This window comes from Streptomyces sp. NBC_00510 (assembly GCA_036013505.1).
Classification (GTDB): Bacteria; Actinomycetota; Actinomycetes; order Streptomycetales; family Streptomycetaceae; genus Actinacidiphila.
The window spans coordinates 3,357,501-3,472,843 of the sequence record CP107851.1 but is presented as its reverse complement, the minus strand read 5'-3'; the positions used below and the strand labels follow the sequence as shown (position 1 = coordinate 3,472,843).

Below are 115,343 nucleotides of genomic sequence, written 5' to 3'. Positions count from 1 at the left end.
GCCGCAGTCGACGCCAAGATCCAGGAGGCGGAATCCGGTTCCCTGGTCGTGGCCGGGGCGGAGGCCGGAGATGACGCCGTTCCGCGAACTCGGGGCGGGAAGCGCGGTCGCGTCTCCGCCTGGCGGCTGCAGAGCGTGCCCGATCCGCGCGGCGGTGCGGGCCGGGGCGTCCTCCATCGCGACGACTGCCGCGTGCCCGGGGGCGGGCGGCTGAACCGGCAGGAGTTCGAGGTCGCCCTCGGCATGCCGGACGTCGCGCCGTGCGAGATCTGCCACCCGGAATCGGAGCGCACCCCGTGAGGTCCAGGACCGCGTCCCGCGTCCCGCGTGGCCCTGCGTGACGGACAGTCAAGTCACCGCGCGGCATCCGCCCGAGCCGGTCCGGCGCCCGGAACCGCTCGGAGCAGGAGGGTCGCCCGGGTTGTGGCGGAATCCACAGTTCCGGCAACGGCAGTGTCACACCCGGCGCGCACACTGTGTACGTGCCGTCGCTCCGGAAGGGAGGCCGTCGGCGCGTGCGCGCATGTGGAGCTTCTGGTGGGACTGACCGGGCCGGCCCGGCGCTCTCGCGACCGCGTGCCCTCCCCGGGTGCCGGGCGGGAGGGCACGCGACGGTGAGGGCGGGTCAGCTCGCCTCAGGCTGCGGGCACGTGCGCGGGATCGGCCGGGAGGCGTGGGGGTGCGCCGGGCGGAGGGGCCGGAAGTAGTGCGTGAGGGCCCAGAGGCCGACGCGGGCTCCCGCGAGGCAGCCTTCGGTGTCCGCCGTCCGGGTGTGGATGCCGGCCCACACACGGGCGTCGATCATGTCCTGGTTGAACTGCACGGCGTCGTCGTAGTGCCGTGTGGTGCCCGTGGCGTCGGACGGGAAGGTGAGGTCGATGCGGGTCGTGCCGAAGAGCCCCGTCAGGGTCTGGGCCACGGCGCCGGCGACCGCGGCGTGCCCGCTGATGTGGTCGGGGTGCGGTGGCGTGACGAGCAGCGGCTGCCACTGCGGATCCGGCTCGGTCGCCGGGTTGCCGTCGGTGCCGGCCAGTTGGACGGCCGTGATCGGCCGCCAGGATCCGTAGTGGAGCTTGGCGTCCCACGCGGTGATGACGGCGTCGGTCGCGGCGGAGTTCGCCGCGGCGAACAGCCGGGCCGTGTCGGCGATGTCCAGGCGGTGGCGGGCGCTGTGGTCGCGGAACGCGGCCTGGAGCTGCACGGCCAGGTTGCCCCCGAAGAACAGGGCGGTCTCGGTCTGCAGCGCGGTCCGGGGCGAGCCCGTCCGCGCGCCCATGGTCCTCACCTCGTTCACGTCCCGGGCGTAGCGGGCCGAGGTCAGGGCGGGCGGCGGCCCGGGCCGGAACTGGGACGGTGAGGCGAGCAGCAGCGGGCGCAGCCGGGCGAGCCAGGTGTCGATGAACGGGAGGTTCCCGGGCGGCGTTGGCCGCCAGACGCCCGGCGCCGGAGGGGTGGTGAACTCCACCGTCGCGAACCGGCCGTCGCCTTGCCGTAGTTGGATGGCACGGTCGGCGGCTCGCGCCCCGAAGGCCACGCCCTGCCGTTTGGCGTTGCCGTCGGGGATCCTGGCGAGGGAATCGGCGTACGCGGTGTCGAGCAGCGTGCGGGACGCGGGGAAGTCGGAGAGCAGGACGTGGTGTGCGGCGGTCACGGCCGCCGCCTCCGGCGACGCGCCGGCGGGCCCGCGGGCGTGCCACTTGTAGGGTGCGTAGCGGCCCTCGATGCCGACCACGGCGTTGTAGACGGCGACCGAGACGAACCCGTGCCAGACGACGGCCTGCCCCGAGGGCCGGGTCGGGCCCAGGCTGGTGCCGATGACGTCCGTGGCGATGGCGTTCCACTCACGTATCGCGGCCGGATCGGCCGCGCGCTCCCGGTCCTTGCCCGCGGCCTGGGCCGGGAAGAGGGCGGCGGCCGACACCGCGGTGGCGGCGAGGGCCGCGGACACGACCATGCCGGTGAGCCGTCCGTACCACCGCGAGTGCCGCCCGGAGGGCGGAGCGGTCCTGTCTGCAGGACTCATGGGGAGACTCCTCGTCGACATCGGGCCCGAGCCGGACCGGAGGGAATTCCGTTCCGGTTCGGGCCACATCGACGTGGTTCCTACCCATGGCCGGGCGTGACGGCCGCCTGGCCCGTCAGGTGCGCGGCCGGTTCCCGTCCTCCGCCTCACAGGCGGGACCCACCCGGGGCTGACGGCCCCTCGTACGACCGGCCACGCCGGTGCCCGTCGTTCGGCGGGCGCACACTGCGACGGACCGTCGACCCGGGCCGGTCAGGGGATGGCGACCGGGGGCGGCTGGAAGGTGCCCAGCAGCGGGCTCCAGGCACTGCAGACCGGCAGGGCACCGGTGATGGTGCAGCGGCTCTCCGCCACGTCGCCGCGGAAGGTGATGACCTTGACCGACAGCTCCGATACCGAGGAGGTGGTCACGCTCGCGCCGCACACCCCGGTGCCGGGGTACCCGGGGAGCCAGCTGAGGTCCTGCCAGGTGTAGGTGCCGCCCACCGGGACGGTGTCGCGCTGGCCGACGAACGTCCGGCCGCGGATCACGGCCACGGAGAAGTCGCGGTCGGTCGTGTTGTCCACGCCGGTGGAGTCGATGTCACACCCCGAGAGCCTGCCGGGGCCGGGGTAGGGGGCCAGGAAGGGCCCACGGCCGGGGCCGAGGAGGGGACCGGCCGGGTCGAAGTCCGGGCCGTTGCCGGTGGTGTCGAGGAGGGGTCCGCGACCGAGGCCTAGGAGGGACCCGACGCCGAGGAGAAGGCCGAGTCCGGGATCGGGACCGGGGTCGAGATCTCCGTCGGGGTACGGGTAGTCGTCGTACGGGTCGGGCCACGGGAAGCTCGACGCCGGCGCCCCAGGCGTGGCCGCGTCGTCCGTGTCGGCGGCTTGAGCCGTCGTCAGGGAGGCCGCGGATATCGCGGTGGCGATCAGGGCCGCCGGCACCACCGTGCCGACGAGCCGTCCGAACCGTCGAAGGGACCGCCTGGAGGGCGGAGGGGTCCTGTCTGCAGGACGCATGGAGACACTCCTCGTCGATCTCTGGCCGGCACCGAACCGGAGGGCCTTCCGGCACGGCTCGGGCCCCTGTCGACGAGATCCGTACCCGCGCCCACCGGCGTCCGGCGCCAAGGTCATCCCAGTGGCGCAGCCCGTTCCCGGCCGCCGGGCCGGGCTCACCCGATCGACGCCCCGCGCGTGGACAGACCCTGACCCTCCGTGAGCCGTGCAGCGCTGGCCAACGTTCGCTGGGTGCGGACGGCCCGGGGAGCCTCAAGGTGCAGGCCGGGAAGCATTTATGACATACATATGGAAAACGGGCGCGGCCCGGAGGATCCCGAGCGAGGACGAGGTGGCTGAGGTGGCGGAAGCCCCGACGGACGAGTCGGCCGGCGAGAGGTCGGTCGAGGAGGGGGGATACCGGCAGGAACTGAAACGTACCCTCGGCTCCTTCCAGGTCTTCGCGATCTCGTTCGCGTTCATCTCCGTGGCCGTCGGCATCTTCTCCACCTACGACGACGTGCTGCAGAACGCGGGCCCCGTCGGCATCTGGCTGTGGATCCTCGTCGCGGTCGGGCAGTCCCTGGTGGCCCTGGTGGTGGCTCAGCTCGCGGGACGCATCGCCCTCAGCGGCTCCTCGTACCAGTGGGCCTCACGGCTGGCGAACCCGAAGGTGGGGTGGGGATTCGGCTGGCTGACGTTCTGCTACCTGGCGATCGCCGTGGTCGCCATCGACAACGCCCTCGCGAGCCAGGCCTTCATGCCGCTCGCCGGCATGAGGCCGGACGAGGACACGGCCCGCGTCATCACGCTCGTGGTGCTGCTCGTCCAGGCCGTGCTCGCGGTGGCCTCCACCCGCCTCGTCAGCCTGGTCAACAGCGCTGCGGTCGGGCTGGAGCTGGCACTCGTCGTGGTGATGGCGGTCGCGCTCGTCATCACCGCGGCGGTCACGGGGAACGGCGCGGTCGGCAACCTCACCTCGCGCGGCATCACCGAGGGCGCCCCGCACTACTTCACCGTCGGCGGCGGGCTCATGATCGCGATGATCATGGGCCTGGCCACGCTCGTCGGCTTCGACTCCGCGGCGAACCTCGCAGAGGAGGCCAAGGACCCCTACCGGAGCGTCCCCCGAGCGATCGTCGGTTCGGTCGTGGCCGCGGGGCTGCTGGGCATGCTCTTCCTGATCACGCTCACCGTGGCCATCGAGGACGTCCCGCGGATCAGCCGCGACGGCTCCCCGGTCGCCACGATCATGCGGGACCAGCTCGGCTCGGTGACGGAACGGACGCTGCTGGTCGCGATCACCTTCGCCTTCTTCGGCGCGGGGATGGTGGTGATGGTGGCGTGCTCGCGGATCATCTTCGCGATGTCGCGCGACGGGCGCTTCCCCGCGCACCGGATCATGCGACGGGTCAACCCGCGCACGCACACCCCGATCCCGGCCACCGTGCTCATCCTCGCGATGGGGGTCGTCCTGATGGTGGCGCTCCCCGGCGCCGCACTGCTGGAGCTCATCACGGCGTCGACGATCCTCCCGGCGCTCATCTACGGCTCGACGATCGTCCTCTACCTGGCGGTACGCCGACGCCTGGGCCGCCGCAAGGGCGCCTTCGACCTGGGACGCCTCGAGCTGCCCGTCGCCCTCGCCGCCCTGGCGTGGACGGTCGTCGCGCTCATCGCCCTGGTGACACCGCGGGAGGCGCTGGTGCCCCTGGTGATCGTGGTGGGCCTGCTCGTCGTCGGCGGGCTGTTCTTCCTCGGCATGCTGGTCTTCGACCGCCGGTCCCTGGAGGCCGAGCCCGGCGGGGTCGACGTCTTCAAGCACTGAGCTGCCGCGAACGGGGCGGCCGGGGCCGCAGACGGCACGATCACGGAACCAGCGGTCAGGCGACCCATCGGGTCGGCAGGTCGTCGCGGATCCGCTCGAGATCCGCGGCCGTGCGTCCACGCGCGTGGAGCCAGCACCGGTCGAGCACCCCGTCGCGGCGCAGCAGGCGGCCCGGGGCCGCGTACCAGCGCAGGGGTGAGTCCTCCCTGCCGGCCCACATCCGGTGGTCGGGCAGGTCGACTCGTGTGTAGCGCGCCGCGAGGTTCGGCAGGAGCGCGTCCGGCAACTCGCAGGCGTCGTAAAGGCTTCCTGCCCCGAGCAGCGACTCGCTCAGCACCAGCTCCACCCAGGCCACGGACATGCGGTCCAGGAACGGGACCCACCCCTCGTGCGACTCCACCACCACGGGGGGATCGTCCTGCTCGACCCGGTCCAGTGGGATGCCCCATGACGCGCAGTCCTGGTTCTCGACGCGGAAGACGAGGACGCCGCCGAAGCCGCCGTCCACATGGAGGCCCATCGGCGGGACCAGCGGATCCTGCTGCCTGGTCAGGTCGTCGCGGTGGCCGAGCAGCGCGTAGCCCTCCCGTAGAACGGCGGGAAGGTCGAATCCCAATTCGGTCTCGGCGGCGTCCAGTTCGGCGGCGGTGCAGCCGTCCTCGGGGCACAACGGGTGGGCCGTCCACTCGTCGGCGAACCGGCGAACGAAGTCCCAGGCCTGGGAACGGCTGGTCACCCCGCCTCGCAGCGCCACCGCCACGTCGAGAGCATCGGACATGACGCAGACGCTACCGCCCGCGTTCCCACCTGAGCCTGAATGTCGGAGCCGGCTGCTAGCTTCCGCGGTCCAAGGGAAAAGGGAAGGGGCTGGGGACGGGTGGGGGCTTCGGAGTGGGACTACTACGTGCCGTACCAGGAAGACCTGAACGCGGCGCTCCAACAGCTGCGGCGCGAGGTGTTCGAGGCAGGGGACTACTACTGGGTCAACGGCGCCGACTGGCGACCGAAGGCGGAGCGGGAGCCTCGCCCGCGGTCGCTGGAGGAACTGTGGGCCGACGAGCTGGTCCAGGAGGCCGGCACGCACTCGATCCTGGACATCTTCCGGGTCGTGGGGCCTGACGAGACCCCGGGCTACAACACCGTGGAACCTGTGACGGCCGAGGAGGCGCGCGCATTGCTCGACACCGGCAAGCTGACGCGTGCACACGTCAAGGATTTCGACGTCTTCCCCCGGTCGCGGTGGGTCGGACGGTGCGCTGTGCTGCACGACGACGAGGGCGTCCCTCAGGAGATCTACTTCTGGGGCCACTCAGGCGACTGAACAGCACGCCCGGCCGCGTTCCTCGGTCGTCGAGTGGAGGTGGGTGGGCAGACGGGCCGACAGGCCGAAGCTGACGTAGCCGGTCCAGGTCGCGCGCACCCGACAGCGTGCAAGCCGGGGCGGTTCCCCGCGCGCCGATGCTACGGGCCGGTGATCACGGAGTCTGGTGTGCCGTTTCACGCTGCGATACCGTCTCCGCCATCGCGGAAGGGGGGCCATGGCGAAGAAGAAGGTGCCGGGCGTGATGCCGTGGTGGCTTTGGCTGATCTTCTGGGCGCAGTTCGCGCTCATTTCCTGGAACGTCATGCGGCCGACGGTTCACATCTCCTACCTCATGCTCGGCCCGGCTCTTTTTGCGACCGCGCTCAAGTGGCACCGCAGCCGGAGCGGCGGATAGATGCCGCGCTGCGACACCGGATGAACCATGCCTGCACCCGGAGAACTCGTGTTCGCGGGACATGAAGAAGCCCCCCACCAGCGGATTTCCCGCCAGTAGGGGGCCGTCTAATGCCCGTTGGGCCGTCTCTGGGCCGTCAGGCTTCCGGCCGTGCCGAAGACGCCGTCCAGGGCCCGGCGGGCACGCTCGCTACTGCTCGGCATCAAGTGTGCGTACACGCGCAGCGTCATCGCGGGGTCGGAGTGGCCCAGGCACTCACTGACAGCCTTCACGCTTTCCCCGGCGTCCAGGAGAACCGAGGCGTAGAAGTGGCGCAGGGCGTGCATACCGTGGTGCCGGGCGGAGGCGTAAGGCTCACCCGGGTCGGGCGTGGGGATGAGGCCCGCGGCTGCCAGGGCGGGTTTCCACTCCTGGACGTTGAAGTTGCTGCGCCAGACGATTCCGCCGGCCGTGTTGCTGAAGAGCAGCTGCCGTTCCGCCAGCGGCCCGTCCGGCCTCATCCACGGCAACTTGATGCTCACGGGAGCGTAGCTCGCCATGTGCTGCCGCAGGGCAGAGGCGACAGACGACGGGAGCGGCACATCCCGTTCCTTGTTGCCCTTGGGCGGAGCGAAGACTGCTACCCCCCGGATCAGCTTGACCTGGGTCGTGACCCGCAGTGTGTCGGTCACGAAGGAGACAGCGCCATCGGCCAGGCCCACGATCTCGCCCTGCCGGAGACCACAGCCGCTCCCCACATCGACCATCGCCCGGTAGCGCTCAGGGAGGGCTTCTCGGACCGCCCGCACCTGTGAGGGGAGCCACGGCACGACCCGGTTGGCGGAGACGGCCGGCGGGCGCACAGAGGCGGCCCCGCACGGGTTGCGCGCCAGGTGACCGTCATCGACGACGGCGGCCGACAGCACCGCCCGCACGTTGGCGTAGATGGTGCGGGCGTACGTTCCCGCCATGAAGTCGTGCTCCAGGTCGCGCACGAAATCACGAATGTGGAGCGGCCGGAAGGAACCCAACGGGCGGGCACCGATCCGAGGGAAGGCGTGCAGGCGCAGGCGAGTCTCAACCGCGATGCGGGTGGTGGGATCCGTCGTTTGGGCGGCAACCCAGCGTTCCGCGTACTGCTGGAACGTGAGCCGGGCCGCCTTGGGATCGACATAGTGGCCTCTGGACATATCGGCGGCGGTCTCGGCAAGCCACTCTTCCGCCCGGCGCTTCTGCCGGTCCGGAAAGGACTTGCTCTTCTCCGTACCGTCCGGGCCGACGTACCGGGCCCGATACCGCAGTCCATTGCCATAGCGGGCGGACTTGACCCTCATGGGCTTGCCATCAGGCCCCGGCTCGGTCTTATGCCAGCGATCTTGGATGTGTCCGGCCATCAGGCAGCCACCTCGGTGAGACCGTCGATCCACTGGCGGAGCCGGGCGGGGTCGTACCGAAGGTGCCGACCGATACGGAAGGCCGGCGGACCGGTGCGCTTGCGCCGCCACTGGTACAGCGTCTCGACTGGAACGCCGAGCAGTTCGGCGACATCGGCCGGGGTCAGGTACCGCTCAGGAAGCGGGTGTGCCGTATGCTGCGGCTCCTTCCAGGGCCAGTTGGTCGTGCAGGGCTTCGCGGGCGGTTTCGCGGTTGAGCTGGAGGTCCCGGGCGATGGATGCTGCGAGGACGGATTCGCCGGGGGTGTGGCCGTGGCCGGCGTATTGCCAGTCGGCCAGGACCAGGACGGTGTCGGGCTCGATGGGCTCCAGGCCGAGGACGTCGCGTTCTTGGGCGGCGCGGTAGTCGGCGCGTTCCTGGCGGAGGGCGCCGAGGGTGGTGGAGTAGGCGCGGGATTTGGTGGAGAAGTGGCCGCGGAAGCCGAGCATGTGTGCCCAGGCCCACAGGCGCCGGTCGGGGTAGAGGTTGTCGAGCTCGCGGCAGGCTTGGATGAGGCGGCGGGTGTGGTCGGGCACGTGGTGGCGGTCGAGTTCGGCGAGTTCGCCGATGCGGCGGTCGAGGGTGCCGGTGTTCTCTGCTGCTTTGGTGACGTACTTGGCGACGTAGGAGGCGACGGCCTGCTCGGTGATGTCCGAGCCGTCCCCGAACGCCTTGACCGGGCGGACGTCGAGCTGGGTCCCCCAGCGGAAGGTCCGGGGGGAGGCAAGTGGTGCGGCTGCATTGCTTCGAGACGAAAAGCGGTCGTGCCACATCCGTGCCAGAACAGGCGGGGAACCACGGGGAGTCGGGGTGTGCAGGGGGACGTGCAGCTGGACTCCGCCCAAGGTAGGGACCCGCAGGTCAGGCCTACGATTGCCCCACCTCGCTCCTAAAGCGGGTGTCGTAGATCATGCGCGAGGCCCCTGATGAGCTCAGGTCCCTCGGCGGACAATGGCGGCATGACGTTGACGATTTGGATCGATCACTGGCAGATCCAGGGCTGCGGACAGAGCTTCGCGCCAGGGGATGTTGTCTCCTGGACGCTGCTGGAGGTCGATCCGGAGGATTACGCCGACGTCGTTGGCAGCGAACGTGCGGATGAGATCGACTTTCGCGAGGAGCACCACGGCCAGGGGGACGGGCATGCACCTACCTCGGTGGAGGTGCTGTCGATTGCCGAGGTGCACTGCCGTTACGGGGTGCCCCCGGGCGCTACGGACAAGGTGAACTACCCCGTTCCCGGCACGACCGTGCTGGTTCCTGCCAAGGAGGCGGACGGGTGGGCGAAGGCCAGGTCGGACGTTAGCTTCGCGGGCTATCTGGTGACGGCGCAGCGTGCCACAGACAGGCCGGAAGGTGCGATTGCTCTCGGTCAATGAAGAGCCGGCGGGACAGGCTTCCTGCCCGGTCGCTGTACAGCAGCTCCGTACCGCAACCCCAGCAACCGCCCCCGTCCGGTAGCGTCCCTCCGGGGCCTTGCGGCCTCGGGGCGGCCGGTATGGCCGTCGCTGACCGATCCGGCTAGCTAGGGCCTGTCGTCCGGATGAGCCCGGCAAGATCCGGACGACAGGCCCCCAGGTCCCTCAGACGCGGTCCTGGAAGACGGTGTACCAGGGGTACGTCCCCACCACGGCACCGTCGGCCGTCACGGCCTCCAGCGTGTAGAAGTACGTGTTCCCCTTCGTCGCCGTGGCATCCTCCCACGTCCGGGCGTCCGCCGGGAGCAGTCCGTCGTGCTGGGGCTCGTACGCCTTGGTCGCCGGGTTCCACCGGCTCACGCGGTAGCCGGTGACCGTGGCGCAGCGGGCCGTGTCGGTGCACTGCCAGTCGACGGACGGACGAGTGGCCGTCCGGTTGTGGCCCAGACTGCCGAGGCTCCAGTCCCGGGTGACGGTCACGGACGGCCGGACATCGAGCTCGGTGGCCTCGACCACGGTGACCTTCGGGTCGCTCGGGTGCAGCGTGTTGCCCCAGTGGTCCTTGGCCATCACCGCGTACACGTGCGTCTCGCCGTCCGGCAGGTTGCCGCAGAGGATCGCGAGCCAGTTGCTCGTGCCCTCCGAGCAGGTGTCGGGGCCGAGCCACTTGACCGTGCCGTCGGCCTGCCGGACGCCCTTCCACACCACGTACTCGTCGATGTCGTCCTCGGGCGAGGCGGCCCAGCTCACCAGCATGCCGTCGTTGCGCGGGGTGACCTTCACGCCGGTGACTGGGCCGGGCGCCACGGTGTCGCCGGTGCGGACGACGACCGGCGCGGAGTACGCCGACTCGTTGCCGTACGGGTCCACCGCCGTGACGGCGTACGTCACGTACGTGTTCGCGGGCATGTCCACGTCGTAGCAGTTGCCGCCGTTGCTCGCCTCGTGGCTCTCCTCCGCGACGCAGGTCACCTGGGTGCGCGCGGTCGGGTCGAACGTCTTGCCGGGCGAGCGGTACACGCGGTAGTGCCCGCCGTTGTCCCAGTCCTCGAAGAAACCGTCGGGCTGGCTCCAGTGCACGTTGGTGTAGCCGGGACGGGCGCCGGCGGTGACGCCGGTCGGGGACTTCGGTGGCATCCGGTCGACGCCGTCGCTGGTGACCGTCGCGTACGCCCCCGGGTTGCCGGCTGCGTCGAGGGCCCGGACCTGGTAGTACGTGTTCGTGTTCACGGCGCCGCTGGTCCGGTACGACGTCGTGGTCGTCGTGCCGCGCAGCTCGAACGGTCCGGCAGCCGCGGACGAGGCGTACACCTCGTACTTCACCGTGTCGGCGACTCCCTGCCAGTTCAGGGTGTCCCACCACCCGTCGCCGGTGGCGACCGTGAGCCCTGTGGGGGCGGCCGGCCCGGTGCGGTCTACGGTCGACGCCGTCACGTCCGGGCTGCCGATGGACTCGCGGCCGGCCTTGTCGACGGCGCGGACCTCGTACAGGAAGGTCTGGCCGGTGGCGGGCGGGGCGTCGACGAAGGACCGGGTGGTCAGCAGGGACGTCCCGCTGACCTTGGCCCAGCTGGTGGCGCTCAGCCGGCGGTACACGCGGTACCCGGCGAGGTCCATCTCCTTGTTGGCGGTCCAGCGCAGGGTGGTCTTGGCCGTCGTCCAGTCGTACGCGGCGGTGAGGCCGGTCGGGGCGAGCGGCTTGACCGTGTCGACGGCGGCCTCGGTGCGCGGGGCGTACGTGAAGGCGGCGTTGGCGACGCCGGTCCATGCGACGTAGTCCACGCGGATCGTGTGCTTGCCGGCCGGGATGGTCAGGTCGACGGTCTTGCGGGCGGTGGTGGAGACGTTCTTCCACAGGTCGATCTTCCGCACACCGTCGACGTAGACGCGCATGCCGTCCTGCGTGGCGGCGGAGAGCCGGAAGGGGCCGCCGGAGCCGAAGTCACGGTTGAGGGACCAACGGACGGAGAAGTTGTCCTTGGGCAGCGTGACGCCGGCCGGGTCGCCGTACCCGTAGTTCTCGCTGATGACGGTGTCGCAGGCGGTGAGCTTCGGCGTGCCGCTGAAGGTGGAGTTGCCGAAGTACTGCGCCCTCCAGACGGGAGAGGTGCAGGTGACCGCCGCGGAGGCGGGGGCGGCGGTGATCAGGCCGCCGGTGGTGGCGAGCGCGGCCGTCGCGGCCAGCGTGGACAGCCGGGTACGAGTCATCACAGAGTAAGGGCCCCTTTCGGACCAAGGCGGACCACGTGCAAAGTCAGACGCCTGTGTGACTCGTGAGTCAGGGGCAGGGTTGTCCCCGACTCACGCACGTTTTTTCGGGCAACGTCCCGACCGCTCACCCGTAGCGGCGCGGCGTCCAGGTGACACGCCTAGCGAGCAACGGATCAGAAGGCGCCGCGCGGCGGATGGCCTGGATCCTGGGCCGTCTGTGGGCCGTGAAAGGTTGACCAGCGTTGACAGGGGACACCTGAGGGTGACGGGAGCCTCACCCATCTGACCTGGGCGGCCCCAAACGATCTGCGACACTGGATGAACCATGCCTGCACCCGGAGAACTCACATTCGTCGCGCCGCGCGGAGTCAAGAAGCCGCCGCGGCACCTTGCCGATCTTTCGCCCGAGGAGCGCCGGGAGGCGGTCGCGGAGCTGGGGGAGAAGCCGTTCCGCGCCAAGCAGCTGTCGCAGCACTACTTCGCGCGCTACGCCGATGACCCCGCCGCGTGGACGGACATCCCGGCGGCGGCGCGGGGGAAGCTGGCGGAGGGGCTGCTGCCGGACCTGATGTCGGTGGTGCGGCACAGCAGCACGGACAACGACACCACGCGCAAGACGCTGTGGCGACTGTTCGACGGCACCCTGGTCGAGTCGGTGCTGATGCGCTACCCGGACCGGGTGACGATGTGCATCAGCTCGCAGGCGGGCTGCGGCATGAACTGCCCGTTCTGCGCCACCGGCCAGGCCGGGCTGGACCGGAACCTGTCGACCGGGGAGATCGTGCACCAGATCGTGGCGGGCATGCGCTCGCTGCGGGACGGGGAGATCCCGGGCGGTTCGGCGCGGCTGTCGAACATCGTGTTCATGGGCATGGGCGAGCCGCTCGCGAACTACAAGCGTGTCGTCGGCGCCATCCGCCGGCTGACCGATCCGGAGCCGGACGGGCTGGGGCTGTCCCAGCGGGGCATCACCGTGTCGACGGTGGGCCTGGTCCCGGCGATGCTGCGCTTCGCCGACGAGGGCTTCAAGTGCCGGCTCGCGGTGTCGCTGCACGCGCCCGACGACGAGCTGCGCGACACCCTGGTGCCGGTGAACACCCGCTGGAAGGTGCGCGAGGTGCTGGACGCCGCGTGGCACTACGCGGACGTGTCCGGGCGCCGGGTCTCGATCGAGTACGCGCTGATCCGGGACATCAACGACCAGGCGTGGCGGGCGGACCTGCTGGGCCGGCTGCTCAAGCGCCGCCGCGTGCACGTCAACCTGATCCCGCTGAACCCGACCCCCGGCTCGAAGTGGACGGCCTCGCGGCCCGAGGACGAGCGGGCGTTCGTCGCGGCGCTGGAGGCGCACGGCGTGCCGGTGACCGTCCGGGACACCCGGGGGCAGGAGATCGACGGCGCCTGCGGGCAGCTGGCGGCTTCCGAGCGCTGATCCGCGCTTGCTAGGGTGACGGTCGTTTGCGGCCGTCTGCCGCGACGCCACGCACAGCACACAAAAGAACATCCGACAGGGGAGCGCGGAAAGCGCTGAGAGTGCGGCACGGCCGCAGACCCTCGGACCTGATCCGGGTCATACCGGCGTAGGGAGTCACCACATGAGCACCATCCGTCGGCGTGCGGCCGGCACCGTCCTCGTCGTCGCGCTCGGCGCGACCGCGCTCGCCGCCTGCGGCAGCGACGGCGGGGACACCGCCAAGGGGAAGGGCGGCACCGCCTCCAAGACCGTCACCCTCGTCAGCCACGACTCCTTCGCCGCGTCGAAGGACGTGCTGAAGGCGTTCACCGAGCAGACCGGCTACACCGTCAAGGTGCTGCGTGGCGGCGACGCCGGTGCCGCGGTCAACCAGGCCGTGCTGTCCAAGGGCAACCCGCAGGGCGACGTCTTCTTCGGCGTCGACAACACCCTGCTGTCCCGGGCCCTGGACAACGACCTGTTCGAGCCGTACGAGGCCAAGGGCCTCGACAAGGTGCCCGCCGCGCTGCAGTTGGACGCCGCGGAGCACCGCGTCACCCCGATCGACTTCGGCGACGTCTGCGTCAACTACGACCGGAAGTACTTCACCGAGCACAAGCTCCCCGTGCCGGAGAGCTTCGACGACCTCGTCAAGCCCGAGTACAAGGACCTGCTGGTCACCGAGAACGCCGCCACCTCCTCCCCGGGTCTCGCCTTCCTCCTCGCCACCACCGCGACGTACGGCGACGGGGGCTGGGAGGACTACTGGAAGAAGCTCAAGGCCAACGGCGTCCAGGTCGTCGACGGCTGGGAGCAGGCGTACTACGACACCTTCTCCGGCGCCGGCGGCGGCAAGGGCGACAAGCCGCTGGTCGTCTCGTACGCCTCCAGCCCGCCCGCCGAGGTGCTCGGTCTGAAGACGCAGCCCGAGCAGGGGCCGACCGGTGTCGCGACCGGCACCTGCTTCCGGCAGGTGGAGTTCGCCGGCCTGCTGAAGGGCGCGAAGAACACCGAGGGCGGCAGGGCGCTCGTCGACTTCCTGCTGAGCCGCGCCTTCCAGGAGGACATGCCGCTCAACATGTTCGTCAACCCCGCCCGCAGCGACGCGAAGCTGCCCGAGGTCTTCACCAAGTACGCGCCGGTCATCAGCGAACCGGCCACCGTCGCGCCGGAGAAGATCGCCGGGAACCGGGAGCAGTGGGTCAAGTCGTGGTCCTCGCTCGTGCTGAAGTAACGAAGACCGCCGAGGGGACGCGCACCGGGTCGGAGGCCGTCCGGCCGCTCGCCGTACGGCTGGGCCTGATGGCCGTGCCGGTCGCGTTCTTCGGGCTGTTCTTCGGCTACCCGGTCGCCGCCATCGTCGCCCGCGGGCTCCGCGAGGGCGGACGGTGGCGGTTCGGCCGGTTCGCGGAGGTGCTGGGCGAGCCCGACATCGCGCACATGTTGTGGTTCACCTGCTGGCAGGCGGCCGCCTCCACCGCGCTCACCCTGGCGATCGCGCTGCCCGGCGCGTACGTCTTCGCCCGCTTCGACTTCCCCGGCAAGCAGGTGCTGCGCGCGGTGGTGACCGTGCCCTTCGTGCTGCCGACAGTGGTCGTCGGCTCGGCCTTCCTCGCGCTGCTGGGGCGCGGCGGGCTGCTCGACGAACTGTGGGGCGTGCGCCTGGACACCACGGTCTGGGCGATCCTCCTCGCGCACGTCTTCTTCAACTACGCCGTGGTCGTACGGACCGTGGGCGGGCTGTGGGCACAGCTGGACCCCCGGCAGGAGGAGGCCGCGCGGGTCCTCGGCGCGGGACGCCTCGCGGCCTGGCGCAGGGTGACGCTGCCCGCCCTCGCCCCCGCTGTCGCCGCGGCCGCGCTGATGGTCTTCCTCTTCACCTTCACCTCCTTCGGCGTGATCCAGATCCTCGGCGGTCCCACCTTCTCCACCCTGGAGGTGGAGATCTACCGCGAGACCGCGCAGTTGCTGGACCTGCCGACGGCGGCCGTGCTGACGATCGTCCAGTTCGCCGCCGTCGCGGCGATCCTCGCCGTGCACGCCGGGACCGTACGGCGCAGGGAGAGCGCGCTGCGGCTGGTGGACCCGGCCCGCACCGCGCGCCGGCCGCGCGGTGCCGGTGAGTGGGGGCTGCTCACGGGCGCGCTCGGCGTGGCAGCGCTGCTGATCCTGCTGCCGCTGGGTGTGCTGGCCGAGCGCTCGCTGCACGGGCCGGACGGCTACGGCCTCGGCTACTACCGGGCGCTGGGCTCGGTGGCCGGCAGCGGCGGGACCTTCCTGGTGGCGCCCGTCGCCGCGGTCTGGAACTCGCTGCAGTACGCGGCCGCCGCCACCGCGATCGCCCTGGTCGTCGGCGGGCTGGCCGCGGCCGCCCTCACCCGGCGGGCCGGGCGCCTCGTGCGGGGCTTCGACGCCCTGCTCATGCTGCCGCTCGGGACCTCGGCGGTGACCATCGGCTTCGGCTTCCTCATCACCCTCGACGAGCCGCCGCTGGACCTGCGCTCCTCGTGGATCCTCGTGCCGCTCGCGCAGGCGCTGGTCGGCGTGCCCTTCGTGGTGCGCACCATGCTGCCGGTGCTGCGTGCCGTGGACGACCGGCTGCGCGAGGCGGCGGCGGTGCTCGGCGCCTCCCCGCTGCGGGTGTGGCGCGAGGTCGACCTTCCGCTGGTGCGGCGGGCGCTGCTGGTGGCGGCCGGCTTCGCCTTCGCCGTGTCCCTGGGCGAGTTCGGCGCCACCGTCTTCATCGCCCGTCCCGACAACCCCACCCTCCCGGTCGCGGTCGCCCGCTTCCTCGGGCGGGCCGGAGAGCTCAACTACGGCCAGGCGATGGCGCTCAGCACCGTGCTGATGCTGGTGTGCGCGGGGGCGCTGCTGGCGCTGGAACGTATCCGCATCGACAGGTCAGGGGAGTTCTGATGACCCTGCTGCGACTGGACGGCGCCACCGTGCGCTTCGGCGGGCACACCGCCCTGGACGCCGTCGGCCTGGAGGTCGCCGAGCACGAGACGGTGTGCGTGCTCGGGCCCAGCGGCAGCGGGAAGTCCACGCTGCTGCGGGTCGTCGCCGGGCTGCAGCCGCTGGACGCCGGGCGCGTCCTGCTGGCCGGCCGCGACCAAACGGGGGTTCCCGCGCACCGGCGTGGCGTGGGCCTGATGTTCCAGGACCACCAGCTCTTCCCGCAGCGCGACGTCGCCGGGAACGTCGACTTCGGTCTGCGCATGCGCGGCGCGGGACGCGCCGAACGGGAGCGCACGGTCCAGGAGTTGCTGGAACTCGTGGGTCTGCCCGGCGCGCAGCGGCGCGCCGTCGCGTCCCTGTCCGGCGGCGAGCAGCAGCGCGTCGCCCTGGCCCGGGCCCTGGCACCCGGGCCGCGGCTGCTCATGCTCGACGAGCCGCTCGGCCAGCTCGACCGGGGCCTGCGAGAGCGCCTGGTGGTCGAGTTGCGCGGGCTCTTCCAGCGGCTGGGCACCACGGTGCTGGCCGTCACGCACGACCAGAGCGAGGCCTTCGCGCTGGCCGACCGCGTCGTCGTCATGCGCGACGGCCGGATCGAGCAGGCCGGCACCCCGCTGGAGGTGTGGCAGCGGCCCGCCTCCGAGTTCGTCGCCCGCTTCCTCGGCTTCGACAACGTGGTGGCCGCCACCGTCACCGGCGACGCCGCCGACACCGCCTGGGGCAAGGTCCCCGTCCCCCCGGGCTCCCCGCAGGGCGCCGGGCGGCTGCTCGTCCGGCCCGCCGGCGTACGGCTCGTCCCGGCCGCCGACGGGCTGCGCTGCGACGTGCTCGCGCGTACCTTCCGCGGCGACCAGGTCACCCTCCTCCTGCGCCCCGAGGAAGGCCCCCCGCTGGAGGCCGGCTGCGCCCTGCGCGACGCCCCCGCCGAGGGCGACACGGTCGGCGTCTCCTTCACGGCGGACGAGGTCGTGGTCCTGGGCGGGTAGGGGGCTCCGGCCGCCATCCGCCGCCGCGCGACCTTCCGCGGCCCGGGGGTGGCACTCCCCCCGGGGGGCGAGCTCATGGAGCGCGCACGACGCGATATCTCGGTGGCGGTGGCTTTGGCGCTGCTGCTCCTGCCCGGCGGGGTGTTCGTACCGGCCGTCCCGTACCGGCGCGGCCTGGAGACCGTGGGCACCTCCGAGACGGCTCCGCCCGCGCGCCCGGTGCCCGCCGTGGTCACGGCGGTGAGGGCCTACTCCACGCGCGACGCCCACGGCCGGCCCTTCGCGGAGGCGTCCGGCAGGATCCGTCATCGGCGGCGGCGTCGTCCGGCACGCCGCCGTACCGCCATCGTCTTCGGCGACCGCGTCCAGGAGACCGACGAGACGCCGGAGGGGGCCAGGTTTCGCGCTCGGGCCGGACTCGTCCTGTGGGCGGCGGGACGCCGGCTCCAGGCCCGCGGGCGCTACCGGCCCTGACCTCGCGTCAGGCGTGCCAGGGCCTCCGGGGCGTCCTCGACGGAGTCGACGAGCGCGATGCGCTGCTCCATGGAGCGGCCTTCCGCCAGCGCCTGGAGAAGGGGCCACGCCGGCAGGCGCCGGGTCCAGTGGTCCCGGTCGACCAGCACCATGGGGCGGGGGGCGCCGTTGGACTCGTAGTAGTTCGGCGTGGTGTTGTCGAAGATCTCCTGGACGGTGCCCGCGGCGCCCGGCAGGAAGACGACCCCGGCGGTGCAGCGGGCCAGCAGGCCGTCCTCGCGGGTGGCGTTGGCGAAGTACTTGGCGATGTGCGCGGCGAAGGCGTTCGGCGGCTCGTGGCCGTAGAACCACGTCGGCACGCCGATGGAGGCGCCGCCGCCGGGCCAGCGGTCGCGCACGTCGAAGGCGGTGCGCGCCCAGTCCGTGACGGACGGGCGGAAGGAGGGGACCTTGGCCACCGTCTCCAGGGCCTCGACGAGCATCGCGTCGCCGAAGGGCGCTGCGTAGGCGCCGAGGTTGGCCGCCTCCATGGCGCCGGGCCCGCCGCCCGTGGCCACGCTCAGGCCCTCGCGGGCCAGCGCCCGGCCGAGGCGGGCGGCGCCCGCGTACGCCTCCGTGCCGCGCTCCATGGCGTGACCGCCCATGACGCCCACGACGCGGGCGTCCGCGACGAGTTCGTCGAAGGCGTCGGAGACGGCGTCGTCGTGGATGCTGCGGAGCATCGAAGCGTAGATGTCGCCGCTGCCCCGGGTGCGCAGGAACCACTGGTAGCCGCGGGCGTCCGGCGTCGCCTCGTAGCCGCCGGCCTCAAGGCCCTCGTACAGCGCGTCGGGGCCGTAGAGGGAGCCCCGGTACGGATCGAAGGGCAGGTCCGGGACGGGCGGGAAGACCATGGCGCCGCCGGCGCGGACGTGGGCGGCCGCCTCCGGCTCCATCGGGCAGCCCAGGAACACGGCCTCGGTCGTGTCGGCGGACATCAGGGCGGGCGTACGGGTCGTCAGGTCGACCGACTGGACGCGGTGTCCGCGCAGCGAGCCCGACGCGGCGACGCGGTCGAACTCATCGAGGGTCTCTATCTCGTGATCGTTCGGATCGTTCGGCGACAGCACGCCCGCCACCCTAGCGCCCGCGGCGGGGGCCGCCGCCGCGGGGCTCCGCACGGCGCTACGGCAGTGGCAGTGTGCCCAGGTGGGCGATGAGCAGGGTCAGCGGGAGCACGACGCCGAGGACCGCGAGGGCGCGCACGGCGGCCGCGTTGCGCAGCAGCGCGGCGGGCGTGCCGAGCCGGCTGAGGGCGGCGGTGGCCGGACGGCGGGCGCGCTTGGCGTCCACGGTCGCGGTGAGGGCGGTCGCGACCGCCGACAGGACGACGAGGACGGCGCCCAGCACGGTGAGCGGTCCGACGGGGTGCGCCACGGCGCCGAACCGATCGCTGCCGGCGAGCGCGGTGGCGGCGACCGCGCACAGCGCGCCCAGCGGACGGCCCACGAGCGTCGCCTCCTCCTGGAGGGCGCGGCCCGCGAGGAGTCGCAGGGCACCCGGCCGGTACGCCGCCAGCAGCCGTCCGCACAGGTGGACGAGGCCCGGCATGGCCAGCACCATGCCCGTGGCCGTCAGCAGCCAGCCGCCGACGACGGCCGGAGCGGCATGGCCGAGACCGCCGGGCAGCGGGAGAGCGCCGTCGGGCCCCGGGGCGCCGGCGTCCCCGGCCGAGGAGATCTGCACGGCGAGGCCGATCGCCACGAGCGCGGTCCCCCACGGCAGTCCGGACGGCGCCCCGCCCTCGCGGACGGCCGCCTCGTCCCCACCGGAGCGCCGTGGCCGCAGCACGACCGCGGCCGAGACAGCCGCGGCCAGCGGCAGTGAGGCCAGCAGGGTCACCGCGCCCGCGAACGGGAGTTCCCGGTCCGCGCCCAGCGCCTCGGCGGCACCGCCGAGGTGCGGGCCGGGCAGCTCGCCGCGGAGGAAGAGGAAGCCCAGGAGCGCGATCAGGACGCCCAGGCCGCAGTTCAGGGCGGAGCTCGCCGCGGCCAGCAGGGGCAGCCCGTGCCGGCCGAGCCCGGCCGCGGTCAGGCCCGCGTGCAGCCGTCCGCTCGGCTCCGTACGGGCCACGAGCACCGACAGGTGGACGGTGGCGGCGAACGGCACGGCGCACCAGAGCAGCCGGACCAGGCCGTCCGGGGCGTCCTCGGGGTGCGCGAGGGCGTGCCCGAGGACGGCGAGCAGCAGGAACCCCGTGCCGGCGGCCGCGGCGACGACCAGCAGTCGGCGCAGCAGCACCTCCGGACGGGAGCCGAGGGCTACACGGAGGCTGAGCACGAGTCGGCGTCCTCCCGCTCCTGATGCGGCATGCCGGCCACGAAGCGCCCGTCGACGAGGGTGACCACCCGGTCGGCGAGCGAGACGACCTCGGGTTCGTTGGAGGCGAGCACCACGGTGATGCCGTGCGAGCGGGCGGCGCTGGTCAGCATGCGCAGCACCTGGGCGCGGTCCGCGCGGTGCAGCGGCGCGGTCGGTTCGTCGGCGAAGACCACGGAGGGCCGGTTGACCAGGGCGCGGGCGATCGCCACCCGCTGCCGCTCGGCCTGCAGCAGCCGGCCGGGACGCTTGCGGGCGGCCCCGCCGATGTCCAGCCGGTCCAGCCACTCCTGCGCGGCGGCGCGCGCCGTGCGGTACGGGACGCCGCACAGCAGGAGCGGCAGCGCGGCGTTCTCCCGGACGGTCAGTTCGGGGAGCAGCTGCGGGCTGCTGTCGATCCAGCCGAAGCGCTCACGGCGCAGCCGCTCGCGGGCGGTCACGCCCAGGGTGTGCACGGGGGAGCTGTTGAACCACACCTCGCCCTGCTCGGGGAGCAGCTCACCGGACAGGCAGCGCAGCAGGGTGGTCTTCCCGGCGCCGTGCGGGCCGAGGACGCCGAGGATCTCGCCCTCCCGTACGCCGAGTGACACGCCGAGCAGAGCGGGTGAGCGGTCGTGCGCGTGGCGCAGGCCGCGGGCCCACAGCACGTCGTTGTCGGGTGGGTTCACGTTGGCCTCTAACGAACGCGGGGAGTCCGGGTCACTGCGGCACCGTACGCGCCCCACGCCCCGGGACCACGGCTAAGGGCGGGCTTTCCCGGGCGCGGCCACCCGTGCGGACTAGCCCCCGGCGCCGTTGTCCGTCGCGGAAACGCCGACGGGCCGGGGCGCGCGATGTGCGTGCCCCGGCCCGTGGATGCTTCGGCGAGTGAGCCGAAGGGGCGCGGCCGGTGTCGAAAGGGAGAACGCGCGGAGGTCCCGAGGAACGAGGGACCGAGCACGATCGACCGTCGACATCGGCTGAGAGCGCCCCGGAGGCGAACCGAGCCTCGAAAAGGCCGATCGGCTGAGAGCGCCCCGGAGGCGAACCGAGCCTCGAAAAAGCGGATCAGAGCTTGGTCCAGGCCTCCGTGAGGACGGTGCGCAGGACGCCCTCGATCTCGTCGAACGTCGACTGGTCGGCGATCAGCGGCGGCGCGAGCTGCACGACCGGGTCGCCGCGGTCGTCGGCACGGCAGTAGAGGCCGTTCTCGAAGAGCGCCTTGCTGAGGAAGCCGTACAGGACGCGCTCGGTCTCCTCGTCGGTGAAGGTCTCCTTGGTGGCCTTGTCCTTCACCAGCTCGATGCCGTAGAAGTAGCCGTTCCCGCGGACGTCGCCGACGATCGGCAGGTCGTGGAGCTTCTCCAGGGTGGCGCGGAAGGCGCCCTCGTTGTCGAGCACGTGCTGGTTGAGCTGCTCGCGCTCGAAGATGTCGAAGTTGGCCAGGGCGACCGCCGACGAGACCGGGTGGCCGCCGAAGGTGTAGCCGTGGAGGAAGGTGTTGTCGCCCTTGTAGAAGGGCTCGGCGATGCGGTCGGAGATGATGCACGCGCCGATGGGGGAGTAGCCGGAGGTCATGCCCTTGGCGCAGGTGATCATGTCCGGGACGTAGCCGAACTTGTCGCAGCCGAACATGGTGCCCAGGCGGCCGAAGGCGCAGATGACCTCGTCGGAGACGAGCAGCACGTCGTACTGGTCGCAGATCTCGCGGACCCGCTGGAAGTACCCGGGCGGGGGCGGGAAGCAGCCGCCGGCGTTCTGCACCGGCTCGAGGAAGACGGCCGCGACGGTGTCGGGGCCCTCGAAGAGGATCTCCTGCTCGATCTGGTCGGCGGCCCAGCGGCCGAAGGCCTCGGGGTCGTCGCCGAAGAGCGGGGTGCGGTAGATGTTGGTGTTGGGCACCTTGTGGGCGCCGGGGACCAGCGGCTCGAAGGGGGCCTTCAGGCCCGGCAGGCCGGTGATGGACAGGGCGCCCTGCGGGGTGCCGTGGTAGGCGACGGCGCGCGAGATGACCTTGTACTTGGTCGGCTTGCCCTTGAGCTTGAAGTACTGCTTGGCGAGCTTCCAGGCGGTCTCGACCGCCTCGCCGCCGCCGGTGGTGAAGAAGACCTTGTTGAGGTCGCCGGGGGCGTAGTCGGCCAGGCGCTCGGCGAGCTCGACGGCCTTGGGGTGGGCGTAGCTCCACACCGGGAAGAAGGCGAGCTCCTGGGCCTGCTTGTAGGCGGTCTCGGCGAGCTCCACGCGGCCGTGGCCGGCGTTGACCACGAACAGCCCCGCGAGGCCGTCGATGTACCGCTTGCCCTTGTCGTCGTAGATGTACGTGCCCTCGCCGCGCACGATGGTCGGCACAGGGGCGTTCTCGTACGACGACATGCGGGTGAAGTGCATCCACAGGTGGTCGTACGCGGTCTTGGAAAGGTCCGCGCTCATGGCTATCTGGTTCCCCAGGTGTAGGTCTGCTTCCGGAGCTTGAGGTAGACGAAGCTCTCGGTGGACCGCACGCCGGGCAGCGTGCGGATCCGCTTGTTGATCGTCTCCAGGAGATGGTCGTCGTCCTCGCAGACGATCTCGATCAGCAGATCGAAGGAGCCCGCGGTCACGACGACGTACTCGACCTCCGTCATCTCCGCGAGCGCGTCGGCGACGTGTTCGATGTCGCCCTCGACGTTGATGCCGACCATCGCCTGTCGCCGGAACCCCACGGTGAGCGGGTCGGTGACGGCGACGATCTGCATGACGCCCTGGTCGAGCAGCTTCTGGACGCGCTGCCGTACGGCCGCCTCCGACAGGCCCACGGCCTTGCCGATGGCGGCGTACGGACGCCTGCCGTCCTCCTGGAGCTGTTCGATGATCGCCTTGGAGACGGAATCGATCACGAAGGCACCGTTGGCGCCCCTGTGATCCGGAGTACGAGTGGCCACGGACCCCACTCTGCACGAGAGGTCAGCCGTCACGCAACCCCCGATCGATGAAATCCGTGGTTTGAGGGCTCGAAACTCACGGAATCCATTGTTTCGGAGTTTCGGCTATGTCGAATACGGCAGTGCTGCAGGTAGGCTGGTGTCCGTCTCACACATCGGACAGGAACCAGGAACAGGGAGAGGTGCAGTGAGCGAGCTCCGTACCTTGCGCAACCACATCAACGGAGAATTCCGCGACGCCGCCGACGGGCGCACCACCGACGTGGTGAACCCCGCCACCGGCGAGGTCTACGCGACCGCCCCGCTCTCCGCCGCCGCCGATGTCGACGCGGCCATGGCCGCCGCGGCGGCCGCCTTCCCGGCCTGGCGCGACACGACGCCCTCCGAGCGCCAGAAGGCGCTGCTGAAGATCGCGGACGCCTTCGAGGCGCGGGCGGACGAGCTCGTGGCCGTCGAGAGCGAGAACACCGGCAAGCCGATCGGGCTGACGGCCAGCGAGGAGATCCCTCCGATGGTCGACCAGATCCGCTTCTTCGCGGGTGCCGCCCGCATGCTCGAGGGCCGTTCGGCCGGCGAGTACATGGAGGGCATGACCTCGATCATCCGCCGTGAGCCGGTCGGCGTCTGCGCCCAGGTCGCTCCGTGGAACTACCCGATGATGATGGCCGTGTGGAAGTTCGCCCCGGCGATCGCCGCGGGCAACACGGTCGTGCTGAAGCCCTCGGACACCACCCCGGCCTCCACCGTGCTGATCGCCGAGATCATCGGCGGGATCCTGCCCGAGGGCGTCTTCAACGTCGTCTGCGGCGACCGCGAGACGGGCCGCCTGATGGTCGAGCACGAGACCCCCGCGATGGCCTCCATCACCGGTTCGGTCCGGGCCGGCATGCAGGTGGCGGCCAGCGCGGCCAAGGACGTCAAGCGGGTCCACCTGGAGCTCGGCGGCAAGGCGCCGGTGGTGGTCTTCCAGGACACCGACATCGCCAAGGCGGTCGAGGACATCGCCGTCGCCGGCTACTTCAACGCCGGCCAGGACTGCACCGCCGCGACCCGCGTCCTGGTCCACGAGTCGATCCACGACGAGTTCGTGGCCCAGCTCGCCAAGACCGCCGCCGACACCAAGACCGGCGCCCCGGACGACGAGGACGTGCTGTACGGCCCGCTGAACAACGCCAACCAGCTCGCCCAGGTCACCGGCTTCATCGAGCGCCTCCCGGCGCACGCCAAGGTCGAGGCCGGCGGCCACCGGGTCGGCGAGAAGGGCTTCTTCTACGCGCCGACCGTCGTCTCCGGCCTCAAGCAGGACGACGAGATCATCCAGAACGAGGTCTTCGGCCCGGTCATCACCGTCCAGCCCTTCACCGACGAGGACCAGGCCGTGGAGTGGGCGAACGGCGTCGAGTACGCCCTCGCCTCCTCGGTGTGGACCAAGGACCACGCCCGTGCGATGCGCATGTCCAAGCGCCTCGACTTCGGCTGCGTCTGGATCAACACCCACATCCCGCTGGTCGCCGAGATGCCGCACGGCGGGTTCAAGAAGTCCGGCTACGGCAAGGACCTGTCCGCCTACGGCTTCGAGGACTACACCCGCATCAAGCACGTCATGACGTCCCTGGACGGCTGACGCCGCAGGGCGCGAGCCCGCCACGGCCCCGGACCGGCCCCCGTGTCCGGGGCCGTGGCATGTACGCGTACGCTCCGCTCCATGGAGTATCGAAGAGCCCTTGAACAGCGCATACGCGCATGGCTGGTCGTCTTCGTCGTGTGCCTGGTGCTGAGCGGCGCCACCGCGTTCCCGCTCGTGCACGAGGTGCGGTGGGTGGACGGCTGGGGCCTGCCCGGAGCCATCGGTGACTGGATCTCCCACGTACGGGAGGGACTCGACGCCAGCGACGAGAAGTACCCGTTCATGATGTACGGGACGGACTGGCTCGCCTTCGCTCACCTGGTGATCGCGGTGGCCTTCTACGGCGTCTGGCGCGACCCGGTGCGCAACATCTGGATCGTGGAGTGGGCCATGATCGCCTGTGTCGGCGTCATCCCGCTCGCGGCGATCTGCATCCCGCTGCGCGGCCTGCCGCTGTGGTGGATGCCCGTGGACATGGCCTTCGGCGTCCTCGGCATCGTGCCGCTGTTCGTCCTGCGGCGGATGATCAAGCGACTGGAGCGCTCCGACACCGTGCCGGCCGAGCCGGCCGTCGCCTGACGGACCGACGGTTGCACGGGTCCGGGGCCGTACGGCGAGGAGACCGCGGCGCTCGCGACATCACCGCGGAGGAACGCCCGGTGCCCGCGGCCGACGGGGAGAAGCTCACCGGCCGCTCAACTCCGCGCGCAGCACGTCGATGCGGTTGCTCGTGACGGCGTCGACGCCGAGCCGCTCCAGCCGTCGCATCGTCCGGCGCAGGTCCGCCGTCCACGCGCCGACCAGCAGGCCCTCGCCGCGCGCCCACTCCACCAGGGGCGCGCGCACCAGCCCGAAGCGCAGGTTGATCCAGCGCGGCCGCAGCTCCGACAGCAGCAGCGGCGGCACCGGCGCGGAGGTCTTCCAGGTCAGCGCGATCTCGGCGGCCGGGTCGTGGTCCCGCACCGCCAGCACGGCGGCCGCCTCCCCGCAGTAGTACGTACGGTCCCCGGCGCCCGCGTCCCGGACCGCGGACAGCACCGGGCCCGCGGACTCCGGCAGGGTGAGGTCGACCAGGGCCCGGCAGCCGTCCACGGCGGTCAGCGCCTCGTGGAGGGTCGGCACGCCCGGTGGCAGCCGGTCCGCCGCGAGGCCGGCGACGGTGGAGTCCACGCCCCACAGCCGCTTCAGCGTGGGGTCGTGGAGCAGCACCGGCACGCCGTCGCGGCTCAGCCGTACGTCCATCTCCACCGCGTCCGCCCCCGCGCGCAGCGCGCTGCGCAGCGAGGGCAGGGTGTTCTCGCGGTGGCGGTACGGGTCGCCGCGGTGGGCGACCGCTAGCGCTGCCATCCCGCCAGGTAGGAGTCGATCTCGGCGGTGAGCTTCGCCTTGCCGGGGGCGTCGAGGAAGGAGGCCTCGACGGCGTTCCTGGCGAGCTGGGCCAGCCCGCCCTCGTCGAGCTGCAGCAGCCGCGCGGCCACCGCGTACTCGGTGTTGAGGTCGGTGCCGAACATCGGCGGGTCGTCGCTGTTGATGGTGACGAGCAGGCCCGCGGCCACCATCTCCTTGACGGGGTGCTCGTCGAGCGTGGCGACGGCGCGGGTGGCGATGTTGGAGGTCGGGCAGACCTCCAGCGGGATGCGGTGCTCGGCCAGGTGGTCCAGCAGGCGCGGGTCCTGGGTGGCGCTGGTGCCGTGGCCGATGCGCTCGGCGCCCAGGTCGCCCAGGGCGTCCCAGATCGTCTGCGGGCCGGTGGTCTCGCCCGCGTGCGGCACGCTGTGCAGGCCGACGGCGCGGGCGCGGTCGAAGTACGGCTTGAACTGCGGGCGCGGCACACCGATCTCGGGCCCGCCCAGGCCGAAGCTGACCAGTCCGTCCGGCTGCAGCTCGGTGGCGATGCGCGCGGTCTCCTCGGCGGATGCCAGCCCGGCCTCGCCCGGGATGTCGAAGCACCAGCGCAGCACGATGCCGAGCTCCGCCTCGGCCGCCTTGCGGGCGTCCTCGATGGCCTCCACGAACGCCTTGTCCGGGATGCCGCGGCGGACCGAGCTGTACGGGGTGACGGTCAGCTCGGCGTAGCGGATGTTCTGGCGCACCATGTCGCGGGCGACCTCGTACGTCAGCAGACGCACGTCCTCCGCGTCGCGGATCAGGTCGACGACGGACAGGTAGACCTCGATGAAGTGGGCGAAGTCCCGGAAGCTGAAGTACTCGGCGAGGGCGGCGGGGTCGGTGGGCACCTTGGAATCCGGGTGCCGCGCGGCCAGCTCCGCCACGATGCGCGGTGAGGCCGAGCCGACGTGGTGCACGTGGAGCTCGGCCTTCGGGAGTCCCGCGATGAAGGCGTCGAGGGCTGACGCGGTGTCGGACATGGGGCGATCCTCCTGCGGGGTCGGCGGCAACCGCCATCGTAAACGCGAAATTGCCTCCGTCCGGCGTCTTCGCAGGCCATAGCATTGCCCGACGTAGTCAGCAGGAAGGCAGCGATGTCCCACGAGCCCGAGCACCCGACGCCCCGCGACGCCGCGAGCGACACCCCCGAAGCGGCGGCCCCGTCGTCCTCGGCGGCCCCGGCGGACGCACGGCCCGCACCCGACTTCGAGCTGCCCGCCCCGGCGCCTGCGGCGCCCACGGACGCCGAATCCGGTGCCGCCTCGGGCGGGGACGCCGCGACGGCTCCCGATGTCGAGGGCGCGGGGGTGCGGGGAAGCGTGACTGCTGCGGAGGGCGCGACGCCTGCCGACGTGCCGGTCGAGGACGGCGGATCCGGCGCTGCTTCGGGCGGGGATGCCGCGACGGCTCCCGATGTCGAGGGCGCGCAGGTCCCGGGAAGCGTGACTCCTGTGGAGGCCGCACCCGCCGGGGGCGCTGCACCGTACGTCGACGCTCCCGCCGCCGTGCCGCCCGCGGGGGCGCCCGGGCCGCGGGATCCGTGGGCGCCGCCGGTGCCGGTCGCCCCCGGGTACGGGCAGCCGGGTGCGCCGGCCGGGTACAACCCCTGGGGACCGCCCGTCCCGCCGGTACCGCAGGCCCCGCAGGAGCACGTGACGCTGACCAAGCGTCCGGTACCCGTGGACGCACCCGCGCCCGGGCCGGCGCAGCAGCCGCGCGATCCCTGGGCCCCGTCGGCCCCGGACGCGGCGGCGGCCGTGCCGCCGCAGCCGCCCCATGCCACCTACCCGGGCTACCCCGGTTACCCCGGTTACCCGAGCCACCCCACTCAGCCGGAGTACCCCGCGTACCCGGGCTACCCGGCCCACCCGGGCTACCCCGCCCACCCCGGCTACGCGGTGGGCCCTTACGGCGGATGGGCGCCGCCCGTCGCCCGCAACGGCGTCGGCCTGACGGCGATGATCATGGGCATCGTGGGCGCCGTCCTGGCCGTCTCCTGCTTCGGGGCCTTCCTCGGCCTCCCGCTCGGCATCGCGGCCGTCGTCTGCGGCATCGTCGGCCTGCGGATCGCCCGGCGCGGCGAGGCGACCAACCGGCCGCAGGCGTTGACCGGCCTCATCCTCGGGATCGTCTCCGTCGTCCTGTCGGGCGCGATGATCGCCCTGGTGGTCGGCGGGATCGACGACGGCTGGTTCGACGGGCCGGACGACGATCTCATCACCTCCCAAAACGGTGACTGGGGGGCGCCGCTGGACGTCGACGGCACCGCGCTCTACGACGACGGGGTCCACGTCACGCTCTCGGACGTCCACCTGGCGAACGACCTCCCGACGGGCCTGGTCGGGGACGGCACCGCCGTCACCTTCTCCGTCGAGGTGGAGAACACCGGCGACGGGACCGCCGACCTGATCGAGAGCGAGATCTCGGCCTACGGGGAGGACTTCGAGGAAGAAGGCCTGCGCGACCTGACCGCCGGTGTGGGCCTGCCCGACGAACTGTCGCCGGGGGAGCGTGCGACAAGGGAGATCACCGTAGTCGTGCCGAAGGACGACGAGGACGGCACCTTCCAGGTCGAGGTCGCCCCCGGCTTCGACTACGACTACACCTACTGGCACCTGGACGTCCCGTAACGGGGGCGCCGCGGGGCCGCCTCAGCGCCGCACCGCGTCCAGCGCCAGCAGGGCCACGTGCAGCGAGAGGCAGGACTCGACCTGGTCCAGGTCGATGCCGAGGACGCGCTCGACCCGGTGCAGCCGGTCGTAGAAGGAGGGCCGCGACAGGTGCGCGGCGTCGGCCGCGGCCGACTTGTTGCGGCCGGCGTCCAGGTAGACGGTGAGGATCCGGACGAGGTCCGTGCCGTGCTCGGCGTCGTACGAGAGCAGCGGGCCGAGCTCGCGCTCGACGTACGTCTGCAGCCGCGCGTCGTCGCGCAGGAGGTGCAGCAGGCCGCGCAACCGGACGTCGGGCAGCCGGTAATAGGTGCCCGCCTTGCGCCCGCCGTGCATCGCGGCGTCCGCGACCTGTGCCGCCTCCAGCAGGGTGCGGCGGGCGTCGCGCAGGGAGCCGACGGAGGAGCCGGCCGCCATGACGAAGGCGGGGCCGCCGTCGGGGGCGGACTCGGTCAGCCGGGTGAGCGCGGCGGCGAAGTCCTCCAGTGCGGTGTGCTCGTGGTCGGACGGGCCGAGGGAGACCAGCACGCCGACGCCGCCGTCGTCGAGGGTGCCGGTGAGCGCGGTCAGGCCCCGCTCGCGCACGGCCTGGGCGGCGGTCTCGGTGAAGTCCCGCAGCCGGGCCTGCGCCTCCAGGGCGGCCGAGGCCGGTCCGCCGCGCAGCCGCAGCATGACGCCGACCAGCCGCCGGCCCTCCAGCGGCACGCCCAGGGCGCGGGCGCGCAGCGCCACGTCGGAGACGGTCAGGGCGTGGGTGAGGATGCCGGAGAGCAGGGTGCGGTGGGTCTGCCGTTCCAGGGACTCCCGGTCGCGCTCCAGCAGCCGGTTGAGCGCGAGGGTGGCCGCCCCCCGCTCCAGCAGCACGCTGTGCCGGTGCGGGCGTTCGCCCGGTTCCGGCTCCTCGTCGGGCGTGGGCTCGCCGACGATCACCAGCCTGCCCCAGTCGCGGCCGCGCGCCCCCACGGCGGTGACCAGCCAGCCGGTGCGCGGGTCGTGGCCGGTGCGCCCGGCCGGGTGGACGCCGCGGCTGCGCCGCTCCCAGCCGTCGAGCAGGGCCTCCGGGTCCTGGCCGGCCGGGTCGAAGGCGAGCACCTGGTGGGAGAGGTTCTCCAGCACGACGGGCGCGCCCGCCATCCGGGCCACCTCCCGCACGACCTCATCGGGCTCCGCGCCCTCGACGGACAGCTCGTTGAAGATCTGGTGCACCGCCTCCGACGCCCGCAGCTCGGTCAGCTGGGCGTCGACGACGTGGGCGTGCACGGCCTCGGTCACCGCCACGAAGCGCACCTCGGTACGGAGTGCCACCAGCGGCAGTCCGCGCCGTTCCGCGGCCCGGACCAGGGGGCGGGGGAGGGCGTCCGCGTAGCGCCGGCCCAGTTCGAGGACGAGGCCCGCGGCGCCGACGTCGGCGAGGCCGTCGATGTAGCGGGCCAGGGACTCCTTGTCGTCGGGCAGCATCACGCCCGTGGTGAGGACCAGCTCGCCCCCGTGGAGCATGCCCGCGATGTCGGCCAGCTCGCTGATGTGCACCCAGCGCACCGGGCGCTGCAGTCCGCCGGAGCCGGCGACCACCTGCGGCGAACCCCGCCTGAGCACGTCCAGTTCCAGGACCTCGGCGACGGTGGGAAACACGGTGACCTCCGGGGCGGAACGGGGGCGGAACGTCGTGCCACCGTAGCTCCAGGGTGTAAAGGCCCCCGTCGCACGGCATGCGATGTGTCGGTTGCCCGGTGTACGTGGGGCCCGGCATCGTCCACGGTGACGATCTGTTGCGGCCGCCAGGTGAACACAGAATTCGTCGCGTAACCAAAAGGCAACAACGGAATCACTTGTTGGGGCGAGCCTACTCTGTCAGGATCGTCCACCAATCAAGGCTTTGGCCACGCCGCCGAGCCGAGTGCGAGGAGAAGACGATGGACCTCAGCGCGAACGGCGAGTTCGATGTGAGGGAGCGTTTCGCCGAGGGGGCCCAGTACATCGGCGGAACCTTGCGCCCCGGCACCTCGGGCCGGCGGCACCCCGTGGTCGACCCGGCCACCGGCGAGACCGTGTACTCCTGTGAACTGGCCGGCACCGCCGACGTGGACGCCGCCGTCGCCGCCGCCTCGGAGGCGCTGCCCGGCTGGGCCGGCGCCACCCCCGGTGCGCGCTCCGACGCCATGCACCGCTTCGCCGGCGTCCTCGCGGCGCAGGCCGCCGAGTTCGCGTACGCCGAGTCGCTGCAGTGCGGCAAACCGCTCCGGCTGACCACCGAGTTCGACGTCCCGGGCACCGTCGACAACACCGCCTTCTTCGCGGGCGCCGCCCGTCACTTGGAGGGCAAGGCGGCGGGGGAGTACTCCGGCGACCACACCTCCTACGTGCGGCGCGAGCCCGTCGGCGTCGTGGGCTCCATCGCACCGTGGAACTACCCGCTGCAGATGGCCGCCTGGAAGGTCCTCCCGGCGATCGCCGCGGGCAACACCATCGTGCTCAAGCCGGCCGAGCTGACCCCGCTGACCTCGCTGATGTTCGCCCAGGCGGCGACCGAGGCGGGCATCCCGGCGGGCGTGGTCAACATCGTCACCGGCGCCGGCCAGGAGGCGGGCGAGCACCTGGTGGGGCACCCGGACGTCGCCATGACCTCCTTCACCGGCTCCACCGCGGTCGGCAAGCGCGTCGCGGAGATCGCCACCGCCACCGTCAAGCGGCTCCACCTGGAACTCGGCGGCAAGGCGCCCTTCGTCGTGTTCGACGACGCCGACCTGGAGGCGGCCGTCCACGGCGCGGTCGCCGGTGCCCTGATCAACACCGGCCAGGACTGCACCGCCGCGACCCGTGCCTACGTGCAGCGCCCCCTCTACGACGCCTTCGTCGCCGGGGTCGCCGACCTCTTCTCCGGCATCCGCGTGGGCGATCCCTTCGACGCCAAGACCGACCTCGGCCCGCTCATCTCCCACACCCAGCGCGACCGTGTCGCCGCCTTCGTGGAGCGCGCCCGCTCCTACGCCACGGTCGTCACCGGCGGGCACGCTCCCACGTCGGCGGGCGCCTTCTACCGGCCCACGCTGGTCACCGGCGCCGCGCAGGACAGCGAGATCGTCCAGTCCGAGATCTTCGGGCCGGTACTGGTCGTGCTGCCGTTCGACAGCGATGATGAAGGTCTGGCCCTGGCCAACGACACGCCGTACGGTCTGGCCGCGTCCGCGTGGACCCGTGACGTCTTCCGTGCGGGCCGTGCCACCCGTGAGATCAAGGCGGGGTGCGTCTGGGTCAACGACCACATCCCGATCATCAGCGAGATGCCGCACGGGGGCTACCGGGCCTCCGGGTACGGCAAGGACATGTCGGTGTACTCCCTGGAGGAGTACACGCAGGTCAAGCACGTGATGTACGACAACACCGCGGTCGCCAGGAAGGACTGGCACCGCACGATCTTCGGCGACCGCTGACCCCTCGGCCGCCGGCCCCTCCGGGACCGCCCCCCACCGGCCCGCTAGCCCGTCCGTCCCACGCACCACCGCCCCTGGAGGCCGCACCGCAATGGAGATGTTCGAGGGCCTGTCCGAGCCCGTACGCAAAGCGTGGGAACGCAGCCTGACCAACGGGAGGGCATCGGTCAGCCGGCGCCGGGTGCTCGGCGCGGGGCTCGGCGTCGCGGGCGCCGGGACGCTGTCCGCCTGCGGCATCCCGGCCGCCACCAACAACCAGGGCGGTGTGAAGAGCGACGACCTGTCCGACAAGGACAAGTCGCTGGTCTTCTCGAACTGGCAGCTCTACATCGACATGAGCGACGACGAGAAGCACATGCCGACCCTGGAGGCCTTCGAGAAGAAGACCGGGATCAAGGTCAAGTACAGCGACGACATCACCGACAACGTCGAGTTCTTCGCCAAGATCAAACCACAGCTCGCCGCAGGCCAGTCCACCGGCCGCGACCTGGTCGTCCTCACCGACTGGATGGCCGCCCGGATGATCCGCCTGGGCTGGGCCCAGCCGCTGGACCCCACCTACCTGCCGAACGCGTTCACCAACCTGGAGCAACGTTTCCGCAACCCCGACTGGGACCCCGGACGCGCCCACTCCTACCCCTGGCAGGGCATCGCCACCGTCATCGCCTACAACGAGAAGGCGACCAAGGGGAAGAAGGTCGGCAGCGTCTCCCAGCTGCTGGACGACCCCGACCTCAAGGGCCGCGTCGCCATGCTCAGCGAGATGCGCGACACCATAGGCATGACCCTGCTCGACATGGGCAAGCGGCCGGAGTCCTTCACCGCGGACGACTTCGACGCGGCCGTGGCCCGCGTCCAGAAGGCCGTGGACAACAAGCAGATCCGCCAGTTCACCGGCAACGAGTACACCGACGGCCTCGCCTCGGGGAACATCGCCGCCTGCGTCGCCTGGGCCGGCGACCTGGTGCAGCTCCAGGCCGACAACCCCGAGATCAAGTTCGTGATCCCGCCCGCCGGCTACATCTACTCCACCGACAACATGCTGGTCCCGGCGGGTTCCAAGCACCGCAAGAACGCCGAGCGGCTCATGGACTGGTACTACCAGCCCGCGATCGCCGCCGAGCTCGCGGCATGGGTCAACTACATCACGCCCTGCACGGGCGTCTACGAGGAACTCCTCAAGATCGACAAGGACGTGGCCAACAACCCGCTGATCATTCCCAACGCGGAGATGAAGGCGAAGGCCCATCCCTTCCGGTCGCTCTCCTCCAAGGAGGAGACCGCCTTCGAGGACAAGTTCGCCAAGCTCATCGGCGCCTGACCGGCCACCGCAGTTAGGGATCTGACGACATGACCCAGCAGACCGCACCGCTCACCGAGCCGGCCGGCGGCAAGAACCCCGCCTCCGCGGGCGGCGCCGTGACCCTCACCGGCATCGGCAAGGACTACGGCGACTTCACCGCCGTCCACCCGCTCGACCTCACCATCCCCGAGGGCTCCTTCTTCGCGCTCCTGGGTGCCTCCGGCTGCGGCAAGACCACCACGCTGCGCATGATCGCCGGTCTGGAGGACCCCAGCAGCGGCACCGTCCGCATCGGCGACCAGGACGTCACCGGCCTGCCGCCGTACAAGCGCCCGGTCAACACGGTCTTCCAGAACTACGCGCTCTTCCCGCACCTCGACATCTACGAGAACGTCGCCTTCGGCCTGCGCCGCCGCGGCATCAAGTCCGTCAAGGGCCAGGTCGGGGACATGCTCGACCTCGTCGAGCTGGGTCACCTCGCCCGCCGCAAGCCGCACCAGCTCTCCGGCGGCCAGCAGCAGCGCGTCGCCGTCGCCCGTGCCCTGATCAACCACCCCAAGGTGCTGCTCCTCGACGAACCGCTGGGCGCCCTGGACCTGAAGCTGCGCCGCCAGATGCAGCTGGAGCTCAAGCGCATCCAGACCGAGGTCGGCATCACCTTCGTGCACGTCACGCACGACCAGGAAGAGGCCATGACCATGGCCGACACCATCGCCGTGATGAACGCGGGCCGCATCGAGCAGCTCGGCGCGCCCACCGACCTGTACGAGAACCCCAGCACCACCTTCGTCGCCAACTTCCTCGGCCAGTCCAACCTCATCGAGGCCGAGGTCGCCGGTACCAGCGGCGACGACCTGCTGCTCAGCGTCGGGGACGGCCGTCTGGCGATGCCCAGCGCACGGTGCGTCCCCTCCGTGCAGGCGGGCGACAAGCTCCTCGCCGGGGTGCGCCCCGAGAAGATCTCCATCGTCCACGCCGACGACGCGGCCGAGGTCCCCGAGGGCCGCAACAAGATCACCGGGCGGATCGTCGACGCCAGCTTCATCGGCGTCTCCACCCAGTACGTCGTCAACAGCCCCTGGTGCCCGGAGCTGGCCGTCTTCGCGCAGAACGTCGAACGCGACGGCCGTCTCGTCCCCGGCGCCGAGGTGGTGCTGCACTGGAGCCCCGCGCACACCTTCGGTCTCGACGCCGCACAGGACATCGAGGCCGGGGAGGTCAACGCGTAATGGCCGCCCTTTCCACCGCCCCCGCCGGGGCACCGGAGGAGACCCCGCCGGTCCCGGCCGGCGCCGCCGCCCGGCGGCGCAGACTCGTCCCCTACTGGCTGCTGCTGCCCGGCATCCTGTGGCTGTTGGTCTTCTTCGCCGCCCCGATGGTCTACCAGGCCTCGACCTCGGTGCAGACCGGCTCCCTGGAGACCGGCTACCGCGTCACCTGGCACTTCGCGACCTACTGGGACGCGTTCAAGGAATACGACGTCTTCTACCTGCGCTCGCTGATCTACGCCGGCATCGCCACCGTGCTGTGCCTGGCGATCGGCTACCCGCTGGCGTACACCATCGCCTTCAAGGCGGGCCGCTGGCGGAACGTGCTGCTGGTCATGGTCATCGCGCCGTTCTTCACCAGCTTCCTGATCCGCACCCTGGCCTGGAAGACGATCCTCGCGGACGACGGCTACGTCGTCACCGTGCTGGACAAGCTGCACATCCTCAGCGTCACCGCGTCCCTGGGCATCACCGCCGACGACCGCGTGCTCGCCACCCCGCTGGCGGTGGTGTGCGGTCTGACGTACAACTTCCTGCCCTTCATGATCCTGCCGCTCTACAGCTCGCTGGAGCGCATCGACCCGCGGCTGCACGAGGCGGCGGGCGACCTGTACGCCCGGCCCTTCACCACCTTCCGCAAGGTGACCTTCCCGATCTCGCTGCCCGGCGTCGTGGCCGGCACGCTGCTCACCTTCATCCCCGCCTCCGGCGACTACATCAACGCCGAGTTGCTGGGCAGCCCCAGCGAGCAGATGATCGGCAACGTCATCCAGTCCAAGTTCCTCACGGTGCTCGACTACCCGACCGCCGCCGCACTGTCCTTCATCCTCATGGCCGCGATCCTGGTGATCGTGTCCGTCTACATCCGCAAGGCGGGGACGGAGGAACTGGTCTGATGCCCGTGCTGAACTGGGTGCGACGGCGCCTCGTCGTCTTCGCCGCCGCGGCCGCACTCGCCTACATGACGATCCCCAACGTGATCGTCCTGATCTTCTCCTTCAACCAGCCCAAGGGCCGCTTCAACTACTCCTGGAACCACTTCTCGCTCGACGCCTGGGCCAACCCCTGCGGTGTCGGCGACATGTGCGACTCGGTGTCGCTGTCCCTGGAGATCGCCGTACTCGCCACCATCGGCGCCACGATCCTCGGCACCATGGTCGCCTTCGCGCTCGGCCGCTACCGCTTCCGCGGCCGCGGCCCGGTGACCGGCCTGATCTGGCTGCCGATGGCGATGCCCGAGATCGTCATGGGCGCCTCGCTCGGCACCCTCTTCCTCAACATGCGCATCCAGTTCGGCTTCTGGACCATCCTCATCGCGCACATCATGTTCTGCCTCAGCTTCGTCGTGACGGCGGTCAAGGCGCGCGTGATGAGCATGGACCCGCGGCTGGAGCAGGCCGCGCAGGACCTGTACGCCACACCGTGGTCGACGTTCTGGCGGATCACCTTCCCGATCGCCGCGCCCGGCATCGCGGCGGGAGCGCTGCTCAGCTTCGCGATCTCCATCGACGACTTCATCATCACGCAGTTCAACGCCGGCCCGGCCACCGTGACCTTCCCGATGTTCGTCTGGGGCGCGGCCCAGAAGGGCCTGCCCGTCCAGGTGAACGTCATCGGCACGCTGATGTTCGTCGTGGCGGTGCTGTGCGTCGTCGTCGGACAGCTGCTCAGCCGCCGCAGGAAAGCCCATAGTTAATCCGCCGACCGCATCCGCAAAGGTGTGAGACCCCATGGATCCAGCCCGTTCGCTCGCCGACGCGCAGCCGACACCGTTCTGGCTGGAGGATCCCGGCAGGCCGCAGGCCGGCTCCGCGCTCGTCGGCGACGAGCACTGTGACCTGCTGGTGGTCGGCGGCGGCTACACCGGGCTGTGGACCGCGTTGCTCGCCAAGGAGCGCGACCCGCGCCGCGACGTCGTCCTGATCGAGGGCAAGGAGGTGGGCTGGGCGGCGTCCGGCCGCAACGGCGGCTTCTGCGCCGCCAGCCTCACCCACGGCCTGGCCAACGGACTCGCCCGCTGGCCCGAGGAGTTCGGGCGACTGGAGGAGCTGGGCAACCGCAACCTCGACGGCATCGAGGAGGCGGTGGACCGCTACTCCATCGACTGCGACTTCGAACGCTCCGGAGAGATCGACGTCGCCACCGAGCCCTACCAGCTCGACGACCTCCAGGCCTCCGCCGAGGAGGCCGCCCGGCACGGCGTCGAACTGGAGCTGCTCGACCGTGACCAGGTCCGTGCCGAGGTCGACTCGCCGACCTTCGTGGGCGGGCTGTGGGACCGCAGGGGCGTCGCCATGCTGCACCCGGCGAAGCTCGCCTGGGGCCTCAAGCGGGCCTGCGAGGAGCTGGGCGTACGCGTCTACGAGCACACCCGTGCCACCCAGCTCGCCCGCAACGGCTCCGGCATGGCCGTACGCACCCCGTACGGGCGGGTCTTCGCCCGGCACGTCGCGCTCGGCACCAACGTCTTCCCCTCGTTGGTGCGCCGGGTGCGTCCCTACATCGTCCCCGTGTACGACTACGCGCTGGTGACCGAGCCGCTGACGCCGCAGCAGCTCGGCGCGATCGGCTGGAAGAAGCGCCAGGGGCTCGGCGACAGCGCCAACCAGTTCCACTACTTCCGGCTCACCGCCGACAACCGCGTCCTGTGGGGCGGCTACGACGCCATCTACCCGTACGGCGGCCGCCTGGACGCCGCACGCGACGAACGCCCGGAGACCTACCTGAAGCTCGCCGGGCACTTCTTCCGCTGCTTCCCGCAACTGGAGGGCGTGCGCTTCAGCCATGCGTGGGGCGGCGCGATCGACACCTGCTCGCGCTTCTCGGCCTTCTACGGCACCGCCCACGACGGGAAGGTCGCCTACGCCGCCGGCTACACCGGCCTCGGCGTCGGTGCCACCCGCTTCGGCGGGGACGTCATGCTCGACCTGCTCTCCGGCGAGCGCACCGACCGCACCGCACTGCGCATGGTCCGCACCAAGCCGCTGCCCTTCCCGCCCGAGCCCCTGGCGTGGGCGGGCATCGGCCTCACCAAGTGGTCGCTGGACCGCGCCGACCGCAACGCCGGCCGGCGCAACCTGTGGCTCAAGACGATGGACCGGCTCGGCCTCGGCTTCGACAGCTGACCGCCCGTGCCGCACCCCCTGCGCACCTTGTGAGCCGGATCACCCCATCGGGCGTGGTGAAACCCGCGTAATGATCCGGCCCCGGCCTCCTCTCTCCGCGTGACAGCACGACAGCGCACACACGGAACGGAGGAACCGGCATGGTGGGCACAGACGCGCGGGGCGCGGTCGAATGGCTGGTTTCCGTGGCACCCGACCCCGACGCCACCCGGTGGGAATGGGAGCGGCACCCCCTCGGGGTGACGCTCCTGCCCGCCGGGCGGCTGTGGGACGTCCTCATCCTCACCGGCGAACTGGGCTACCCGACGCTCGACGTCCTCACCCGTCTCGTCGACCGCCCGGGCCCGGTCCTGGCCGACTTCGGCGACTCCCGCATGGGCTACTTCGTACCCCCGGGCACCGCCGCCCGCTGGATCGGCACCGGGGTCCGCACCGCGGGCCCCGGCACCTGGATCGTGGTCCCCTACCCCGGCCGCGCCACGGGCGGCGTCCGCTGGCTCGTGCCGCCGGACGGCACCGGCAACCTCACCGACCCCGGCGTCCTGGAGCTGGCCATGCACGAGGCGGCGGCCCACCTGGCGGGACGGCGCGGCCGTGATCCGGGCGAGTGACCCCGCGCCCGGGGGCCCGCCATCCGTACGCCCCCGTGCGCGACACTGGTGCCATGATCCGCACGGAACGCGGCCGGCCCCGGAGCGGCCCCGGATACCCGGGCGCGCCACGGCGCGCGCCTGCCTCCACCCCCGCGCCTGCCACCGCGGCGGGCTGACATGGACCTCACGCCCGGCCTTGCGCACCTCGTCGAGACCGCCCTGCCCGTCTGCGGGCGCCACGGCCTCGCCGTGGCGGGCGGCCTCGCGCTGATCGCGCACGGCTTCGACCGCCGCCCGTCCCGCCACCTCGACCTGGTGACCTTCAGCTCCACACCGGCAGGCGACATCGGTGCCGCGCTCGCGGCCGCGTACACCGGGGCAGGTTACGAGGTGGTCGCGCTGCCCGGCACACCGCTGGCCGCCCACCTCGGGGCCACTTTGCCGGGCGATGCCGGCCACACGGTCCACGTCGCCAAGCAGCCGCTCTCCCGTCCCCCGGTCCGTGTCGGCCTCGGCCTGTCCGGACCCGTGCCGGTGGTGGCGCTTGAGGACTGCGCCGCGCTGAAGGTGGCCGCCGTCGCCGACCGCGCCACCGTGCGCGACCTGGTCGACGTCCACGCCCTGACCGCCTGGTTCACGCCGGGGGAGCTGCTGACGATGGCCGTCCACCTCGACGAGGACCTCCAGCCGCGCCTCCTCGCCGACCGCCTCGACAAGCTCGTCGAGGCCGACGACGCGGCGTACGCGGCGCAGGGGCTGGACGGCGCGGCCGTCGCCGCCGCCAAGCGCTGGGCCTTCGAGTGGGCGCAGGACATCCGGCTGGACCTCATGGAGGGCATGGAGCACCCCGACGAGCTGTACGACCTGTAAAGCTCCTGCCTCCGACGCCGACACCTTGGTGCTTGAGGGGGTCCCGCCCGCTGACGAGACTGGCAGGAGACGAGGAGAGGAAGGTCCGCCGTGACCGACAAGCACATCACGCACTGGATCGCCGGACAGACGTGGACCGGCACCACGGAGCGGCACGGGGACGTGTACGACCCCGCCACCGGGGCCGTGACCGGTCGGGTGGACTTCGCGTCGATCTCCGAGGTCGACCAGGCCGTCGGCGCGGCCGCCGCCGCGTTCAAGGAGTGGCGCAACGCCTCCGTCGCCAAGCGCACCTCGGTGCTCTTCGCCTTCCGCGAGCTCCTCAACGCCCAGCGCGACGAGCTGGCGGCGATCATCGTCTCCGAGCACGGCAAGGTGCACTCCGACGCGCTCGGCGAGATCGCCCGCGGCCTGGAGGTCGTCGAGTACGCCTGCGGCATCCCGCAGCTCATCAAGGGCGGCTTCACCGAGCAGGCCTCGACCGGCATCGACGTCTACTCGATCCGCCAGCCGCTCGGCCCGGTCGCGATCATCTCGCCCTTCAACTTCCCGGCCATGGTGCCGATGTGGTTCTTCCCCATCGCCATCGCCGCGGGCAACACCGTCGTCGTCAAGCCCTCCGAGAAGGACCCGTCCGCCGCCAACTTCCTGGCCGGGTTGTGGAAGCAGGCCGGGCTGCCGGACGGCGTCTTCAACGTCGTGCACGGCGACAAGGTCGCCGTCGACCGCCTCCTGGAGCACCCGGACGTCAAGTCCGTCTCCTTCGTCGGCTCCACCCCGATCGCCCGGTACGTCTACGAGACCGGCACCCGCTACGGCAAGCGCGTCCAGGCCCTGGGCGGCGCCAAGAATCACATGCTGGTGCTGCCGGACGCGGACCTGGACCTCGCCGCCGACGCCGCCGTCAACGCCGGGTTCGGCGCGGCCGGCGAGCGCTGCATGGCCGTGTCCGTCCTGGTCGCGGTCGACCCGATCGGCGACACGCTGGTCGAGAAGATCAAGGAGCGGATGGCCGGGCTCACGGTCGGCCCCGGCTGCAACGCCGCCTCCGAGATGGGCCCGCTGGTCACCGGCGTCCACCGCGACAAGGTGACGTCCTACCTCGACGCGGGCCTCGCCGACGGCGCGACCCTCGCCGTGGACGGCCGTGAGCACGCCGTCACCGGGGAGGACACCGCGGACGGCTTCTGGCTCGGCCCGACCCTCTTCGACGACGTCAAGCCCGGCATGTCCGTCTACAACGACGAGATCTTCGGCCCGGTCCTGTCCGTGGTCCGCGTGGGCTCGTACGACGAGGGCCTGGAGCTGATCAACACCAACCCGTACGGCAACGGCACGGCCATCTTCACCAACGACGGCGGCGCCGCCCGGCGCTTCCAGCACGACGTCGAGGTCGGCATGGTCGGCATCAACGTGCCGATCCCGGTGCCGGTGGCGTACTACTCCTTCGGCGGTTGGAAGGCCTCGCTGTTCGGCGACACGCACGCGTACGGCCCGGACGGCGTCCACTTCTTCACCCGCGGCAAGGCCGTCACCCAGCGGTGGCTCGACCCGAGCCACGGCGGCATCAACCTCGGTTTCCCGACCAACAACTGACCGCCAGGGCGGCGCCCGCGAGCAGGGCGCCGCACAGCAGCCAACTCCCCACCACGTCGAGCGGCCAGTGGTAGCCGCAGCGGACCAGGGCGACCCCCACCGCACCGTTGAGCAGCACGGCGGCCGCGACCAGCAGCCGCCGTGCCGCTGTGCGTACCAGCCAGGGCAGCAGCAGAAGCACGGCGCCGCCGTACGCGGCGGCCGCCGTGGCCGCGTGGCCGGAGGGGTAGAACCCGGGATAGCCGGGGGAGAGGGCCGGCGAACCGGGGCCGGCCCGGTCGATCAGCGGCTTCACCAGGGCGACCAGCAGCGGCGCCACGACCATCACCAGCGCGTACGCCAGCGGCGGCAGCCAGGGGCGGGGCAGTCGGTACCGGTGGGCGCACCAGGTGGTACAGACCATCGCAAGCAGCAGTACGGGCACGGCGACCTGCCAGTTGCCCAGGTCGGCCAGGAACCGCGCGACGGCGGAGCGGTCCGCGGGGTGGGGGGAGGATCCCGCAAGGGTGGCACGCACCGGCCCGTCCACGGCCAGCAGGCGCCCTCGTAGTGCTTCCTGCCAGGTCAGCAGTCCGAAGAGCGCCGTGCACACCACGGCCACCAGAGAAGTTGGCCGCCCCGGAACAGGGGGGAGAGTTCCGGGGCGGCCAGAACGATCGCCGTACCGCCCGCCCCGGGGGGTTTGGGGCAAGCGGCCGACCGATCGGCGAGGATTGCCGGAGCCTTCGGCTTCGGCGCTGTGCGCGAGGGCACTGCTGTGCCGGTGATGGGGAGTCACCGGCAAAGTGTCGCCCGCGGACTTCCGCAGACGGGGTGTTGCATCCATCTGCGGAAACCGTACGTCACCAGGGGGCCGCCCGGCAGGGGTTGCACCCTCCCGCCATCAGGCCCGCACACCTTCTTCACGCTGTGTGTCGTGCGCCCTCGGTCACGGGCGAAATACCTGGTCACAGCCGGGCGAGAGCGCCCTCGATGATGTCCAGGCCCTCGTTCAGCAGGTCCTCCCCGATGACCAGCGGCGGCAGGAAGCGCAGCACGTTCCCGTAGGTGCCACAGGTCAGGACCACCAGGCCCTCGGCGTGGCAGGCCTTGGCCACGGCGGCGGTCGCCGCGGCGTTGGGGTTCTTGCCGCCCGGCTCCACCAGCTCGATCGCGATCATGGCGCCGCGGCCGCGGACCTCACCGATGATCTCGAACTTCTCCTGCATGCCGCGCAGCCGGCCGAGCATGATCTCGCCGATGCGGCGGGCCTTGGCGTTGAGGTCCTGCTCCTTCATCGTCTCGATGGCGCCGAGCGCACCGGCGCACGCCACCGGGTTGCCGCCGTAGGTGCCGCCCAGACCGCCGGAGTGCGCGGCGTCCATGATCTCGGCGCGGCCGGTCACCGCGGCCAGCGGCAGACCGCCGGCGATGCCCTTGGCGGTGGTGATCAGGTCCGGGACGATGCCCTCGTCGTCGCAGGCGAACCACTGGCCGGTGCGGCAGAAGCCGGTCTGGATCTCGTCCGCGACGAAGACGATGCCGTTCGCCCGGGCGAACTCCACCAGCTTCGGCAGGAAGCCCTTGGCCGGCTCGATGAAGCCGCCCTCGCCCTGGATCGGCTCGATCACGATCGCGGCCACGTTCTCGGCCCCGACCTGCTTGGTGATCATGTCGATCGCCTGGGCCGCGGCCTCCTCCGCGCAGTTCTCCGCGCCGGTCAGCCAGCGGTAGGGGTAGGCCAGCGGCATGCGGTAGACCTCGGGCGCGAACGGGCCGAACGAGTGCTTGTACGGCATGTTCTTCGCCGTCAGCGCCATCGTCAGGTTGGTGCGGCCGTGGTAGCCGTGGTCAAAGACGACGACGGCCTGCCGCTTGGTGTACGCGCGGGCGATCTTCACCGCGTTCTCGACGGCCTCGGCACCGGAGTTGAACAGCGCGGTGCGCTTCTCGTGGTCGCCCGGGGTCAGCTCGTTGAGGGCCTCGGCGACCTCCACGTAGCCCTCGTACGGCGTCACCATGAAACAGGTGTGGGTGAAGTCGGCCAGCTGCGCCGACGCGCGGCGCACGACCGCCTCGGCGCTGTTGCCGACCGAGGTCACCGCGATGCCGGAGCCGAAGTCGATCAGGGAGTTGCCGTCCACGTCCTCCAGGACGCCGCCGCCGGCGCGGGTGACAAAGACGGGCAGGGTCACGCCGACACCGCTCGCGACCGCCGCCGTCTTGCGCGCCAGCAGCTCCTGCGACTTGGGGCCGGGGATCGGGGTGACGAGTCGACGCTCCTGGGCCAGATCGGTCATGGCGGACGTACTCCTTCGAACCGTGGTCTTTTCTCGCAGGCTAAGCCCGTACGGCGGAGCCCCGCACACTCCGATAGGGCGCACTGCGGAATGCCTCTTCGACGTGACGGACATGAGCGTGCCAAGATCCTTCAGACTGCGGTGGCCGCTCGACTACATTGAGTGCGGACCTGCGAGGGGTGGCACACGCGATGGAACGCGACGGTACGCACGAGAAGCCCGCGGCGTCTCCGCCCGGAGGCCCCGGCCCGCAACCGGGCACACCGCCGGTACCCGGTGCCCGGCCGATGCCGGGCGCCCCGCCTGCGCACGCCGGACCGCCGCCCGTCCCCGGTGCCCGGCCGGGCCCCGCCGACCCCTCGCGCGGCGAGCGGGACACCCGCACCTGGCGCGACGCCGACCAGGACGCCGCCCCGGCCACACCCCCGCCGCCATCCGGACCGCCCCCGCTGCCGGGGGTCCGCCCCGGCGCCGCCCCGTGGCACGCCCCGGCCGAGTCCGCACCGGCCGCCACGCCGGACGGGTCGGGCCTCCTCGCCTGGCTGCGGGCCCCGCGCCCGGCCGCCGCCCCCGGTGTGTGGCGCCTCGGGCACCGCCCCCGCCCCGCCGCCGACCCGGACGCCGTGCCGGGCCGCCAGCTCGTCGCCGGCGCCCTGATCTCCTTCCTCGGCGGCTGGCTGCTGTGGTCCCTGCTGTGGAACGGCTACCTCGGCAGCTACTGGCTGTGGCCGCTGCTCGCCCTGACCCCCGACTCCTGGCGCCGGGCGGGCGGCAACCAGACCGCCTACCTGTGGGCCTCGTACCTCTACTACGCGCTCATCGGCGGCGCCCTGCTGGTCTTCTTCGCCCGCATCGGCCGCTGGGCCGAACTGTGGCGCCGCTACATCACCACCCCCCTCCAGCGGTCCCGCGAGGAGGAGGCCACGGCCGCCGGCCGCGAACCGGCCGACCACGCCCAGGACCCGGCCGCCTTCCCCGCGCTCCGCCAGGGCGGCGCCGCCGACGCCGCGGACCGGCTCGCCGAGGACGCGCGCTCCGGGCTGATGAACGACGTCGACTTCGCCCGCCTGTCCCGCGCCTGGCAGTCCGTGCGCTCCGAACCCGGCCGGCTGACCGCCTTCACGGACACCGTCCTGCGGTACGGGGCCGCCGCCTGCGCCCACCCGTCCGGTGCCCGCGACCTGCCGGCCCGAGCCGCCCGGTACGACCTGCTCGCCGGCCAGGTCCGCATCGGCGCCGCACCCGACGACGAGCGCAACCCCCGCTCCCACCGCGGCGCCGGCTACGCCCTCGACCCGTCCGTGCTCGGCACGTCGCTGCTGGCCGTCGGGCCGCCCGGCTCCGGCAAGACCGTGCGCCTGGTGCGGCCCGCGCTGGAGCTCATGTGTCTGCAGGCCCTCGCCGGGCGGGCGGCCGTGGTCGTGGTCGGCACCGAGGGAGCACGGCTCGCACCGGACGAGTCCTTCGACGTCGTCGTCAAGATCGGCCATCCCGACTCCGCGTACGACCTCGACCTGTACGGCGGCACCTCCGACCCCGACGAGGCCGCGGGCTTCCTCTCCGAGGCCCTCGTCGGCGACCTCGCCGCGGCGCTGCCCGGCGGCGACAGCCGCCGCGCCGCCACCGCCCTCGCCCAGCTCCTCGGGCCCTTCCACGCCGCCCACGACCGCTTCCCCTCCGTCCCCGAGCTGCGCGAACTCCTCGACGGCACCCCCTCGGCACTGGCCGCGCTCCGCTCCGCCCTGCAGGCCCGCGGCGGCGCCGCCCAGGGCCAGCTGCGCGAACTCGACGCACGGGAACGGCAGTCCGCCCGGCCCGGCGACGCGGGCCCCCTGCTCGCCGACCGGATCGCGCTGCTCGACCGGCCCGCCTTCGCCGGGTTCTTCGACACCACGGGCGGCAGCCACCCGTTCTCGCTGCGGGGCCTGGAGCACCCGCTCCGGGTCCGCATCGACCTCCCGGAGCGGGGCCACGCCGAGGTCTCCCGGATGCTGGCGCGGCTCGTCCTCGCCCAGTTCGCCGAGTGCGCCACGGCCCGGCAGGACCGCTCCCTGTTCGCCTGCCTCGTCCTCGACGACGCCTCCCACACGGTGACCGCGGAATCCGTGCGCGGCCTGCAGCGCATGCGCTCCGCCAACGCCGGCGCGGTGCTCACGCTGCGCACGCTGGACGACGTCCCCGAAGCGCTCCGGGGTGCCCTGCTCGGCGCCGTCGGCTGCCGGGCCGCCCTGGCCGGCCTCACGGCCTGGGACGGCGCGCGGTTCGCCGAGGTGTGGGGCAAGGAATGGGTCGACGTCCACGACGTCACGAACCGCCAGATCGTCGCGGACGAGCCGCTCACGCGGGTGCTGCATGCCGTGCGGCGCCTGGTGACCGGGAAGGCGGTCACGGCGGAGTCGGTGACGGTCCGCCGGGTCGAGCGCGAGCGCTGGTCCGCGTCCGAGCTCGCGCACGCGGTCCCCGCGGGGCACGCGGTCGTCTCCCTCACCGCGGTCGACGGGGAGCACGCCCCTCCGGTGCTCGTCGATCTGCGCGCCTGACCGTTTGTGTGCGGGTGCGCTGTGGTTGCGGCCCGTTGTTGTGTGCGGGGTGTTTGCGCCTGCGGCGGGCATCCCCCGCCCTCCCGCCCGATTGCCCGGCGCGGTTGGTGCGGGCCTCGCGCGTTCGTGGTGGGCCGGGGTCGGGGCCTCCGGGGCTGGGCATTCTGGACCGCATATTTATGTGCATGACGGGCGGCACGTGTTGTGCCGTCTGTGCCGCACAACAAATACACGTCAGCGTCCAGAACGCCCACCCCTACGACCCCGCCCCCTCCGTATCGAGCGGCGACCAACGGCCGGTGGGGGGTGAGGTGCCGGTCCAGGGTTGCCGCAGGTGCCTTACTGACCCCCCACCGGCCGTCATGCGCCCCAACCTGCGGGAGGGGGTGTGGCTGGGTGCTCCCCGGGCGAAGGCTGGGGGAGTACGCCGGCGCGGCACCGACCCCACAACGACCGCGCGAGGCGGTCACTGACCGCGCCGGATGGGGGTCCCCCCGGCCGAAGGCTGGGGGAGGGAGGGCGGGCGGGGGAGAAACCCCAACAGCAACAACCGCGGCGCCGCACACGAAGACGGCACCGCACCGCAGGTATACGGTGAGGCAGAATCGGATGTGAACGCACTCCGAGATGGAGAAAAAGCCCGTGCCCCCCACGCTCGCCTCGCTGCTGCGGAACCCCGCCCTGAAGCTGGCCGTCCTCGCCGGAGGCGACCGCCTGGGGGAGGCCGCCGTCCGCTGGGTGCACACCAGCGAGCTGGACGACCCGGCGCCGTACCTGGAGGGCGGCGAGCTCCTGCTGACCACGGGCCTCAAGCTGGACGTCGGCTCGCCCGAGGCGCTCGGCCAGTACGTGGCGCGCCTGGCCGGCGCCGGCGTCGTGGGCCTCGGGTTCGGCGTGGGGCTGAGCCATGACACCGTGCCGCAGGCGCTCGTGGACGCGGCGGCCGCGCACCGGCTGCCGTTGCTGGAGGTGCCGCACAAGACCCCGTTCATCGCGATCAGCAAGGCCGTCTCCGCGGAGCTCGCCGCTGACCGGTACAAGGCGGTGACCGCGGGGTTCGAGGCGCAGCGGGAGCTGACCCGGGCGGCGCTCGCTCCGGACGGGACGACGGCGCTGCTGTCGCGGCTGGCGGCGCACCTGAACGGCTGGGCGGCGCTGTACGACGCGTCGGGCGCGGTGGTGGCCGCGGCGCCGGAGTGGGCGGGGCGGCGGGCGGCGCGGCTCGCCGGGGAGGTGGAGCGGCTGCGCGGCAGGCCAGCCCCGGCCAGTGCGGCGGTCGCGGGCCCGGCCGGCACGGAGGACCGCGTGGAGCTGCAGTCGCTGGGCACCGGCCGGCGCCCCCGCGGTTTCCTCGCGGTGGGCACGGAGGAGCGGCTGGACACCTCGGACCGCTACCTCGTGCATGCCGCCGTCGCGCTGCTGACGCTGTCCCTGGAGCAGTCCCGCGCGCTGCAGGACACCGAGCAGCGCCTGGGCGCCGCGCTGCTGCGGATGCTGCTGGCCGGCGAGCCCGAGCACGCCCGCACCGTGGCCGGCCGGCTGTACGGCGGGCTGTTCGACGCCCCCGTGCGCGTGCTGGTCGCGGAGCGCGCGGAGGCCGCGGGGGACGCCGTGGGGCTGCTGGCCGAGCGGGTGGAGGCGGCGGGGATGCGGGCCGCGGAGCCCGTGCTGGCGGTGCGGGACGAGGACCGGCTGACGGTGCTCGCGGCCGCGGACGGCGCGGTGATGCCGGCCTGCGTGGCGGCGGTCGACGGGAGCGACGACCTGGTGGCCGGGCTGTCCGCCGCGGTGGGTGCCGCGGGTGTCCCGGGCGCGCACGAGCAGGCCGAACGCGCGCTGGCGGTCGCCCGGCGGCGGGGCCGCAGCCTCGTCGAGCACGACGAGGTCGGTTCCGGCTCGGTGCTGCCGCTGCTGAGCGACGAGGCGGTACGGGCCTTCTCCGACGGCCTGTTGCGGCCGCTGCGCGAGCACGACGCCACCGCCCGCGGTGACCTGGTCGCGTCCCTGCGGGCGTGGCTGTCCCGGCACGGGCAGTGGGACGCCGCCGCGGCGGACCTCGGGGTCCACCGGCACACGCTGCGCTACCGGATGCGGCGCGTGGAGGAGATCCTCGGGCGCTCGCTGGACGACCCGGACGTACGCATGGAGCTGTGGCTGGCCCTCAAGTCCGGCGGCTGACACGGTCTGCCAAAACGTCGCACAGGGCGGGATCCGCAGGACGCACTGGACAAGACCGGCCGGGTGCCGCCCGCCCTACCGTGGTCCGCATGAGCACCCCCACCGCCTTCTGGCTCGCCGGCCGCCCCGCCACCGGCGAGGACACCTTCGATGTCGTGAACCCGTACGACGGCAGCGTCGTGGCCTCCGTCGGCGTGCCGACCCCCGCCCAGGTGGAGGAGGCCGTCGCCGCCGCCGAGGCGGTCGGGGCGGAGTTCGCCGCTACCCCCGCCCATGTGCGGGCCGCGGCCCTGGACCACGTGTCGAAGCGGCTGGCGGAGCGCTCCGAGGAGATCGCCCGGCTGATCACCGCGGAGAACGGCAAGCCGGTCAAGTGGGCCCGCGGCGAGGTCAGCCGTGCCGTGTCCGTCTTCCGCTGGGCGGCGGAGGAGGCACGCCGCTTCAACAGCGGCGAGGCCCAGCGCCTGGACACCGACGCGGGCGGCGTGGGCCGCCTCGCGCTGACCCGGCGCTTCCCGCGCGGCAGCGTGCTCGGCATCGCGCCGTTCAACTTCCCGCTGAACCTGGTGGCCCACAAGGTGGCCCCGGCGATCGCGGTCGGCACGCCGATCATCCTGAAGCCGGCCCCGGCGACCCCGCTGTCCGCGCTCCTCCTGGGCGAGATCCTGGCCGAGACCGACCTGCCGGCCGGTTCGTGGAGCGTGCTCACCGTCCCGAACGACCGCATGCCCGCCCTCGTCCGGGACGAGCGGCTGCCGGTCATCTCCTTCACCGGCTCCGACCGGGTCGGCTACCAGATCATGGACTCGGTGCCGCGCAAGCACACCACCCTCGAGTTGGGCGGCAACGCCGCCGCCGTCGTCCTGGCCGACTGGTCCTCCGAGGAGGACCTGGAGTGGGCGGCGAACCGCATCGCCACCTTCTCCAACTACCAGGGCGGCCAGTCCTGCATCTCCGTCCAGCGGGTCATCGCCGACGCGTCCGTGTACGACCGGCTGGTGGAGAAGGTCGTCGCCAAGGTCCGCGCCCAGGTCACCGGCGACCCCTCGGACGACGCCACCGACGTCGGCCCGCTCGTCGACGAGAAGGCCGCCGAGCGCGTGGAGTCGTGGGTCGAGGACGCGCTGGGCAAGGGCGCCAAGCTGCTGACCGGCGGCCGGCGCGACGGCGCCGCCTACGAGCCGACCGTGCTCGCCGACCTTCCGGCGGACGCGATCATCGCCACCGAGGAGGTCTTCGGCCCCGTCCTGTCCCTGCACAAGGTGGACGGCACCGACGAGGCCTTCGCGGCGGTCAACGACTCCAAGTTCGGCCTGCAGAGCGGGGTGTTCACCCACGACCTGCAGACCGCCTTCCGCGCCCACCGCGAGCTGGAGGTCGGCGGCGTCATCATCGGCGACGCCCCCTCCTACCGGGCCGACCAGATGCCCTACGGCGGCGTCAAGGACTCCGGCGTGGGCCGCGAGGGCGTCAAGTACGCCATGGACGACTACACCTACGAGCGGGTCCTGGTCCTGACCGGTCTCGCTCTGTAATCCTCACGGCAGGACGAGCCACCCCTTCCAGCGGCCGGGGCGCATGTGCGGTGCGCCCCGGCCGCGCTGTGCCCAGGGAGGGGAAACGCGAGGTGGCACCGTATGCGGTGGTCCGCACGGCGGAGGCCGCGCGAAGCCGGACCGGCGGCGCGTCCGGCTGCCGCGCGAGCAGCGCTCCCCGTACGACTCGCATCCCCGATCGCCGAACGTGTCCGCCTCGTCGCGGCGGCTCCCGCCGGGCAGGACCTGACCGGCCCTGGAGCCGCCGCACGACCGGGACCAGGTGCCGATCGCCCTGGAGGGGGCCACCCTCAGTCCCGAGAGCCCGGCGTTCACCCGAGTGGAGTGGAGCGCCCTCGCGGATCCGGTGGTGCGTCCGGTGCCCGCCGAGAACGCCGCGCCGCTGCGCGTCGCGCTGTCGGCCGCGGGCACCGAGCCGACCGTCGTGGCCCCGCTCGACGCCGCCGACCGGGGCCGCCTCCCGGCCCCGGCGCAGGCGCTGCCCGAGCGCGCGCCGCACGAGGGCGTCGCCGGCCGCGCCCTCACCGGATCCGGCGCGGCCCAATGGGAACTGACGTCGGATCAGGATGTCCGGCCGGTGCCGGCCGACGGCACCGGCGAGGCGGAGTCCGGTTCGGCCGTCGCCGCCCTCACCGGCCCGGTCACCGAGGGCGACCCCGCCCCGGACACCGCGTCGCTACGGAAGCTGCTCGCGTCGGCCTGAAATGCCGTCGGAAAGGCCGCCGGCCCCCCGCGCCCCGTGCGCGAGGGCTGGTGACCATGCCGGAACCGGGGTACTAACGAACAAGTAGCACCGGTCGGTAACCGACGCGAGGTGACGCCCCCATGTCCGCAGCATCCGCCCGCCCCACCGTTTCCGAACGCGAAGCGCGCCAGGTCGCAGAGGCCGCCCGCGAACAGGAATGGCGAAAGCCGAGCTTCGCCAAGGAACTGTTCCTGGGCCGCTTCCGGCTCGACCTGATCCATCCCCACCCCACACCGTCGACCGAGCAGGTCCAGCGCGGCGAGGAGTTCCTGGCCAAGCTGCGCGACTTCGTCGAGACGAAGGTGGACGGGGCCCTGATCGAGCGTGAGGCGAGGATCCCCGACGAGGTCATCACCGGGCTGAAGGAGCTCGGTGCCCTCGGCATGAAGATCGACCCCAAGTACGGCGGCCTCGGCCTCACCCAGGTGTACTACAACAAGGCGCTGGCCCTCGTGGGCTCCGCCAGCCCCGCCATCGGCGTGCTGCTCTCCGCGCACCAGTCGATCGGCGTGCCCCAGCCGCTGAAGATGTTCGGGACCCCGGAGCAGAAGGAGCGGTTCCTGCCGCGTTGCGCTCGCACCGACATCTCGGCCTTCCTGCTCACCGAGCCCGACGTGGGGTCCGACCCCGCGCGACTTGCGACCACGGCCGTGCCCGACGGGGACTCCTACGTCCTCGACGGCGTGAAGCTGTGGACGACCAACGGCGTCGTCGCCGACCTGCTGGTCGTCATGGCGCGGGTGCCGAAGAGCGAGGGCCACAAGGGCGGTATCACCGCCTTCGTCGTCGAGGCCGGCTCCGAGGGCATCACCGTCGAGAACCGCAACTCCTTCATGGGGCTGCGCGGCATCGAGAACGGCGTCACCCGCTTCCACCAGGTACGCGTCCCCGCCGAGAACCGCATCGGCCCCGAGGGCGCCGGGCTGAAGATCGCGCTCACCACCCTCAACACCGGCCGCCTCTCGCTGCCCGCGTCCTGCGTCGCGGCTGGCAAGTGGTGTCTGAAGATCGCCCGTGAGTGGTCGGCCGCCCGCGAGCAGTGGGGCAGGCCGGTCGCCCGCCACGAGGCCGTCGGCGCGAAGATCTCCTTCATCGCGGCGACCACCTTCGCCCTCGAGGCCGTCATGGAGCTGTCCAGCCAGATGGCCGACGAGGACCGCAACGACATCCGCATCGAGGGCGCGCTGGCCAAGCTCATCGCCTCCGAGATGAGCTGGACCATGGCCGACGAACTGGTCCAGATCCGCGGCGGCCGCGGCTTCGAGACCGCCGCGTCCCTCGCCGCCCGCGGCGAACGGGGCGTCCCGGCCGAGCAGTTGCTGCGCGACCTGCGGATCAACCGGATCTTCGAGGGCTCCACGGAGATCATGCACCTGCTGATCGCCCGCGAGGCCGTCGACGCCCACCTGTCGGTCGCCGGGGACCTCATCGACCCCGACAAGGCGCTCGGCGACAAGGCCAAGGCCGGCATGAAGGCCGGCGGCTTCTACGCCCGCTGGCTGCCGAAGCTGGTGGCCGGCCCCGGACAGATCCCCGGCGCGTACTCCGCGTTCCACCCGGCGGGCCACCCCGACCTCGCCGCCCACCTGCGCTACGTCGAGCGGGGTGCCCGCAAGCTCGCCCGCTCCACCTTCTACGCCATGTCGCGCTGGCAGGGCCGGATGGAGACCAAGCAGGGCTTCCTGGGCCGCATCGTCGACATCGGCGCCGAACTGTTCGCCATGAGCGCCGCCTGCGTCCGCGCCGAGATGCTCCGCACCCGGGGCGAGAACGGGCGCGAGGCCTACCAGCTCGCCGACGCCTTCTGCCGCCAGTCGCGGATCCGCGTCGAGGAGCTCTTCGGCCGCCTGTGGACCAACACCGACGCCATCGACCGCAAGGTCGTCGACGGGGTCCTCGGCGGCGCCTACACCTGGCTGGAGTCCGGCATCGTCGACCCCTCCAGCGACGGCCCGTGGATCGCCGACACCACCCCGGGCGCCTCACACAAGGAGAACGTCCACCGGCCGATCCGCTGACCGGACCGGGGACGCGTCCCCCGCGCACAGGGCACCGCCTTCCCGGAGGCGGTGCCCCCGTCGTGCCGGCGACCGGACACAATGGGGGGATGACGGACTCTCTCGCCGACCCGCATCTGCGGCTGCCCGGACCGGACGCGGCCACCGCCGCCCACGACGGCCCCCGCACCATCGTGATCCTGGGTTCGACCGGATCGATCGGCACCCAGGCCATCGACGTCGTCCTGCGCAACCCCGACCGCTTCCGGGTGGTGGCCCTGTCCGCCGCCGGCGGCCGGGTCGGGCTCCTCGCCGACCAGGCGCGGCAGCTGGCCGTCTCCGCGGTCGCCGTCGCGGACGTGAACGCGGAAGGCCCGCTGCGGGAGGCGCTGGCCGAGCGCTACGGCACCGAGCCCCTGCCGGAGGTCCTGGTCGGCCCGGAAGCCGCGACCGAGCTGGCCGGCCGGCCGTGCCACTCCGTCCTCAACGGCATCACCGGCTCGATCGGGCTGCGCCCGACGCTGGCCGCCCTGGAGGCGGGGCGGATCCTGATCCTCGCCAACAAGGAGTCGCTGATCGTCGGCGGCCCCCTGGTGAAGGCCGTGGCCAAGCCGGGGCAGATCGTGCCCGTCGACTCCGAGCACTCCGCGCTCTTCCAGGCCCTCATGGGGGGCTCCCGCGCCGAAGTGCGCAAGCTCGTCGTGACCGCCTCCGGCGGCCCCTTCCGCGGCCGTGACAAGGAGGAGCTGGCCGGGGTCACCCCCGAGCAGGCGCTGGCCCACCCCACCTGGGACATGGGCCCGGTGGTGACGATCAACTCGGCCACCCTGGTGAACAAGGGCCTGGAGGTCATCGAGGCCCACCTGCTCTTCGACATTCCCTTCGACCGCATTGAGGTGGTCGTCCACCCGCAGTCGTATATCCACTCGATGGTGGAATTCACTGACGGCTCCACGCTGGCCCAGGTCAGCCCGCCCGACATGCGGATGCCGATCTCGCTGGGCCTCGGCTGGCCCGAGCGGGTGCCGGACGCCGCGCCCGGGTGCGACTGGACGAAGGCGGCCACGTGGACCTTCTTCCCGCTGGACGACGAGGCGTTCCCGGCGGTGGCGCTCGCCCGCCGCGTCGGTAGCCTCGGGGGTACCGCCCCCGCGGTGTTCAATGCGGCCAACGAGGAGTGCGTGGCCGCGTTCCTCGCGGGCACGCTGCCCTTCACGGGCATCGTGGACACCGTCGCACGGGTGGTCGAGGAGCACGGCACCCCCGCGGAGGGAACCTCCCTGACCGTGGAGGACGTCCTCGAAGCGGAGAACTGGGCGCGGGCCCGCGCCCGGGAACTGGCTGCGGAACAGGCGACAACGGAGGCGGCACACGTATGACGGGACTCATGTGGGCACTGGGGATCGCCGTCTTTGCGGTCGGCCTCCTGGTCTCCATCGCCTGGCACGAGCTCGGCCACCTCTCCACGGCCAAGCTGTTCAAGATCCGCGTGCCGCAGTACATGGTCGGCTTCGGGCCGACCGTCTGGTCCCGCCACAAGGGTGAGACCGAGTACGGCATCAAGGCGATCCCGCTGGGCGGCTACATCCGCATGATCGGCATGTTCCCGCCCGGCGACGACGGCCGGGTGGCCGCCCGGTCCACCTCGCCCTTCCGGGGCATGATCGAGGACGCCCGCTCCGCGGCGTACGAGGAGCTGAAGCCCGGCGACGAGACCCGGATGTTCTACACGCGCAAGCCCTGGAAGCGCGTGATCGTCATGTTCGCCGGCCCCTTCATGAACCTGATCCTGGCCTTCGGGCTCTTCCTGACGGTCCTCATGGGCTTCGGCCTGCAGATGCAGACCACCACGGTCGGCGTGGTCTCGGACTGCGTCATCGAGCAGTCCGACACGGCCGCGCTCAAGGCCAAGGACCCCTGCGCGACCAAGAAGTACCCCGAGACCCCGGCCAAGAAGGCCGGCCTGAAGGCGGGCGACCGGATCGTCGCCTTCAACGGCGTCCGCGTCGACGACAGCGAGTGGTCCGTCCTCCAGCAGGAGATCCGCAAGACCACCGGGCCCGCCACCGTCACCGTGCTCCGCGACGGGAAGACCGTCGACCTGCGCGCCGACCTGGTCGAGAACAAGGTCGCCAAGACCGACGGCAACGGCGGCTACGCCGAGGGCCAGTACGTCACGGCCGGCTTCCTCGGATTCACCCCGGCCAGCGGCGTGATCCGGCTGGACTTCGCCCAGTCCCTCGACCGCATGGGCGACATGGCCCAGAGCGGCGTCGAGTCCCTGGCGGCCCTGCCCTCCAAGGTCCCCGACCTGTGGAACGCCGTCTTCAACGGCGCAGAGCGGGGGCAGGACTCCCCGGTCGGCATGATCGGCGCCGCCCGCATCGGCGGCGAGGTCTTCGCGATGGACATCCCGGCGACCTGGCGGCTGGCGTTCTTCCTCAACCTGCTGGCCGGCATCAACCTCTCGCTCTTCCTGTTCAACATGCTCCCGCTGCTGCCGCTCGACGGCGGCCACATCGCGGGCGCGCTGTGGGAGTCCGTCCGCCGTACCGTCGCCCGGATCTTCCGTCGGCCCGACCCCGGTCCCTTCGACGTCGCGAAGCTGATGCCCGTCGCCTACGTGGTCGCCGGCATCTTCATCTGCTTCACGGCGCTGGTCATGGCCGCGGATCTCATCAATCCGGTGCGTTTGACCTAGGCGCGATGTCGGAGGCGTGGGTGGGGTGACGTAGTCTCGTTCAACGGAGCCCGCCCACGCCGCCGGGACCTCGATCCGCGTACTTTGGGGATGCCACGCACATGACCGCGATTTCGCTCGGGATGCCGTCCGTTCCGATCAAGCTCGCCGACCGACGCAAGAGCCGCCAGATCCAGGTCGGATCGGTCGCGGTCGGCGGCGACGCCCCGGTCTCCGTCCAGTCCATGACCACGACCGTCACGGCCGACATCGGCGCCACGCTGCAGCAGATCGCCGAGCTCACCGCGTCCGGCTGCCAGATCGTCCGGGTCGCCTGCCCCTCGCAGGACGACGCCGACGCCCTCGCCACCATCGCGAGGAAGTCGCAGATCCCGGTGATCGCGGACATCCACTTCCAGCCGAAGTACGTGTTCGCGGCGATCGACGCGGGCTGTGCGGCGGTGCGGGTGAACCCGGGCAACATCCGGCAGTTCGACGACAAGGTGAAGGAGATCGCCAAGGCGGCCTCCGAGGCGGGCACCCCGATCCGGATCGGGGTGAACGCCGGGTCGCTGGACAGGCGCCTGCTGGAGAAGTACGGCAAGGCCACCCCGGAGGCGCTGGTGGAGTCGGCGCTGTGGGAGTGCTCGCTGTTCGAGGAGCACGGTTTCCGGGACATCAAGATCTCGGTGAAGCACAACGACCCGGTGGTGATGGTCAACGCGTACCGGCTGCTGGCGGCGCAGTGCGACTATCCGCTGCACCTGGGGGTGACCGAGGCGGGTCCGGCGTTCCAGGGCACGATCAAGTCGGCGGTGGCGTTCGGCGCGCTGCTGAGCGAGGGCATCGGTGACACGATCCGGGTGTCGCTGTCGGCTCCTCCGGCGGAGGAGGTCAAGGTCGGCATCCAGATCCTGGAGTCGCTGAACCTGCGGCAGCGGCGGCTGGAGATCGTCTCGTGCCCGTCGTGCGGTCGTGCGCAGGTGGACGTGTACAAGCTGGCGGACCAGGTGACGGCGGGCCTTGAGGGCATGGAGGTCCCGCTGCGGGTCGCGGTGATGGGCTGTGTCGTCAACGGTCCGGGCGAGGCGCGCGAGGCGGACCTGGGGGTGGCCTCGGGCAACGGCAAGGGGCAGATCTTCGTCAAGGGCGAGGTCATCAAGACCGTGCCGGAGTCGAAGATCGTGGAGACCCTCATCGAGGAGGCCATGAAGCTCGCCGAGCAGATGGAGGCCGACGGCATCGCCTCCGGCGAGCCCTCCGTCTCCGTCAGCTGACCCACCATCCCCTCCCGCGTCCCGGGCCCCCGCGGTCCGGGATACGGGCGGGCACGGGCGGAACACACGTTCCCGAGGTAAGGTTCGGGGACTTCCCCCGACCGCTGCGGCCCGTACGGTGAGGCGCCCCACGTGTTGACGACCACGACGACCAAGGTCATGGAGCCAGGCGAACTCGACGCCGCCCTCGCGGTGCTCGACCGTGATCCGGTGTCCAACACGTTCGTCGCCTCCCGGGTCGCCGTCGCCGGACTCGACCCCTGGCGCCTCGGCGGCGAGATGTGGGGCTGGTACTCCGGAGGCCGCGTCGAAGCGCTCTGCTACGCCGGCGCCAACCTCGTCCCGATCTGCGCAGGCCCCGAGGCCGTGCGCGCCTTCGCCGAGCGGGCACTGCGCGCCGGACGCCGCTGCTCCTCCATCGTCGGCCCCACCGCCCCCACCTCCGCGCTGTGGTCGCTGCTCGAACCCAGCTGGGGGCCGGCCCGCGAGGTCCGCTCCCACCAGCCGCTGATGGTCACCCGCGCGCTGCCCGCGCAGGTCGAGCCCGATCCGTACGTGCGGCGGGTCCGGCGCGACGAGATGGACGTGATCATGCCGGCCTGCGTCGCCATGTTCACCGAGGAGGTCGGCGTCTCCCCGCTCGCCGGCGACGGCGGACTGCTCTACCAGGCCCGCGTCGCCGAACTCGTCGGCGCCGGCCGCGCGTTCGCCCGCATCGAGGACGGCAAGGTCGTCTTCAAGGCGGAGATCGGAGCCGTCACCCGGCACGCCTGCCAGATCCAGGGCGTCTGGGTCGCCCCCGAGTACCGCGGCCGCCGCCTGTCCGAGACCGGCATGGCCGCCGTCCTGCACTACGCGCTGCGCGACGTGGCCCCCGTGGCCAGTCTCTACGTCAACGACTTCAACGCGCCCGCCCGGGCCGCGTACCGCCGGGTGGGCTTCACCGAGGTCGGCGCCTTCATGAGCGTCCTGTTCTAGTAGTGTCGCCGCCCATGGAGGACGTGGCGGTCGAGCCGATCGACCTGGCGGCACGAGTGGACGAGGCGCTGGCCGTCCAGGCGGTCGCCTTCGGGCTGGGCGCGGAGGAGGTCGCCATCCGCCGGCAGATCGTGCTGCGGCACCTGTGCTTCCCCGGTGTCCGCGCGCTCGGCGCGCTCACCCCCGACGGACGGCTCGCCGGCTTCGTGTACGGCATGCCCAACAGCCGGATCCACTGGTGGTCCACGGTCGTCGAGCCCTACCTGCGGCGCACCGGCACCGACGAGTGGCTCGACGACTCCTTCACCATCACCGAGCTGCACGTCCACCCCGGCTTCCAGGGCCGCGGCATCGGGCGCGCCCTCATCACCACCATCACCGACGGCGCCGACGAGCCCCGCAGCATCCTGTCCGCCATCGACACCGAGAGCAGGGCCCGGCGGCTCTACCGCGCCCTCGGCTACACCGATCTGGCCCGGCCCGTGCACTTCCCCAGCGCGGCCAGCCCGTACGCCGTCATGGGCGCCCGCCTGCCCCTCGTGCGATAACGCGTTTCCGGGAGCGCGCCACGGCTCGATATCCTCGGCGCAACGGTACGAAACCCCCTGGAGAGCCCCCATGGTCCTGCGCATGTCCCGGCTGATGCTCAAGACGCTGCGCGACGACCCGGCCGACGCCGAGACCGCGAGCCACAAGCTGCTGGTCCGGGCCGGATACGTCCGCCGCTCATCGGCGGGGGTGTGGACCTGGCTGCCGCTCGGCAAGCGGGTGCTGGAGAACGTCGCACGCGTCGTCCGCGAGGAGATGGACGCCATCGGCGGTCAGGAGGTCCTGCTGCCCGCGCTGCTCCCGCGGGAGAACTACGAGCTCACCGGGCGCGCCGGCGAGTACGGCGACCTGCTCTTCCAGCTCCGCGACCGCAAGGGCGCGGACTACGTGCTCGGGCCCACGCACGAGGAGATCTTCACCCAGGTCGTCAAGGACCAGTGCGCGTCCTACAAGGACCTGCCGGTGATCCTCTACCAGATCCAGACCAAGTACCGCGACGAGGCCCGGCCCCGGTCCGGCGTGCTGCGCGGCCGCGAGTTCCAGATGAAGGACTCGTACTCCTTCGACACCACCGACGAGGGCCTGGCCGAGGCCTACCGGCTGCACCGCGAGGCCTACATCAAGATCTTCTCGCGGCTCGGCTTCGACTTCCGCATCGTCTCCGCCGTCTCCGGCGCGATGGGGGGCTCGGCCTCCGAGGAGTTCCTCGCCCCCGCCGCGGCCGGTGAGGACACCTTCGTGGACTGCCCCGCGTGCGACTACGCGGCCAACACCGAGGCCGTCACCACCGTGGTGCCCCCGGTCGAGGGCGCGGACCACCCGGCCCTCGAGGAGGTGGACACCCCCGACACCCCCACCATCGAGACCCTCGCGGCGCACCTGGGGGTGCCGGCCTCGGCGACCCTGAAGAACCTGCTCGTCAAGGTCGACGGCGAGATCGTCGCCGTCGGCGTCCCCGGCGACCGTGAGGTCGACCTCGGCAAGCTCGCCGAGCACCTCGCCCCCGCCGAGGTCGAACTCGTCACCGCCGAGGACTTCACCGGCCGCCCCGACCTCGTCCGCGGCTACGTCGGCCCGCAGGGCCTCACCGGCGTCCGCTACCTCGCCGACCCCCGCGTCGCCCCCGGCACCGCCTGGGTCACCGGCGCCAACAAGCCCGACACGCACGCCCGCAACGTCGTCTGCGGCCGCGACTTCGAGGTCGACGAGTACCTCGACGTCGTCACCGTCGAGCCCGGCGACCCCTGCCCGCGCTGCGGCGCCGGCCTCAAGCTGGACCGGGCCATCGAGATCGGCCACATCTTCCAGCTCGGCCGCAAGTACGCCGACGCCTTCGAGCTCGACGTCCTCGGCCAGAACGGCAAGCCGGTCCGGGTCACCATGGGCTCCTACGGCATCGGCGTCTCCCGCGCCGTCGCCGCGCTCGCCGAGCAGACCGCCGACGGGCAGGGCCTGTGCTGGCCGCGCGAGGTCGCCCCGGCGGACGTCCACGTCGTGGCGGCGGGCAAGGCCCTGCAGACGGAGCTGGCCCTCGAGGTCGCGGAGAAGCTGCACGCGGCCGGGGTCAGGGTCATCGTCGACGACCGCGCGGGCGTCTCGCCGGGCGTGAAGTTCACCGACGCGGAGCTGCTCGGGGTGCCGACGATCCTCATCGTGGGGCGCGGAGCCGGGGACGGGATCGTCGAGGTCAAGGACCGCCGCACCGGGGAGCGCGAGGAGTTGTCCGTCGCGGACGCGGTCTCCCGCGTATCCGCGTAGCGGATACGCGGGGGTGCCCCGTGCGGCCCGTTGTCGTGTGCGGGTGCGTTGCGCCTGCGGCGGGCGGTTTCCCCGCCCGCCCTCCCTCCCCCAGCCTTCGGCCGGGGGGACCCCCATCCGGCGCGGTTGGTGCGGGCTTCGCGCGGTTGGTGGTGGGCCGGGGTCGGGGCCTGCGGGGCTGGGCATTCTGGACCGCATATTTATGTGCATGGCGGGCGGTCCAGGTCGGACCCCGGATGCCGCACAACAAATACACGTCAGCGTCCAGAACGCCCACCCTCCCCCAGCCTTCGGCCGGGGGTGCCCCCAACTCCCCCGCCCCCTCCGTATCGTCGGGCGACCAACGGCCGGTGGGGGGTTGAGGAGGCGGTCCGGGGTTGCCGCAAGTGCCTCACTCACCCTCCACCGGCCGTCATGCGCCCACACATCGGGAGGGGGTGTGGCGGGGTGCGCCCATGGGGGTCCTCCCGGCCGAAGGCTGGGGGAGTGCGCCGGCGCGGCACCGACCCACAACGACCGCGCGAGGCGGTCACTGATCGCGCCGGGCAATCGGGCGGGAGGCGGGGGAGAAACCGCAACCGCAACACACAACGGCGCCGCACATGACGACCGGGCCCAACAGAACGCACCCCCGGCAACAACTAAAGCCAGGCCGCGAACTCCAGCAACAACTCCCCGCCCTGACGGTCGCCCACGGAGAACGCCCACACGCCCGCCTCGACCGCCCGGAACAGGGCCCAGCCGCGGACGCGGTCCCGGTCGAGTTCGAGGGAGTCGGAGAGCTTGGCGACCCTCCGCCGGGCCGCGGACTGCGACCCCGGCGTGGCGACCAGCGTCTCGAGGCGGTCGCGGACGAGCCAGGCCAGGTCGTACGCGGGCTCGCCCGCGACCGGCTTGGGGTCGATGGCCAGCCACGGCACGCGGTCCGCGGCGAGCACGTTCCCGTGGTGGTAGTCGCCGTGCAGCAGCACGGCCTCGCCCGGGGCGGCCGCGCACAGTTCGTCGCGGGCCGCGAGGGCCTCGTCGACCAGGGCCCGGGCCTCCTCCGGGACGTAACGCTGCTCGCGCCGCTCCCGCAGCAGTGCCGCCAGGCGCGCCGTGTGCTCGGCGACCGGAACGAAGGGGTGCCCCTCGCCCGGGGGGACCCAGAGCCGCTGCAGGGTGGCGCACGCCTCGAGCATCGCCTTCTGCTCGGGCAGCGAGCGCAGCGACACGTCGCTGTGCAGGCGCTCCAGGAGGAGCGCCCCCGCCTCGGGGTCGGCTCGCAGCAGGCGGACCGCGCCGCGGCCGTCCCAGCGGGCGAGCGCGGCGTGCTCGTGCCGGGTCTCGTCCGTGACGAGGCCGACCTTGAGGGTCGCGGGGGTGTCGTCGGCCTGCCGTACGAGGACGACCATGCTGATCTGGCCGCCGGGGGAGAGCACCCGTTCCGGCCTCAGCTCCCAGCGCGCGAGGTGGTCCGCGACGCGCTCGGGGAGGCCGGCGAGCCAGGCGCGGCCCGCCTCGCCCTCCCAGGCGCTGACCGTGCGGACCAGCCGCTCGGGCGGTTCCAGGTGCTGGGGCTGTGGTGCCGAGGCCATGGGTGGGTACGTCCCTCCTGGTGCTAAACCTTCTCCGCGGCCGTCCGCGCGCGTTCGGCCAGCCCCGGGAAGGCTACGCTGCCCCCGCGCCAGCGCACGGCGCGGACCGCCGCCTCGCGCAGCGCGTCGGCCGCCCCGCGGCGCAGATCGGCGTCGGCGGCGCGCACGAGGTCCGCGTAGACCCCGGCGACCCGGTCCTCCAGTTCCGCGGCGAGACGCACGGCCGCCTTGCCGTCCGGCACGTCGAACGGCAGGGCGTACGCGGGTTCGGCGGCGACGGGTTCGCCGCCGAGGTCGCCGACGGTACGGCGCAGCGAGTCGCGGCGGGCGCGGTGCGCGTCGTACGCCTGCTGGGCCTGCTCGCCGAGTTCGCCGCCGACGCGGGCGCCGACGATGCCGTAGCCGTACACGGCGGCGTGCTCGGCGGAGAGTGCGGCCTGGACGGCCTTGAGCAGCGCTTGCTGTGCCATGGGTCGGGTCAGTGCTCCTTGAGCAGCAGGACGTGCCCGGCGCCGCAGGCGGCCACCGAGGCGAGCAGGCGGGCGAGTTCGGGCGGTGCGTCCAGGAGCGCGGTTGCCCGGGCGTCGGCGAGCGTGCGTTCGGCCGCCGCCAGCGCGGACAACGCGGCTCCGGCCTCCGCGGGGACGGACGGCGAGGCCGACGGCGACGGGGAGGACATCGGCGAGGACGACGAAGGCGCGGCGGACGGTGACGCCGACCGTGCCGACGTGCCGAACGCCTCGGCGTGGCGGGCCACTTCGGCCCGCAGCGGCCGCAGCCGCTTCGCCAGGTCCGGGTGCGCCGCGACGGTGGCGTCGTACTGCGCGAGCAGTGCCGCGCTGTCCCGGGCGGCCCGCTTGCGCAGCGCCGCCGTCGCGTCGGCGGCCGGCGAACCCTTCGCGGACGTCCCCTCGGGCCGTGTCCCGTCGGAGCAACCGCCGAGCAGTCCGGCGGCGGCCGGCAGGACGAGGGCGGCGCGGACCGCGCGCCGGCGGGGAATGTTGCTGAGCGGCACAGTGCCCCTTCCCGTGATCACCTCAGGTGAGGGTACCCGCGCGACGCCCGGGGGCCGTGACGGCGCCCTCCGCTGCGCCGAATCGTCGTTCCGGGGCCTGAACCGATAGGCTTTGGCCCGACACGCGACCTTCCACCACAACAGCACACGCGGCCGAGGAGTCACCCGGATGAGCACCACCCAGAGCGAGAGGCTGCGCGGGCTGCTCGAGCCGCTCGTCGTGAAGACGGGGCTCGAACTGGAAGAGGTCAAGGTGACGGCCGCCGGCAACCGGCGGCAGCTCCAGGTGATCGTGGACTCCGACGAGGGTGCACCGCTGGACACGCTCGCGGAGCTGAGCCGGGAGATCTCGCAGGTCCTCGACGACGCCGACGCCATGGGCGGGGCGGCGTACCTGCTGGAGGTCTCCTCGCCGGGCGTGGACCGCCCGCTCACCGAGCCGCGCCACTTCCGCCGCAACGAGGGTCGGCTGGTCAAGCTGACGACGACCGCCGGTGACGAGCTGGTCGCGCGGATCCTCGCGGTCGACGAGGAAGGGCTCGACCTGGAGGTCCCGGGTGTCAAGGGACGCAAGCCCAAACCCGCCCGTGCCGCCTTCGGCGAGATCGCCAAGGCGCGGGTGGAGATCGAATTCAGTCGCAAGGACCCGGCCGGTGCCGATACTGACGGCGACGAGAGCATGGAGGAGGCGTAGCCGTGGACATCGACATGAGTGCCCTGCGGGGTCTGGTGCGGGAGAAGGAGATCTCCTTCGACCTGCTGGTCGAGGCGATCGAGTCGGCGCTCCTCATCGCGTACCACCGCGAGCCGGGCAGCCGCCGCAACGCGCGCGTGCAGCTCGACCGCACGAACGGCCACGTCACCGTGTGGGCCAAGGAGGACCCGTCGGAGACCCCCGAGGGCGCCGAGCCCAAGGAGTTCGACGACACGCCCAGCGGCTTCGGCCGGATCGCCGCGACCACGGCCAAGCAGGTCATCCTGCAGCGGCTGCGGGACGCGGAGGAGGAGATCACCTTCGGCGAGTACGCCGGCCGCGAGGGCGACATCGTCACCGGTGTGGTCCAGCAGGGCAAGGACCCCAAGAACGTGCTGGTCGACATCGGCAAGCTCGAGGCGATCCTGCCCGTGCAGGAGCAGGTGCCCGGTGAGGACTACAAGCACGGCACGCGCCTTCGCTCGTACGTCGTCCGGGTGGCCAAGGGTGTGCGCGGTCCGTCCGTGACGCTCTCGCGCACCCACCCCAACCTGGTGAAGAAGCTCTTCGCGCTGGAGGTCCCGGAGATCGCGGACGGTTCCGTGGAGATCTCCGCGATCGCCCGCGAGGCCGGTCACCGTACGAAGATCGCGGTCCGTTCCGGCCGCTCCGGGCTGAACGCCAAGGGCGCCTGCATCGGCCCGATGGGCGCCCGGGTGCGCGCCGTGATGGCCGAGCTGAACGGCGAGAAGATCGACATCGTCGACTGGTCGGACGACCCGGCGGAGATGGTCGCCAACGCCCTGTCACCCGCCCGGGTGAGCAAGGTGGAGATCGTCGACATGGCTGCCCGCTCCGCGCGGGTGACCGTGCCGGACTACCAGCTGTCGCTGGCGATCGGCAAGGAAGGGCAGAACGCCCGCCTGGCCGCACGGCTCACGGGCTGGCGGATCGACATCCGGCCCGACACCGAACTCGCCGAGCAGTAGCACCGGCGGGTAACCGAGGAACGACCGTGCGTCGAATAACCCGGAGGGGTGAGGTCGGCGCGGGGAGGTAGACTAAGGATGTCTGGCCGGACGCATGACCCAGCACGCCCGGAGCGTACGTGCATCGGGTGCAGGGAGCGGACGGCCAAGCGAGATCTGCTGCGTGTGGCGGTGGTCGGGGAATTCTGTGTTCCCGATCTTCGCGGTACGCTGCCCGGTCGGGGTGCGTATGTGCATCCCGACACCGTCTGTCTCGACCTGGCGGTCCGCCGCCGGGCGTTCCCGCGGGCCTTCCGGGCCCGGGGACCGCTGGACACCGCGGACCTCCGTGGCTACGTCGAGCAGGCACACCGTGAGTAGGCAGGAAGACCGTACGGGCGACCGTGCGGCCAGGTACCCCGCGAGTTGGAAGTAGGTCGAGATTGCGATGAGCACTCGATGAGCACGCGATGAGTACGCCCATGAAGTAGCGACGGTCCGGCGGACGACCACCCCGGACCTCATGAAGGAGCGAAGTGGCTAAGGTCCGGGTATACGAACTCGCCAAGGAGTTCGGAGTTGAGAGCAAGGTCGTCATGGCCAAGCTCCAAGAACTTGGCGAATTCGTCCGTTCGGCGTCCTCGACGATCGAGGCGCCGGTTGTTCGCAAGCTGACCGACGCACTGCAGGGTTCCGGTGGCGGTTCCGCCTCCTCCAAGCCCTCGGCTGCCAGGCCCGCGGCGCCGCGCAAGGACGCGCCCGCAAAGCCGGTCACCCCCACTCCGGGTGCGCCGGCCCGTCCCGCTGCGCCGGCTCCCAAGCCGGCCACGGGATCAGCCCCCACTACCAAGCCCGCCGGTGGCCCCGCGCCGACGCCGGGCCCGCGCCCGACCCCGGGTCCCAAGCCGGCCCCGGCCAAGCCCGCGCCGGTCACCCCGGTGCCGCAGGCGGAGTTCTCCGCCCCGCCGGCCCCGGAGCGCCCGGCCCAGGAGCGTCCGGCTCAGGAGCGTCCGGCCCAGGGCGAGCGCCCCGCTGCCGGTCGTCCCGGTGGCCCCGGCCCGCGTCCGGGTACCCGTCCCTCCGGTCCCGGCCAGCGTGACGGCGGCCGTGGCCAGGGCGGCCCCGGTGCGCGTCCCGGTGGCCAGGCGCCGCGTCCGGGTGCCCCGCGTCCGGCCGGTCCCCGCCCGGGCAACAACCCCTTCACCTCCGGCTCCACCGGCATGCCGCGCCCGCAGGCGCCGCGTCCGGGTGGTGCCCCCGGCCAGTCCGGCCCGCGCCCCGGTGGCGCCCCGGGTGGCTCCGGTCCCCGTCCGGGTGGCGCTCCGCGCCCCGGCGGCGGTGCCGCCTCCGGCGGTCCGCGTCCGACCCCGGGCGGCATGCCCCGTCCGCAGGGCGGCGGCCCCCGTCCGAACCCCGGCATGATGCCGCAGCGTCCCGCTGCCGGCGGAGCGCCGGGTCGTCCGGGCGGTCCGGGTCGTCCCGGCGGTCCCGGTGCGCGTCCCGGCGGCGGTGCCGGTCGTCCCGGTGGCGGTGGCGGCGGCTTCGCCGGCCGTCCCGGTGGCGGTGGCGGCGGTGGCCGTCCCGGTGGTGGCGGCGGCTTCGGCGGTCCGCGTCCTGCCGGCGCCGGTGGTGGCGGTGGCGGCGGCGGCTTCGCCGGTCGTCCCGGTGGTGGCGGCTTCGGCGGTCGTCCCGGTGGTCCGGGTGGCCGCGGTGGCACGCAGGGCGCCTTCGGCCGTGGCCCCGGTGGCCGTCCGGCCCGTGGCCGCAAGTCGAAGCGGGCGAAGCGCCAGGAGTACGAGGCCATGCAGGCCCCGTCCGTGGGCGGCGTGCTGCTGCCCCGCGGCAACGGCGACACCGTGCGCCTCTCCCGTGGTGCCTCGCTGACCGACTTCGCCGAGAAGATCGGCGCCAACCCGGCGTCGCTCGTCCAGGTGATGCTGAACCTCGGCGAGATGGTCACCGCGACCCAGTCCGTCTCCGACGACACGCTGCAGCTGCTCGCCGACGAGATGAACTACACCCTCCAGATCGTCAGCCCGGAGGAGGAGGACCGCGAGCTTCTCGAGTCCTTCGACATCGAGTTCGGCGAGAACGAGGGCGGCGAGGAAGCGCTCGTCGCGCGTCCGCCGGTCGTGACCGTCATGGGTCACGTCGACCACGGCAAGACCCGCCTCCTCGACGCGATCCGCAAGACCAACGTGGTCGCGGGCGAGGCCGGCGGCATCACCCAGCACATCGGTGCCTACCAGGTGGCCACCGAGGTCAACGGCGAGCACCGGGCCATCACCTTCATCGACACCCCGGGTCACGAGGCGTTCACCGCCATGCGTGCCCGCGGTGCCAAGTCCACCGACATCGCGATCCTCGTGGTGGCGGCGAACGACGGCGTCATGCCCCAGACGATCGAGGCGCTGAACCACGCCAAGGCGGCCGACGTGCCGATCGTGGTCGCGGTCAACAAGATCGACGTCGAGGGCGCGGACCCGACGAAGGTGCGCGGTCAGCTGACCGAGTTCGGCCTGGTGGCCGAGGAGTACGGCGGCGACACCATGTTCGTCGACATCTCCGCCAAGCAGGGTCTGAACATCGACAGCCTGCTGGAGGCCGTGGTCCTCACCGCGGACGCCGCGCTCGACCTGCGGGCCAACCCGGAGCAGGACGCACAGGGCATCGCGATCGAGGCGCATCTCGACCGTGGCCGTGGCGCCGTGGCGACCGTCCTGGTCCAGCGCGGCACCCTGCGGGTCGGCGACACCATGGTGGTCGGCGACGCGTACGGCCGTGTCCGCGCGATGCTCGACGACAGTGGCAACACCGTCGACGAGGCGGGCCCCTCGACCCCGGTCCTGGTGCTCGGTCTGACGAACGTGCCGGGTGCCGGCGACAACTTCCTGGTGGTCGACGAGGACCGTACGGCCCGTCAGATCGCCGAGAAGCGTGCCGCCCGCGAGCGGAACGCGGCCTTCGCCAAGACCCGTCGCCGGGTCAGCCTGGAGGACCTGGACAAGGTGCTCAAGGCCGGCGAGGTCCAGCAGCTCAACCTCATCATCAAGGGCGACGCGTCCGGTTCGGTCGAGGCCCTGGAGTCCTCGCTGCTCCAGCTCGACGTCGGCGAGGACGTGGACCTGCGCATCCTCCACCGGGGTGTCGGTGCGGTCACCGAGACCGACGTCACCCTGGCGGCGGGCTCCGACGCCATCATCATCGGCTTCAACGTGCGGGCCGAGGGCCGCGCCACGTCGCTGGCCGAGCGTGAGGGCGTCGACGTCCGCTACTACTCGGTGATCTACCAGGTCATCGATGAGATCGAGGCGGCGCTCAAGGGCATGCTCAAGCCCGAGTACGAGGAGGTGGAGCTCGGCACCGCCGAGATCCGCGAGGTCTTCCGCTCCTCCAAGCTCGGCAACATCGCCGGTGTGCTCATCCGCTCCGGCGAGGTCCGACGCAACGCCAAGGCGCGCCTGCTGCGTGACGGCAAGGTCGTCGCCGAGAACCTCACCATCGAGGGTCTGCGGCGCTTCAAGGACGACGTCACCGAGATTCGTGAAGGTTTCGAGGGCGGTATCAACCTCGGCAACTACAACGACATCAAGATCGACGACGTCGTCGCGACCTACGAGCTGCGCGAGAAGCCTCGCGTCTGATCGAGGGACATCTGACCGGGGCCGGTTGGCGGAGGGAAAATTCCGTCGATCGGCCCCGGCCGTTGCCTTTACTGTGGTGATTGCTGTTCACGGTGTTCGCACCGTTCACGACGAGGCCCCACAGGTCGGCTTGACCTGATGCCCATGTATGTAGGGACGCTGTCCTTCGACCTGCTTCTCGGCGACGTCCGTTCGCTGAAGGAGAAGCGGTCCGTCATCCGGCCGATCGTGGCCGAGCTCCACCGCAAGTTCGCGGTGAGCGTCGCCGAGGTCGACCACCACGACCTCTACCGCAGGGCCGAGATCGGCGTGGCGGTCGTGTCCGGGGACCCCGGGCACATCAAGGACGTCCTCGGACGTTGCGAGCGCTGGATGGCCTCGCGCCCCGAGGTGGACCTGCTGTCGGCGCGGCAGCGGGTGCACGGGGACGACGACTGACACTCACGTTCCGAAGCGTGATGAGAAGAGAGAAGAGCACGCATGACCGACACCGCGCGGGCGCGCAAGCTGGCGGACCGCATCCGGGTCGTGGTCGCGGAGACGCTCCAGCGGCGGATCAAGGACCCGCGGCTGGGCTACGTGACGATCACGGACACCCGGGTCACCGGTGACCTCCGGGAGGCGACCGTCTTCTACACGGTCTTCGGTGACGACGAGGAGCGGGCCGCCTCGGCGGCGGCGCTGGAGAGCGCCAAGGGCGTCCTCCGCTCGGAGGTCGGACGGCAGACCGGCGTGCGCTTCACGCCCACCCTGACGTTCGTCGCCGACGCGATCCCCGAGAACGCGCGCGCGATCGAGGACCTGCTCGCCAAGGCCCGCGAGGCCGACGAGGAGGTCCGCAAGACCGCCACGGACGCCACCTACGCCGGCGACGCCGACCCCTACCGCAAGCCGGCGGAGGACGAAGGCGACGACGAGGAGGACGGCGACCGATGAAGGACGGGCTTGTCATCGTCGACAAGCCGGGCGGTATGACCTCGCACGACGTCGTGGCCCGGCTGCGCAGGCTGGCCGGGACACGGCGCGTGGGGCACGCGGGCACGCTCGACCCCATGGCCACCGGCGTCCTCGTCATCGGCGTCGAGAAGGCCACCCGGCTGCTCGGGCACCTCGCGCTCACCCGCAAGGAGTACGAGGCGACCATCCGGCTCGGCCAGAGCACGGTCACCGACGACGCCGAGGGCGAGGTCACGGCCTCGGTCCCCGCGGACGGGGTCACCCGCGAGGCGATCGACGCGGGCATCGTGCCGCTGACCGGGGACATCATGCAGGTGCCGTCCAAGGTGAGCGCCATCAAGGTCAACGGCGTCAGGTCGTACGCCCGTGTGCGCGGCGGCGAGGACTTCGAGCTGGCGGCGCGGCCGGTGACGGTGTCGTCCTTCGTCGTGCGGGACGTCCGGCACGTGCGGCACGAGGGCGGTGACGTGGTCGACGTCGACGTCACGGTCGAGTGCTCCTCCGGGACGTACATCCGGGCCCTCGCCCGCGACCTCGGTGCCGGGCTCGGCGTCGGCGGCCACCTCACCGCGCTGCGGCGCACCCGCGTCGGGCCCTACGGCGCCGGGCTCGCCCGCACGCTGGAGCAGCTCACGGAGACGTTCGCGGTGCTGCCCATCGCGGAGGCCGCGGCGGCGGCGTTCCCCCGGTGGGACGTGGACGCCCGGCAGGCGCGGCTGCTCGGCCACGGGGTACGGCTGGACGCGCCCCCGTCCCTGGGGGCGGTGCCCACGGCGGTGTTCGGGCCGGAGGGGGAGTTCCTGGCGCTGGTCGAAGCGCGGGAGGGGCAGGCCAAGATCCTGGCCAACCTCGCCTGACGCGGCGCGGCGCTTGCGGCCCGGGGTGCGTTCTGTGGGGCCCGGTGGTTGTGTGCGGGTGCGTCGCGCCTGCGGGCGGCTGCGCCGGGCTGCCCGGGTGTTTGTGTGCGGGTTGTTTGCGCCTGCGGCGGGCGGTTTCCCCGCCCGCCCTCCCTCCCCCAGCCTTCGGCCGGGGGGACCCCCATCCGGCGCGGTTGGTGCGGGCTTCGCGCGGTGGGTGGGCCGGGGGCGGGGCCTGCGGGGCTGGGCATTCTGGACCGCATATTTATGTGCATGGCGGGCGGTCCAGGTTGTGCCGTCTGTGCCGCACAACAAATACACGTCAGCGTCCAGAACGCCCACCCTCCCCCAGCCTTCGTCCGGGGGTGCCCCCAACGACCCCGCCCCCTCCGTATCGCGGGCGGCCAACGGCCGGTGGGGGTGAGAAGGCGGTCCGGGGTGGGCGCAGGTGGCTTTCTGAGCCCCGACCGGCCGTCAGTCGCCCCAACCGACGGGAGGGGGTGTGGCGGGGTGCCCCGGCAGGGGACGAGCGGCGGACCCGGCGCCGAACGCTGTGGACGTAAACCGCGAGCCCCGAGGTGGGGGTCCCCCCCCGGCCGAAGGCTGGGGGCGTACCCCGGCGCGGCACCGACCCCACGACGACCGCGCGAGGCGGTCACTGACCGCGCCGGGCAATCGGGCGGGAGGGCGGGGGAGAAACCGCAACAGCGACAGACGCGGCGCCGCACACGAAAACCGGGCCCAACAGAACGCGCCCCGGACCGCTTCGCGGCGCAACCGTGAAGCGCGGGCCCTCCCCCCTCGCGGCCCGCGCTGCACGATCCCCCTCCCTCCCCGTCCCTATCCACCCCCCAAGATCAATTCACCCCAACGGGCAGGCGCTCGGAGTGAAGAGAGGGAGCGCTTGGGGGCGCGTTCGACGTGGGATCTGTTGTGTCGATCAACGGACGTCTACGGTCGAAACGGGCACTGTGGCGGGGAGGTGCGCAGATGGCGGTACTGCCCGCCGATGTCGACCGGGCGCTGGTGCGCGTCCGTGACCTGGCCGGACGGCCGCGGGGGACGGGGTTCCTCGTCGAGGCACGGGACGGACGGGGGACGCTCGTGACGAGCCATGAGGCCGTGGACGGCCTCGTACGGCTCGTGCTGCACGCGCACGGGGAACAGACGACCCTCGTCGAGGCGCCCGCGATCACCCCGCTGCCGGAGCTGGGGCTGGCGCTCGTGGCGACGGAGGGACTGGACGTACCGCCGCTGCCGGTGGCCGGGTTCGCGCGCACCGCGGGGGCCGGGCGGGGGGTGCGGTTGCGCGGCGCGGCCTGGGTGGAGGCCACGATCGCGGGGACGGCGCCGGTGACGTACACCGCGACGGACCGCTTCCACCTCCTCGACGTGGCGTACGAGCTCGCCGGTGCGCGCGGTGACGACGAGCCGCTGCGTGCCGTCGCCTCGGGGGAGCCCGTGATCGACGCGGAGACCGGTGCCGTGCACGGCGTCGTCGTGACCGCGCTGCACGCGGGACGAAGGGCGGGCGGGTTCGCGGTGCCGTTGCGGGCGCCGGCGGAGGGCGGGGCGCTCGCGGACGCGCTGGCGCGCAACGCGGCGACCGTGCCCGCGTACGGGCCGCACCTCAACATCGCGGGGGCGCTGCGGCTGACCGCGACCTCCGTCGCTTCCGCGGCCCGGCCGCGGCCCTGGCGCGAGGCCGAGGCGCGCCCGGACACGGAGGCGGAGCTGGCGGGCTTCACGGAGGAGGGGTGCGCCTGCGTGCTCGGGCTGGTCGGCGCCCCCGGCAGCGGCCGTACGACCGCACTGGAGGCATTGGCCGTCCGGCGTGCCGCGGGCCTGGACCCGGCGCCCACGCTGTGGCTGCGCGGGGCCGAACTGCGGGCGGGCGACGCCGGCTTGAGGGACGCCGTGGCGCGGGCGCTGGCCGCCGCGGGGCGCATCGTGCACGCGGGGAGGGTGCCGGAACGCGCGCCGGCCGACGCGTCGCCCGATGCCGTCGCCCGCCTGGCGCACGCCGTGGGGCGGCGGTTGCTCGTCGTGCTGGACGCTCCCGAGGAGATGCCGCCGCTGCTGGCCCACGCGCTGCGCGAGTGGTCCGCGGAGACGGCGCGATGGCTGGGCACGGCAGGAGCGCGGCTGATCGTGGCGTGCCGCCCCGAGTACTGGGAGCAGGCCGGCGCCCTCTTCCCGCCCGGCCTGCTCCACGACGCCGGCACCCCGCCGGGCGCCCGGGCGCTGCCCGCCTGCCTGCGCCTCGGCGGCCTGGCGGAGGAGCCGGCGCGGCTCGCCCGGGAGCGCCACGGGCTGTCCGCCGGTGCCCTCGCCGAGCAGGACGCGGCGCATCCGCTGGCCCTGCGGCTGCTGTCGGAGGTGCGGGCCGCCGGCGGTGGCCTGACGGGACGGCCCGGCCGGGCGGAGGTCTTCTCGGCCCACCTGGACCTGCTGTGCCTGCGGATCGCCCACCGGATCGCGGCCGCCACGGCCCCCGCGCGGGCGACGGAGGTACGGCGGCTGGCCGCCCGCGTCGCCGGGCAGGTGCACGAGGCGGCCCGGCGCTGCCTGGGTCCGGGCCAGGGCGAACTGGACCGGGCGTCCTTCGAGGAGCTGTTCCCGTGGCGCCCCGGGTGGGCGGCGGCGGTGCTCACGGAGGGGCTGGTGGTGCCGGCCGGCGCCGGGTACCGCTTCGCGCACGAGGAGTTCGGCGACTGGCTGCAGGGTGGCCAACTCGACCTGGACGAGGCGCTGTACGCCCTGGTCCACCGCTGGTCGGCCGGCGACCGGGACGGCTGCGCCGAGGCCCCCGTGCGCCTGCCCGCCCGGACCGGGGCGCAGCCGCGGCACAGGGCCGTGCCGCCGGTGCCGCCCGCGCCGCCGCTCGCCCCGCCCTCCGAGCCGCGCTGCCTGCCCGTGCCGCGGCACCGCATCGGCCCGGTCGTGCAGGCGCTGCTGCTCACCGCCCGCCGTTCGGGGCCGGACGTCCTCGGGCGCAGGCTGCGGCAACTGGTCCAGGTGCTCGACCGCGACGCCGCCGCGCCCGCGTCGCGCGGTGGCGGGACCGTACTGCTCGACGGGGTGCCCCGGCCGCGCGGGGAGGGCGACGCCGTCGCCCGGGCGACGGCCCGGCGCGCGGACGCGGTGTGGTGGGCGGCGCACCTGCTGGGGGAGACCCTGCTCGGGGTGCCGGACGCGACCCCGTACCGGGACGTGCTGCGGCTGCTGGCGGAGCGTGTCACCGTCCGTTCGATCGAGGCCGGGGGCTTCCACGAGGGCGCGGGGCTGGGGGAGTTCGGGCCGTGGTTCTGGCGGCGGCTGCGGCTCCCCCCGGAGGAGCGCCTGGCGCTGCTGCGGTTGCTGCTGCCCGCCGACGGTCCGCCGCGCGCCGCGGACGGCACGCGGGAGCGGTTCCTGACGGCGGCCGGCGAGGTGCTGGCCGCGACGCCGCGGCCGTCGATGCCCGCGCTGTGCGGCTGGTTCACCGACGAACGGCTGCTGCAGTCCGCGCCCTCCGGTCCCCGGCCGACGGTCGCCACCGCGGCGCAGGCCCTCCTCCACACGCACCGGCGGCAGGCGGTGGACGACCTCACCGAGGCCCTGGCCGCCACGGACCACCCCCGCGCCAAGGAACTGCTGGCGGCCCTCGCCGAGGACGAGCCGTCCGCCGTGTGCCGCGCCGTCGACCGTTGGGCGCACGAGGACCGGCCGGAGCGGCACGCCGCCGCGGCCACCTACGGCCTGCTCGCCGCCCCGCACGCCGTACTCGCCGCCGACCGAGAACTGCTGCGCTACGCGGCTTTGGCGATCCTGGCCAGACCCGCCGACCGCACCCTGCACGGCGCCGCGCTCGGCCTCCTGGTGCGGGACCCGGCGACCCGTTGCCTCCACCTGCGGGCCGCCCTGGACGGCTTCGCCGCCGGCGATCCGCTGCTGCCGGCCGCGGCGCTCGCCGCGGCCCTCCCCACGCACCCCGAGCAGGTGCTCGCCGCGTTCCACTCCCGGCTGCGCGAACCGGGTCCCGGCGCCGCCGAGGTACTGCGCGAACTGGCCGAGGTGTCCACCCCGGCGCTCGCTCGCCGGGCCGCCGCCCTGGTGTGGGACCACCTCGGCCACCGACCCGAGGACGCCCGGCACGCGGCGGCCTACCTCGACCGCCGCCTGGAGCACGGGCCGGCCGCCCGCGCCGTCCTCCTCCCGCTGGTCACCGGACTGCTGCGGGAGCACCCGCCGCAGGTGCGCAGGGTGCTGGCGCCCGTGCTGGCCGCACCGGGCGGCCACGTCTCCCGCCCGCTGCGCCAGGAGCTGCTGGACGTCCTCCTGGACCAGGAACGCGACCCGGCCGTGCTCGACGCCCTCCTCGGCGCGGCCGCCGACGGGTGCGCCCGGCGGCCGGCTCCGATGACCCGCGACCTGGTGCACCGGGTCGGCCTCCTGCTCTGCCGTACGCCCGAAGGCGCTGCCCTCTTCGACCGGCGGCTGGTGCAGCTGGTCAGCGGGTCGCCCGGGTTCGCCCGGCAGGTGCGCGGATGGCTGGCCGCGGACGGCCTCGACGGCGCTGGCCCAGGGGCGTGGGACGCGGTGATCGGCCCGAGCGCCCGGCGCATGTGCGACCAGCTGGCGCCGGCGGAGGCGGTGGGCCTCTGAGACCGGCCAGGGACCATCCGCCGACGGCGGCGGCGTCACGTGCTCCGGCCGGCCGTCGTGCTGCGCCGCTGGCCGCCGCGCCGGCACTCCTGAATCGCGTGCGTCCGGCGCCGAGCCCCGCCCCGTACCGCGTCCCTTCCGGGCGGAGCCGCGGAATGTGATCCGGCTCGCGGGTGATCCGGCCGCCGAAAGCGTGCTCTCACCGTTCGGCCAAGGAGGCGCGCCAGGTCCGCGACGGCCGCGTCACCGGGGGCGCTGCGCCGGTGGGCCCCCCGGCATGGCAGGCTTGGACCTGCACATCGAAGAACCATCGGCGGTCGAGGAGCGGTCACTGTGCAGCGCTGGCGAGGCTTGGAGGACGTCCCCGGGGACTGGGGACGCAGCGTCGTCACCATCGGCTCCTACGACGGCGTGCACCGCGGGCACCAGCTGATCATCGGCAGGGCCGTGGAGCGTGCCCGCGAGCTGGGCGTCGCCTCCGTCGTCGTCACCTTCGACCCGCACCCCAGCGAGGTGGTCCGCCCCGGCAGCCACCCGCCGCTCTTGGCGGCCCACCACCGCCGCGCCGAGCTGATGGCGGAGCTGGGCGTCGACGCCCTGCTCATCCTCCCGTTCACGACCGAGTTCTCGCAGCTCTCGCCGGGCGACTTCGTCCGCACCGTGCTGGTCGACGCGCTCCACGCGCGGGCCGTCGTCGAGGGCCCGAACTTCCGCTTCGGGCACAAGGCCGCCGGTGACGTGGAGTTCCTGTCCGCGATGGGGCTGAAGTACGACTACGAGGTGGACGTCGTCGACCTCTACCTGACGGGCGAGGCGGGCGGCGGCCGGCCGTTCTCCTCCACGATGACCCGCCGCCTGATCGCCGAGGGCGACGTGGCGGGCGCCGGCGAGATCCTCGGCCGACCGCACCGGGTCGAGGGCGTGGTCGTCCGCGGCGCGCAGCGTGGCCGGGACCTCGGATACCCCACGGCGAACGTCGAGACGCTGCCGCACACCGCGATCCCCGCGGACGGGGTCTACGCCGGCTGGCTGCACGTCGAGGGCGAGGCCATGCCCGCCGCGATCTCCGTCGGCACCAACCCGACCTTCGACGGGACCGCCCGCACCGTCGAGGCGTACGCCATCGACCGCGTCGGGCTGGACCTGTACGGGCTGCACGTCGCCGTCGACTTCCTCACCTACCTGCGGGGCATGGAGAAGTTCGACACGATCGACGCGCTCCTGGAGCGGATGGCCGACGACGTCAAGCGCGCCCGGGAACTGGTCGACGCCTACGGCGCCGCCGGGTGAACCGGCGGCCGGAGCGCCGCTGACCGACAGAAGCGAAGGGCCCGTCCCGCCACGATGGCGGGACGGGCCCTTCCCGTCACTGCTGCTGGGTCCAGCCGGGCGGGACCTGCCCCTGCGCCGGGGGCTGCTGCCCGGGCTGCGCCTCCTGCGGAGGCGCGGGAGGCTGCTGGGTCCAGCCCTGGGGCATGCCGCCCTGCGCGGGCGGGGGAGGCGGGGCCGGCTGCCCGTAGGGCGGCTGCTGCGGGTGGCCGTACCCCTGCTGCGGGGGCATCTGCTGCTGCGGCGAGTACGGCTGCTGGCCCTGCTGCTGCGGCGGCATCTGCTGCTGGGGCGGGTAGACGCCCTGGGCCTGCTGGGCGCGGACGAAGTCCTCGGCGACCAGCGACGCGAGGTGGAAGTACGCCTCACGGGTCTTCGGCCGCATCATGTCGAGGTCGACCTCGGCGCCCGCGGCGAGGTGCTCGTCGAAGGGCACCACGACGACTGCGCGGCAGCGGGTCTCGAAGTGCGCGACGATGTCGTCCACCTTGATCGTCTTGCCGGTCTCGCGGACCCCGGAGATCACGGTCAGGCTGCGCTGCACGAGGTCGGCGTAGCCGTGCGCGCCGAGCCAGTCGAGGGTCGTGCTGGCGCTGCTGGCACCGTCCACCGACGGGGTGGAGACGATGATCAGCTGGTCGGCCAGGTCGAGCACGCCGCGCATGGCGCTGTAGAGCAGACCGGTGCCGGAGTCGGTGAGGATGATCGGGTACTGCTGGCCGAGCAGGGCCACCGCGCGGCGGTAGTCCTGGTCGTTGAAGGTGGTGGAGACGGCCGGGTCCACGTCGTTGGCGATGATCTCCAGGCCCGAGGGCGCCTGCGAGGTGAAGCGGCGGATGTCCATGTAGCTGTTGAGGTGCGGCAGCGCCTGGACGAGGTCGCGGATCGTCGCGCCGGTCTCCCGGCGCACGCGGCGGCCGAGCGTGCCGGCGTCCGGGTTGGCGTCGATGGCCAGGATCTTGTCCTGGCGCTCGGAGGCGAGCGTGGCGCCCAGGGCGGTGGTGGTCGTCGTCTTGCCGACGCCGCCCTTGAGGCTGATCACCGCGATCCGGTAGCAGGACAGCACGGGCGTGCGGATCAGGTCCAGCCTGCGCTGGCGCTCCTGCTCCTCCTTCTTCGCGCCGATCTTGAAGCGCGACGCCTGGTTGTTGTTCCTGCGCGCCTTCGGCTGCTGGCGCAGCAGACGGTCCGAGGAGAGCTCCACGGCCGCGTTGTAGCCGAGCGGGGCGCCGTGCATGACCCGCTGCTGCTGCTCCTGGCCGGGACCGGGACCGCCCCAGCCGGCGGCCGTGCGCGGGTCCACGGGCGGGGTGGGCTGTTGCTGCTGCTGCGGCAGCACCGGGGGGTGGGGCTGCACCGGCGGTTGCGGCTGGGGCTGGGGCTGGGCGTGCGGGCCGGGCCCAGGCTGCGGATAGCCGTAACCGTGCGGCGGTGCCGGGGGGTTGGCTCCGTCGGCGTACGGCGGCATCGGCTGCTGCCCCTGCTGCGGGAGCGGCCCGGGCGCGGGAGCCGGGGGCTGCTGCGGGGCCGTCTGGGCGTACGGCGGCTGGGGCTGGGCGTGCGGGCCGGGCCCCTGCTGCGGATAGCCGTACCCCTGCTGCGGGTACGGGGGCTGCGGGTACGGCGGCTGCTGCGCGTGGGCGTCACCCCAGGGCGCGCCCTGGTTCGGCTGCGGGTACCCGTAACCGTGCGGCGGCGGCGGGCCGGGCTGGGGGTAACCGTACGGCTGCTGCGGCGCGGGCGGGTTGGGGTCGCCCCACGGCGCACCCTGATGCGGCGGCTGCGGGTAGCCGTACCCCTGCTGAGGCGGGGGCTGCACCGGGGCAGGCTGCTGCGGTGCCTCCTGAGGGGTGGCCGGCTGGTACTCCGGCGGCAGCGGCGGCACCTGGGACTGCGGCGCCGGAGCGGGCGGCTGCGGCTGCTGCTCGGGGGTGGCCGCGATCTCCCCCTGGGGCGCTTCCTGGGGCTGCGGCACCGGCGGCTGCTGCGGCCCTGCGTCCGGCTCCGCGGGCGCGGGCGTCACCTCGGTGGCCACCGGCGCGGGCGCCTCCACGGGCTGCGGTTCCACCGGCTGCGGTTCCTCGGGCGGGGCGGGCTCGGGGTCGGCGAAGACCGCCGCCGCGGCGGCCTCGCGGGTGGCGTCAGGGACCGCCGGAGCGGGCTGCGGCTCCGCGGGGGTGGGGGCGGGGGCCTCCTCCGCGGCGGGACGCAGGGTCGGGACGCCCGGGGCGACGGCGGGTGCAGGGGCGGGCGGTTGCCCGGCCTGCGCGGGACGGGGGTTCTGCGGCTCCTGCGGTGACATCGCCTCGGGCGTGGCCGCCACCGGCGGACCGACCGGCGGCGGGCTCACCGCGGGAGCCGGGGCCGGGGGAGCGGGCGTGGGCGCGCCTCCTCCCGCCTGCTGCGTGTACCAGGACGGCGGCGCGTAGTCGATCTGGAACTCGCCCGTGAGGTCCGCGTCGGACTGATCCCCGTCCGGGACGGCCCCGCCCGTGCGGATGTCGTCCTGATCGCTGCTCACTGTGCCTCCTGGTCAACTCAAGTACGCGCCCGGTCCGTCGGAGCGGACGCGATTCCCCCGTCTCGGAGTTCCCGCGGCACAGCCGCCGCGGCTCACCGGAAGAGCCTAATCATCCGGGCCGCGGGTAGGGCAAGCGCCGTCGGCATCACGACCGGCACGCCGACGTGATGCACCGTTCGCCGCGCACGGAGCCGTGCCGTCCACGCGTTGGCACGGCCGCTGCGGATGCCGGGACCCCTGTGCCCATGCCCCGTGCCGCGGCCGGGTAACCGCCGCGGCACGAGAGCGTCCGGAGCGCCCCGACGGGCGACCCCGGGTCAGTCCACGCGCCGGGCCGGGCCCAGAAGGCCGGACTCCGCGTCCGTGGGCTGCGTCATCACGAACTGCCGGCGCTTGCGCGTGCACCACATCGTCACGTTGTCGCCGAGCGTCGGCAGCGCGGCCACGTCGGCCTCCGACAGGCCCATCACCTGGCCGATGACCTCGGCCTCCTGGGGCGAGACCCGCTGCAGCCCCACCACGTCGCCGCCGGCGAGCAACCGCGGGGCCGTCGGCCCCAGGTACGGCAGCAGGGTCATGACCGACTGCCAGGACTGCGCCGCCACCCGGCTGCGCGGCGGACGGGCGCCGCAGTCACGGACGATGACGACGGGGCTGTGCACCGAAGGACCCTGCGGGGCGATCCGCCCGACCTCGTGCACCGTCACGCACTGCTGGCCGCCGCCCGCCGCCTGCGCCATCGGCGCCCACGACTGGGGGCGGGCGGTCTCCACCGCGACCCGGGCACCGGTCGCGGCGGCGCGCAGTGACAGCACCTGCGCCAGCCACATGCTGCCGACCAGCACCACGTCGAGCCGGACCGGGCGGCTCAGCGCCAGCACGGCGGGCTGGTTGGCGGCGTCGATCCCGATGACGACACCGTCGTCACCGATCGGCAGGGACAGCCCGGACAGCTGCCCGGGCGTGAGGGTGTGCCGGTCGCGGCGCGGTCCGAGCAGCCCGAACGCGGCACGCAGCGTGCGCCGTCCGGAGCCGGCGAACGAGGAGCCGCGCGGGTCGGCGCCCTGCGGCAGGTGCGAGGGGCGGGGCCCGGCGCCGCCGGGGAAACCGGAGCCCGCGCCGGGGCGCTGTCCGCCGAAGGCGGGAACGGTCGGAGCCGACATCAGCGGGTACCTCCCAAGGGCAGCGTGGCCAGGATGCCGGGTACCTGCTCGCGGTCAAGCCGCACCAGGCCCAGCCGGGACGCGGTGGCGCGGCGCTCCAACTGACGCCGTGCCTCGGTCAGTTCGTTCTCGCTGCGGCCGGTCAGCCGTACGTACCCGGACAGCAGCGCCGCCCGGCTGCCGCCCGGCGCGAGGACCAGCGAGAAGGTGCTGGCCAGCGCGGGCGAGGAGGTCAGCAGGCCGACCAGGTCGGGCAGTGCGGCGGCGCCGGTGCCCAGCTGCGGCCAGCGGCTGACCCAGTAGGTCGTGTGCCAGCGGTCGTCGCACCGCCACGCCCGCGCGCTCTCGGAGGTACGGCGTGCCTGGCGGCTGCCGTCGAGGGCGGCGCCGCCCGTCGTGGCGAGGGGGTTCACGCAACTCGACGTCGCCACGGCGGCGATGATCTCGGGCTCGGTCAGCACGCGGGCCTCGAGCCCGGTGCCCACCAGCCGGCTCACCAGGTGGTCGGCGGCCCGCAGCAGGGCGCGCCGCGCCCCGGCCATGCCGCCGCCGCGCGCCTGCACCGCCTCCGGGCACAGTTCGGGGTCGAGCTTGATCGCGATCCACGTGAGCCGCAGCCCCGGCGTCTGGCTCTGCGCCTGCAGCGGTGCGTAGGAGCGCGTGGCCAGCGCCTGCGCGGGCAGGTGCGGGGCGGGGGCGGGCTGGGTGTGCTGGACGACCTGGACCGACGCGAGCCGGATGTCGTCCACCGTCAGCAGGCCGTTCAGCAGCTCCAGGGGGAGCGAGCGGACGCCGCGGGCCGGGCGCAGCGGTTCGTCGACCGCTTGCACCTGGACGACGGCCGTCAGGAAGGTGCCGTCGCCGATCATGCCGATCTCGCGCTGCTCGCGCTCGTCGGTGTACCCGTAGGTGCGCAGCGCGGGGTCGCACTCCACGGCCGGCACGAAACCGGGGTCGGTGCCCTGCGGGACGCCGGCGGCGTTGCGCCGCTGACGGGTCTTCAGGGCGCGGGCGGTGGCCATCCACTCCGGCATCGGGCGGCCGCGCCGCCGCAGCAGGCCGAAGAGCAGCAGCGGAACGGCGATGACCGCGGCCACGACGGGCCCGACCACCTCGTGGATCAGCCAGCCGCCCAGCAGCAGTGCGAGTGCCAGCTCGATCAGCACGAGTTGCTGCACCCGCACGGGGCCTATGCTCCCGGGTCTGCGGGTCATCACCGGGGCCGCCGCCCCGGCCCGCGCCGCGGGGGAGCCGCCGTGCCCGTTCCCGGGTGGTCCGGCGTACTGCTGCGGTGGCTCGTCGCCCGGACTGCGCCGGGACCTGGTCGCGGTGGTCATCCCCCGTACAACCCTTCTGCTTCTGCTGGTACCTGTGCCGCGTGGGCGGCGTCCGGCGCCGTCCAGCGCTCGCTCGCGTCCGTCGCCCTGCCGGCCTGGGACGCTCCGGGTGCCGCTGGCGGGCCGATCGCGCTACCCCGTACCGTACGGTGCGATCGTCACACGGCATAGTAGGGGTCCCCCTCACCACAGCCGTCACCACAGCCGTCACCGCGGCGGACAGACGGGACCGGGGAACGCCACAACAAAGCAGCGACATACGGGGAGTTGACGCAGGGATGGCGACACGTAGGGATGAGCTGAACGCCTACTCGTTCGCGCGCAGGCGCACGGTGGCCGCGTTCCTCCAGCCCTCCCCGCACGGTTCGGAGGAGGCCGCCCCGCGTCCGCTGAAGACCGTCGCCCCGAGTCTCGTCGTGGGTCTGCTGGTCGTCGTCGGCTTCGGATTCTGGGGCATATTGAAGCCCGCCGCGCCCAAGGGCTGGGACACCCCCGCCCAGAAGGTCATCGTCGGCGACGAGTCCACCACCCGTTACGTCGTGCTGAAGACCAACGGCGAGGCGCAGCTGCACCCCGTGCTCAACCTCGCCTCCGCCCGACTGCTGCTCGACCCCGAGAAGTTCGAGGTCATCAAGGTCAAGGAGTCGGTGCTCGACAACAGCGGCATGACGCTCGGCAGCACCATCGGCATCCCCTACGCCCCGGACCGGCTGCCCGGCCAGGCCGACGCCGGCAAGCCCAAGACCTGGGCGCTGTGCGAGACCCCGGGCGGCGGCACGGACCGCTCGGCCCAGCGGGCGGTCCTCGTCATCAACCAGCAGAAGCCCAAGGAAGCGGCCCTGGTCGGGGGCGCGAACCAGCTCCGTGACGACGAGGCCATGTACATCGAGGTGCCCGGCGGCGCCCAGTACCTGGTGACGGACCGGGGCTTCTCCTACCTGCTCGGCGGCCCCGACGGGAAGCAGCAGCCCGAACTGGTCAACACCCTGCGCCAGGTCATCTTCGGCGCCTCGGCGCAGCCGCAGAAGGTCGACGCCGACTTCCTGTCGACCCTCAACAACGTGCCGGGCGCCGCCATCTCCTTCCCGCAGGTCGACGGCATGGGCGAGACGTCCACCGCGCCGGGCCTGAGCGCGGAGCACGCGAAGGTCGGCCTGGTGCTGAAGGCCAACGACGACCAGTACGTGGTGCAGCGGGACCGGGTCGTCCGTGTCACCGCCTTCATGGCGAAGCTGCTGCTGAACAGCCCCCAGGCGAGGTCGCTGTACGACGGATCGCCGGAGGCGGTCTCCGTCAACGTGGGCGAAGTCACCTCGGCCCAGGCGAGCGAGACCTTCATGGACGACCTCGGTTGGCCGGAGAAGGCGGTCACGCAGGCCAACACCCAGGACGAGAAGGACGGTCGCAGCGTCGCGTGCAGCGTGTACAGCGGTGTCGACGACAAGGTGACCAAGAAGCCGGCGATGACGATGTGGGCCGGGAAGAAGTTCCCCCGGGACGTGGCGCAGAGCGGTACGAACACCTACGTCTCGCCCGGTAGCGGCCTCTTCTACAAGGCGTACGACGGTACCGACAAGCGCATCGGGTCCATCTTCATGGTCACCGACACCGGCCTGCGCTACTCGGTGCCGACGACCGGCGACAGCGACAGCGGCGGCGCCGCCAAGCAGGACGACGCGGTCGGCGTCGTGCAGACCAAGCTCGGCTACGCGAAGAACTCCCCGGTGCCGGTGCCGCGGATCTGGTCGGACCTCCTCGCGAGCGGGCCGACGCTCGACGTCAACGCGGCGAAGCAGGCGCAGGGCTCCTGAACTGGTATTTCCGCGGAGCTTCACGGGTATTGATTGAGTATTTGACAATCCATTGGCCAAGCCATCAACACCCGTGGCAACGTGAGGGTTTGGTGATGAAGGTCAGGATCCCGATACGGAACCGGGTACCTGTTCGCCTTGTCACCGCTATTGGCTAGAGTTGAAGACCGACCACATCTTCCGATGTGCGACGAATCCGATCTTCTACGTCTCATGGGGGACGCCAGACATGGCTGGACAGCAGTTCACCATGACCGAGGAGGAGATGGTTGCGTTCAGCAACCGCATCTCCACGGTCAACTCCTCGATCCAGGGCGAGATCCGCCGCCTCCAGACCGTGATCGACACGATCACCTCGGGGTGGAAGGGTTCCGCCGCCACGGCGTACAACAACCTGCAGTCGCAGGTGAACCAGGACGCCAACAAGATCAACCAGATCCTGGGCGACATCAAGGAAGCTGTGGACGCGAGCACCAAGAACTACTCCGCCTCCGAGGAGGAGCAGCGCGCGTCCATCCAGAGCATCTCGGCGCAGGGAAGCAACCCGTTCGGATGACCGTCCCCGCGCGGTGACCTGACGCCGCGCCGGCCGGCGCACCCATCCGAATCCAACATCTGAGGAGACATCACATGTCCGGGCAGATCCTGGTCAATTTCCAGACCATCTCCCAGGCCGCGACCGACGTGCGTACGACGGCCAACAACATCAAGCGCCAGCTGGACGACCTCGAGGCCGGCGTGAAGAAGATCGCGACCACGTGGGAGGGCTCCGCGCAGGAGGCCTACCGCACCAAGCAGACCGAGTGGGACCAGCGCGCCGCGTCCATGCACCAGACGCTGGAGGCCATCGCCCGTGCCCTCGACACGGCCGCGCAGAGCTACCAGGCCACCGAGAACAAGAACCGGCAGATCTGGGGCTGATGACGCGCCTGGCCGCGTAGTACGTGATGAGGGCGGGCGTGTACGGACGACGTACGTGCTCGCCCTCGTCGGCGGTTTGACCACGAACCGCACACAACGGGAGGACGGAACACCAGTGGGATCGCACGCCGTGAGGCGCACCGCCGCCATCGCCGCAGCAGCGGCGCTCGCCGCCTTCGGCCTGCCGGCCTCCGGCGTCGCCTCGGCGTCGTCGGCCGGCGACGTACGCACGGTCCTCGCCGACGACGGCGACAACGAGCGCTTCCAGATCGACGACACCCAGTGCTCGTTCCCGTCCGACGTGATCAAGGGCACGCCCTGGTCGCTGCAGCGCATCGTCCTCGAGCAGTTGTGGAAGGACACCCAGGGCCTCGGGGTGGTCGTCGCCGTCATCGACACCGGCGTCGACAAGAACAACACGCAACTCGCCACCGCCATCAAGTTCCACGCGGGCAAGGACCTGATCGACCGGGACCGCAAGAACGACGGCACCAAGGACCCGGTCGGCCACGGCACCAAGGTCGCCGGCATCATCGCCGCCCGGCCCTTCAAGGACACCGGCTTCGTCGGCATCGCCCCGCGCGCGTCGATCCTCGCCATCCGCCAGAACGACAACCAGGGCGGCGGCACGGTCAGGACCATGGTCGAGGCGATCAAGTACGCCGCGAACGCCGGCGCCAAGGTCATCAACATCTCGCAGGACACCGCCACGGCGATGCCGCCCGACTCCGCGCTGGAGCAGGCCGTCAAGTACGCCCAGGAACGCGACGCCCTGATCGTCGCCTCCGCCGGCAACGACGGCGCGGGCGGGCAGGAAAAGCTGACCTACCCCGCCTCCTACGACGGCGTCCTGGCGGTCGGCGCCTCCGACCGCGACAACGCCCGCGCCAATTTCTCGCAGCCCGGCTCCTTCGTGGGCATCGCCGCCCCCGGCGTCGACATGGTCTCCACCGTCCCCTTCGGCGGCCACTGCATCGACCAGGGCACCAGCTTCTCCGCACCGTACGTCTCCGGCGTCGCGGCCCTCATCAGGGCCAAGCACCCCGACTGGACCTACCGCCAGGTCATCACCCAGATCGAGCAGACCGCGGACCGCGGCAAGCCGGGCCGCGACGACTTCGTCGGATGGGGCGTCATCGACCCCGTGGCCGCCGTGAACGACGACGCCACCACCCCGCAGGACGCCCCGACGCCGGACCCCGTCGTCAACGCCGGGGCCCACGAGAAGATCGAGGCGGCGACCGTCATCCTCGGCGAGAGCCCCCATGAACGCACCGAGCGCTACGCCGTCTACACGGTCGGCGGCGCGATCGGCGGTGTCGCGCTGCTGGTGGGCGGCGGCGTGGTGTTGGGCGACTGGCGTCGCAAGCGAGGGATCAACACATGAGTAGGAACGGGGAAGCGACACGATGAGTGACCAGTACAAGGTCGATCTGAGTGAGCTTGAGGACACGATCACCAAGCTCAACGGCGTCATCAGCCAACTGGGCGTGGCCAACGTCTGTGCCAAGAACGACACTTACCTGCCGCCCGGCGCCCTCGGCGCCGGATTCGACGAGGCCGAGAAACTGGCGCGTGCGCACGAGGACATGAAGACGCACATCGAGTCGGTCGTCGCGTACATCCACCGTGTCATGAACGACTTCGGCGGCAAGACGAAGAAGGTGCACGGCCACTATTCGGATGCCGAATACGACGCGCAGAGCGGCATGTCCGGCTCCGGCAAGGGCTGAGGATGGGCGCAGTGAGGGCAGTGAGGAACGTCGTGCCGGTCGCCAAGGGGGTTAACCAATGACTGACACCGAAGGGGCGTACTACGAGTACAACGCCCCCACCCAGTGCTACGTCGGTGAGCACAGCACGGACTTCGCCGGCACCAAGAACATGGACCAGATGAAGGGCATGGTCGCCAACGCCGACCACGTCGAGGTCGAGTCCTGCGCCAAGGGCTGGATGCAGGTCCACGACCAGCTCGTGGTGGGGAGCGGCAGTGCCAAGTCCGTGTTCGACGCGGCGGTCGGGCACATCACCCAGCACTGGGAGGGCGCCGCGGCCGAGGGCTTCAAGGCCCAGGCGAAGGTCATCACCAAGATGATCAGCGACTGCTCGACGTACGCGCGGTACACGTCGCAGGCGATGACCAACGCGGCGTCGATCCTGAAGACGATCAAGCCGCAGGTCGACGCGATGGAGAAGCCGGGCACCCTGTCCAGCTTCGGGGACGCCCTCGGCGACGGGTTCGACCGCAGCGACGCGCAGCTTCACTCCGACCTCGGCAACGGGATGGGCACGCAGTCCGCGCTCGACAAGAACCGCGGCTCGCTGTCGGCGGGCAAGGAAGCACAGCTCGAGATGGCTGTGAAGATGGAGCAACTCGGCGCGGGCTACAACGCGCAGTCCAAGACGATGGGGACGTGGACGAGGAAGCCGCCGCCGGGCGGCGGCGTCGACGACCGCGACGACTACCCCGGTGACCCGGGTGGTGTCGCGCCCGTTCCCATGCCGATCCCCTCCGAGGTCGGCAGCCCCCGACCCAGCGACACCGGCCGCGGTAGGACCGGGGGCACCACGGGCACCCTCACGCCGTCGCGCGAGGTGAAGTCGCCCCGTGAATCCGGCATCTCCGGCGGTGTACAGAAGCCGGTGGCCAGCACCAAGCCGCAGGTGGGTACCGCGATCGACGGCATCGCCGGAGGCACGGCCGGAACCGGCGGGTACGGCGGCGGGACCGCGGGTGTCGGTGGCGGGGTCGGCGGTGCCGGTGGTGTGGGCGCCGGTGGCTCGGCCGGTGCCGGAGCCGGCGCGGGTGTCCCCGGCGCCCTGGGCGGCCTCGGTGGACGTGGCGGCACGGCGGGCGGTGCAGGTGCAGGTGGTGCCGGTCGCGGTGGCGCTGCGGGCCGCGGCGGTATGCCCGGCGCCGGTGGCGCGGGCGCGGGTGCAGGCGGCAGGGGTGGCGCGACTGCCGGGCGGGGCGGCAGCCTCGCCCGACGTGGCGGCGGCGTCGTCGGTGCCGCCAAGGGCACCGGTTCGGGCACCCGCGGTACGCCGGGCGGCTCGGGCCTGCACAGGAGCCGCGGCGCGGCGGGAGCCGGCAGCGGCGGCAACGTCGGCAAGGGCGCGAACCGCATGATGGGCCGCGGCCAGACCGATCGGACGGAAGAGGAAGAGCGGCGCGATGGCGAGCGTCCCGACTACCTGGTCGAGGACGAGGAGACCTGGACACCCGAGCGCAACAACGCTCCCCGGGTCATCGAGTAGTCAGTCGGTGCCCGTCAGCATGTAGAAAGTGTGGGGGTGCGGCACGACGGAGTGTCGCACCCCCACACTGCCCTGAGAGAGGACTGGAGATGCCCTTCGCACGGACGCTGCGCACAGCAGCCGGCGCAGCTCTCGTGAGTGCACTGATCTTCGCGTCTGCGTCGCCGGCCTCGGCGGACCAGACCCGGCAGGACCAGTGGCCACTGGAGGCCTTCGACGCGCAGTCGATCTGGAAGGTCTCGCAGGGCAAGGGAGTCACCGTCGCGGTCATCGACGCCGGGGTGAACGCCGACCACGTGGACCTCAAGGGCAACGTGATCAAGGGCAAGGACTTCGTTGACGGGGGGATGTCGGACCAGGACCCCAACGATGATCACGGAACCGGCATGGCCTCGATCATCGCCGCTCACGGCCACGGCGCCGGCGGGGCCGACGGCGTGATGGGACTCGCCCCGAAGGCCAAGATCCTGGACATCAGGGACGACGGCCGCCAAGGCGACGGCTTCGCCTCCTCGATCCGCTACGCCGTGGACCATGGCGCCTCGGTGATCAACATCTCGCAGGAGTTCGCCGGTCCCATCGCCGAGGAGGCGGAGACCAAGGCGATCGCCTACGCGCTGCAGAAGGACGTCCTCATCGTCGTCGGCGCCGGCAACGACGGCGGTCCGGCGGGCTACCCGGCCGGCTATCCAGGGGTCGTGGCCGTCGGCGGGGTCAAGAACAACGCCGAGATCTGGGAGAACTCGAACTACAGCGAGAAGATCCTCGTCTCTGCGCCTGCCACGTTCATCGTGTCGGCCGGTGGAAAGTCCGACACCACGTACCGATCGGGTACGGGCACGTCCGACTCGACGGCCTTCGTCTCCGCCGCGGCGGCGTTGCTCCGGGCCAAGTTCCCGGACCTGACCGCGGGGCAGATCGTCAACCGGCTGACCAAGACCGCCGGCCTGCCCCCGTCCGCAAAGGGCCTGTCCCTCCCGGACAAGCACTACGGCTACGGCTTCATCCAGCCCCTCGCAGCCCTGACCCAGGACATCCCCGCGGGGCCCGAGTTCGGCCCCCTCGAGGTGCCGGAGTCGCTGCAGGCCGGACAGAGCGGTGACGGCCAGGGCGCCACGGACGACCCCTCCGCCTCCGCCCCCAACGCCATCGGCGGCGGCATGAGCGACGACGAGCAGGCGGCCGCCGACCGCAAGCAGGTCATCGCGTTCAGCGTGATCGGCGTGGTGGGTCTGCTGGTGCTCGCGCTCGTCGTCTTCCTGATCGTGAAGCTGGCGCGCCGCAACAAGGGCAACAACGGTGGCGGCCCGGGAGGGCCCGGCGGGCCGGGGACGCCCAACGGCTGGGGTGGCAACGGCCGGCAGCAGTACGGGCAGCCGCCGCACCAGCAGCAGTACCCGGGCCAGGGCGGCAATCCGTACCAGCAGCAGCCGCAGGGCCCGGGGCAGTGGTCGAACCAGTAGCCGGGGCGGAGCGCATCGGCCGGGCGGGTCGGGCGGGCATCAGGAAGCGGGCGCCGAACCGCCGGCGGCGGCGCCCCACCCGCACACGGATGCGGAGACGGCGCCCACCGACCCCGTCAGCCGCGCCCCAGGGGACGCCCTGCTTGGACGGGACCCGCACGGACTGAGGCGTCCGCCTCACCGGCCCCGTCCGCACCCGCTGGCGGGCCGGCGGACGCTGAACCGCGTGCAGCGCGAACGGGTCCCGGCGACCGTCAGGAGAGCTTCGCGGGGCTGTCGCACCCGTGGCGGGCGGCCGACTGCTCGGCGAAGCGCTGCAGATCGGCCCGCTCGGAGGCGGTGAGCGGCTTCGAGGTGAAGTGCCGGTCGCTCCCGTCGACCGGCGACGCGTGGAAGTAGCCGACGCCCAGGGCCCCCGGGCAGGTGGCCGAGGTCCACACCGACGTACCGTCGACTCCCGAAGGCTTGTCGTGCCCCCCGTACGCGCCGTTCATGACGGCTTGGGAGTTGTCGTTGAAGGGGCCGTACGCGGCGGCCAGCTGCAGGTGCCCCGAGAGCACGCACTCCTCCACCGGCGCTGCCTCCGCCGGTGTCTCGCGTACCTCGGTGGCGGAGGTCAGCCCCTTGCAGGTTCCCTCGGCCTCGGCGGCCGGTACGGTCGTGGCGGACGCCGCCGGGGCCGTCAGCCTCTTCGCGTCCCCCGGCTTCGTCGCACACCCGGTCGTCTCCGCGGCCTTCCGTGCCGTCTCGGTCACGGTGCGGGCGAGCTGGAGGCGCACGGACTCGGTGACCTCGATGTCGTGGGGGGACTCGGCCGCGACGAGCAGGCCACCGCCCTGCTCGGGCTCCCAGTTGTCACAGCTCAGCAGTACGGACGCGGTCGCTCCGGCGTCCTTGGTGACCATGAAGCCCTGCCAGCCCGCGTCCAAGGGCACGGGGAGCGACTCCTGCTCGTCCTGGAACGTGTAGACGCCGAGGGCATTGAGGGCGCCCGCCGTGGTCTCGACGGATATCTCGACGCCACCGACGTCGCACCGCACGGCGAGGCCCGCGGGCTCCTTCACGTCGTCGGACACGTCGAACTGCCGGCTGCCGACCTCGAAGCCCCCGCCGAGCAGGCTCATCCGCGACTTCCCCGCGAGGTCCAGCACCGGATCGACCGGCAGCATGCCACCGCACGCCCTGCCTGCCTTCGCGGCCGGATACTGCAGCTGGAATCCGTAGCATCCCGCGCCCAGGGCGACGAGCGTCACCGCTGAGACGAGCAGCTTGCGCCTGCCGTTCTTCCGGAGCGAAATCCGGTCGTTCCACTTCATGTGCCGTAATCCCTGTCCGCGATACCTGGGCCGATCGTGTCGGCGGTGTCCCTCGTGGTGGCCGGGCCGCTCCGGGCCCCGGCGGTCAGCCCTGCCCGGTTCCCCTCTTGTCCTGCCCGTAGCCGTCCAGGTTGCTGTCGGCGGAGTGGAAGCCCACCTCGACCTCGTTGGCCAGGATGTTCTGGTAGTCGGCGACGTGGCCCTGTCCCTGGGCCTCCGCGGAGTTCCGGTAGGCGTCCTGGAGGACCGCGGTGGTGGAGTACTTCGCGTCCTCCCAGTCGGTGCCGCTGGAGTACACCGCGTTGCCCATGGTGTCCCGTTCGGAACCGCTGACGATCTGGTTGATCAGGTCCCCGGTGACGGTGGTCGCCACGCCGCCGACGCCCGCGCCGACGGCGGGTGTGGCGATGAAGGACGTGCCGACACCGATGCCGGTGCCCACGATCCCGGACGCGTAGCTGCCGGCCCTCCCCATGGCGTCGTTGTAGGCCTTGTCGGCCTCCACGGCGTCGCCGATGTCCGACTCGCGCCTGCCGATCGCGATGCTCCCCTGGACCTCGCCGGAGGACCTGGCGATCTCCCGCAGCGCGGTGTCCGTGGATCCGTCGAACGCTTCGGGGTGCTGCAGGTGGTAGTCGATGAGGTTGGAGGTGTACGCGCTCTCGGCGAGGTTGATCGCCGCGTAGCCGTCCGGGTCCTTTCCGACGGTCATGAGGAAGCGGGAGGTGTCCTGCTCGCTCAGGTTCGCCGCGGTGCCGCCGATCGGATAGAACTGGTCCCTGTTCCCCGAGCGGTCGTTCGTCAGGGACTGGTGGATGTCCGGCATGTACTCGCCCGCCATCCGGCCGAGGCTGTCCTGCATCCCGTCGTGGGCGAGCTCGGAGTCCTGGGAGACGGAGTGGACGACCTCCTCCATGAGGCGGGCCTGGGCCGTGTTGTGCGCCGGGGTGTCCGCCGAGGGGCTCGTGTCGTACGGGTGCCCCGTGGTCGCCGACTCCAGGGCGTGCCCCAGGTTGTTGTAGCCGCTGGGGTTCTTCGAGTCTCCGGTGAAGCCCGCGCCTTCCGGCCAGTGGCGGTCCTTCATCAGGTAGTCGAGGTGGTCGACCTTCTCGCCGTTGACCTCCGACTCGGAGGAGAGGAACTCGGTGGAGGCCGCCGGGTTGTGGCCCAGGGCGTCCATGAAGCCCGTCATGGGGTCGAGCGCGCCGATGTTCGCCGGCCCCAGGGAACGGGTCATGTTGCCGGTCCAGTAGGCGTCGGGGTTCTGGCCGCCGTTGGCGCCGTTCGCCTCGGCGGTGATGAGGTCGTTGCCGTAGGCCTGGAGGAAGTCCTTGTCCCACTTCCCGTGGCTCATCAGGCTGCTGGTCAGCTGGTAGCCGCTGAGGCCGTAGGGGGTCTCGGTGGGGTTGGCGTTGAAATCGCGGCGGCCGGCCTCGAGCAGGTCGTCCTGGAACTTGGTGACGGCCGGGTCGGGGTGGCCGGCGCGGTCGTCGGAGGTGGTGGCCGTTCCGATGGTGGTGCCCAGGTTCTTCTGGATGTCCTTGAGCCGGGCGAGCTCGCTCTTGGACAGGTGCGTCCCCGCGGGCGGGGTGACGATCTCGTTGTACTTGGCGAGCATGTTCTCGCCGCCGGTCTTCACCGCGAACTGCCGGGAGAACTCGGGGTCGTTCTTGTTCGCCGAGAGCAGCAGGTCGAGCTTGGTGAGTTCGGCGTCGGACAGCCGCCCCTTCTTCGTCATCAGCGCGGCCGCCTGGTCGGCCTCGACGGCGTCGAGGCTGGTGTAGACGCTGGTGTTGAACGACCGGCTGTCGCCGTTGGCGTCGCGCTCCAGGGCGGCGCTCGCGGCCTCGTCGGCGGCGGTGGCCAGTTCGAGCACGCGCGTCAGGCGTGAGGAGAGCGAGTCCAGCTTGTCCTTGCGCTCGGTGGCGAAGCCCGGGGCGGCGGAGGCGGTCGGGCTGTCCCAGCGGGAGTCGACGTCCTTGATCGCCCCGTCCTCGGAGACGTGGAAGCTGTCGGCCCGGGCTTCGTCGAGCAGGGTGCGGAGCTGCTTCTGGTACGCGGCGAACTCGGTGTGGGCGTCCTTGAGCAGCTTGGCGATGCGGCCGGCCTCGGTGGCGGCGTTCTCGTACTCCGTGCGGGCCTTGTCCATGGTGGCGAAGGCCGCGGTCGCGGCGTCGCCCTCCCAGTGGCCCTTGAGGTGGTTGATCACACGCTGCTCGAACTCGCGCTGGAGGGCCTCGTACTTCGCGGGCAGCGCGCCCCACGAGGTGGCGGCGTCGGACAGCGGCCCGAGGTCGGCCTTGTCGAGGTAGGGGATGGACACCATGTGTGCGTCAGCTCCTGTCCGTCCCTGCGGACGGGTGTGGGTTTGCGTTGCGGCCGTGCCACGTGTCCCGGGCGTCCCGGGCCGGAAGGCGGCCCCTAGCCGAAGGGGGTGTGGATCGAGGCCTGGCGGGCCTGTTCCTCCTGCTCGGCGCGGGTGTAGTGGCCGGTGCTGGTGTGGAGCTTGTCGCTGATGTCCTGCAGCATGCGCTTGAGGTCGAGGACCTGGTCGCCCCAGCGGACATCCATGCTCATCAGGGAGCCCGCGGTGGCCCAGGAGCCCCCCTCGGGCGGACCCGGAGCGGTGTGCTTGTTGAGTCCCGTGACGGCGCCGAGGGTGTCCTCGTCGGCCTGGTTGTCGACGTTCTCGGTGTCACCGCGCAGTTCGACCAGCGCGTTGGCGGCCTCGTCCAGGCGCTGGGTGTCGACCTTCGTCGTTCCGGCGGACGTACCGCCGCCTCCCGGATCCGCGGGAACGGAGTTCAGCCGCATACGCGTGGCTCCGCCGCCCTGTGAACCGTCGAAGGGAGTGCTCATCCCTTTGTCCCATCCCCGTTGACTGCAATCCCGGCACGCCCACCGCGCGGCCCGCGCGGTCCCCGGAACCCGGTACCGCGCGATCGCCCTAAGCGGGGACATGCCAATGGCACCCGAACATACCGGATCACGTCCGGGGCGCACCGTGCACCCCGCGTCCCGGACGGTGCCCGCGAGCCGCGCCCGTGAACGGCGCCCGCGAACCGCGCCCCCGCCAGGGCACGTAGAGATCCTGCGGGGAGCACCCGGGAGGGGGTGAAGCGGCACGTGGGGGAGCGGTAGCCTCGGTGGGTCGGCTGAAACCACCGCCCCTGGTGCTGAAGCACGGCGGGCGGTCCACGCGGGGGACACACATTGGGTGACCACTTCAAGGTCGAGGTCCAGGACCTCGACCGGCTGCTGAAGCAGTTGCACGACAGTCAGGACGACATGCGCAAGGCGCTTAACGCGCTGAAGGACGTGGGTCCGAAGAGCACCGGCAGCGAGGCGCTGGACAACGCCTGCGACGAGTTCCACGACAGCTGGGACAACGCCATCGGGAAGATCGCGGACGGCACGCAGCAGATCGAGGAGAAGCTCAAGGCCACCAAGGACAACTACGAGGCCACGGAGCAGGCGATCCGCGACGCCATGACGCAGGGCGCGGCGCCGAAGCCCACGCCCTCCCCGTCCCCCGAGGCGCGGCCCACGGCGGGTGCGCGATGACGGCGGTGGAATACCCCTCCATAGGCTTCGACCCGGCGCCGGGGAAGCTGGAGAGCGTCGAGGACCTCACCTCCAAGCTCTCGCGGGCCGCGACGGGCCTGGACAACGCATACACGACGCTCACCGGGATCACCAAGGGCGGCAAGACCTGGGAGGGCGAGGCGGCGAGCGCCTTCGCCGAGAAGGTCGGCGACCTGCCGCGCTACGTGGGCGACAGCCGGGACGCACTGCGCGAGGCCTCGCTCCAGCTGTCGTCGTGGCGCTCGAAGCTGGCGGAGTACCAGCACAAGGCCCGGGAGTACGAGGCGCAGGCCAAGGCCGCCAAGGAGCGGGAGAAGGCCGGGCAGGGCACCTACGACCGTGCGACGTCCGCCTACAACCAGGCGGCCGCGGACCCGGCGCTGCGCCTGGCGGGCCAGTACTACGCGACGCAGAGCGAACTCGCCGACGCCCAGGCGAAGATCGACGCGGCGTCGAACCGGCTCAACCAGGCGGGCAAGGACCTCGACTCCGCGGGGAAGCAGCTGGAGAAGGCGCAGCAGGAGCTCGAGGACATCATCAAGCGGGCCGAGGAACTGCTGGAGCACCACCAGTCCGACGCCCGGGGCATCGCGGACCGGCTGCGCAAGGCCAACGACAAGGCACCCGACACGGGGTTCTTCGAGGGACTGGCGGACGCGTTCACCAAGCTGGGTCACAGCATCCAGAACTGGTGCGTCGAGCACGCCGACCTGCTCAAGCAGATCGGCGACTGGCTCAGCATCGCCTCGACGGTGATGGGCGTCCTCTCCCTGCTCACGCTCTGGTGCCCGCCGCTCTCCGGTGCCTTCGCGCTCGCGGGCGGCGCGCTGTCGCTGGGCGCCCTGGCCACGCACGGGGCGGCGAAACTGGGCGGCGCGGACGTCAGCGCGATGGACCTGATCGGTGACGGTCTGGGCGTCATCCCCATCGGCAAGCTGGGGAAGGTCGCGATGAAGGGCGTCAAGATCCCGATGAAGCTCTACAAGGTGAACGGCAGGACCATCGCCTCCATCGAGCACGTGACCAAGATCCGGGCGCTGAAGAACGCCGGCTACACGGTCGAGAAGCTGGAGGGCAAGGTCGGCCTGCTGCGGCGGGAGGCACTGCCGGGCAGCAAGATGGTCAGCGCCGAGGGCTTCGGCAACCGCATGAAGATGGCCTGGGACAACCACGTCCTGGACACCGTCGGATCCTCCGCCAAGGAGAAGGCGCTGAGCTGGGCGGTGGAGAAGTTCGCCCCGCAGAGCGTGAAGAACTCCCTTGGCGCGGCCATCCGGGCCGACGGCACGCTCGACCCCATGTCGTGGTGGGCCAAGGGACCGCAGGTCGCGCAGCAGGCTCCCGGTATCGTGACCGGCGTCTACAACATGTTCAACAATTCGGACACGCCTGCGGCCGGGAGGCTTTGATGAGCACGTCGCTCCACGAGGCGCCGGGCGTGCTCGTCGAGTTCGAGTCCCCGGACGTCTTCCACGAGATCCCGCTGCACCTGCCGCCCGACGCCCTGGACGCGCAGGTGGCCGAACTGGCCGCGCGCATCTGGCCGGGCGGCACCGACTTCCAGCGGGAGGCCACCGCCGCGGTGTACCGCGAGGTCGCCGGGTCGCTGGACGCCGACGGAGTCCTGCACGCGGCCCTCGGCCTGTTCGCCACCGAAGACGACCGGATCAGCACGGCCAACCTGCTGGTGCGCATCGAGGAGGTCGAGCCGGGCGATCCGGGGATCGCGGCGGCGGCGCTGCACGAGATGCTCTCGCTGGAGCCGCACCGGGACGTCCACCAGGTGGACCTGGAGTGCGGTCCCGCCGTGGTGTCGTTCCACGCGACGGAGGTCGACGGCGAACAGATCGCGGCCCCCTTCGCGTTCCTGCACATCGAGCTCTACGTGCCGTCGCCGTTCGGCGGCTATCTCGTCGTCTTCTCGCTGAGCACCCCGAGCCTGGCGGACCTGCCCGTGTACGTCTCGCTGATGTCCGAGATCGGGCAGAGCGTGCACTTCGCACGCGACCGCGGCACTTCCGGCGGCGCCCCCGGCAGCCCACCGGAGCAGCCTGGCGCGGGCGGCGACGTCCGCTCCGTCTTCGGATGACACAGGACAGGACGTGATCGGATGAGTACCGGATGAGTGTCGTTTCGTTCCAGGTACGGCCGCCCTCCGAACAGGAGCGCCGACAGGCCGGGTTCAAGCTGCAGAAGGTCATCCGCCCCCGGCGGGGCGGCGAGACCGTGTACGTCGGGCACGGTGCTCCCGCCGGCGGCTCCGGGGCCGACGCGAAACCACGGTTCGCGATGTACCGGGACCTGGCCGGACGGGAGACGCTCGGCTTCGTCGTACGGCCGGTGGGCGGGCAGTCGTCCGGCGGGCGGCTGTCGGTGCTCGGGCCGGGCGGCGAGGAACTCGGCGAGCTGGGGACCCCGGCGAAGCGGGCGCGGTGGCGGCCGCGGTGGGAGATCAGGCTGCCGGGCGGCCGGGTGCTCGCCGGGCACGGCGGGACGACGACCTCGTGGGTGGTGTTCGTGCTGCTCTCGCCGCTGTGGCTCGTCCTCAACCTGTTCTGGGCGGTCGGGGGCACCGGGGACTCCGCCTGGTCGCTGCCCATCCGGACGGCCTGGCGGCAGGGGGTCGGTTCGCCGGCGTCGCTGAAGTACTACGGGATGTCCGAGCGGTACAAGGTGCGGACGGACCGGCTGGACGTACGGGTGGCGTACGCGCAGGCCGTGGTCCACCGCTCGCACGGCACCGCGTGACCGCCCCGCCCCGCCTCGCCGTCCCGCGCAGGAACCGGCCCGGGCTGCTCGCGCAGTTCGTCCTGCAGTGGCTCTGGCTGCCGCTGTGGGCCGTCGTCGCGCTCGCCCTGGGCCTGTTCGTCGCGCTCGCGTCCGCGGGGGTCAACCCGCCGCTCGCGTGGCTCAACCCGTGGCGCGGCGCCCTCACCTGGCCCCGGTTCCGGCTCGAGTGGGCCGCCGACCCCGCCCGGTGGGACGCGTACGCGACCGAGCGGATCCGCGTCCGGATCGCCGCCGCCGAGCGCCGGCCGGCGGCCCACCGGGCGCGGGACGCCGACGGCGGGGCCGTGCTCGCCGTCACCGTCCCCGCCCGGTCCTTCCGCGGTGCGGGCCCGGACCGCGCCGCCGCCGTCGCCGCCGCGGAGGGCTGGACGGCGGAGGTACGCGGCACGGGGCGGGAGCAGTGGAGCCCCGGCGCCCTGGACCTGCGCCGGTCGCTGCCTCAGCCCGGCAGATAGCCCACCAGAAGGTCCGCCAGCCCGCCCGGATCGGCGAGCGCCACCAGGTGCCCACCCGGCAGGACGTCCGGTTCGACGCCGAGCCGTTCCCGGGCCACCCGCTGCTGGAAGGCCGCGGGGAACAGCCGGTCGTCGCGGCCCACGACGACGCGGGTGGGCACCTGCGGCCAGGCGGGCAGCGGGAAGGGCACGCCGAACGGGGTGTCCGACTGCCGGTTCCCCTGGGCGAGGGCCTCGTCCGCCACGGGCCGCGGAAGGTCGTGGAAGAAGGTGACCAGGGGGTCGAACTCCCCGTCCACCGCACGCCCCTCGGCGAGGTCGAGGGCGCGCCGGGCCTCCGGCTGGCCGGTGGCGGCCCACCAGTCCCCGGCGGTCTCGCCGGGGACCGGGACCATCGCGTTGACCAGGACGAGCAGGACGAGCCGGTCCCCCAGCCGTTCGCAGGCCAGGGGCGCGCTGAAGCCGGCCATCGACTGGGCGACCAGCACCAGCGGCGCACGGTCGCCCGCGGCGGCGACGGCCGCGTCGGCGTACTCCTGCAGGCCCGCGGAGTCGTCCGCGGCGGGCAGGTCCACCGCGACCGCGGCGTGGCCGCGGCGGCGCAGCTCCGGCACGAGCAGGTGCCAGTACCAGGTGCCGCCGCCCGCCCCGGGGACCAGGACGAAGGTCGTCTCCGTCACGTCCGTCCGCCCTCCCTTCAGGACTTCGTCAGGACGGAGGTGAAGCTGTCCAGGATGTGGTTGGCGCCGGCCTCGGCCGTGGCGCAGTGCTCCTCGGGGACCCCGGGCTGGTGGTAGACGACCTCGGTCCTGTCCCCGCGGTCGGTGAAGGTGGCGTCCATGACGACCTCGGGTGCGCCGGGGACGTCCATCGTCCACACCAGCCGCTTGTGCACCTCCACCTCGCGGTACACCCCGCTCAGCGGCATCTCGCCCTGCGGCGTGGTGATGGTGGCGCGCCAGGCGCCGCCCGGGCGGACGTCGCTGGCGACGGTGGGCAGCGGGGCGCCGAACCACTGGGCGAAGTACTCCGGCTCGGTCCACACCTTCCACACCTTGGCGAGCGGGGCGTCGAAGACCCGGGTAATGGTGATGTCGTTCATGATGCTGCCTTCCTGGTCGAGCCGGGCCACTGCGGAACGGCTCCGGGAGGTGGGACCGGCCGGCCCGGCGAAACTCATCGGTGGCGGTGTCCGACCCGTGTGGTGTGATCGGCAGGAGCGACGAGGGAGCGGAAGATGGCAGCGCAGGTACGGATCGAGCCGTGGGCGGAGGGCGACCTCGACCTGCTGCGCCGGGCGAACGTGCCGGGGATGATGCGCCACCTCGGCGGCCCCGAGACCGAGGAGCAACTGCTCGTCCGGCACGAGCGGTACCTCGCGAGCGGCGGCGAGGGCGGTGGCGGGATGTTCAGCATCGTGCTGCTGCCCGAGAGGGTCCCGGCCGGGAGCATCGGCTACTGGGAGAAGTCCTGGCGGGGCGGGACGGTGTACGAGACCGGCTGGGGCGTCCTGCCCGAGTTCCAGGGGCGCGGGGTCGCCGCGGCCGCCGGGGAGGCCGTCATCGCCCGGGCGGCGGCCGAGAAGGGCCCGCGCTTCCTGCACGCCTTCCCCAAGGTCGACAACCACCCCTCGAACGCGATCTGCCGCAAGCTCGGCTTCACGCTGGTGGAGGAGTGCGACTTCGAGTACCCGCCGGGGCACCCCATCCGCTGCAACGACTGGCGCCTGGAGCTGTACGTCCCGTGACGCCGGCCGCGGTCACCACAGGTCGCCGTCGCGCCAGTCGCAGATGAGCGGGCCGGACAGGTCGAGCGGGGCGGGCCCGGGCAGCACGAGCACGCAGTCGTCGTCCTCGGGGGTGCGGACGACACCGTCCGGCGTCAGCGCCGCGGTGGGTCCGCGCCAGGGCCGCCAGCCGCGCGCGGTGTAGAAGACGGCGGCTCCGTCGGCGGCGGCCAGCGCCCCCAGGTCGTGGGCGCCGCGCACCAGCCGTTCCAGGGCGTCCATCAGCGCGGCGCCGTGCCCGCGCCCCCGGCGGTCGGCGCGCACGCCGACGGCCTCCACGTAACCGGCGCGCAGCGCCCGTCCGCCGTGCAGCATGCGGCGCTGGACGAGGGCGGCGTGCCCGACGAGGCCGCCGTCCTCCCACACCAGCGCGTGCATGCCGCCGAGGGCGTGCTCCCAGTCGGCGTCGGACAGGTCGCCCTCGAAGGCGGCGTCCAGCAGCGAGCGCGCCGCGTCGAGCACGGCGGCGTCCAGGTCGGCGGTGTGGGCGACGGTGACGCGGGCCATGTCCCCATCCTGGCAGGCCCGTCCGGGTTCGGCGGTGGCTGCCACAATCGACGCATGCTGACCCTCGGGACGATCGTGCTCGGAGTGACGGACGTGCGGCGTGCCGCGGCCTTCTGGGGCGCCGCCCTCGGCTACGTGCCCCGCGACGGCGAGGTGCGGGCGGAGGACGACTGGGCGGTGCTGGTGCCCGCCGCGGGAGCGGCAGGCCCCGGGATCGCGCTCGGCACGAGTGACACCCCGGTGCAGGAGCACCCCCGGGTCCACCTGGACCTGTACGCGGACGACGCCGCCGGACAGGCGGCGGAGGTGGAGCGGCTGGTCGCCCTGGGCGCCGGGCGGGTCGACTGGGACCGCTACCCGCCGGACCCGGACTTCGTCGTGCTGGCCGACCCCGAGGGCAACCGTTTCTGCGTCATCGACAAGAGCGTCGGCTGACCGCCGCCCCGTGCCTCACAGCGGTTCCGGCCCGACCTGCGGCGGGTCCACGAAGAAGCTGTCGTGGCGGAGCAGGAACTCCCGGAACGCCGTACCCCCGCGCTGCGCCATCTCACCGGCCCGCTCGAAGTACTCCTCCCGGGGCGCGCCGGGCGCGAAGAGCAGCAGCATCGACGCGGGTTCGTCGGAGTCGTTCTGGAAGGCGTGCAGTCCTCCGGGCGGCACGTGGAGGAAGTCCCCGGGACGGGCGGTGATCCAGCGCTCCCCGTCGAAGAGCTGCACCGCCCCGGAGAGGACGAAGAAGGACTCGGAGATCGAGCGGTGGAAGTGGGTGCTGGGGCCGGGGGAGCCCGGGCCCATGTCGATCCGGTACAGGCCGAAGCCGCCGTCCGTCGACGCGTGCGTGGCGAGGTAGTGGGTGCGGTTGCCCGAAGGCGCGACCACGTCCGCGGCGGTGTCGGCGGAGCGGAACAGCGCGCTGATCTCGCCCTGTTCTCCGAGGTAACGGGGCTCGGGGTAGGACATGATCGCTCGTCGCCTCCTTCGGCATCGTTCAGTCAGACCGTGCCACATCTGATCGAGGAACTGCGATCAGCGCTCCGGGAAGGACGGCCGAAAGGTTGACGAAGCGTGTCCGCGTTGCCGGGCCCGCGCATCCGTGACCGCACCCGCGACCGTGGTTGCGGCGTCCCCCTGATGGCACGATGGCATGCGCACACCCGTCACCACACTCTCGACCGGGGGAACGCACCGATGAGCAAGGAGATCAGCGACGCGGACCTGATGGACGTCGCGGACGACCCCGCACAGGCCCGCCGACTGCACAAGGCGCTCAGGACGCTCGCCGACAACCCCACCGCGGACGGCACGCTCAAGGAGATGGCGCGGGAGGTGCTCTCCGGCCGCCTCGGCATGCGCGAGGCACTGGGCTCCAGCGCCTACCTCGGCGCGATCGGCGACCGCATGGCCGAGCTGAAGCGGGCCGACGAACGGCTGACGCCCGAGGAGCGGGCCGCGCAGGAGGAGCGCGCCCGGCGCTGGTTCGAGCAGCAGGCCGAGGAGGAAGCCGGGGAAGCCGGGGACGACCGGGAGGACGAGGCGGCCGGCGGCCACCGCCCGGCCGTCGTCCGGCGCGACCCCCGGGACGTCCCGCCCGCCTACCGGCCGCCGTCCCCGCGGGACTGAACGCGGACACGCGAGCGGGGGCGGGCCGGACGGCCCGCCCCCGCTCGTGCGTCCCGGCGCCGCGCGCCGGAACGGGCTCAGCTCTCCGGCAGGAAGCCGGTCTGGATGAGCTGGTTGCCGCGGCGCCGCGTGATGAACTGCGCGCGGCCCGGGGGCAGCCTGGACGCCTTGACGTTGCCGAAGACGGGGCCCTCGCCCGGGTCGCCGGAGAGCAGCACACCGGTCGCGCCCAGCTCCTTGACGCGGGTCAGGAACGGCTCGAAGGACGACCGCGACGCACCCGAGGTGCTGCGCGACAGCACGATGCGCAGACCCAGGTCCCGGGCGAACGGCAGGTACTCCATCAGCACCTGCATCGGGTTGCCCATCGAGGTGGCGACCAGGTCGTAGTCGTCCACGAAGACCCAGGCGTCCGGCTCGGTGTACCAGCTGCGGTTGCGCAGCTGCTCGGGCGTGACGTCCTGGCCGGGCATCCGGCGGCTCATGGAACCGGCCAGCGACTCCATGACCTCCTGCAGCTGCGGGCCGGAGGCGCAGTACTTGTACATGTGGCTCTCCGGCACCTGGCCGAGCAGCGCCCGGCGGAAGTCGGAGACCACGAACAGCGCCTTGCCGGACTCGTAGCGCTCGCTGACCTGCTTGGCGATCAGCCGCAGCAGCGAGGACTTGCCCGACTCGCTCTCGCCGTAGATCACCATCAGCGGATCGGTCTCGAAGTCCACGAACACCGGGGAGAGCGTGAGCTCGTCCACGCCGATCGCGATGCCGCGGTCGGAGAAGTCGCCGCCCTTGGGCAGCTCGGTCGACGGCAGCATCGTCGGCAGCATCCGCACCTTGGGCGCGGTGGGCCCCGACCAGTTGGCGTTGACCGTGGCCACGAACTGCGCCATGCCCTCGGAGAGGTCCTCCACGTTCGAGGAGGCGTCGACGCGGGGCAGCGCCGCCAGGTAGTCCAGCTTCTCCGGGGACAGACCGCGGCCCGGCTTGCCGACCGGCACGTTCTCGGCGCGCCTGCGGTCGAACTCGGACTCCATCGGGTCGCCGAGCCGCAGCTCCAGCCGGCTGAGGACCTGGTCCCGCAGCGCGGGCCGGATCTCGGTGTAGCGGGTGGCGGTGATGACCAGGTGGATGCCGAAGCCCAGACCGCGGGTGGCGATGTCGTTGATGACCGGGTCGAGCATCTCGTAGTCGGTCTTGAAGGTGCTCCAGCCGTCGATGACGAGGAACACGTCGCCCCACGGCTGGTCGGGGAAGTGCCCCGAGGCCCGGCGGGAGCGGAAGGTGTTCATCGAGTCGATGACGTTGGTGCGGAAGAACTCCTCGCGGGCGTTGAGGATGCCGTGCACCTCGGCCACCGTACGGCGGACCTTCTCCGCGTCCAGGCGCGAGGCCACCCCGCCGACGTGCGCCAGCCCGTCCAGGGCCAGCATGCCGCCGCCGCCGAAGTCCAGTGCGTAGAACTGCACTTCCTTCGGGGTGTGGGTGAGCGCGAAGGACGCGATCAGGGTGCGCACCAGCGTCGACTTGCCGGACTGCGGGCCGCCGACGACCAGCGCGTGACCGCCGGAGCTCGACAGGTCCGCGTACATGACGTCACGGCGCTGCTCGAAGGGCTTGTCGACCAGGCCGACCGGCACCTGGAGCTTGCCGGTGGCGGTGTAGCCGTCGGCGTGCAGACCCCGCTCGGCGCTCACCGTCAGCGGCGGCAGCACCTGGTCGACGCTGAACGGCTCGTCCAGCGGCGGCAGCCACACCTGGTGGGCGGGCGGCCCCTGGCCCTCCAGCCGGCCGACGATGACGTCGAGCACGGTGTCGGCCAGCGCGTCGTCCACCTGCCCGGCGCGCGGCTGCGGCTCCGGCTCGGTGACGATGCGCACGGGCACGGGCGAGGCGGTGAACAGCACGGGGGAGCGGTCGATGCGTGCCCCGCTCGCCGTCCGCGTGCCCGGTGCCCGGTAGGTGCCGGACACGTACGCGGCCTTGAACTGCACCATCGTGTCGGTGCCGTACTTCAGGATGCCCGCGCCGGGGACGTTGGGCAGGTGGTACGCGTCGGGCACGCCGATCGCGGTGCGCGACTCGGCGGCGGAGAAGGTCCGCAGACCGATGCGGTACGACAGGAAGGTGTCCAGGCCGCGCAGCTTGCCCTCCTCCAGGCGCTGCGAGGCCAGCAGCATGTGCACACCCAGCGAACGGCCGATGCGGCCGATCTGGATGAACATCTCGATGAAGTCCGGCTTGGCGGCGAGCAGCTCGGAGAACTCGTCGATGATCAGGATCAGCGAGGGCAGCGGGTCGAGCGCCGCGCCCGCCGCGCGGGCCTTCTCGTAGTCGGTGATGTTGGCGTAGTTGCCGGACTGCCGCAGCAGCTCCTGGCGGCGGGTCAGCTCACCGGTGATGGAGTCGCGCATGCGGTCCACCAGGGTGAGCTCGTCGGCCAGGTTGGTGATGACCGCCGACACGTGCGGCATCGTGCCCATGCCGGTGAAGGTCGCGCCGCCCTTGAAGTCGGCGAGCACGAAGTTGAGGGTCTCCGAGGAGTGCGTCACGGCCAGTCCCAGGACCAGCGTGCGCAGCAGCTCGGACTTGCCGGAACCGGTGGCGCCGACGCACAGGCCGTGCGGGCCCATGCCCTCCTGGGAGGCCTCCTTGACGTCCAGCATGACCGGCTCGCCGGTCTCGCCCAGGCCGATCGGCACCCGCAGCCGCTCGTGGAGGGTCCGCGGCCGCCAGGTCCGCGCGACGTCCACCGACGAGGCGTCGCCGATCCCCATCAGGTCGGTGAAGTCCAGGTTCGCCAGCAGCGGTTCGTCGGCGTCCGCGGCGCCCAGCCGCAACGGTGCGAGCTGCCGCGCCAGCGACTCGGCCTGTACGGGGGACAGCACGTCGGGGACGCCGGTGAAGGTGCCGGCCCCGGCCTCCAGGTACAGCTGGTCGCGCCACACCTGGATGGACAGCGAGCCGCGCGCCTCGTCCAGCTCGCCGGGGACGACCTCCAGGATCGTGACGCCCTGCAGGCCTTCGGCGGAGGCGATCACCGAGTCCGCCGGCACGCCGCCGCCGTCCAGCACGATCACCACGTGCGGCTGATCCAGCACCGTCTGGCCCTCGCGGTTGAAGCGCGGCCTGCCGTCCAGCTCGTCCGCCAGCAGATCCTCGACCTCACCCAGGTCGCCGCATATCAGACGGCGCGAGCCCGCGCCGTCGTGCTCCTTGTGCTGCGCGTGCGGCAGCCACTTGACCCACTCCCACTCCGACTGCGCGCCGGGCGCCGCCACGACGGCGACGACCAGGTCCTCCGGCGAGTGCAGGGAGCACAGCTGGCCCACGATGGAGCGGGTCTGCCCGTAGACGGTGTCCGGGTCCCCGGAGACCGTCACGTGGTAGAAGGAGCGCAGGCCCACCGCCAGCGGCAGGTTGTCCAGCGAACCGTGCGCCGCGATGAACTGCTGCATCGAGTGCGCGGTCAGCGGTTCCAGCTCGTCCACCGGGGCGGTCTCCGGCGCCACCAGCGGCGTCGACAGCTGCTGGGGCCCGAGGCCCACCCGCACCTGCGCGAAGTCCGGGTCGGTAAGCCGGCGTTCCCACACCCGCGAGCCCTCGGTGACCAGCGCCCACAGCTGTTCGGGCGCGGGGTGCAGGTAATACTGTGCGTCGCGCTGCTTGCGGGCGGTCTTGCGCACCCCGCGGCGTATCTGCGCCAGGTACTTCAGGTAGTCCCGGCGGGCCTCCGCCATCTGCCCCGACGGCCCCTTGCGGGAGCGCACGATCTGGGCCACCACCATCGCCACGGTGGAGCCCATCATGAGCACGCCCATGACCTTCATGAACCCGCCGGAGGTCCCCGACCCCGTCGGCAGGAAGAAGAACGCCGCCGACGAACCCATGCCGAGCATCGGCAGCAGATTCATCAGCAGGCCCTGGTCCTCGCCGCGTGGCAGTTCGGGCGGGGCTTCGAGCCGTACCTCCTCATTCGGCACCTCCGGCGGGTAAACCCGCGGCGGGCGCTTGATGACGACCACGCTCACCGATGCACCAGTCCTTCACGCGAATCGCAGTTTCGGGCCGCCCCCGTGGCGACGGTCCCCCGTATGACACGTCCCGGTCGCGCTCCGCCCCCGCACGGGGCGGGCATCGGACCACAGGCAGGTGGCGATCCTACTGGGCATGACAGGCACAGGGCACTGGGACGGGTGAGGGACAAGGGACTTGGGGTACCCGGTAGGGTGACGGATCGCGAAGCGCGGAACGGGGGTCCGACCCTGGACGGCCGCGTGGACCCGACCTCAACCCATCCATCACCGGACGAGGGGGACCACTCCAGGTGAGCACGATCTCAGCGACGGGATTCTGCAGAGTCACGGTGGCGGCGCCGAACAGCCGGATCGATGTGGCACTTCCGGAGGACGTGCCGCTCTCCGACATCCATCCCGAGATACTGCGCCTGTCGGGCCAGACACCCGACGAAGCCGCCCCCACCGGCTACAACTTGGTCCGCCGTGACGGGCGTGTCCTCGACGACACCCTGTCCCTGGCCGAACAGCGCGTCCACGACGGCGAGTTGCTGCTGCTGCGTCCGTTCGCGGACTCGCTGCCGCCCGCCGTGTTCGACGACGTCGTCGATGCCGTCGCCGCCGCGGTCCAGACCGACCGCCGCAGCTGGAACGACGGCCTCATGCGCGGCGTGGGCCTGACCGCGGGCGTCATCCTGCTCGCCCTCATGGCCTTCGTGCTCTGGTTCTCCGAGCCGGTCAAGCACGACATGCACGGCCTGCCCGGCATCCTCGCCGGCGCCGCGGGCCTGGTGCTGGTGGCGCTCGCCTCGGTGCGCGCCCGCGTGTACGACGACCGGCACTCCGCCGTCGCCCTCGGCCTCGCCTCCCTGCCGCTGCTGCTCGTCGCCGGCTCCGGGGTCATGGGCGTCGGCAGGACCGAGGGACCCGGCCGGCTGCACTTCCTCATCGGCTGCGTCGTCGTGCTCATCGCCGCCGTGCTCCTCGTGCTGATGCTGCCGCAGGGGGACTCGCCGTTCGTCGCGGCCTCCTTCACCGCCGGCGTCGGCACCGTGGCCACCTTCGTGGCGATCCTCACCGATGCCGCGCCGCGCGAGGCGGCCGCCGTCACCGCCGTCGTCATGATCGCCGTCATCGGCTTCCTGCCCGGCTGGTCCGCCCGCTTCGCGCGGCTGCCCATCGGTTTCCGCTCGCCCGACCAGGTCCAGGCACGGCACCGCGGCGACGGCGACCGGCAGGGCGAGGAGGAGCCGGTCGACTTCGACCGGATCACCAACCAGGCCCGTCGCGGCCACGAGCTGCTGCTGGGCCTCGTTGGCGGCTGCGCGGCCGCGATCGTCGGCTCCGCCGGCGTCGTGCTCGGCTTCTCCGACAGCGCCTGGGCACAGCTGCTCGCCCTCGCCATGGGCCTGGCGACGCTGATGCGCGCCCGGCTGTTCCGCTACACCTCGCAGGTCGTGACGCTGATGGTGGCCGGTGTGATCACCATCGGGCTGCTGATCATCGGTCTCGCCCTCAACCTGCCGGCCGACGTCCTCACCGACCTGCTGCGCGGCAACCACTCCTCGCTCGACATCCGCACCGTGTGGCTGTCCGCCGCGGTGGCCCTGGGCGCCACGCTCCTGGTCGCGATCGCCCTCATCGTCCCGAGCAAGGGCGTCACCCCCTTCTGGGGCCGGATGCTCGACCTCGCCGAGGCGACCGTGCTGCTCTCCCTGATCCCGCTCGCCCTCGCGGTCCTCGACCTGTACGCCGAGGCCCGCGGCATGACCAGCGGCTGAGCCGGGGGACGCCCGCAAGCCGCCCGCGGTACCGCCACCCCGGCCCCGGACATCGCACCGGGCCCGGGGTGGTACTCTGTGTAACCGATGCGTCCGCCCATGCGCGGCGCGTCATGCCTTCCGAGTCATCGCAGCTTCTCCTGTGACGCAGACCAGGGGCGCTCGGAGGCACCGACACCACAAGGAGACCGTATGTCGCTCGACGTCGCGACGAAGAAGCAGATCATCGCCGAGTTCGGCACCAAGGAGGGCGACACCGGCTCCCCCGAGGTCCAGGTCGCGCTGCTCTCGCGCCGCATCTCGGACCTGACCGAGCACCTCAAGACCCACAAGCACGACCACCACTCCCGTCGTGGTCTGCTGATCCTGGTCGGCCAGCGCCGCCGCCTGCTGCAGTACCTGGCCAAGAAGGACATCCAGCGCTTCCGTGCGCTCGTCGAGCGCCTCGGCATCCGCCGTGGCGCGGCCGGCGCCCGCTGAGACGCCGTAAAGGGAGCGGTTCCCGTCCGGGAGCCGCTCCCTTGGCGTACGTACGGGACCGCGCTGGGCGCGAGACCGGGGCCGAAGCTTTGTAGTCTGGTCCCATACACAACGCCATAGAGCATGCGGAGGGAGCGTCCTCCTAAACGCCACCAGAGCCGGTCCTCGGTAGTGGCCCCCGGGCAGCACGTACGTCCCGGTGGCTTCGATCGAAGACCGGCCCGGCGGGACGCCCCTCCACCGACGGCTCCCGGGAAGACGCCCGGGGGCACGAAAGAGGAGAATCCCCATAGTGGAGAACGAGACCCACTACGCCGAAGCCGTGATCGACAACGGCAGCTTCGGCACCCGTACGATCCGCTTCGAGACGGGCCGCCTGGCCCGTCAGGCCGCCGGCTCCGCCGTGGCCTACCTGGACGACGACACCATGGTGCTGTCGGCCACCACCGCCTCGAAGCACCCGAAGGACCAGCTCGACTTCTTCCCGCTGACGGTGGACGTCGAGGAGCGCATGTACGCGGCCGGGCGGATCCCCGGCTCCTTCTTCCGTCGTGAGGGCCGTCCCTCCGAGGACGCGATCCTCACCTGCCGCCTGATCGACCGCCCGCTGCGCCCGTCCTTCAAGAAGGGCCTGCGCAACGAGATCCAGGTCGTGGCGACGATCATGGCACTCAACCCCGACCACCTCTACGACGTGGTCGCCATCAACGCCGCCTCCTGCTCCACGCAGCTGGCCGGCCTGCCCTTCTCCGGCCCGGTCGGCGGCGTCCGCGTCGCGCTGATCCGCGGGCAGTGGGTCGCCTTCCCGACCCACAGCGAGCTGGAGGACGCCGTCTTCGACATGGTCGTGGCCGGCCGCACCCTCGAGGACGGCGACGTCGCGATCATGATGGTCGAGGCCGAGGCCACCACCAAGACGATCAAGCTCGTCGAGGACGGCGCCGAGGCGCCGACCGAGGAGGTCGTCGCGGCGGGCCTGGAGGCCTCCAAGCCCTTCATCAAGGTGCTGTGCAAGGCGCAGGCCGACCTCGCCGCGAAGGCCGCCAAGGAGACCGCCGAGTTCCCGATCTTCCTGGACTACCAGGACGACGTGTTCGAGGCGCTCGAGGCCGCCGTCGCCGACGAGCTCAAGCAGGCGCTGACCATCGCCGGCAAGCAGGCCCGCGAGGCCGAGCTGGACCGCGTCAAGGGTCTTGCCGCCGAGAAGCTGCTCCCGCAGTTCGAGGGCCGCGAGAAGGAGATCTCCGCGGCCTACCGCTCGCTGACCAAGAAGCTGGTCCGCGAGCGCGTCATCAAGGACAAGGTCCGCATCGACGGCCGCGGTGTCACCGACATCCGCACCCTGGCCGCCGAGGTCGAGGCCATCCCGCGGGTGCACGGCTCGGCCCTGTTCGAGCGCGGTGAGACCCAGATCCTGGGCGTCACCACCCTCAACATGCTCCGCATGGAGCAGCAGCTGGACACGCTCGCGCCCGAGACGCGCAAGCGCTACATGCACAACTACAACTTCCCGCCGTACTCCGTCGGCGAGACCGGCCGCGTGGGCTCCCCCAAGCGCCGTGAGATCGGCCACGGCGCGCTGGCCGAGCGGGCGATCCTCCCGGTCCTGCCGGCCCGCGAGGACTTCCCGTACGCCATCCGCCAGGTCTCCGAGGCGCTCGGCTCCAACGGCTCCACCTCGATGGGTTCGGTCTGCGCCTCCACCATGTCGCTGCTGAACGCCGGTGTGCCGCTGAAGGCCCCCGTCGCCGGCATCGCCATGGGCCTGATCTCCCAGGAGATCGACGGCGAGACCCACTACGTCACCCTCACCGACATCCTCGGTGCGGAGGACGCCTTCGGCGACATGGACTTCAAGGTCGCCGGCACCAAGCAGTTCGTCACGGCGCTGCAGCTGGACACCAAGCTCGACGGCATCCCGGCGTCGGTCCTGGCCGCGGCCCTCAAGCAGGCCCGCGACGCCCGTCTGCACATCCTCGACGTGATGATGGAGGCGATCGACACTCCGGACGAGATGTCGCCGAACGCCCCGCGCATCATCACCGTCAAGATCCCGGTGGACAAGATCGGTGAGGTCATCGGCCCCAAGGGCAAGATGATCAACCAGATCCAGGAGGACACCGGCGCCGAGATCACCATCGAGGACGACGGCACCATCTACATCGGTGCCGCCGACGGGCCGTCCGCCGAGGCCGCCCGCGCCACGATCAACGGCATCGCCAACCCGACGATGCCCGAGGTCGGCGAGCGCTACCTGGGCACGGTCGTGAAGACCACCACCTTCGGTGCCTTCGTCTCCCTGCTCCCGGGCAAGGACGGCCTGCTGCACATCTCGCAGATCCGCAAGCTGGCCGGCGGCAAGCGCGTCGAGAACGTCGAGGACGTCCTCGCCGTGGGCTCCAAGGTCCAGGTCGAGATCGCCGAGATCGACCAGCGCGGCAAGCTGTCGCTGATCCCGGTCATCGAGGGCGAAGAGACCGCGGCCGACGACAAGGCCGAGGACGCGTCCGAGAAGTGACCACCGGCTCCACACGCGTGACGGCCCGCCCCTCCACCAAGGGGCGGGCCGTCCGCACGCAGACCCTCCTGCCCGGCGCCGACGGCATCGGTACGGTCCGGCGCAGCGTCCTCCCCGGGGGACTGCGCGTCGTCACCGAGACCCTGCCGACCGTGCGCTCCGCGACCTTCGGCATCTGGGTCGGCGTCGGTTCCCGCGACGAGACCCCGGCCCTCAACGGCGCCACGCACTACCTGGAGCACCTGCTCTTCAAGGGCACCGCGCGGCGCAGCGCGCTCGAGATCTCCTCGGCCATCGACGCCGTCGGCGGCGAGATGAACGCCTTCACGGCCAAGGAGTACACGTGCTACTACGCGCGTGTCCTCGACACCGACCTGCCGCTCGCCATCGACGTGGTCAGCGACATGCTGACCGGCTCCCTGATCCGCCAGGAGGACATCGACGCCGAGCGCGGTGTGGTCCTGGAGGAGATCGCGATGACCGAGGACGACCCCGGTGACCAGGTCCACGACCTGTTCGCCACCGCCATGCTGGGCGACTCCCCGCTGGGCCGCCCCGTCCTCGGCACGGTCGACACCATCAACGCCCTCACCCGGGACCAGGTCGCCCGCTTCTACCGGAAGCACTACGACCCGACCCGGCTGGTCGTCGCCGCCGCGGGCAACATCGACCACGCCACCGTCGTCCGCCAGGTCCGCAAGGCATTCGAGGACGCGGGCGCGCTCCGCGACGCCGAAGCCGTCCCGCGCCCGCCGCGCGGCGGCGCGCGCACGATCCGCGGCCAGGGCCGCGTGGAGCTGCTGGAGCGCCGCACCGAGCAGGCCCACGTCGTGCTCGGCATGCCGGGGCTGTCCCGGCACGACGACCGGCGCTGGGCGCTGGGCGTGCTCAACACGGCGCTCGGCGGCGGGATGAGCTCCCGGCTGTTCCAGGAGGTCCGCGAGAAGCGCGGCCTCGCCTACAGCGTCTACTCGTACACCTCGTCCTTCGCGGACTGCGGCCTGTTCGGCGTGTACGCCGGCTGCCAGCCGCGGCGCGTCCACGAGGTCCTGAAGATCTGCCGCGAGGAGCTCGACCAGGTCGCCGAGCACGGGCTGAGCGACGAGGAACTGCACCGCGCCATCGGTCAGTTCTCCGGCTCGACCGTGCTCAGCCTGGAGGACACCGGCTCGCTCATGAACCGGATCGGCAAGAGCGAGCTCTGCTGGGGCGAGCAGATGTCGGTGGACGCCACACTGGAGAGGATCGCCGCGGTCACCCCCGACGAGGTGCGCGCGGTCGCCCGCGACGTCCTGGGACAGCGTCCCTCGCTGGCCGTCATAGGCCCGCTGAAGGACCGGCAGGCCGCCCGCCTGCACGAGTCCGTCGTCTGAGCCTGAGCCGTACCGACCGTCTCGAACGTCTGGACCGGAGGACTGGAACGATGAGCAAGATCCGTGTGGGTGTGATCGGGGCCCGCGGCCGGATGGGCGCCGAGGCGGTCAAGGCCGTCGAGGCCGCGGACGACCTGGAACTCGTGGCGGCGATCGGCCGCGAGGACAAGCTGGAGACCCTCGCCGAGAACGGGGCCCAGGTCGCGGTGGAACTGACCACCCCGGGCTCGGTCATGGGCAACCTCGACTTCTGCCTGCGGCACGGCATCCACGCCGTCGTCGGCACCACCGGCTGGACCGACGAGCGCCTGGACACCCTGCGCGGCTGGCTCGGCGCCGCGCCGGGCACCGGTGTGCTCATCGCGCCGAACTTCGGCATCGGGGCGGTCCTGGCCATGCGCTTCGCCCGCCAGGCGGCCCGCTTCTTCGAGTCCGCGGAGATCGTCGAACTCCACCACCCGGACAAGGTCGACGCCCCCAGCGGCACCGCCGTGCGCACCGCGCAGCTCATCGCCGACGCCCGCCGCGAGGCCGGGCTCGGCGCGCAGCCGGACGCCACCGCCACCGCCCTGGACGGCGCGCGCGGCGCCGACGTCGAGGGCGTGCCCGTGCACGCGGTGCGGCTGCGCGGTCTCGTCGCCCACCAGGAGGTGCTCTTCGGCGACGCCGGCGAGGTCCTCACCATCCGTCACGACTCCATGAACCGCGGCTCCTTCATGCCGGGCGTGCTGCTCGGTGTGCGCAGGGTCGTCTCCACGCCGGGACTCACCTTCGGCCTGGAGCACTTCATGGACCTCGACTGACCGACCGAGAGACGACAGACTGAGAGCCGGTTCGCCCACCATGCGCGCAAAGATCACCTACTTCGTCCTCGCGGCCGTCCTGGTCGTGTACTTCGTGCTGGCCGGCGCCCGTGGCGTCTGGCTGATCCAGGACGGCCGCCCGGTCACGGTGGTCCTCGGCGTGGCGGTGCTCGTGCTGCCGTTGGTCGGTGTCTGGTTCCTGGTCCGCACGACGCAGTTCGCGCGCAACGCGGACCGGCTCGCCCGGGAGCTGGAGGCCGAGGGCGGCCTGCCGGAGGACGAGCTGGTGCGCACCCCGAGCGGCCGCGTCGACCGTGCCTCCGCCGACGCGGTCTTCGCCCGGCGCAAGGCCGAGACGGAGGCCGCCCCGGAGGACTGGCGGTCGTGGTTCCGGCTCGCGGTCGCCTACCACGACGCCCGCGACACCCCGCGGGCACGCAAGGCCATGCAGCGGGCGATCGCCCTGCGCGGGAAGGCGCCGCAGACGCCCTGAACGGGGCCCGGCCTCAGCCCGGCAGGACGGTCGTCCCGGCCTCCCCGGGGGCGCCGGTCAGCGCGCGCAGCAGGGCGTGCGGGGCGCGCCCGTCCAGCACCCGTGCGGTACGGACACCGGCGCGGACCGCGCGCAGGCAGCTCTCCATCTTCGGCACCATGCCGTCCCCGAGGGACGGCAGCATGCGTTCCAGCTCGGTGGCGGTCAGCCGGTCCAGCACCCGCTCCCGGCACGGCCAGTCCGCGTACAGCCCGGGCACGTCGGTCAGGACCACCAGGGCCTCGGCGCCCAGCGCGGCGGCGAGCGCGCCGGCGGCCGCGTCCGCGTTGACGTTGTAGACCTCGCCGTCCGTGCCGCGGCCGAGCGGCGAGACCACCGGGATGTGCCCGTGGTCCAGCAGCATGTCCACGGCGGCCGTGTTGACCTCCGTCACGTCCCCGACCAGGCCGATGTCCATCAGCTCCCCGCCGACCTCGGCGTACCGGCGCACCGCTGTGAGCGTGTGCGCGTCCTCGCCGGTGAGCCCGACGGCGTACGGGCCGTGCTCGTTGAACAGCCGCACCAGCTCCCGCTGCACCTTGCCGGCGAGCACCATCCGCACCACGTCCAGCGTCTCCGGCGTGGTGACGCGCTGCCCGCCCAGGAAATGCGCGGGTACGCCCAGCCGGTCCAGCTGCGCGCTGATCTGCGGACCGCCCCCGTGCACCACCACGGCCCGCACGCCGGTCCGCCGCAGCCGCACCACGTCCTCGGCGAAGGTGCGCAGCAACGACCCGTCGGTCATGGCGTGCCCGCCGAACTTCACGACGACGGTGCGGCCCCGCAGCGGTTCCAGCGCGGGCAGCGGCGCGGGAGGGGTGAGGAGCGTGTTCGGATGCGGCGGTGCGAGCAAGAGTCGCTCCAGGTCCTCGGCGGGCCGGGTCGGCCGGACGCTAACAGCCGCAGGCAAACCCCCGATGACGCCCGGCTGTCGCCTGTACGCCGTCTCCCGCCACCCGTGTGCCTCCCGGAGGGCCGGGGCCTCGTCGCACCCCTCGTCGACCGCCCGCCGAGACCTCAGCGGCTCAGCTCGGAGGCCCAGCCCTCTATGGCGTCGGCCGCCTGGTCGAAGGCCTCCGTACGGCCGAGGAAGTCCGCGTTGTGGTCGGTGAGCAGCGGTCGCAGCCGCTGGCCGTCCGCCCGCGTGACGACCAGGGCCTGGCCCTGGACGGTCCGGGGCAGCCCCAGCCACTTCACCGGCTGCTGGGCCGTACGGACGGCCCCGACCCGGTTCCAGGACAGCGTCGTGGTGTAGAAGAGCCCCACCTGCCGCAGCCCGCGCGTGCTCACCCAGAACCCCACGCGCAGCAGACGCAGCGCGCAGACGATGGCCAGCACGGCGGCGACGACCGTCGCGGCGACCCCGGGCCCGTTGCCCGCGAGCCCCATGATCACTCCCGCGATGAGCAGGTACGAGGCGAGCACCAGCAGCATCGCCGCCGTGGCGACCCGCCAGGGGCCCGGGCGGTAGGGACGGATCCACCCGTCCTGGACCCGGTGCGGAAGGGCGGCGTCCGCGGCGTACTCGTCGTGGCCGCTGTCGGCGGCGAGGAAGGGCAGAGACACATCGGTGAGGCTAGCGGGCCCCGCCGGGACCGGCCAGCAGTGGTCCGCCGGTCGTCTGCCTTGCTCCGCTTTGCGGGGGGTGGGGCCGAGTTCGACGGGTGTCGGGCGATGTCGGAGCGGGCGCATAGGCTGGGCGCCGCCCCAAGCTCCATGAGGAAGGACGCCCGGTGACCGACATCTCCGCCGACGACTCCGTGCAGTTCCGCGACGACGTGACCGTCGAGCTCGTCAAGCACAGCGCCGCCGACTCCGACGTGCTGTGGGCCGCCCGGGTCTCCACGGCCGGCGAGCAGTCCCTGGCGGAGCTGACGAAGGACCCGGAGCGCTCCAAGGGCCTGATCAATTACCTCATGCGGGACCGCCACGGCAGCCCCTTCGAGCACAACTCCATGACCTTCTTCATCAGCGCCCCGATCTTCGTCTTCCGCGAGTTCATGCGCCACCGCGTCGGATGGTCGTACAACGAGGAATCCGGCCGGTACCGCGAGCTGCAGCCGGTCTTCTACGTGCCGTCCACGGAGCGCAAGCTGGTGCAGCAGGGCCGCCCCGGGAAGTACGAGTTCGTGCACGGGTCCCCGGAGCAGCACCAGGCCGCCGTGGACGCCATGGAGGCCTCCTACCGGCATTCCTACGAGGCCTACCAGAAGATGCTGGCGGCCGGCGTCGCCCGCGAGGTCGCCCGGGCCACCCTGCCGGTCGGCCTGTTCTCGTCGATGTACGCCACCTGCAACGCCCGCTCGCTGATGCACTTCCTCGGCCTGCGCACCCAGCACGAGCTCGCCAAGGTCCCGTCCTTCCCGCAGCGGGAGATCGAGATGGTCGGGGAGCGGATGGAAGCCGAATGGGCGAAGCTCATGCCGCTCACCCACGCCGCCTTCAACGCCAACGGCCGGGTCGCTCCGTAGCAGGTCACCACTCATCCGGAATCTTCCGATTGCCGGGTTTCATGCAATTCGTCTAGTCTTCAGAAACGGATTCCGGTGCTGCTTGAACCCCCGAGCAGGCAGCGCCGGAGTCCTCATCGCAGGTCCCGAGGGGGTGTCCCGGCACCGGCACCGAGTAGCGTTGGACTCATGGCTCCGACCTCCACCCCGCAGACCCCCTTCGGGCGGGTCCTGACCGCAATGGTCACGCCGTTCACCGCGGACGGCGCCCTCGACCTCGACGGCGCGCAGCAGCTCGCCGCCCACCTCGTCGAGGCAGGCAACGACGGCCTGGTCGTCAACGGCACCACCGGTGAGTCGCCGACCACCAGCGACGTGGAGAAAGAGCAGCTCGTCCGGGCCGTACTGGAGGCGGTGGGCGACCGCGCCTTCGTCGTCGCCGGCGTCGGCACCAACGACACCCACCACACCGTCGAGCTGGCCCGCCAGGCGGAGCGCGCCGGTGCCCACGGCCTGCTCACGGTGACGCCGTACTACAACAAGCCCCCGCAGGAGGGCCTGTACCGGCACTTCACCGCCGTCGCGGACGCCACCGGTCTGCCGGTGATGCTCTACGACATCCCCGGCCGCAGCGGCGTCGCGATCGAGACCGAGACCCTCGTCCGGCTCGCCGAGCACCCCCGGATCGTCGCCAACAAGGACGCCAAGGGCGACCTCGCCGCCGCGAGCTGGGCCATCAGCCGCAGCGGCCTCGCCTGGTACTCCGGCGACGACATGCTCAACCTGCCGCTGCTCTCCGTCGGCGCCGCCGGCTTCGTCTCCGTCGTGGGACATCTGGTCAGCCCTGAGCTACGGGCCCTCCTCGAGGCGTATCTCTCGGGTGACATCCACAAGGCGGCCGAGATCCACCAGAAGCTGCTCCCGGTCTTCACCGGCGTCTTCCGCACCCAGGGCGTCATCACCACCAAGGCCGCCCTGGCCCTGCAGGGGCTGCCCGGCGGCCCGCTCCGGCTCCCGCTCGTGGAGCTCGGCGAGGCCGCGACGGCACAGCTGAAGCAGGATCTCGCCGCCGGCGGGGTACAGCTGTAACCACAGACTTAAGAACTGAATATCGCTCCATGAGGACAACGAAACAGAAAGCACGCTGTCATGCGCGCACGGTGTCCCCGGGTGTCCGCCCGGGGCCTGTGGCGTGCGTGGTGAGGAGATACTTTGAGCCATCCGCACCCTGAGCTCGGCCCGCCCCCCGCGCTGCCCGAAGGGGGTTTGCGCATCACCCCGCTCGGCGGTCTCGGCGAGATCGGCCGCAACATGACGGTCTTCGAGTACGGAGGCCGGTTGCTGATCGTCGACTGCGGGGTGCTCTTCCCGGAGGAGGAGCAGCCCGGAGTTGACCTGATCCTGCCGGACTTCACGTCCATCCGTGACCGCCTGGACGACGTCGTCGGCATCGTCCTCACCCACGGCCACGAGGACCACATCGGCGCCGTCCCCTTCCTCCTGCGGGAGAAGGACGACATCCCGCTGATCGGCTCGAAGCTGACCCTGGCCCTCATCGAGGCCAAGCTCGCCGAGCACCGCATCCGCCCCTACACCCTCGAGGTCGCCGAGGGGCAGCGCGAGCGCATCGGGCCCTTCGACTGCGAGTTCGTGGCGGTCAACCACTCCATCCCCGACGCCCTCGCGGTCGCCATCCGCACCCCGGCCGGCATGGTCGTGCACACCGGCGACTTCAAGATGGACCAGCTGCCGCTCGACGGCCGGCTCACCGACCTGCACGCCTTCGCGCGCCTGTCGGAGGAGGGCATCGACCTGCTGCTCTCCGACTCCACCAACGCGGAGGTGCCCGGCTTCATCCCGCACGAGCGGGACATCCTGCCGGTGCTGCGCCAGGTATTCGCCAAGGCCGAGAAGCGGATCATCGTGGCCAGCTTCGCCAGCCACGTCCACCGCATCCAGCAGGTCCTGGACGCGGCCCACGAGCGCGGCCGCAAGGTCGCCTTCATCGGCCGCTCCATGGTCCGCAACATGGGCATCGCCCGTGAC

General features: G+C 72.3%; 98 protein-coding genes, 1 pseudogene and 1 riboswitch (2 of these 100 cut by a window edge). Of the genes and pseudogenes, 66 read left to right on the top strand and 33 right to left on the bottom strand.

The genetic code is table 11. The features are described from left to right. On the top strand, positions 1 to 300 hold the 3' portion of the coding sequence (locus OG937_15170; protein WUD72942.1) for a DUF6233 domain-containing protein. Its footprint begins 66 nt before the window's first position; only the last 300 of its 366 coding nucleotides appear in the window; its start codon lies off the left edge, out of view; its stop codon occupies positions 298 to 300. A gap of 325 nt (positions 301 to 625) precedes the next feature. Here the strand turns inward: OG937_15170 and OG937_15165 are convergent, their stop codons facing one another. Together OG937_15165 and OG937_15160 are read right to left on the bottom strand one after the other, a co-directional pair. Further along, positions 626 to 2,023 (bottom strand): vanadium-dependent haloperoxidase, encoded by a 1,398-nt coding sequence (locus OG937_15165; protein WUD72941.1) that lies wholly within the window; start codon positions 2,021 to 2,023, stop codon positions 626 to 628. A 252-nt stretch (positions 2,024 to 2,275) separates the two neighbouring features. Then, positions 2,276 to 3,025 carry a hypothetical protein gene (locus OG937_15160; protein WUD72940.1) on the bottom strand — a complete coding sequence of 250 codons (750 nt, stop codon included), beginning with the start codon at positions 3,023 to 3,025 and terminating at the stop codon, positions 2,276 to 2,278. A gap of 340 nt (positions 3,026 to 3,365) precedes the next feature. On the opposite strand from OG937_15160, the gene OG937_15155 reads away from it, so the two are divergent. Further along, positions 3,366 to 4,832 (top strand): amino acid permease, encoded by a 1,467-nt coding sequence (locus OG937_15155; protein WUD72939.1) that lies wholly within the window; start codon positions 3,366 to 3,368, stop codon positions 4,830 to 4,832. A 55-nt stretch (positions 4,833 to 4,887) separates the two neighbouring features. Here OG937_15155 and OG937_15150 read toward each other — a convergent pair whose 3' ends face one another. Then, positions 4,888 to 5,610 (bottom strand): SMI1/KNR4 family protein, encoded by a 723-nt coding sequence (locus OG937_15150; GenBank protein WUD72938.1) that lies wholly within the window; start codon positions 5,608 to 5,610, stop codon positions 4,888 to 4,890. A gap of 99 nt (positions 5,611 to 5,709) precedes the next feature. On the opposite strand from OG937_15150, the gene OG937_15145 reads away from it, so the two are divergent. Together OG937_15145 and OG937_15140 are read left to right on the top strand one after the other, a co-directional pair. Continuing rightward, complete coding sequence (locus OG937_15145; protein WUD72937.1) at positions 5,710 to 6,153, top strand: hypothetical protein; 444 nt, start codon at positions 5,710 to 5,712, stop codon at positions 6,151 to 6,153. 217 nt (positions 6,154 to 6,370) lie between these two features. Further along, entirely contained in the window at positions 6,371 to 6,550 is a 180-nt protein-coding gene (locus OG937_15140) for a hypothetical protein (GenBank protein ID WUD72936.1), read from the top strand. A gap of 107 nt (positions 6,551 to 6,657) precedes the next feature. Here OG937_15140 and OG937_15135 read toward each other — a convergent pair whose 3' ends face one another. The 3 genes and pseudogenes from OG937_15135 to OG937_15125 form a co-directional block, all read right to left on the bottom strand. Continuing rightward, the gene (locus OG937_15135) at positions 6,658 to 7,923 is read right to left on the bottom strand and encodes a site-specific integrase (protein ID WUD72935.1); all 1,266 of its coding nucleotides are present in this window, start codon (positions 7,921 to 7,923) and stop codon (positions 6,658 to 6,660) included. Next, entirely contained in the window at positions 7,923 to 8,090 is a 168-nt protein-coding gene (locus OG937_15130) for a helix-turn-helix domain-containing protein (protein WUD78745.1), read from the bottom strand. The genes OG937_15135 and OG937_15130 overlap by 1 nt, the downstream gene beginning before the upstream one ends. A gap of 7 nt (positions 8,091 to 8,097) precedes the next feature. Beyond that, positions 8,098 to 8,679 (bottom strand): annotated as a pseudogene (locus OG937_15125) (replication initiation protein). Positions 8,680 to 8,922: 243 nt separating this feature from the next. Here OG937_15125 and OG937_15120 point away from each other — a divergent pair. Then, a complete protein-coding gene (locus OG937_15120; protein WUD72934.1) occupies positions 8,923 to 9,342 on the top strand; it encodes a hypothetical protein in 420 nt (139 codons plus the stop codon). Positions 9,343 to 9,546: 204 nt separating this feature from the next. Here OG937_15120 and OG937_15115 read toward each other — a convergent pair whose 3' ends face one another. Beyond that, the gene (locus tag OG937_15115) at positions 9,547 to 11,589 is read right to left on the bottom strand and encodes a PA14 domain-containing protein (GenBank protein WUD78744.1); all 2,043 of its coding nucleotides are present in this window, start codon (positions 11,587 to 11,589) and stop codon (positions 9,547 to 9,549) included. 328 nt (positions 11,590 to 11,917) lie between these two features. Here OG937_15115 and rlmN point away from each other — a divergent pair, with 328 nt between their 5' ends. The 5 genes from rlmN (at position 11,918) to OG937_15090 (ending at position 17,460) form a co-directional block, all read left to right on the top strand. Continuing rightward, a complete protein-coding gene (rlmN, locus tag OG937_15110; GenBank protein WUD72933.1) occupies positions 11,918 to 13,024 on the top strand; it encodes a 23S rRNA (adenine(2503)-C(2))-methyltransferase RlmN in 1,107 nt (368 codons plus the stop codon). 67 nt (positions 13,025 to 13,091) lie between these two features. Beyond that, positions 13,092 to 13,196: riboswitch (TPP riboswitch) on the top strand. Continuing rightward, positions 13,188 to 14,279 carry a thiamine ABC transporter substrate-binding protein gene (locus OG937_15105; GenBank protein WUD72932.1) on the top strand — a complete coding sequence of 364 codons (1,092 nt, stop codon included), beginning with the start codon at positions 13,188 to 13,190 and terminating at the stop codon, positions 14,277 to 14,279. (Overlaps the previous riboswitch by 9 nt.) Before the next feature lie 68 nt (positions 14,280 to 14,347). Next, positions 14,348 to 15,961, top strand: coding sequence for an iron ABC transporter permease (locus OG937_15100; protein ID WUD78743.1), 1,614 nt, complete (start codon positions 14,348 to 14,350; stop codon positions 15,959 to 15,961). Beyond that, positions 15,961 to 16,986, top strand: coding sequence for an ABC transporter ATP-binding protein (locus OG937_15095; protein WUD72931.1), 1,026 nt, complete (start codon positions 15,961 to 15,963; stop codon positions 16,984 to 16,986). The genes OG937_15100 and OG937_15095 overlap by 1 nt, the downstream gene beginning before the upstream one ends. Before the next feature lie 75 nt (positions 16,987 to 17,061). Further along, positions 17,062 to 17,460, top strand: coding sequence for a hypothetical protein (locus tag OG937_15090; protein WUD72930.1), 399 nt, complete (start codon positions 17,062 to 17,064; stop codon positions 17,458 to 17,460). On the opposite strand, the gene OG937_15085 is transcribed toward OG937_15090, so the two are convergent. From OG937_15085 to OG937_15065, 5 genes are all read right to left on the bottom strand, one after another. Further along, positions 17,448 to 18,578, bottom strand: coding sequence for an LOG family protein (locus OG937_15085; protein ID WUD78742.1), 1,131 nt, complete (start codon positions 18,576 to 18,578; stop codon positions 17,448 to 17,450). The genes OG937_15090 and OG937_15085 overlap by 13 nt on opposite strands. 46 nt (positions 18,579 to 18,624) lie before the next feature. After that, entirely contained in the window at positions 18,625 to 19,779 is a 1,155-nt protein-coding gene (locus OG937_15080) for a hypothetical protein (protein ID WUD72929.1), read from the bottom strand. Continuing rightward, entirely contained in the window at positions 19,761 to 20,486 is a 726-nt protein-coding gene (locus OG937_15075) for an ATP-binding cassette domain-containing protein (protein ID WUD72928.1), read from the bottom strand. The genes OG937_15080 and OG937_15075 overlap by 19 nt, the downstream gene beginning before the upstream one ends. 379 nt (positions 20,487 to 20,865) lie before the next feature. Further along, positions 20,866 to 22,227, bottom strand: coding sequence for an aspartate aminotransferase family protein (locus OG937_15070; protein WUD72927.1), 1,362 nt, complete (start codon positions 22,225 to 22,227; stop codon positions 20,866 to 20,868). Positions 22,228 to 22,229: 2 nt separating this feature from the next. Continuing rightward, a complete protein-coding gene (locus OG937_15065) occupies positions 22,230 to 22,673 on the bottom strand; it encodes an Lrp/AsnC family transcriptional regulator (protein WUD72926.1) in 444 nt (147 codons plus the stop codon). A 232-nt stretch (positions 22,674 to 22,905) separates the two neighbouring features. Here OG937_15065 and OG937_15060 point away from each other — a divergent pair, with 232 nt between their 5' ends. Both OG937_15060 and OG937_15055 read left to right on the top strand, forming a co-directional pair. Further along, positions 22,906 to 24,342: a gamma-aminobutyraldehyde dehydrogenase gene (locus OG937_15060; GenBank protein WUD72925.1), complete on the top strand. Its 1,437-nt coding sequence runs from the start codon at positions 22,906 to 22,908 to the stop codon at positions 24,340 to 24,342. An 81-nt stretch (positions 24,343 to 24,423) separates the two neighbouring features. Continuing rightward, positions 24,424 to 24,924, top strand: coding sequence for a hypothetical protein (locus tag OG937_15055; protein ID WUD72924.1), 501 nt, complete (start codon positions 24,424 to 24,426; stop codon positions 24,922 to 24,924). Positions 24,925 to 25,029: 105 nt separating this feature from the next. On the opposite strand, the gene OG937_15050 is transcribed toward OG937_15055, so the two are convergent. Both OG937_15050 and OG937_15045 read right to left on the bottom strand, forming a co-directional pair. Beyond that, positions 25,030 to 25,692: a glycerophosphodiester phosphodiesterase gene (locus OG937_15050; GenBank protein WUD72923.1), complete on the bottom strand. Its 663-nt coding sequence runs from the start codon at positions 25,690 to 25,692 to the stop codon at positions 25,030 to 25,032. Next, the gene (locus OG937_15045; protein ID WUD72922.1) at positions 25,680 to 26,714 is read right to left on the bottom strand and encodes an adenosine deaminase; all 1,035 of its coding nucleotides are present in this window, start codon (positions 26,712 to 26,714) and stop codon (positions 25,680 to 25,682) included. Before OG937_15045 ends, OG937_15050 begins: the two co-directional genes overlap by 13 nt. Positions 26,715 to 26,828: 114 nt before the next feature. Here OG937_15045 and OG937_15040 point away from each other — a divergent pair, with 114 nt between their 5' ends. Next, positions 26,829 to 28,364, top strand: coding sequence for a hypothetical protein (locus OG937_15040; GenBank protein WUD72921.1), 1,536 nt, complete (start codon positions 26,829 to 26,831; stop codon positions 28,362 to 28,364). A 21-nt stretch (positions 28,365 to 28,385) separates the two neighbouring features. On the opposite strand, the gene OG937_15035 is transcribed toward OG937_15040, so the two are convergent. Further along, positions 28,386 to 30,035 (bottom strand): PucR family transcriptional regulator ligand-binding domain-containing protein, encoded by a 1,650-nt coding sequence (locus tag OG937_15035; GenBank protein WUD72920.1) that lies wholly within the window; start codon positions 30,033 to 30,035, stop codon positions 28,386 to 28,388. Positions 30,036 to 30,316: 281 nt separating this feature from the next. On the opposite strand from OG937_15035, the gene OG937_15030 reads away from it, so the two are divergent. From OG937_15030 to OG937_14990, 9 genes are all read left to right on the top strand, one after another. Further along, positions 30,317 to 31,834 carry a gamma-aminobutyraldehyde dehydrogenase gene (locus OG937_15030; GenBank protein ID WUD72919.1) on the top strand — a complete coding sequence of 506 codons (1,518 nt, stop codon included), beginning with the start codon at positions 30,317 to 30,319 and terminating at the stop codon, positions 31,832 to 31,834. Positions 31,835 to 31,925: 91 nt separating this feature from the next. Further along, entirely contained in the window at positions 31,926 to 33,155 is a 1,230-nt protein-coding gene (locus tag OG937_15025; protein WUD72918.1) for a spermidine/putrescine ABC transporter substrate-binding protein, read from the top strand. Positions 33,156 to 33,184: 29 nt separating this feature from the next. Then, complete coding sequence (locus OG937_15020; protein ID WUD72917.1) at positions 33,185 to 34,366, top strand: ABC transporter ATP-binding protein; 1,182 nt, start codon at positions 33,185 to 33,187, stop codon at positions 34,364 to 34,366. Continuing rightward, positions 34,366 to 35,301 (top strand): ABC transporter permease, encoded by a 936-nt coding sequence (locus OG937_15015; protein WUD72916.1) that lies wholly within the window; start codon positions 34,366 to 34,368, stop codon positions 35,299 to 35,301. The genes OG937_15020 and OG937_15015 overlap by 1 nt, the downstream gene beginning before the upstream one ends. Next, entirely contained in the window at positions 35,301 to 36,101 is an 801-nt protein-coding gene (locus OG937_15010; GenBank protein WUD72915.1) for an ABC transporter permease, read from the top strand. Before OG937_15015 ends, OG937_15010 begins: the two co-directional genes overlap by 1 nt. Before the next feature lie 34 nt (positions 36,102 to 36,135). Further along, positions 36,136 to 37,530: an FAD-binding oxidoreductase gene (locus OG937_15005; GenBank protein ID WUD72914.1), complete on the top strand. Its 1,395-nt coding sequence runs from the start codon at positions 36,136 to 36,138 to the stop codon at positions 37,528 to 37,530. A gap of 140 nt (positions 37,531 to 37,670) precedes the next feature. Beyond that, positions 37,671 to 38,141 (top strand): hypothetical protein, encoded by a 471-nt coding sequence (locus tag OG937_15000; protein ID WUD72913.1) that lies wholly within the window; start codon positions 37,671 to 37,673, stop codon positions 38,139 to 38,141. Between the two features lie 159 nt (positions 38,142 to 38,300). Next, entirely contained in the window at positions 38,301 to 38,993 is a 693-nt protein-coding gene (locus OG937_14995) for a nucleotidyl transferase AbiEii/AbiGii toxin family protein (protein WUD72912.1), read from the top strand. Positions 38,994 to 39,083: 90 nt separating this feature from the next. After that, positions 39,084 to 40,589 carry a CoA-acylating methylmalonate-semialdehyde dehydrogenase gene (locus tag OG937_14990; protein WUD72911.1) on the top strand — a complete coding sequence of 502 codons (1,506 nt, stop codon included), beginning with the start codon at positions 39,084 to 39,086 and terminating at the stop codon, positions 40,587 to 40,589. On the opposite strand, the gene OG937_14985 is transcribed toward OG937_14990, so the two are convergent. Further along, positions 40,561 to 41,184, bottom strand: coding sequence for a phosphatase PAP2 family protein (locus tag OG937_14985; protein ID WUD72910.1), 624 nt, complete (start codon positions 41,182 to 41,184; stop codon positions 40,561 to 40,563). The two genes, OG937_14990 and OG937_14985, sit on opposite strands and share 29 nt — an antisense overlap. 352 nt (positions 41,185 to 41,536) lie before the next feature. After that, positions 41,537 to 42,868, bottom strand: coding sequence for a 4-aminobutyrate--2-oxoglutarate transaminase (gene gabT, locus OG937_14980; protein WUD72909.1), 1,332 nt, complete (start codon positions 42,866 to 42,868; stop codon positions 41,537 to 41,539). Positions 42,869 to 43,155: 287 nt separating this feature from the next. On the opposite strand from gabT, the gene OG937_14975 reads away from it, so the two are divergent. The 11 genes from OG937_14975 to OG937_14925 all read left to right on the top strand — a co-directional run bounded on the left by OG937_14975 (position 43,156) and on the right by OG937_14925 (position 59,126). Then, on the top strand, positions 43,156 to 45,408 hold the full coding sequence (locus OG937_14975; GenBank protein ID WUD72908.1) for an ATP-binding protein: 2,253 nt from the start codon (positions 43,156 to 43,158) through the stop codon (positions 45,406 to 45,408). 642 nt (positions 45,409 to 46,050) lie between these two features. After that, positions 46,051 to 47,586 carry a PucR family transcriptional regulator gene (locus OG937_14970; protein WUD72907.1) on the top strand — a complete coding sequence of 512 codons (1,536 nt, stop codon included), beginning with the start codon at positions 46,051 to 46,053 and terminating at the stop codon, positions 47,584 to 47,586. Between the two features lie 89 nt (positions 47,587 to 47,675). Further along, positions 47,676 to 49,121 carry an aldehyde dehydrogenase family protein gene (locus tag OG937_14965; protein WUD72906.1) on the top strand — a complete coding sequence of 482 codons (1,446 nt, stop codon included), beginning with the start codon at positions 47,676 to 47,678 and terminating at the stop codon, positions 49,119 to 49,121. Between the two features lie 283 nt (positions 49,122 to 49,404). Beyond that, the gene (locus tag OG937_14960) at positions 49,405 to 49,845 is read left to right on the top strand and encodes a hypothetical protein (protein WUD72905.1); all 441 of its coding nucleotides are present in this window, start codon (positions 49,405 to 49,407) and stop codon (positions 49,843 to 49,845) included. A gap of 122 nt (positions 49,846 to 49,967) precedes the next feature. Further along, entirely contained in the window at positions 49,968 to 51,905 is a 1,938-nt protein-coding gene (locus OG937_14955; protein ID WUD72904.1) for an acyl-CoA dehydrogenase family protein, read from the top strand. Positions 51,906 to 51,994: 89 nt separating this feature from the next. Continuing rightward, the gene (gene dxr, locus OG937_14950) at positions 51,995 to 53,263 is read left to right on the top strand and encodes a 1-deoxy-D-xylulose-5-phosphate reductoisomerase (protein WUD72903.1); all 1,269 of its coding nucleotides are present in this window, start codon (positions 51,995 to 51,997) and stop codon (positions 53,261 to 53,263) included. Then, on the top strand, positions 53,260 to 54,585 hold the full coding sequence (locus OG937_14945) for a site-2 protease family protein (protein WUD72902.1): 1,326 nt from the start codon (positions 53,260 to 53,262) through the stop codon (positions 54,583 to 54,585). The genes dxr and OG937_14945 overlap by 4 nt, the downstream gene beginning before the upstream one ends. A gap of 101 nt (positions 54,586 to 54,686) precedes the next feature. Further along, positions 54,687 to 55,841, top strand: coding sequence for a flavodoxin-dependent (E)-4-hydroxy-3-methylbut-2-enyl-diphosphate synthase (ispG, locus tag OG937_14940; GenBank protein ID WUD72901.1), 1,155 nt, complete (start codon positions 54,687 to 54,689; stop codon positions 55,839 to 55,841). Positions 55,842 to 55,973: 132 nt separating this feature from the next. Next, the gene (locus OG937_14935; GenBank protein ID WUD72900.1) at positions 55,974 to 56,819 is read left to right on the top strand and encodes a GNAT family N-acetyltransferase; all 846 of its coding nucleotides are present in this window, start codon (positions 55,974 to 55,976) and stop codon (positions 56,817 to 56,819) included. 14 nt (positions 56,820 to 56,833) lie between these two features. Then, positions 56,834 to 57,367 carry a GNAT family N-acetyltransferase gene (locus tag OG937_14930; protein ID WUD72899.1) on the top strand — a complete coding sequence of 178 codons (534 nt, stop codon included), beginning with the start codon at positions 56,834 to 56,836 and terminating at the stop codon, positions 57,365 to 57,367. Positions 57,368 to 57,437: 70 nt separating this feature from the next. Then, on the top strand, positions 57,438 to 59,126 hold the full coding sequence (locus OG937_14925; protein ID WUD72898.1) for a proline--tRNA ligase: 1,689 nt from the start codon (positions 57,438 to 57,440) through the stop codon (positions 59,124 to 59,126). A gap of 641 nt (positions 59,127 to 59,767) precedes the next feature. Here OG937_14925 and OG937_14920 read toward each other — a convergent pair. From OG937_14920 to OG937_14910, 3 genes are read right to left on the bottom strand one after another with little or no spacing between them, the layout of a single operon-like run. After that, on the bottom strand, positions 59,768 to 60,703 hold the full coding sequence (locus OG937_14920) for an aminoglycoside phosphotransferase family protein (protein ID WUD72897.1): 936 nt from the start codon (positions 60,701 to 60,703) through the stop codon (positions 59,768 to 59,770). 23 nt (positions 60,704 to 60,726) lie between these two features. Further along, positions 60,727 to 61,173: a ferritin-like domain-containing protein gene (locus tag OG937_14915; protein WUD72896.1), complete on the bottom strand. Its 447-nt coding sequence runs from the start codon at positions 61,171 to 61,173 to the stop codon at positions 60,727 to 60,729. Positions 61,174 to 61,181: 8 nt separating this feature from the next. Continuing rightward, entirely contained in the window at positions 61,182 to 61,739 is a 558-nt protein-coding gene (locus tag OG937_14910; GenBank protein ID WUD72895.1) for a hypothetical protein, read from the bottom strand. A gap of 148 nt (positions 61,740 to 61,887) precedes the next feature. On the opposite strand from OG937_14910, the gene rimP reads away from it, so the two are divergent. From rimP to OG937_14865, 9 genes are all read left to right on the top strand, one after another. Then, positions 61,888 to 62,412: a ribosome maturation factor RimP gene (gene rimP, locus OG937_14905; protein ID WUD72894.1), complete on the top strand. Its 525-nt coding sequence runs from the start codon at positions 61,888 to 61,890 to the stop codon at positions 62,410 to 62,412. A gap of 2 nt (positions 62,413 to 62,414) precedes the next feature. Continuing rightward, complete coding sequence (nusA, locus tag OG937_14900; protein WUD72893.1) at positions 62,415 to 63,401, top strand: transcription termination factor NusA; 987 nt, start codon at positions 62,415 to 62,417, stop codon at positions 63,399 to 63,401. Positions 63,402 to 63,479: 78 nt separating this feature from the next. Further along, positions 63,480 to 63,761, top strand: a complete 282-nt coding sequence (locus OG937_14895; GenBank protein WUD72892.1) for a YlxR family protein — start codon at positions 63,480 to 63,482, stop codon at positions 63,759 to 63,761. Between the two features lie 155 nt (positions 63,762 to 63,916). Continuing rightward, positions 63,917 to 67,024: a translation initiation factor IF-2 gene (gene infB / locus OG937_14890; protein ID WUD72891.1), complete on the top strand. Its 3,108-nt coding sequence runs from the start codon at positions 63,917 to 63,919 to the stop codon at positions 67,022 to 67,024. Between the two features lie 144 nt (positions 67,025 to 67,168). Continuing rightward, a complete protein-coding gene (locus tag OG937_14885) occupies positions 67,169 to 67,462 on the top strand; it encodes a DUF503 domain-containing protein (protein ID WUD78741.1) in 294 nt (97 codons plus the stop codon). Between the two features lie 42 nt (positions 67,463 to 67,504). After that, positions 67,505 to 67,960: a 30S ribosome-binding factor RbfA gene (gene rbfA, locus OG937_14880; GenBank protein ID WUD72890.1), complete on the top strand. Its 456-nt coding sequence runs from the start codon at positions 67,505 to 67,507 to the stop codon at positions 67,958 to 67,960. Continuing rightward, positions 67,957 to 68,838, top strand: a complete 882-nt coding sequence (truB, locus tag OG937_14875) for a tRNA pseudouridine(55) synthase TruB (GenBank protein WUD72889.1) — start codon at positions 67,957 to 67,959, stop codon at positions 68,836 to 68,838. Before rbfA ends, truB begins: the two co-directional genes overlap by 4 nt. A gap of 990 nt (positions 68,839 to 69,828) precedes the next feature. Continuing rightward, on the top strand, positions 69,829 to 73,485 hold the full coding sequence (locus tag OG937_14870) for a serine protease (GenBank protein ID WUD72888.1): 3,657 nt from the start codon (positions 69,829 to 69,831) through the stop codon (positions 73,483 to 73,485). Positions 73,486 to 73,818: 333 nt separating this feature from the next. Beyond that, a complete protein-coding gene (locus OG937_14865; GenBank protein ID WUD72887.1) occupies positions 73,819 to 74,775 on the top strand; it encodes a bifunctional riboflavin kinase/FAD synthetase in 957 nt (318 codons plus the stop codon). A 76-nt stretch (positions 74,776 to 74,851) separates the two neighbouring features. On the opposite strand, the gene OG937_14860 is transcribed toward OG937_14865, so the two are convergent. The 3 genes from OG937_14860 to eccE all read right to left on the bottom strand — a co-directional run bounded on the left by OG937_14860 (position 74,852) and on the right by eccE (position 79,835). Next, the gene (locus OG937_14860) at positions 74,852 to 77,335 is read right to left on the bottom strand and encodes an SCO5717 family growth-regulating ATPase (protein WUD72886.1); all 2,484 of its coding nucleotides are present in this window, start codon (positions 77,333 to 77,335) and stop codon (positions 74,852 to 74,854) included. A gap of 317 nt (positions 77,336 to 77,652) precedes the next feature. Continuing rightward, positions 77,653 to 78,498 carry a hypothetical protein gene (locus OG937_14855; GenBank protein ID WUD72885.1) on the bottom strand — a complete coding sequence of 282 codons (846 nt, stop codon included), beginning with the start codon at positions 78,496 to 78,498 and terminating at the stop codon, positions 77,653 to 77,655. Further along, positions 78,498 to 79,835 (bottom strand): type VII secretion protein EccE, encoded by a 1,338-nt coding sequence (gene eccE / locus OG937_14850; GenBank protein ID WUD72884.1) that lies wholly within the window; start codon positions 79,833 to 79,835, stop codon positions 78,498 to 78,500. The genes OG937_14855 and eccE overlap by 1 nt, the downstream gene beginning before the upstream one ends. 278 nt (positions 79,836 to 80,113) lie before the next feature. On the opposite strand from eccE, the gene eccB reads away from it, so the two are divergent. The 7 genes from eccB to OG937_14815 all read left to right on the top strand — a co-directional run bounded on the left by eccB (position 80,114) and on the right by OG937_14815 (position 87,288). After that, positions 80,114 to 81,646, top strand: coding sequence for a type VII secretion protein EccB (gene eccB / locus OG937_14845; protein WUD72883.1), 1,533 nt, complete (start codon positions 80,114 to 80,116; stop codon positions 81,644 to 81,646). Positions 81,647 to 81,875: 229 nt separating this feature from the next. Next, complete coding sequence (locus OG937_14840; GenBank protein ID WUD72882.1) at positions 81,876 to 82,202, top strand: WXG100 family type VII secretion target; 327 nt, start codon at positions 81,876 to 81,878, stop codon at positions 82,200 to 82,202. A gap of 74 nt (positions 82,203 to 82,276) precedes the next feature. Next, entirely contained in the window at positions 82,277 to 82,567 is a 291-nt protein-coding gene (locus OG937_14835) for a WXG100 family type VII secretion target (protein ID WUD72881.1), read from the top strand. A gap of 130 nt (positions 82,568 to 82,697) precedes the next feature. Then, on the top strand, positions 82,698 to 83,954 hold the full coding sequence (mycP, locus tag OG937_14830; GenBank protein ID WUD72880.1) for a type VII secretion-associated serine protease mycosin: 1,257 nt from the start codon (positions 82,698 to 82,700) through the stop codon (positions 83,952 to 83,954). A 22-nt stretch (positions 83,955 to 83,976) separates the two neighbouring features. Next, complete coding sequence (locus OG937_14825; GenBank protein WUD72879.1) at positions 83,977 to 84,300, top strand: hypothetical protein; 324 nt, start codon at positions 83,977 to 83,979, stop codon at positions 84,298 to 84,300. Positions 84,301 to 84,358: 58 nt separating this feature from the next. Beyond that, positions 84,359 to 85,825: a hypothetical protein gene (locus OG937_14820; GenBank protein WUD72878.1), complete on the top strand. Its 1,467-nt coding sequence runs from the start codon at positions 84,359 to 84,361 to the stop codon at positions 85,823 to 85,825. An 89-nt stretch (positions 85,826 to 85,914) separates the two neighbouring features. Beyond that, positions 85,915 to 87,288: a S8 family serine peptidase gene (locus OG937_14815; GenBank protein WUD72877.1), complete on the top strand. Its 1,374-nt coding sequence runs from the start codon at positions 85,915 to 85,917 to the stop codon at positions 87,286 to 87,288. A gap of 254 nt (positions 87,289 to 87,542) precedes the next feature. Here OG937_14815 and OG937_14810 read toward each other — a convergent pair whose 3' ends face one another. From OG937_14810 to OG937_14800, 3 genes are all read right to left on the bottom strand, one after another. Beyond that, positions 87,543 to 88,604, bottom strand: a complete 1,062-nt coding sequence (locus OG937_14810) for a hypothetical protein (protein WUD72876.1) — start codon at positions 88,602 to 88,604, stop codon at positions 87,543 to 87,545. Between the two features lie 85 nt (positions 88,605 to 88,689). Then, on the bottom strand, positions 88,690 to 90,930 hold the full coding sequence (locus OG937_14805; protein WUD72875.1) for a hypothetical protein: 2,241 nt from the start codon (positions 90,928 to 90,930) through the stop codon (positions 88,690 to 88,692). Between the two features lie 95 nt (positions 90,931 to 91,025). After that, positions 91,026 to 91,463 carry a hypothetical protein gene (locus OG937_14800; GenBank protein ID WUD72874.1) on the bottom strand — a complete coding sequence of 146 codons (438 nt, stop codon included), beginning with the start codon at positions 91,461 to 91,463 and terminating at the stop codon, positions 91,026 to 91,028. A gap of 354 nt (positions 91,464 to 91,817) precedes the next feature. On the opposite strand from OG937_14800, the gene OG937_14795 reads away from it, so the two are divergent. Genes OG937_14795 through OG937_14775 form a run of 5 tightly spaced genes read left to right on the top strand, consistent with a single transcriptional unit; the run spans position 91,818 to position 95,434 of the window. Beyond that, the gene (locus tag OG937_14795; GenBank protein WUD72873.1) at positions 91,818 to 92,168 is read left to right on the top strand and encodes a DUF6317 family protein; all 351 of its coding nucleotides are present in this window, start codon (positions 91,818 to 91,820) and stop codon (positions 92,166 to 92,168) included. Continuing rightward, positions 92,165 to 93,598 carry a hypothetical protein gene (locus OG937_14790; protein ID WUD72872.1) on the top strand — a complete coding sequence of 478 codons (1,434 nt, stop codon included), beginning with the start codon at positions 92,165 to 92,167 and terminating at the stop codon, positions 93,596 to 93,598. Before OG937_14795 ends, OG937_14790 begins: the two co-directional genes overlap by 4 nt. Then, a complete protein-coding gene (locus OG937_14785; GenBank protein WUD72871.1) occupies positions 93,598 to 94,278 on the top strand; it encodes a hypothetical protein in 681 nt (226 codons plus the stop codon). Before OG937_14790 ends, OG937_14785 begins: the two co-directional genes overlap by 1 nt. Positions 94,279 to 94,310: 32 nt before the next feature. Then, positions 94,311 to 94,937 (top strand): hypothetical protein, encoded by a 627-nt coding sequence (locus OG937_14780; GenBank protein ID WUD72870.1) that lies wholly within the window; start codon positions 94,311 to 94,313, stop codon positions 94,935 to 94,937. Next, entirely contained in the window at positions 94,934 to 95,434 is a 501-nt protein-coding gene (locus tag OG937_14775) for a hypothetical protein (GenBank protein ID WUD72869.1), read from the top strand. Before OG937_14780 ends, OG937_14775 begins: the two co-directional genes overlap by 4 nt. Here the strand turns inward: OG937_14775 and OG937_14770 are convergent. Further along, on the bottom strand, positions 95,419 to 96,114 hold the full coding sequence (locus OG937_14770) for an alpha/beta hydrolase (protein ID WUD72868.1): 696 nt from the start codon (positions 96,112 to 96,114) through the stop codon (positions 95,419 to 95,421). The two genes, OG937_14775 and OG937_14770, sit on opposite strands and share 16 nt — an antisense overlap. 17 nt (positions 96,115 to 96,131) lie before the next feature. Beyond that, positions 96,132 to 96,536 (bottom strand): SRPBCC domain-containing protein, encoded by a 405-nt coding sequence (locus tag OG937_14765; GenBank protein WUD72867.1) that lies wholly within the window; start codon positions 96,534 to 96,536, stop codon positions 96,132 to 96,134. Between the two features lie 135 nt (positions 96,537 to 96,671). On the opposite strand from OG937_14765, the gene OG937_14760 reads away from it, so the two are divergent. Further along, complete coding sequence (locus tag OG937_14760) at positions 96,672 to 97,181, top strand: GNAT family N-acetyltransferase (GenBank protein WUD72866.1); 510 nt, start codon at positions 96,672 to 96,674, stop codon at positions 97,179 to 97,181. A 12-nt stretch (positions 97,182 to 97,193) separates the two neighbouring features. On the opposite strand, the gene OG937_14755 is transcribed toward OG937_14760, so the two are convergent. After that, on the bottom strand, positions 97,194 to 97,727 hold the full coding sequence (locus OG937_14755) for a GNAT family N-acetyltransferase (protein ID WUD72865.1): 534 nt from the start codon (positions 97,725 to 97,727) through the stop codon (positions 97,194 to 97,196). A 54-nt stretch (positions 97,728 to 97,781) separates the two neighbouring features. On the opposite strand from OG937_14755, the gene OG937_14750 reads away from it, so the two are divergent. Further along, a complete protein-coding gene (locus OG937_14750) occupies positions 97,782 to 98,162 on the top strand; it encodes a VOC family protein (GenBank protein WUD72864.1) in 381 nt (126 codons plus the stop codon). A gap of 15 nt (positions 98,163 to 98,177) precedes the next feature. Here the strand turns inward: OG937_14750 and OG937_14745 are convergent, their stop codons facing one another. Beyond that, positions 98,178 to 98,687, bottom strand: coding sequence for a cupin domain-containing protein (locus tag OG937_14745; GenBank protein WUD72863.1), 510 nt, complete (start codon positions 98,685 to 98,687; stop codon positions 98,178 to 98,180). A 228-nt stretch (positions 98,688 to 98,915) separates the two neighbouring features. On the opposite strand from OG937_14745, the gene OG937_14740 reads away from it, so the two are divergent. Next, positions 98,916 to 99,347 carry a hypothetical protein gene (locus tag OG937_14740; protein WUD72862.1) on the top strand — a complete coding sequence of 144 codons (432 nt, stop codon included), beginning with the start codon at positions 98,916 to 98,918 and terminating at the stop codon, positions 99,345 to 99,347. Between the two features lie 77 nt (positions 99,348 to 99,424). Here OG937_14740 and eccCa read toward each other — a convergent pair whose 3' ends face one another. Continuing rightward, positions 99,425 to 103,375 (bottom strand): type VII secretion protein EccCa, encoded by a 3,951-nt coding sequence (gene eccCa / locus OG937_14735; GenBank protein ID WUD72861.1) that lies wholly within the window; start codon positions 103,373 to 103,375, stop codon positions 99,425 to 99,427. 296 nt (positions 103,376 to 103,671) lie between these two features. Here eccCa and eccD point away from each other — a divergent pair, with 296 nt between their 5' ends. The 6 genes from eccD (at position 103,672) to OG937_14705 (ending at position 110,808) form a co-directional block, all read left to right on the top strand. Next, positions 103,672 to 105,141, top strand: a complete 1,470-nt coding sequence (gene eccD / locus OG937_14730) for a type VII secretion integral membrane protein EccD (protein ID WUD72860.1) — start codon at positions 103,672 to 103,674, stop codon at positions 105,139 to 105,141. 192 nt (positions 105,142 to 105,333) lie between these two features. Continuing rightward, on the top strand, positions 105,334 to 105,621 hold the full coding sequence (gene rpsO / locus OG937_14725; GenBank protein ID WUD72859.1) for a 30S ribosomal protein S15: 288 nt from the start codon (positions 105,334 to 105,336) through the stop codon (positions 105,619 to 105,621). A 292-nt stretch (positions 105,622 to 105,913) separates the two neighbouring features. Beyond that, complete coding sequence (locus tag OG937_14720) at positions 105,914 to 108,139, top strand: polyribonucleotide nucleotidyltransferase (GenBank protein WUD72858.1); 2,226 nt, start codon at positions 105,914 to 105,916, stop codon at positions 108,137 to 108,139. Further along, complete coding sequence (locus OG937_14715; protein ID WUD72857.1) at positions 108,136 to 109,512, top strand: insulinase family protein; 1,377 nt, start codon at positions 108,136 to 108,138, stop codon at positions 109,510 to 109,512. Before OG937_14720 ends, OG937_14715 begins: the two co-directional genes overlap by 4 nt. Before the next feature lie 50 nt (positions 109,513 to 109,562). Further along, entirely contained in the window at positions 109,563 to 110,315 is a 753-nt protein-coding gene (gene dapB / locus OG937_14710) for a 4-hydroxy-tetrahydrodipicolinate reductase (protein WUD72856.1), read from the top strand. Between the two features lie 40 nt (positions 110,316 to 110,355). Next, entirely contained in the window at positions 110,356 to 110,808 is a 453-nt protein-coding gene (locus OG937_14705; GenBank protein WUD72855.1) for a hypothetical protein, read from the top strand. A gap of 13 nt (positions 110,809 to 110,821) precedes the next feature. On the opposite strand, the gene argB is transcribed toward OG937_14705, so the two are convergent. Together argB and OG937_14695 are read right to left on the bottom strand one after the other, a co-directional pair. Beyond that, a complete protein-coding gene (argB, locus tag OG937_14700) occupies positions 110,822 to 111,652 on the bottom strand; it encodes an acetylglutamate kinase (GenBank protein ID WUD78740.1) in 831 nt (276 codons plus the stop codon). Positions 111,653 to 111,864: 212 nt separating this feature from the next. After that, entirely contained in the window at positions 111,865 to 112,413 is a 549-nt protein-coding gene (locus OG937_14695; protein WUD72854.1) for a hypothetical protein, read from the bottom strand. 167 nt (positions 112,414 to 112,580) lie between these two features. On the opposite strand from OG937_14695, the gene thyX reads away from it, so the two are divergent. From thyX to OG937_14680, 3 genes are all read left to right on the top strand, one after another. Further along, positions 112,581 to 113,318 carry an FAD-dependent thymidylate synthase gene (thyX, locus tag OG937_14690; GenBank protein ID WUD72853.1) on the top strand — a complete coding sequence of 246 codons (738 nt, stop codon included), beginning with the start codon at positions 112,581 to 112,583 and terminating at the stop codon, positions 113,316 to 113,318. 168 nt (positions 113,319 to 113,486) lie between these two features. Continuing rightward, positions 113,487 to 114,386 carry a 4-hydroxy-tetrahydrodipicolinate synthase gene (dapA, locus tag OG937_14685; GenBank protein ID WUD72852.1) on the top strand — a complete coding sequence of 300 codons (900 nt, stop codon included), beginning with the start codon at positions 113,487 to 113,489 and terminating at the stop codon, positions 114,384 to 114,386. A 123-nt stretch (positions 114,387 to 114,509) separates the two neighbouring features. After that, positions 114,510 to 115,343 carry the beginning of a ribonuclease J gene (locus OG937_14680; protein WUD72851.1) on the top strand. It continues 852 nt past the right edge of the window, so 834 of the gene's 1,686 nt are visible here — the first part of the coding sequence; the start codon lies at positions 114,510 to 114,512; its stop codon lies beyond the right edge, outside the window.

Excerpts from the sequence above, each read along its gene's own strand:
- OG937_15165 (WUD72941.1), bottom strand. The coding sequence starts at position 2,023 with ATGAGTCCTGCAGACAGGACCGCTCCGCCCTCCGGGCGGCACTCGCGG.
- OG937_15160 (WUD72940.1), bottom strand. The coding sequence starts at position 3,025 with ATGCGTCCTGCAGACAGGACCCCTCCGCCCTCCAGGCGGTCCCTTCGA.
- OG937_15150 (WUD72938.1), bottom strand. The coding sequence starts at position 5,610 with ATGTCCGATGCTCTCGACGTGGCGGTGGCGCTGCGAGGCGGGGTGACC.
- OG937_15140 (WUD72936.1), top strand. The coding sequence starts at position 6,371 with ATGGCGAAGAAGAAGGTGCCGGGCGTGATGCCGTGGTGGCTTTGGCTG.
- OG937_15135 (WUD72935.1), bottom strand. The coding sequence starts at position 7,923 with ATGGCCGGACACATCCAAGATCGCTGGCATAAGACCGAGCCGGGGCCT.
- OG937_15120 (WUD72934.1), top strand. The coding sequence starts at position 8,923 with ATGACGTTGACGATTTGGATCGATCACTGGCAGATCCAGGGCTGCGGA.
- OG937_15115 (WUD78744.1), bottom strand. The coding sequence starts at position 11,589 with ATGACTCGTACCCGGCTGTCCACGCTGGCCGCGACGGCCGCGCTCGCC.
- rlmN (WUD72933.1), top strand. The coding sequence starts at position 11,918 with ATGCCTGCACCCGGAGAACTCACATTCGTCGCGCCGCGCGGAGTCAAG.
- OG937_15105 (WUD72932.1), top strand. The coding sequence starts at position 13,188 with ATGAGCACCATCCGTCGGCGTGCGGCCGGCACCGTCCTCGTCGTCGCG.
- OG937_15100 (WUD78743.1), top strand. The coding sequence starts at position 14,348 with ATGGCCGTGCCGGTCGCGTTCTTCGGGCTGTTCTTCGGCTACCCGGTC.
- OG937_15095 (WUD72931.1), top strand. The coding sequence starts at position 15,961 with ATGACCCTGCTGCGACTGGACGGCGCCACCGTGCGCTTCGGCGGGCAC.
- OG937_15090 (WUD72930.1), top strand. The coding sequence starts at position 17,062 with ATGGAGCGCGCACGACGCGATATCTCGGTGGCGGTGGCTTTGGCGCTG.
- OG937_15070 (WUD72927.1), bottom strand. The coding sequence starts at position 22,227 with ATGAGCGCGGACCTTTCCAAGACCGCGTACGACCACCTGTGGATGCAC.
- OG937_15055 (WUD72924.1), top strand. The coding sequence starts at position 24,424 with ATGGAGTATCGAAGAGCCCTTGAACAGCGCATACGCGCATGGCTGGTC.
- OG937_15050 (WUD72923.1), bottom strand. The coding sequence starts at position 25,692 with ATGGCAGCGCTAGCGGTCGCCCACCGCGGCGACCCGTACCGCCACCGC.
- OG937_15045 (WUD72922.1), bottom strand. The coding sequence starts at position 26,714 with ATGTCCGACACCGCGTCAGCCCTCGACGCCTTCATCGCGGGACTCCCG.
- OG937_15040 (WUD72921.1), top strand. The coding sequence starts at position 26,829 with ATGTCCCACGAGCCCGAGCACCCGACGCCCCGCGACGCCGCGAGCGAC.
- OG937_15030 (WUD72919.1), top strand. The coding sequence starts at position 30,317 with ATGGACCTCAGCGCGAACGGCGAGTTCGATGTGAGGGAGCGTTTCGCC.
- OG937_15025 (WUD72918.1), top strand. The coding sequence starts at position 31,926 with ATGGAGATGTTCGAGGGCCTGTCCGAGCCCGTACGCAAAGCGTGGGAA.
- OG937_15020 (WUD72917.1), top strand. The coding sequence starts at position 33,185 with ATGACCCAGCAGACCGCACCGCTCACCGAGCCGGCCGGCGGCAAGAAC.
- OG937_15015 (WUD72916.1), top strand. The coding sequence starts at position 34,366 with ATGGCCGCCCTTTCCACCGCCCCCGCCGGGGCACCGGAGGAGACCCCG.
- OG937_15010 (WUD72915.1), top strand. The coding sequence starts at position 35,301 with ATGCCCGTGCTGAACTGGGTGCGACGGCGCCTCGTCGTCTTCGCCGCC.
- OG937_15005 (WUD72914.1), top strand. The coding sequence starts at position 36,136 with ATGGATCCAGCCCGTTCGCTCGCCGACGCGCAGCCGACACCGTTCTGG.
- OG937_15000 (WUD72913.1), top strand. The coding sequence starts at position 37,671 with ATGGTGGGCACAGACGCGCGGGGCGCGGTCGAATGGCTGGTTTCCGTG.
- OG937_14995 (WUD72912.1), top strand. The coding sequence starts at position 38,301 with ATGGACCTCACGCCCGGCCTTGCGCACCTCGTCGAGACCGCCCTGCCC.
- gabT (WUD72909.1), bottom strand. The coding sequence starts at position 42,868 with ATGACCGATCTGGCCCAGGAGCGTCGACTCGTCACCCCGATCCCCGGC.
- OG937_14975 (WUD72908.1), top strand. The coding sequence starts at position 43,156 with ATGCCGGGCGCCCCGCCTGCGCACGCCGGACCGCCGCCCGTCCCCGGT.
- OG937_14965 (WUD72906.1), top strand. The coding sequence starts at position 47,676 with ATGAGCACCCCCACCGCCTTCTGGCTCGCCGGCCGCCCCGCCACCGGC.
- OG937_14955 (WUD72904.1), top strand. The coding sequence starts at position 49,968 with ATGTCCGCAGCATCCGCCCGCCCCACCGTTTCCGAACGCGAAGCGCGC.
- dxr (WUD72903.1), top strand. The coding sequence starts at position 51,995 with ATGACGGACTCTCTCGCCGACCCGCATCTGCGGCTGCCCGGACCGGAC.
- OG937_14945 (WUD72902.1), top strand. The coding sequence starts at position 53,260 with ATGACGGGACTCATGTGGGCACTGGGGATCGCCGTCTTTGCGGTCGGC.
- ispG (WUD72901.1), top strand. The coding sequence starts at position 54,687 with ATGACCGCGATTTCGCTCGGGATGCCGTCCGTTCCGATCAAGCTCGCC.
- OG937_14930 (WUD72899.1), top strand. The coding sequence starts at position 56,834 with ATGGAGGACGTGGCGGTCGAGCCGATCGACCTGGCGGCACGAGTGGAC.
- OG937_14925 (WUD72898.1), top strand. The coding sequence starts at position 57,438 with ATGGTCCTGCGCATGTCCCGGCTGATGCTCAAGACGCTGCGCGACGAC.
- OG937_14920 (WUD72897.1), bottom strand. The coding sequence starts at position 60,703 with ATGGCCTCGGCACCACAGCCCCAGCACCTGGAACCGCCCGAGCGGCTG.
- OG937_14915 (WUD72896.1), bottom strand. The coding sequence starts at position 61,173 with ATGGCACAGCAAGCGCTGCTCAAGGCCGTCCAGGCCGCACTCTCCGCC.
- rimP (WUD72894.1), top strand. The coding sequence starts at position 61,888 with ATGAGCACCACCCAGAGCGAGAGGCTGCGCGGGCTGCTCGAGCCGCTC.
- OG937_14895 (WUD72892.1), top strand. The coding sequence starts at position 63,480 with ATGTCTGGCCGGACGCATGACCCAGCACGCCCGGAGCGTACGTGCATC.
- OG937_14885 (WUD78741.1), top strand. The coding sequence starts at position 67,169 with ATGTATGTAGGGACGCTGTCCTTCGACCTGCTTCTCGGCGACGTCCGT.
- rbfA (WUD72890.1), top strand. The coding sequence starts at position 67,505 with ATGACCGACACCGCGCGGGCGCGCAAGCTGGCGGACCGCATCCGGGTC.
- truB (WUD72889.1), top strand. The coding sequence starts at position 67,957 with ATGAAGGACGGGCTTGTCATCGTCGACAAGCCGGGCGGTATGACCTCG.
- OG937_14870 (WUD72888.1), top strand. The coding sequence starts at position 69,829 with ATGGCGGTACTGCCCGCCGATGTCGACCGGGCGCTGGTGCGCGTCCGT.
- OG937_14855 (WUD72885.1), bottom strand. The coding sequence starts at position 78,498 with ATGTCGGCTCCGACCGTTCCCGCCTTCGGCGGACAGCGCCCCGGCGCG.
- eccE (WUD72884.1), bottom strand. The coding sequence starts at position 79,835 with ATGACCACCGCGACCAGGTCCCGGCGCAGTCCGGGCGACGAGCCACCG.
- eccB (WUD72883.1), top strand. The coding sequence starts at position 80,114 with ATGGCGACACGTAGGGATGAGCTGAACGCCTACTCGTTCGCGCGCAGG.
- OG937_14840 (WUD72882.1), top strand. The coding sequence starts at position 81,876 with ATGGCTGGACAGCAGTTCACCATGACCGAGGAGGAGATGGTTGCGTTC.
- OG937_14835 (WUD72881.1), top strand. The coding sequence starts at position 82,277 with ATGTCCGGGCAGATCCTGGTCAATTTCCAGACCATCTCCCAGGCCGCG.
- OG937_14825 (WUD72879.1), top strand. The coding sequence starts at position 83,977 with ATGAGTGACCAGTACAAGGTCGATCTGAGTGAGCTTGAGGACACGATC.
- OG937_14820 (WUD72878.1), top strand. The coding sequence starts at position 84,359 with ATGACTGACACCGAAGGGGCGTACTACGAGTACAACGCCCCCACCCAG.
- OG937_14815 (WUD72877.1), top strand. The coding sequence starts at position 85,915 with ATGCCCTTCGCACGGACGCTGCGCACAGCAGCCGGCGCAGCTCTCGTG.
- OG937_14810 (WUD72876.1), bottom strand. The coding sequence starts at position 88,604 with ATGAAGTGGAACGACCGGATTTCGCTCCGGAAGAACGGCAGGCGCAAG.
- OG937_14805 (WUD72875.1), bottom strand. The coding sequence starts at position 90,930 with ATGGTGTCCATCCCCTACCTCGACAAGGCCGACCTCGGGCCGCTGTCC.
- OG937_14800 (WUD72874.1), bottom strand. The coding sequence starts at position 91,463 with ATGAGCACTCCCTTCGACGGTTCACAGGGCGGCGGAGCCACGCGTATG.
- OG937_14790 (WUD72872.1), top strand. The coding sequence starts at position 92,165 with ATGACGGCGGTGGAATACCCCTCCATAGGCTTCGACCCGGCGCCGGGG.
- OG937_14785 (WUD72871.1), top strand. The coding sequence starts at position 93,598 with ATGAGCACGTCGCTCCACGAGGCGCCGGGCGTGCTCGTCGAGTTCGAG.
- OG937_14780 (WUD72870.1), top strand. The coding sequence starts at position 94,311 with ATGAGTGTCGTTTCGTTCCAGGTACGGCCGCCCTCCGAACAGGAGCGC.
- OG937_14765 (WUD72867.1), bottom strand. The coding sequence starts at position 96,536 with ATGAACGACATCACCATTACCCGGGTCTTCGACGCCCCGCTCGCCAAG.
- OG937_14760 (WUD72866.1), top strand. The coding sequence starts at position 96,672 with ATGGCAGCGCAGGTACGGATCGAGCCGTGGGCGGAGGGCGACCTCGAC.
- OG937_14755 (WUD72865.1), bottom strand. The coding sequence starts at position 97,727 with ATGGCCCGCGTCACCGTCGCCCACACCGCCGACCTGGACGCCGCCGTG.
- OG937_14750 (WUD72864.1), top strand. The coding sequence starts at position 97,782 with ATGCTGACCCTCGGGACGATCGTGCTCGGAGTGACGGACGTGCGGCGT.
- OG937_14745 (WUD72863.1), bottom strand. The coding sequence starts at position 98,687 with ATGTCCTACCCCGAGCCCCGTTACCTCGGAGAACAGGGCGAGATCAGC.
- OG937_14740 (WUD72862.1), top strand. The coding sequence starts at position 98,916 with ATGAGCAAGGAGATCAGCGACGCGGACCTGATGGACGTCGCGGACGAC.
- rpsO (WUD72859.1), top strand. The coding sequence starts at position 105,334 with ATGTCGCTCGACGTCGCGACGAAGAAGCAGATCATCGCCGAGTTCGGC.
- dapB (WUD72856.1), top strand. The coding sequence starts at position 109,563 with ATGAGCAAGATCCGTGTGGGTGTGATCGGGGCCCGCGGCCGGATGGGC.
- OG937_14705 (WUD72855.1), top strand. The coding sequence starts at position 110,356 with ATGCGCGCAAAGATCACCTACTTCGTCCTCGCGGCCGTCCTGGTCGTG.
- dapA (WUD72852.1), top strand. The coding sequence starts at position 113,487 with ATGGCTCCGACCTCCACCCCGCAGACCCCCTTCGGGCGGGTCCTGACC.